This is a genomic window from Streptosporangium sp. NPDC000563 (genome assembly GCF_040299985.1).
In the GTDB taxonomy this organism is placed as follows: Bacteria; Actinomycetota; Actinomycetes; order Streptosporangiales; family Streptosporangiaceae; genus Streptosporangium.
Genome location: NZ_JBEPDA010000019.1, coordinates 1 through 84,456 on the forward strand (window position 1 = coordinate 1; position 84,456 = coordinate 84,456).

Sequence of the window (84,456 nt, forward strand, 5' to 3'; positions counted from 1 at the left end):
ACCTGGCCACTCTCGACGATCTCACCGACCTCGTCACACACCTCGGCATCCCCAAACCGGAGACCAAGAAGGCGAGTTATTGATCTGCAGGCCCTAATTGCGGCCGGTGGACGTTATTGATGTCAAGGTCGCCAGTTCTTCCGGAGGGGAAGTGTCATTGGAGAGCATCGTGGCCATCTGCAGTGTCGCCGTAGCCGTGGTGGCTGTCGGCTTCGCGGCCCAGCAGACGCGTGCCGCGACGAAGCAGGTGCAGATCGGTAACGCCATCGCCGGGGCGTCCACCACGGACAGTGTTTTCGTCAATCTCCACAATGCCCTGCGGGTCATCATCGACCACCCCGAGCTGTATCCCTACTTCTACGAGTCCAAGCCGGTGCCGCAGAACGGAGAGACACGGGTTCGCGTGCTCGTGACGGCAGAGATGCTGTGTGACGTGCTGAGCATCGGTCTGCGTGCGGCGGAACAGATCCCCGCCACCGGGCACGGTCTGAATCTCTGGAGGGATTACAGCCTTCAGATGTTCAAGAGCTGCCCGGCCATCAGGGAGGTGGTGGACCGGGACCCGGACCTATGGCACTACCTCGCACCTTTGCGTACGGCCTCGGTCGCCTGACCTTCGGGCAGGCCGCCCGCGAGAACGGCCAGTTGTATTGACCCGCAGGGTTGTTGACGCGGGTGATCGGTGGCCGAAGGGTGGGAAGAGGCTTCACGCCACATCGGTGCCCACACTTTCCGTAACAGCCTTCCGGGCGATATAAGAATCCGTTGACGATTACGGGCACGCCGAAGCGGCCCCCGCTGGAAGGCGAGGGCCGCGCCGGTTCGGGTGAGGGTCAGGGCACCCAGTGGTTGCCGGTTACGGTGATCATGACTTGGAGCTGGATGCTGGTCGAGTAGTAGTCGTTCGCGGTGAACGGGGTGTTGAGCATCTTGTTCCACAGGGCGTCCAGCCAGGCCTGGCTGCCGGAGTCGGTCATCGCCGCGACCGCGAACGGGGCGAAGTGGGCCGGCGCGCTGCCGCTGGAGATCTGGGTGCCGTTGAGGGAGTAGCCGATCGCGATGTTGTTCGGGTTGCCGCCGGTCTTGCTCTTGATCCAGGTGTTGAGCTTGCGTGCGGCGGCGAGGGACTTGGCGTCGCCGCTGGTCACCGCGTCGTTGCCGATCCGCCACGGGTCACGGCAGGCGTTCCACCAGTACTTGCCGTCGTTGGCGGACTCCAGGACCTCGCCCGGCGCGGGCTTGGGGGTGGTGTTGGTGTTGACGACGAAGTCGGCCAGCAGGCCGGTGTTCGGTGCGTAGGTCGACTGCTGGGAGGCGATCAGGTTCTGGTGGTTGGTGCGGACGGTGTCCCAGGTCGTGTCGCCGGTGGCCTTGCGGAACGCCCTGAAGTGATCGATCATCCAGTCCGAGGAGCGGCTGATCCAGTAGTACTGGTCGCCGGAGCTGCTCCAGTCGCCGAGCTTCATCAGCTTGGTGGTCGGGTTGACCTCACCGGCCTTGATCGCGTTGATGTGGTTGATCGCGAGCTGCCGGTAGTTGTAGGTGCCGGTGCTTCCCCACTGCCGGTCGGCCAGGAGCAGGCCGTAGGCCACGTCCAGGTCGCCGTCGGTGGCGGAGTCGCCGCCGTTGACGCTCTGGCAGGCGGTGTTCTGCTCGGCGGCGAGCAGGCCGGGGGTGATCGACGACGGGTGGGCCAGGACGTACTTCACCAGGCCGTCGAAGATCTTCTTCGCGTCCGGGTCGGCCCCGGCCATCGTGGCGGTGATGACCATGCCGTAGCCCTGCGCCTCGGCCACGTACGGGTGGTCGGCGTCGGGGGAGATGATCTGGTACCAGCCGTTGCCGCAGTTCTGCTTGACGAAGGCGGCCTTCCAGCGCCGGTAGTAGTCGACCACCTTCTGGTCGAGCGTCGCCTGGGTTCCGGTCGGGCGCAGCATCCCGGCCGCGTAGGGGATCTTGTGGGAGCCGAACGGCACACCGGGGGCGCCGGGGGACGGGGTGGCCGTGGGGGTGGGGCTAGGGGTCGTGCCGCCCGTGCTGCCGTAGACCTCCATCTCGTACAGCGAGTAGCCGTACACGGTGCCCCGCGCGGTCCCGTACATCCGCACGTAGCGGCCGGTGCCCGAGAGGGTCAGGTCGTCGACGCCGCCGTCGCCGGTGGTGGTCGAGTAGACCGACGTCCAGGTGGAGCCGTTGGGCGAGACCTCGATGCGGTACGACTTCCCGTACGCGGCCTCCCAGGTCAGCTTGACCCGGGAGACGGTGGCGGAGGCGCCGAGGTCGACGCGGATCCACTCCGGGTCGTGGCCCTCGGCGGAGGCCCAGCGGGTGGCGGCGTTGCCGTCGAAGGCGGCGCCGGGAAGCAGGGTGGAGTCCTCGGTGGAGGAGGCGGTGGCCGGGCGGCCACGGGAGAGCAGGGAGTCGGCGGCGAAGCCGGCCGGTGCCGCCAGTACGAACAGCGATGCGATCAGTGCCGACGCCAGTGCCAGGGCGAGGACGGGCGAGGGGCGTTTGAGGCGTTCGAGGCGCGGTCTCGCATGCACAGGGGTGCCCTCTCTGCGATCATCTAGTTAGGAAAGGTTCCTAACTAGGGAAAGATGGCACCATCCCTGACACGCTACGGTCAAGGGGATGGGGGGCCCAAATTCCTCCCATACCTAGAACCGGGGAAATCCGGGACAGCGGCAGGGAGAACGAAGACGAGCGCTGGATGCGGCGCAGACCTTTCGGGTGATTGAATCCCCGCATGTCGTTCGATGTGTTGATCAGGGATGGCTGGGTGCTCGACGGCACCGGGGCTCCGGCTCACCGGGCCGACGTCGGTGTCAACGGAGACCGGATCACCGCCGTGGGCCGTCTGGAGGGCGCGGACGCCGCGACCGTCGTCGAGGCCGCCGGGCGCCACGTCATGCCCGGCCTCGTCGACTGCCACGCCCACGGTGACGCTCTCGTCTTCGACAAGGACGTGCAGTTCGCCGCGCTCCGCCAGGGCGTGACCACGTTCGTCCTCGGCCAGGACGGGCTCTCCTTCGCCCCCTCCACCACCCCGGAGACCTTCGCCTACGCGACCCGCTACTTCGCCGCCGTCAACGGCGTCCATCCCTCGGCCGACGGGCCGATCGGTGTGGCGGAGCTGCTCGCGGGCTACGACCGGGCGACCGCGCTGAACACCGCGTACCTGCTCCCGCACGGCACGATCCGCCACGACGTGATGGGCGCCGCCGAGCGGGCCGCCACCGCCGACGAGCTGGCCGCGATGCTGGCCCGCGTCGAACGCGGCCTGGCGGAGGGCGCCGTCGGCCTCTCCACCGGCCTGGAGTACGCCCCCGGCCGCTACGCCGACGCCGCCGAGATCGCCGCGCTCTGCGCACCGCTGGGCACCCTGCCGTATGTGACGCACATGCGCGGGTACGGTGCGGCGGCTCCGGCAGGGATGGCCGAGGTGAGCGACATCGCCCGGCGCTCGGGCGCCGCCGTGCACGTCTCGCACTACCACGGCCCGGCCTCCACGCTCCTGCCGCTCGTCGACGAGGCCCGGCTCATGGGGGTCGACCTCACCTTCGACACCTACCCCTACCTGCGGGGCAGCACGATCCTCGCGATGGTCGCGCTGCCGCCGTGGGTTCCGGCCGCCGATGTCGAGCGCACGCTGGAGGTACTGGAGTCCGAGGCGATCCAGTGGGACGAGGCGCTCTGGCCGAGGATCACCTTCTCCCACGTGCCCGGTGCCGAGTGGGCCGAGGGGATGACATTGCCCGACGCCGCGGCCGAGGCCGGTCTTGAGCCGGGGGAGTTCTGCCGCAGGATCCTGATCGACACCCGGCTGGAGGCCGGATGCGTGGCGGCCCGTCCCGACGAGGGCCCCGAGGGTGAGGCGTCGGTCCGCGAGGTCCTGCGTCACCCGGCCCACACCGGCGGCTCCGACGGCATCTACGTGGGCGGCCACCCCCACCCGCGTGGCTACGGGGCGTTCGCCCGCATGCTCGGCCACCACGTCCGCGAGACCGGTGACTGGACCCTGGAGCAGGCCGTCGTCCACCTCGCCTCGCACCCGGCCCGCCGCTTCGGCCTCGAAGGGCGGGGCCTCGTCCGCCCCGGCCAGGTCGCCGACCTGGTCGTCCTGGACGCCACCGCGGTCGCCGACCTGGCCACGTACGCCGTCCCGCGCACCCCGGCCACCGGGATCGGCGACGTCCTCGTCTCGGGGGTCCCGGTGCTCACCGCGGGAGCACTCACCGGTGCCACCCCCGGCAGGGCACTACGCCCCTGAGAAACGGTGCCGCCCCTCGGCAGGTCGCCGGGCTTTCGAGGAACGGCGCCGCCCCCGGCGGCCCTTCGGGCACGCCCCTGAAAAGGTCGCCGTGAGGATAGGGTCCTCAGGGCGGCGAAGGGGGACGCGATCTCCCACGCCCGGATGCGGCGGCCGATAAGCCGTCGAATCCGTCAGGCGACGCGGAGGGGGACGGGACATGAAGGGCATCGTGGATATCGCGGATCCCGGGGCGGTGCTGGGAGCCTCACTGTTCGGCGGGGCGTTCACCTTCCCCGTGATGGTGGCCCACCGCAGCGCGCTGGAGCACAACATCGCGACCCTCGCGGCCTTCACCCGCGAGTACGGGCTCACCTTCGCCCCGCACGCCAAGACCACCATGTCGCCCGAGCTGGTGAAGGCGCAGCTCGACGCGGGCGCCTGGGGGATGACGGTCGCCACCCCCAGCCAGGCGCTCACCCTGCGCGGGTTCGGCGTCTCCCGCATCGTCCTCGCCAACCAGGTCTTCGACCCGGCGGGGCTGACCGCCCTCGCCGCTCAGCTGGACGAGGATCCCGCCTTCGAGTTCCTGTGCTTCGTCGACTCGACGGCCGGGGTCGAGGCGCTCTCCCGGCACGCGGGAGCCAGGCCGTTCCGCGTGCTGGCCGAACTCGGTCACGAGGGCGGGCGCGGTGGCAGCCGTACGCTCGCCCAGCTGCTGGAGGTCGCCTCGGCCGCGCAGGCGGCCGAGGGGGTGGAGTTGGCGGGTATCGCGGGATACGAGGGGTCGCTGGGGTCGGCGGAGGAGGTACGGGCCTACCTGCACCGGCTGCTGGAGGCGCTGGAGCATCTGCGGGTGCGTGACCCGATCCTGTCGGTGGGCGGCAGCCAGTGGTTCGACGTGATCGGCCGCGAGCTCGCCGCCTGCCAGGCGAGGGTGATGCTGCGCAGCGGCGCGTACGTCTCCCACGACGACGGCTACTACCGCGAGCGCACCCCGTACACCCGGATCGACGGGGAGCTGCGCGCGGCGCTGGAGATCTGGGCGCACGTGCTGAGCGTCCCCGAGCCCGACCTGGCCGTGGTCGGGTTCGGCAAGCGCGACGCCCCCTTCGACGAAGGGCTGCCGATCCCGCGTGGAGCCGTCGCGGACGCGACGGTGCTCAAGGTCCAGGACCAGCACACGCTCCTGAGGCCGGCACCGGGCTCGCCGGTGCGGCCGGGCGACCTGGTGTCGTTCGGCATCTCCCACCCGTGCACCGCCTTCGACAAGTGGCGGACCATCCCGGTGGTCGACGAGGAGTATGTCGTCGTCGATCTGATAAACACCTTTTTCTGATTTTCCATCGCTGAGGATTGCTGAGGATTGGCGAGATGAGCGACAAGCAGGAGCTGAGGACGAACGAGGGCGCGGCACCCGTCGGGGCGTACTCGCAGGGTCTCGTGGTCGGCGACTTCGTCTACACCTCGGGCATGGGGCCGCTCAGCCCCGAGACCGGCGAGGTCGTCGGGACCGACGTGGCCGAGCAGACCCACCAGGTGATGCGCAACCTCGGCGCGATCCTCGCGGCCCACGGGCTGGGCTTCGACGACGTGGTGAAGTCGACCGTGCACCTGGAGCACCTCAAGCGTGACTTCGCCGCCTACAACGAGGTGTACAAGTCGTATTTCACCCGCCCGTACCCGGTTCGCACGACCGTCGGCTCGGACCTGATGGACATCCTCGTCGAGATCGACTTCGTGGCCTACAAGCCGCGTTAGAGTCTGACCGACTTCGTGGGAGGGCGGCGGCTTGGACAGCTCGCTATACGTCTACGTCGAGGACGTGCGCGGGGAGGGCCTTGAGGCGGTCCTCGACCGGATCACCGGATACGGCGTGACGGGCGTGACCGTGGCCGCGGCCTACCACCGTGCCCGCGACGTCACCCCGCACGGCCGCCCCCGGGTGACGATCCGCAACGACGGCGCGCACTTCACGCCGCCCGCCGACCTGTTCGGCGGGCTGCGCCTGGTGCCGCCCGTCCAGGACGGCGCCGAGGACGAGCCACTGGCCGCCCTGCGCGAGGCCACCGCCGCACGGGGGCTCGCCCTGTACGGCTGGACCGTCTTCCTGCAGAACACCACGCTCGGCCTGGCCAACCCGGACGTGACCGTACGCGACTGCTTCGGCGACCGCGGCTCGCCCGCCGACCTGTGCCCCTCCCACCCCGACGTGCGCCTGTACGCGGTCGCGCTGGGTCGGGCGGTGGCGAGGCAGGGTGTCGACAGCGTGGTGGCCGAGGCGCTGCACTACGGAACCTTCGGCCACGGCTACCACCACGAGCGCAGCTTCGTCCCGCTCGGGCCGATGGACGCCTTCCTGCTCGGCCTGTGCTTCTGCGGTTTCTGCATGCGCCGCGCCGCCGACCTGGGCGTGAACGCGGAGGTGGCGCGCGAGGAGTGCTCCAGGATCGTGGGCGCCGTGTTCGACGGCGACCCTCCCGCCCAGGGTGAGGTGACCCGCGCGGCCCTGACCGCGTACGCGGGGCCCGAGGTGGTCGCCTACGCGCGGGCCCGTTCGGAGACGGTGACCTCGCTGGTCTCCGAGGTCTCCACCGCCGTCACCGACGAGGGCTCGCGTCTCGTCTTCCTCGACGGGACCGGTGCGGTGAAGGGCTACACCGACGGGCTGCCCTCGCCGGGGCTCGCCGCGCACGACTCCTGGCAGCTCGGCGTCGACCTGGTCGCCCTCGGCGACCTGGTGCCCTCGCTCGGCGTGCTCGCCTACGCCAGGGACGTGGCCAGGGTGGCCGACGACGTCGCCGCCTACCGCCGCTCCACGGGCAAGGACAAGGAGTTGCGGGTCGTGCTGCGTCCCGGCCTGCCCGACACCGACTCGGCCGACCGGCTCGCCGCCAAGGTCCGCGCCGTACGGGCCTCGGGCGCCGACGCGGTCGACTTCTACGCGTACGGGCTCATGCCCTACCCGATCCTGGACCGCATCCCGGGGGCGCTCTCCGTCTGAGACCGGCCTGGTCCGGTGAGACCGGCTTGGTTCGGCGAGACCGGCCTGGTCCGGCGAGACCGGCCGGAGGAGGCCGATGTCTGGTCGGCCGGGGGTCTTCGCGAGGCGAGGCTCGGGTTCTGCGGCGGGTCCACGAGCGGGTTCGTGGGCGGGTTCATGAGCGGGTTCACGAGCGGGTCGGTGGGAGGGTCAGGAGGCGCGGGCGCCGTCCAGGACGGTGCTCACGGCGCGGGCGGCGAAGTCGTCGTCGAGGGGCAGGCCGCGGAAGACCGCGCGCAGCCAGACCGCTCCGGCGAGCAGGTCGACGATGAGCATGGGGTCGGCCCCGGCCGGCAGCTCGCCGCGCCGCCGCGCGCGGTCGAAGACGGCCTGCTCCCGCGCGAACCGGTCGGCGAAGAAGCGCCGGGTCGCCTCGGCGAGCTCGGGGTGGTGAACGGCGGCGCCGAGGGCCGCGACCGCGACGTCGGAGGCGGGCGGACGGGTGAGCAGGGCGGCGACCCCGCCGACCAGGGCCTCCAGATCCCCCCTGAGGTCGCCGGTGTCGGGCGGCTCCATCGCGAGCAGGTCGGCCTCGACCAGGGCGGCGGCGAGTAGTGCCGCCTTCGACGTCCACCACCGGTAGATCGTGGTCTTGTTCACCCCCGACCGCTCGGCGACCCCTTCCACCGTCAGGCCCTCGTATCCCTTGGTGGCGAGGAGTTCGAGCGTCGCCTGGAAGATCTGCTGTTCCTTGCGCGGTGCCATGGGCCGACTATAACGACTCATAGCAACGCAACGGTGCGTTGTGTTTTAATCGACGCAATTCCCGGCCGGACCATCTCCCCGATCGGGCCGACCCCCTGGAGGCGTGCGTGCTCCCCGTCGTTCTCGTCCACGGCATCCGGCTCAGCGCGACCATGTGGGACCCCGTCCTCTCCCACCTCTCCCGCCTGGGGCGTCCCGCGGCGGCCGTGGACCTGCCGGGCCACGGCACCCGCCGGGGCGAGCCGTTCACGATGGACGCGGCGGCGTCGGCGGTCGCGGACGCCGTCGACGCCCTCGGCGGCCGGGCGCTCGTGGCCGGGCTCTCCCTCGGCGGATACGTCGGCATCGCCACCGCGGAACGCTTCCCCGCGCGGGTGGCCGGGCTGATGGCGATCGGATGCACCGGACTCGGCTCGGCGGCGGGCCCCCACCGGTTCGCCGCCTCGCTCGCCGCCCGGAATCCGTCGCTCGCGAACCGGATCAGCTCCTACACCCTTCGTCGTCTCCTGCCGGGTCCCGTGGGGGAGGCGATGGTGGCCGGGGGAGTCTTCTGCGAGGTGATGCCCCAGGCCGTCGACGCCGTCGCCGACCAGGACCAGCTCACGGCACTGGCCTCCTACCCGGGACGCGTGTGGCTGGTCAACGGCACCCGGGACCCGTTCCGGGTGCACGAACGCGCCTTCCTGCGCGCCTGCGGGAACGGACGGCTCATCCTCGTCCCCCGCAGGGGGCACCTGGGCGTGCTGGCGGCGCCGGGAGCGCTGGCCAGGCTGGTGGGCGACCTGTGCGACCAGGTGGACCACTGTCCGCACACCGGAGCGGAGCGGCGCGTCTAGACGGACCCGCGCGTCCAGATGATCGCGTACCCCCACGTATGCCTCGTATGTCGAGGTGGTCTCGTGTGTTCAGACGGAGCGACCGGAGAGGGCGGTCGCGACGCCGAGACCCAGGTAGACGATCCCGCTGAAGTGGCCGATCAGCGGCGCCCTGCTCCTCAGCCGCCCGCCCACGGCACCCGCCGCCACGGCGTAGATCAGGTCGGAGAGCAGGCCCAGGAAGAGCAGGGTTCCGCCCAGGACGGCGATCTGCAGCGGCACCGCGCCCGCCTCCGGCTCCACGAACTGGGGCAGGAAGGCGAGGAAGAAGAGGATCACCTTGGGATTGAGCACGTTGACGACCACGCCCTCCAGGAAGATCGCCCGAAGCGGCTGCGGCGGGGTCTCCCGGCTCGCGAACTCCTGCCTGCTCGTCAGCGCCCGGATGCCCAGGTAGACCAGGTAGGCCACCCCGGCCCACTTGATCACGTTGAACAGGGTCGCCGACCGGGCGATCACGTACGAGAGACCGGCCGCCGCCGCGGCGATGTGCACCAGCGTGCCCACCTCGACGCCGAGCGCACTCGCCACCCCGGCGGCGCGGCCCTGGGAGACGGCTCGGGTGATGATGTAGATGTGGTTCGGGCCCGGAATGAGGACCAGTGCCAGCGACGCGATCGAGAAGATCAGCAATGTGGACGGGGAGACCATGCCCCGACGATAGGGGCGGCCCGGCCCTCGCCGTCAGGGCCAATGCCTGGACCTTTTGGTGTACCAATCGGTCCAGGTTCGCCCCTTACTGATGTACCAATCGTTCCCCGTTCATCCCCTGCGGGTGGAATGTCGATTCCGTCAGTGCCCCGTGCGATACTCGCCGACGTGGGGTGGAACAGCACGCGGAGTGTTCTGATCGGGCGGTCGGCGGAGCTCGATCGCCTGACCGCGGTGCTCGACACCGCGGCCGCCGGGCAGGCCGGGGTCGCCCTCGTGGGAGGCGACGCGGGCATCGGCAAGACCCGCCTGATCACCGAGCTGGCCGGACGGGCCGAGGCGGCGGGGTTCGCCGTGCTCGTCGGCCAGTGCGCCGAACTCGGCGACGCCCTTCCCTACCTCCCGCTCGCCGACGCCCTGCGTTCGGCACGAGGGGAGTTGCGCGCGGCGCTCGACGAGCGGCCCGTCCTCGGCAGGCTGCTGCCCGGCGGCACCGACCAGGGCAGGGAGAGCACGTCGGGCCTGACGCAGCAGCAGCTCTTCGGCTCGATGCTCGGCTTCCTGGCCACACGGCCCGTGCTGCTCGTCCTGGAGGACCTGCACTGGGCCGACCAGTCCACCCGCGACCTGCTGGTCTTCCTCAGCCGGATGCTGCAGACCGAGCGCGTCTGCCTCGTCGGCACCTACCGCACCGACGACCTCCACCGCCGCCACCCCTTGCGCCGGGTCCTCGCGGAGCTCAAGCGCCTCCCCTCGGTGACGCCGGTGGAGCTGAAGCCTCTCGACCGCCACGAGATGACCGACTACCTCGCCGCGCTCGGCGGCACCGACGCCGGCGTGATGAGGAAGGTCGTCGACCGGGCCGAGGGCAACCCGTTCTACGCCCAGGAGCTGCTGGACGCCGCCTCCGAGGGCTCCTCGATCCCCGACGGCCTGGCCGGCCTGCTGCTCTCCCGGACGGAGCCGCTCTCCGACCCCGCGCAGCGGGTGCTCGGCGGCGCGGCCGTCGCGGGCCGCCGGGCCGACCACGACCTGCTCCAGCAGGCCTCGGGCCTCGACGACCTCGCCTTCGAGGAGAGCATGCGGGAGATCGTCTCGCGCGGCCTGCTCCGCCCCGACGGGGAGTACGGCTACGCCTTCCGGCACGCGCTTCTCCAGGAGGTCGTCTACCACGACCTGCTGCCCGGCGAGCGGACCAGGATGCACGCCGAGTTCGCCCGCCTGCTGACCGGCCGAGGAGGTTCGGCTGCCGAGCTCGCCCACCACTACCTGGCGGGCCACGACCTGCCGGGGGCGCTCGCCGCGTCCGTGGAGGCGGGACGCAGGGCCGAGCGGCTGGGGGCACCCGCCGAGGCACACCGCCACTTCGACCAGGCACTCGGGCTCTGGGACCGCGTTCCCGACGCCGAGCGGCTGGCCGGGATCGACCACATCGCCCTCGCGGCGCGCAGCGCCGCCGCGGCGGCCGACAGCGGCGACAACCACCGGGCGATCTCCCAGCTCCGGAGTCTCCCGCCCTCCGCCGAGATCAACGAGCGGCTCTCGTACTACCTCATCGACGCCGAGGACGCCGAGGGCTCGATCGCCGCCGCGTACGCCGCCGTCGAGGCGGCGCCGGAAGGGCCCGTGCTCGCCCGCGCCCTCGCCACCTACGCCCGTTCGCTCTACTGGACCGAACGCCACCACGAGGTCGAGGCCCTCGCGAGGCGTGCCCTGGAGGCGGCCCGCGCGAGCGGCGCCGCCGACGCCGAGACCAGCGCGCTGATCACCCTCGCCGCCATCGCCGCGCTCGCCGACGACATCTCCCGCGCCAAGGACCTGCTCGCCTGCGCGACCGCGGAGAGCTCGGGCAACCTCGCCATCGACCTGCGGGCCATGTTCACCTACGCCCGGGTCCAGTACGAGAACGGCGACCTCGCCGAGGCGGCGACCACCACCGACCGGGGGCTGCGGCTGGCGCGCGAGAGCGGTCTCAACTGGAGCACCTACGGCACCGACCTGCGCTTCCTGCGCCTCCTCATCCACTACGTCGCGGGGGAGTGGGACCTGGCGGAGAAGGTCGCCTCCGGGTTCGCCGTCCGCGTCGGCACCCCCTCCGAGGCACTCCTGTCGTCCTTCGCGCTCTTCGTCGAGGTGGCCAGGGGCCTGCCCGTCGTCGAGGACCGCCTGTCGTGGCTGGAGCCCTTCTGGCCGGACGACGTGACGATCGCCGCCATGAGCCGCGGCCTGGCCGCCGAGCACGCCCTGTGGCGCGGCGACCCGGAGACGGCGCTCGAACACGCCCGCGCGGGGCTCGACGCCATCCTCCCCAACGACCCCGCCGCGATCCGGCTCAGCGGCACCGCCCTGTGGGCGCTGACGGACCTGGGCCGCGCACAGGAGGCCGACGCCTTCCTGGAGCGGGCCAGGGTGCCCGCCGCCGTCGGCCCCGGCTCCGTCCGGCGGGGCCCGCTCGGTCCGGAAGGGCTGGCCTGGCTCGCCAAAGCCGAAGCCGAATGGCACCGCGCGCACGGCCGCTTCGACGTCGCGGCGTGGCGAGCGGTGGTCGAGGCCTTCGACTTCGGATTCGTCTACGAGGTCGCGCGCTCGCGGTGGCGGCTGGCCGAGGCGCTGCTCGTCGAGGGCGACCGCGCAGACGCGTTGAAAGAATGGAAGCTCGCCGTCGAGGCCGCCGAGTCACTGGGTGCCCGGCCGCTCGGCGCGGCCCTGGCGGAGCTGGGACGCAGGGCGCGCTTCACCTCCACACCGCCGACCCTGCTCACCGCCCGAGAGCAGGAGGTGCTCGCCCTGGTGGCCGAGGGCCTGCCCAACCGGGAGATCGGCGAGAGGCTGTTCATCGCGCAGAAGACGGTGAGCGTGCACGTCTCCAACATCCTGGGCAAACTGGGCGTCTCCTCCCGCACCCAGGCCGCCGCCGTGGCCCACCGGGACGGTCTCGTCTGACCCGGATGGATCCGCGTGGGCCGCATGGCTCAGGTGGCCTCGGCAGGGCCGGCCGATGGGGTGACTCACGCCGGTACGGCCCTTGACCGGCGTGACCCGTGGTCGGTGCGGCCCACGACGGGTGGACTGCGGCCGACGGGGTTCGCGACGGGGGTCTGCGGCCGACGCGGTCCGCGACGTCGTCGTCCCGTGAGGTCAGGCTCTGCCCTGGCCGCTGCGCGCGGTCAGGGCGAGGTCCCGTACGACCTGGATCAGCTCGGCCGGATCGAAGGGTTTCGTGAGGTAGGCGTCGACCCCGATCCCGAGGCCCCGCCGCTTGTCGTCCTCCTGTGCCCGCGCGGTGATCAGGACCACCTTGATATGGCTGGTCCCCTCGTCACCCCGCAGCCTGGTGGCCGTCATCCAGCCGTCCAGCCTGGGCATCATGACGTCCAGAGTGATGACGTCGGGCATCACGTCCAGCACCCGATCCAGGCAGTCCTGCCCGTCGGAGGCCGTGTCCACCTGGAACCCCTCCAGGGTCAGGTTGACCGCGATGAGCTGCCGGATGACGTCGTCATCATCCACTACCAAGACCTTGCCCAGAACCTCTCCCACGGCGTGAGGCTAACTCCTCTCTCCCGTCCACGCGCGGCTTTCCGAAGATGTGTACGCGTAACCGTCACCGCGTGACGGGTTTCCCAGGGCCGAGCCCTCCCCTCTGCGTCCCCGGCGGCATCGCGGCCACCCCGAGTCGTCAAACGCGTCCGACGAAGCGGCTCCAGGACCTGCCTGCCCATCGGAAGACCCCGACGCCCCCGCTGCCGGGTGACCGAGTCGAGCAGCGGTGTGCTCACTCTCCGACCGCAGGACGGTGGACGCACCGCGCGGGAGGATCACTCTAAGTTGGGCACATGGCACCGCAGAGATTGCAGTCGATCAGGATCGAGGGATATTCCTCGATTCGCTCCGCCACGGTGGAGTTGCGTGATCTCATGATCCGCCGCGGCCTGTCCGGCGCCCGAGGCCGTCACCGCGACGGCCAGGCCGTCATCGCGGTCCCGCACTACACCTGGGACCACGAGGCCCGCGCCCAGGCCGCGATGCTGCAGGCCACCCGCCCAGGCTGGTCGGTGCTGTACAGCACTGGCAGCCGCCTGTTCCACGCCATCGCCACCTGGCCCGTCCCGGAGCCGCTGATCATCTGTGGCCGGACCCTGGAGGGGTTGAAGACCCAGATGTACGAGGCCGAGACGACCGTCCTGCACCGCTGGGCGCTCACCTCCAGCTCGGTCAGCATCGGCCACTTCTGACGAACGGGCACGGCGGCCCCATCCCTTCCCCGGTCCCAGGGGGCGCCGTGCCGCCCACGACCTACCACGCGAGAACGAAAAACGGTACGTCACAAGGGTGGGCCGCCCACCCGGCTCACCCGCCTCAGAGGTCCCCGCGATGAACCTTCCTGCGACAGAACCGATTACTGGACGGAGCACGTATCGCACCCGCGAAGGGTGATTTCGGATTCAGTTCCATGCTTTGAGTTCGGCCTCCCAGGTGCGCCCGGCGGCTTTGCCCACCACGAGAGGGTCCGCGAATGTGATGACGAGTTCCGTCAGATCGGCGAAGTGCGGTGGGTGGTCGGCGTCGGTCTGGCCTTGTCGTCGTATCCAGGCCAAATATGAGGACTGTCGTCGCACCGGTAGGTCGCTTATCCGGGAACTCAGCGGCTCGAGGACTACGCCCCTGTGCTCGGCGGTGGCCCTGATTGCTGCGGTAAGTTCGTCGCCGTTCAAGTTGTTGAGCGAAATCAACCGGTAAATGTCGGCGTAATCCCGGTCCCGAGTATTGAGGGCACCCAGGGACACCGCCGTGACGACTTTCTCGGCGATGACCGTGGCGAGGGGGTATCCGTACAGCTGGAAGCTCCCGCCTGCCAGTTGCTGGGGATAGTTGATGAGCTGAGGCGCGGGTGTGACGGGGTCGCCGAAGCTGACATCCAGTTGGAGCTTTAACCGGGCGCGTGCGATGTTCGAGGCCATGGAGAGTCGGAGCCCGTGATATTCGTCGTCCTGGCGTATTGGTACCGTCTTGAGGGAAGCCGGGTCAAAGGTCACGCCATCATCGACGACTGTTTCGGCTATCCCCGCTATCCGTCGGATGATCTCGGCGTCATCTCCGGGAAAAGCACGGCCAAGGATGTCGATGTCCCTCGTCATGCGGCGGGCGCCGAACTGAGCCAGAAGCAGACCACCCTTGAGAACGAAGTGCCGTCCACCGAGCGGTGAGGCAGCCAGTCGAAAGAGGAATCGTTCGAGCACGTACTCGACCATGATCTCGTCAGTGGATCTGCCCTCTCGGCGGGCCAGGGCACGTAGGTCGTTGTATACCTGTCCAGCGGCATCAGTGCGGGGCGGGTTGGGCATCAGGCCAGCACCGCCTTAACCGCTGGGCGGATCGCTGATATCGCATTCAGTCTCTCGGCCATGTTCTGAAGGTCAATGACCGCCGAACCACCACGGGTGCGTAGGTATCGGCCGAGCGCGGAAAGAGCCAAGTCCTCTCCGATCCGATGGCGATATCGCATCGCGTCGACCACACTCCGAGGTGCGCTGTACACAGGGATCCTCTCTCCCGGGGCGGCTTGGAACTCCTCGCGGCCGAGGTCGAACGTGTCGGCTGCGTACTGGGACACCACGACAGGCGGATATGAAATCGAGGGACGATGACTGCCGCGTGCCACTGCGATGTGAACAGCCGAAGGTATGTCGTCGATGAGCTCGTGAAGTGCAAGAGCTGACTCTCCGCAGACGATCGCGCGGGGCACCCGGGTGCACACGGCCAGCAGATCAAGGTGTGCTGTCTCCGGAGCGTCCACCTGGCGGTAGACCCCCCGCGACAGCTCGTCGAGCTTTTCATTCGCTGTCAGTAACGCAAGATCACGAGAGGAGACTCCGGCATGACGCGCCTGAGCAGCGGTGAACGTGGGTCGCAAGGCTGCCAACCGCGCTTCGGACGCTCGCTCCTCCTTCGTCTTCATGTATCAAATCCTACCCATTGACCTAGGTGTAGGGGAGGATTTGATACATGGAAGGTGAGGGGTCGGCGTGGCATGTGCTCCAGAAGGCCCATACGGTTCGTTCGTGGCACCAGCTGCGCCTGAGGGGGAGATTTAATCGCAGCGACCAAACCGTCGCCGCGGTCCCGCGTTACACCTGGGATTACGAAGTCTGCGCCCTGGCCGTGATACTGCAGGCCCGCCGTGCCGCCCACGACGTACCGCGCGAGGACGAAACGCGGTGCGTCACGCGGGCGGGTCGTACACCTGGCCCGCCCATGCTCTTCAGGGGGCGGCGTTCCAGTCGGTGATCCAGGCGCGGATGTTCTTCTCCAGAGCCCGGACGCTCTTGTGGGCCCCGCAGCGGATCTTCTGTTCGGTCGGGTAGTCCGAAGCCTGCCGCCTGAAATCGATGTTCACGTTCATGGGGAATCCCCGCATGGCGGTAGGTAGAGCATGAGCCGACGCCGATAACATGTCGCCAAGGTCGGGGCCGGCCATCTAGGTTGCAGCCCATGGCGAATATCTCCATGACGGATCGGTGCGACTGCGGTGCGGCGGCCGGCCCACTGGGCATGTGCGTGGACTATTATCACGGGATCCTGGCCGAGGAGCAGTCGGATCCGCAGATGTACAAGTGGCACGGGCCCGTGGTCATGACATATCTTCTGCAGCATCCTTCCAGAGCTCATGAGAAATACCTCGACGGCCAGTTTCGCCAGTTGCAGCTCTACGTGGATCAGGGCCTTGACGCGTGGCTCCGCCTGTCGGCTCATCAGGTGGCACGGAACAACCATCGGGCACGCCTGGGCTATGACATGACGCTGTTGGCGGCATACGCACCGCTCCCGAAAGGTGAACCTTCCGGCTTCCGCGCCTCGTTCAGCGGGATGCCGTTCAGGGACGGCAGTTTTGTGTTCGACGGACATCTGGCGTACGGGGATCACATCAAAGCCATCGCCGAAGCGACGGTGGAGTCCTGGAGATCCGTTCAGAGTTGATGATCGAAGGCCGGCGTGAGGGGTGCGTAGACATCGGCCGAGCACATCAGAGCCCGGACCGGTAGACGGTCGACGCAGCACGACAAGTTTTGGACAAGCCGACGTGGCTAGCGTGCACCGTAGCTAAGTCGGGAGCGGCCATGCCTTCTTCAGCGCCAGTCGGTCCGCGAATTCGTCTGGGCAGCAGAGATGGCAGCTCTTTCCACATGGCATGCGGGGTGTTGATCGCGTTGTGTGGCGCGCTGGCAGCCTTCGCCTTCAATGCGATCTATGCGAGGGGCTGGATCGATCTGGAGGTTTATCGGGAAGGTGGAGCGGCGGTACTGCAGCATACCTCTGTCTACAGCTTGATCGTGGGTGACAATTCGCTGAGGTTCAGCTACTCGCCGTTCGCGGCGATGCTGTTCACGCCTCTTGCGTTGGCCGGAATGAAGACCGCCGTCGCCCTATGGGTGCTGATCTCCATACTCGCCCTTGAGGTTTTGATATGGATTCTCGTCGGTCGCGCTGCGGTGGAGCGCCATAGCCGCCGGACTGCTCGTACGTTGTTGGTCGTTGTCGCGATGCTTCCCTTGTATCCGGTGACGCTGACGTTGTGGAATGGGCAGATAGGTATCATCCTGCTACTGGTGACAGTTGTAGACCTGACGCACGGCAAAGAGAAGTGGCACGGCATAGGAACGGGCGTCGCCGCCGGCATCAAACTCACCTCGCTGATATTCATCCCCTACCTTCTCGTCACGCGTCGCTTCCGGGTCGCCCTGATGGCGGTCCTCGGTTTTCTCGGCACGGTGGCCCTCGGATTCCTGGTGCTGCCGGCCGATTCACGTGATTACTGGGGTGGTGAATTTCTCGACACGCAACGGGTGATCGCCGGGCAGGGTGTGAATTTCTTCAATCAGTCGCTTCGCGGCATGCTCATGCTCGTGTCCAGCTCCTGGCCCACCGTGCCCCTCTGGCTCGTCCTGTGCGCGGTGGTCGGCGCGGGTGGACTTTGGGTCGCCGCACGGACCGCGAAGGAGGTGGGAGAGCTCGCCGGAATCACCGCCTGCGCCATCGTGGGACTACTTGTCTCACCCGTCTCCTGGCCACACCACTGGGTCTGGTGCGTACCGCTCCTGGTGCTCTGGGCGCAGCGCGCTCAGCGCGTGGACTCCACGCTTGAGAAGGTGGGTGTGGGGCTCTTGTGGTTCGTCTTTCTGCTGCCCGGATATATCGTCCTGGCGACGCTTTTCATATATCCGTCCCACGTCGGAACGTGGCTGATGCCGCTGACGGGTAGTTACGTGCTCGGTGGACTGTCGATATTGCTGGCGCTTGCGGTTCGTTTCGGCCGAAGCGATTGGCGGCAAAGAAGGCACGGGTCGGTCGACGGCTAGGACCTTCGAGGGGCAGGAGAATACGGCCTGACCTGGGCGTGAGTCGGCAATCGGTCGTATGGCCACGACATACCGCGCTGTATCCGGGATCAGTTGTTCGCCGTCAAGGCCGCGCGTGCGGCGGTGAGGATCTCCTCGGAGAGAGGGGAGCCCTTGGTGGCCCGAGCCAGGACGAGTGCGCCGAGCATCGTGGACAGCCGGACGAGGCCGTCCTGGTCTTCGGTGGCGAGCTGCTCGGCGAAGTCGCTCACGCCTTCGGCGTAGACGCGGTGGGCTTCGCGATCACCGAGCTCCCGTGCCATGTCGGTGGCGAGCCCGGCGACGGGGCAACCGTCCGCAGGGTTGTCGCGGTGCTCGACGGAGAGGTAGGTGTCGATCAACGCCTGCTGGGCGGCGTGCGACTCCGGTCCTGTCGTGCGGTGCCGGGCGAACTCGTCGAAGGCGTGGGCGGTGGCCTCGTCGACGAGTGCCTCCTTGGAGGCGAACTGCTTGTAGAAGCCGCCGTGGGTCAGACCGCACTCCTTCATGAGGTCGGCGACGCTGACCTGCGTGCCTCGTTCGCGGAACAGCCGGGAGGCGGCTTCCACGACCCGCTTGCGGTTCTCCTGCGCCTGCGCCTGCGACACGCGGCCCATCGGCCACCTCCTAAGTTGGATGTCGGTTGACATCTATCTTACCCTTCGGTTTAGATTATAGATGTAATCTAATTTCGGGACTCGGTCATCAGGACCGTCCACGACGCTGGGAGCAAGCATGGAACTGAAGGACGCGGTCGCAGTGGTCACCGGCGCCAACCGGGGGTTGGGTCGCCAACTGGCCATCCAGCTCCTGGAGCGCGGAGCGAAGGTCTACGCGGCGGCCCGCCGCCCCGAGAGCGTGGACGTGGTCGGTGCCATCCCGCTCCGCCTGGACGTGACCGACGAGGAGTCGATCCGAGCCGCGGCCAGCGTCGCCTCCGACGCGACGCTGCTGGTGAACAATGCCGGGATCTTCACCGGCACCCCCCTGGTCGCCGGCGACCTGGACTCGGTGCGGTTGGAGATGGAGACGAACTTCTTCGGGCCGCTCGCCGTGACGCGGGCCTTCGCCCCGGTCATCGAGAGCAACGGCGGCGGCGCCGTGCTCAACGTCCTGTCCGTGCTGTCCTGGCTGCACCCGGCCGGTTCGGGGGCCTATTCGGCGGCCAAGGCCGCCGCGTGGGCACAGAGCAACGCGATTCGCGAGGAACTGGCACCCCGCGGCATCTCCGTCTCTGCACTGCACGTCGGGTACATGGACACCGACATGGCCGCCGACGTTCCCGCCGAGCGGAAGACCGACCCGGCCGAGGTCGCGGCCCAGGCCCTGGATGCCATCGAGAAGGGCCTTCCCGAAATCCTCGCCGACGAGATCACCCGGCAGGTCAAGCAGAACCTGGCCGCGACGCCGACCCCGGTCTGAGGCGCAGCCCGCGGCGCCCGTTACACGTCGTCCCTGGTGGCATCGACCCGAGCGAGGGCTCGGACTCGTCCTCTCACCAGACGCGGTCAGGGCCCATGTCGGGCTCGCGCACCCGGTCTGGTTCGACGATGGGGAGTCGGTGGGTCGTGGAATCGTACCGGGAGCTCTCCGGGCTTCGTCAGGGGAGGCCGTATCGCTGCTTGATCATTTTGGCCTCCTCCTCGCTCACCTGGAGGGGGGTGACGGCCAAGGTCCTTCGCAGGTCAGAGATGATCTTCTCGCCCGCGCCTCGTACCCGAGTGCGGTGCTGGACGAGTTGGGCGTCGAACTTCTTGGCGGCCGGTCCCGTCCACACCCTGCCTTCGTGAAAGTCCCGGTACGGGGGCTCGATGCCGCTCTCGATCTCCTGGACCAGCGGCTCGACCGTTCGGAGGGCCTCTCCCAACGCCGCGTGGAGCGGATTGGGCACCAGCTTGGCCATCGGATCAGTCCTTCTTCGAGGTGGAGGTCTTCGCTGTCGGGGACGGCGCGCTGGCGTCGGTGAGCAGCTTGGGGGCGATCAGCTTCATGAGCGCCAGCACATCGGCAGCGTTGTCCCGCCCTTTGGCGCCGATCTCCAACTGAATGTTGATCTCCGCTTTGCCCCGTACCAGCGTGGAGAACGCGGCGTTGTCTTCGCCGCTGGCCCGCTTGAAGTAGTAGCCGGTGACCCCGGGGAGGATCTCCGGCAGCGGTGTGGCCCCATCTCCGAGTGCCTCCTTAACATCTTCCGGGTCACTTGCTGGAGTGAGGTCAACCTGTAGCACTTTCAGTCGATCACCCTCACGTTGGTAAATTGCACAACCTCCAATACCGAGGCCTCCGGAGAGCGTGAAGTCGAATGAGCCGCGAACCAGAGGGTTGCGTACCTCGGTCATCAACTCAACTGCCCTCAAAGGAATGTGCTCACAGAGGTACGGAGGGGTGGCAACCGTCGGTAGCGGAGTACGGTCGACCGTCACTTCCTCCCCCCGGCAAGCCGTCAACATAGTCAGGACGCAGGCCAGCACGCTAGTTACAGCGAATGCTTTTCGCATCACGAGCCGTACTGGGCGAAGCCGATGGAGAAGCCCTGATCTAGGCGGTTCTCAGTCTCCAGCCATGGTCTTCCTGACAGCCCTTCATAGAGCCAGCGGTCATAAGCCTCGACCCGCCGATACTTGTCGGTGCTATTGGCGGCTGTTTTGTCGATCATCTCGTCCTTGGTCATGAGGGTCCGACCGTCGTCCTTGAGGAAGTTGTTGGGGTTGTCGCGGGGGTCGTCCCCCTTCTCCAGACCCTCAAGGGTGGCCCATGGATGGCTTCGATCGGCGGGTTCGGCGGAGCCGAAGAGGCCATTTCTGAGCATCGCCTGAGCTGCGAGATCATGCACAAGCCCTCGGGTCTTGTCAACGACGGCGTTGGCGTCAACGCGGGCGTTGTCCTCTGCCTTGCCCTTGGCTATCTCCTCCGCTACCCCGCTCCAGGCTCCGATGACACCGGCGGCGATTGGCCAGGCTCCCCGTTGAGGGATGGCGAGACCGGTATTGACCGCAGCCAGGAGCATCTTCATGTTGCGCTGCTGTGCCTCGTCCAGATCCTTGCCTTCCTCGATCTTCGCCAGTCCCGCCGCGTCGGTGATCATTCCGAATCCTGATCCGGCCCGTTTGGCGCCGGTCATAAACTTCTCGTTGCCCCGCCCGGCGGCCATCTCAGCAGCACCGTAATCAAGAAACAAGCCCGTGAATGCCGTCTGGGCAGCCAGAACAGGGGCAAATGCCTTCGGGTCTGCAAACGCTTCTTTCATCACCTGGCGGAGCGCCCCTTTATCGAACTCGGCTCCCCAAGGATCCAATCCAGCAGTGAAGGGATTATCGGCCCCCCGTACTCCGGGCCCGGCGGTAATGCTGTTGTCCCCCTTCTGGGCGGTGCGGTTGATGTCGCTGATGTAACCAGCCAGGATGTGCCCCATCGATGCAGGGCTCACAGAGGATTCAGAGAGCTTGCCGTCCTTGATGCGTACGGCCTCCAGATGGATGAGTTCCGAGGCGAGCTTGGCGGACAGGAAGCCGCGCGACGGGTTCTGCGGTGAGCCGTCGTGGTCGCGGAAGACGAGCGTCGCGGCTTTCAGGGCCGAGCCAAGGGCCACGCCGTCGTCGCTCAGGCCCCGTTCGGTCATGAAGCGTTTCAGCATGGTCGGGTCGCCCACGAAGAAGTCCTGGGCCGCCGCGGGATCACGGCTGAGCCCTTCCAGCAGGGTGGCCATGACCCGCGGATCCAGTGGCCTTTCGCGATCGATGGACTCGATCTTCCTGGCGGTGGCGAGGAGGAAGGCGGTGCTGAAAGTGCCGTGTTTGAGGGCCAGTGTGGCGGCGTAGCCCTTCTCCCACCCGACATAACCTCCCTTCGGAGCGGTGTCGAGGTCGGACAGCAACCCTTTCCACCAGGCGTCGCCCAGGCGTGGGGTCGCCGTACCCAAGGTTTTTCCGAGGGTGGCCTGCAGGCGCTCCGCTTTCTTGTCGTCCTTGCGCTTCGCGGTCTCAACCATCAACTGGCGGAATCTCGTCGTGCCCAGCGTGTTCATCAGCGCGGCGGCGAACGTCGCGTCCCCCGTCCGCTTCTCCAGCCCTTTCAGGAGTTTTTCGTCGATCTTGCCGTCTTTGGCGGTCTTGCCGAGGCCGAGGGTCGCGGCATAGATGTCCGGGTTGTGGTCGGCCTTGCCGTACAGCGCCTCGTCGAAGGCGGCCAGCCCGCTGGGCGTCTCGGCGGCGGCGCCCCACTCGGTGAGCTTGGTGCTGATCGTCTCGTTGCGACGTCGCAGGTCGGGGCGGCTGGTCTCGATCCAGCTCTGCATCTCGCGCAGCGCGCCCAGCCCCGAGGCGTCCAGGTCGAACCGTTGCAGGGTACGGCGGATCTGCGGTTCGTTGCGTCCGAGTGCGTCCTGCGCTCGGCCGAGCCCTCGCTCGAAGTCGTTCATCCGCTCGGGGTCGATCCCCGAGTACTCGCCGTTCACGCTCGGAGTCGGAGTCGCCGGGGATCTGTGCGGTGCGGGGGAGGGGGTGGCTGGAGCGGGTTGAGCGGTGCCGGTGGGCTGGGCGGTGCCGGTCGGTGGGGAGGGAGACCGCAGGTCAGGGGCGGACTGGGGAGAGGGTGAGGGCGTGGGATACGGATGGGTCATGAGGGCGCTGGACTCCGGCTTGGTCCGTGAAGGTGACAGCTCCAGCGGACATATTAATTTCAATCCGCCTATCCCGCCAAGATATTTCCTAAAATGGACATAATTGATAATTGTGTCGCTTTGAAATAGGTGCTTGCCGGGTGTAAGTGCTCACAGGTCCTCGGCCTGTGTCGCCGCTCGGACGGACTGTTTCGCCGTGCTCGGGGAGGTGGTGCTTCACGAGTTATCCACAGAATCGGGTTCGGCTCGTTGGTGATCGCTCCATCCAGCTGATCCTGGGGCCTCGATCCTTCATCGAGCCCAAGGAGGGCGTGCGTGATCACGGCACTCGTCACCGTCACCATCCTCTCGGCGGCCCTCGCGGGAAACTCGCCCTTCCCCGCGCCGCGCCTCTCCCCGGAAGCCTGCGAGACCTGGGGCCACCTCCTCTCCTTTCCTCCGGTCGCCCCGCCGGGCGGCACCCAGCACCTGCTGGCGGAAGAGGATTTCCTGCCGGAGAAGATTCGCACCGCTCTCGCCGTCATCTGCGCGCCCTGGGCGCCGCTCTCACCGGACGCGAGTGGCGGCCGATCGACATTCCCGCAGGGCTCCTTCCCCGGCGGGGGTCCGGCCTCGGCTTCGAATCCGGTGCCGGATTCGGTTCTGGACGCGGCCGGCGAATGGTCGCCCGAGTTCCCGGGAGTCGATGTCGGCTCCACTGAGCCTTCCGGTCCGGAGGTGGGAGGGGCGGTGGAGTCGGCAGGCGACTCAAGTGACAGGGAAGACGTCTCGGCCTCTTGGATGAATCCGGCGTCTTGGGCGGGACCGAGAGACCCCCGGGCTTCCTCGCGGTCGGAGCCCTCGCGGTCAGAGTCCTCGTGGGCGCGAGCCAAACGGCCGCAGCACCCTTCCGGGGGACGAAAAACGCCCTCCGATCCCGGGGCGGTGTCCTCCCGTGGGGCAACGCCCCCGCGTGGGGCGGCGTCCTCCCGAGAGAAGGCCGTTTCCCGGGGGAAGGCCCTCTCCGGTGGGCGGGCGGCACCTTCGCGAGGGAGAGCGGTGTCCTCGCGCGAAGGTGTCCAGGGCCTGCGGGGCCGGATCGCGGCCACCGCCGCGCTCCGGCAGGTCGGCAGGCCGTACGTCTGGGGCGGCGGTTCGAGCGCTGGCCCGACCGGCGGGGGCTTCGACTGCTCCGGGCTCGCCCTGCACGCCTGGGCCAGGGCCGGAGCCAGGCTCACCCACTACACCGGCAGCCAGTTCAGACAGGGCCGCAGGGTGCCCTTCTCCCGGCTCCGCCCGGGAGACCTGGTCTTCTTCGGTGGAGGTGGCGGAGACCCCACCCACGTGGGCGTCTACGTCAAAGGCGGCGTCATGGTCCACGCCCCCAAGACCGGCGATGTCGTCAGGACGATCGACTTCACCACCTCGCCCTACTACCTCTCCCGCTATCGAGGTGCCGTCCGCCCCACCCCGCGCTGACTCGCCTCGTCCGGCCTCCCCCGTCCGGTCTACCCCGTCCGCTCCCACCCGCGCTGACTCACCCCGTCTGTCCCCCTCCGCGCCGTCCCACCCCGTCTGTCCCCCTCCGCGCCGTCCCACCCCGTCTGTCCCCCTCCGCGCCGACTCACCCCGTTCGCCCTGACCCGCGCCGCTCCACCTGGGCCGTCCCGCCTCGTCCGGCCCAGGCCGCACTCGATTCGCCTCCGTCTCGGAGATCACTCGCTTGCCTAACCGAGTGTCGGTTCCCCCCAGGATGCTGGTAATGTAATCACGCGTTGGCCCCCTTAGCTCAGGGGATAGAGCACCGGCCTCCGGAGCCGGGAGCGCAAGTTCGAATCTTGCAGGGGGCACCAGCGATCCATCAAGGGGAAACCCGGAGACGACCCGCGGAGACGCGGGTCGTTTTTTGCTTTCCTGAGTCCTGCCGGCGGTGTCCGTCTCGCCCTTGCCCAGCGGTGCTCAACCCGTTTGGGGGGTGGTCGATTGTGGGTAGTTTGAGGCTGCCTCAGCGTGCGGCCGTGGGTGCTTCGTCAGGTGGCCGGTCCTGGATGGCGCTGAGCGGACAGGGGAGGCCCTTCGGATGAAGGTCATTGCGTTGTCCTGCACGCAGAAGCGTCTCCCGTCGCTGACCGACGCGCTGCTGGAGGCGGCGATCACCGGTGTCCTCCGGGAGGTCGGTGACGCGGAGATCCAGCGGATTCGGTTGATCGACCATCGCATCGCGATGTGCGAGGGCGAGGACACCTGCCTTGATCCAGAGGTGGGCCGGTGCACGCTCGACGACGACTTCGAGCACGTCGTCGGTCTGGCCGAGGGCGCGCAGGCGATGCTGCTCGCCATGCCGGTGTACGCGGGGAACGTGCCCGCGATACTGAAGATCTTCCAGGAACGGCTGAAGAGCTTCATGAACGCCGGGCAACGCCCGTTCGGCAACCTGCTGGTGGGGACGATCGTGCATTCGCGCACGATGCTGACCGAGCCCGCACTGGGATCGTTGTTCCCCTGGTACCTGCGTCTACGGAACAGGAACGTGGCGTCGGCGTGCTTCACCCAGAACGATCACCAGGACCTGACCCGCACCGCGGCGCCCGACCTGTGCGTGGCCGTGGGCCGGCAGCTCGGCATGACGCTCGACGGCGGCCGGTCGCCGGCCGACGAGCGCACGGCACTGCCGTTGGTTCAGTCACCGGCTCGTCCGCGGTGCGGCGACCCGACCGCGTCCTCTTCCGGAGAGTGAGGGGATTCCGCGCGCCAGGTGCACCCGTCGCCCACCTGTTCGCACGAGACCGTGACGCCCGGTTCCACGTAGCGGGCGGCGATGGCGGTGTTGAGTTCCTGGCAGTACGGGCACGGTGACGGGAACGTCAGGACGACGCCGTCGCGGGCGGCCCGTTTGCGGTACCGGAGGATCCCGCAGTCGGCGTTGCGCAGGACGGTGCCCGACGGCTGGGGCTCACTGGTCACCGCCGAGTCGTACAGCAGCAGCTGACGCCGCAGCCGGGTCATGAAGTGATCGGTGGCGGACACCCCGGCGGGCCGTTGGGCCCGCAGCAGCTCCGCGGTGATGCGGGAGTTCGCCTGGATCCACGCGGTCAGGCCCTCTTCGCCGTGCTCTCCCAGGATGAACTCCTCCGCGGCCGCCTGTGCCTCGAAGAACCGCTGGCGCCACAGGTCGACCTTCTCGGCCGGGTCGAGGGGAGACGTTTCAGCCGGGTCGAGAGGAGCCGGTTCATCGGTCATGGTCCGCGTCCTTCCCGGTGGCGTCCCCGGCGGCGTCGTCCAGTTCGGCGAAGACCTCCTGGGCGACGCGCAGCCCGTTGTTGGCGACCGGCCAGCCACCGTAGTAGGCGAGCTGGATGATGACTTCGATGATCTTCTCTCGTGACATCCCGAGGTGCAGGGCGGCGCCGATGTGGCCACGCAGCTCCCAGTCGGTCCGTGCCAGCGCGACCGCGGTCAACGCGACGAGTTCGCGCTCCTCGACGCTCAGGTGCGGGCGGGTCCAGATCTCGCCGAACAGGTGGTCGACGGTGATCCTCAGGAACTCCGGGTAGGAGCCCGGGCGTGGTTCGCGGCCGAAGACCTGCTGGAACATGGCCTCGCCCCGCTCGTGCCGGGCAGACGGCTGATTCATCGATCAACTCCCTCGTGTTGGCCGAACACCGGTCGAACAGTTGTCAACGTCCACGACGCCACGAAGGCGACGAGCAGCAGCGCGGCGCCGCTGCCGAAGGCGGCCGGAACGCTCACCCGCTCGGCGATGAGTCCCACGACGACCGGTCCGACGACGGCGCCGACGTCGGTGCACATGGAGAAGACGGCGACGCCACTGCCGGCCCGGCCGGCGACGACGTCTCCGATCAGCGCGGCCGGTGCGGCGTTGAGCAGCGCCGATCCCGCCGCGTACACGCTGAGCAGGACGACGAGCCAGGCGTAGTCGTCCACGAACATCAGGGCCGTGATCGCCGCCGCGGCCACACCGGTGCCGGCGATCATGGCGAACCGGCGGCCGGCCCGGTCGACGACCCGGCCGGCCGGCATGATCAGCAGTGCCTGGACGACGGCGGATGTCGTGAACGCCCACCCGACCCACGTCACGTCGTGTCGCCACGCCACGATCACCGTGGGGACCAGTGCGCCGCGTAGCCCGAACAGGACCCATCCCTGCGCCAGCGCCGCGAGGCAGGCCGCCACGTAGCGTCGATCGCGTAGCAGGACCGGTAGCCGGACCACGTCCCGGCCGGGCTCCGCGCCGGCGCCTCGGCCGGTGCGGAGGACCGTCGACGCCAGCAGCGCGGCGGCGAGCAACAGCACGGCGTACGCCACGAACGGCGCGGACAGGCTGATGAGAGCGAGGAGCCCGCCCAGTGCCGGTCCGCAGATCCCGCCGAACAGGAAGCCCGCTTCGAACACGGCGCCGGCCCGGCCCCGCTGGTCGGCCGGTGCGACCGCGAGGAGTGTCGCCAGTGCGGACACCGAGAACAGCACCGAGCCGACGCCGCCGAAACCGCGGAAGGCGAGCAGTTGCCCGTAGGACCCGGCGAACGCCGTCAGCGCCGAGGAGATCGCGCATATCAGCAGGCCGGCGACGAGGAGTCGCCGCTCGCCGAAACGAACCGCGAGCCGGCCGCAGAACGGGCTGGCGGCCAGCCGCGTCAACGCGAACAGGGCGACGAGCGCCCCGATCTGGGTGGGTCCGGCCCCGAACGTCGCCGCGTACACCGGGAGCAGCGGGAGCACCAGTCCCAGGCCCAGCATGACGCAGCCACCGACGACACTGAGGACGTAGACCTCGCGGGGGAGACTCGGCTGGGCGGTGGCAACGGGTGGGACGCTGCCGGGGCCGGCCGCCGTCACTGTCCGGTCACAGGATGATGCTGAGCTTTCCGTGCTCGTACAACGTCTCGTGGTCGAGCACCACGACCCGTTTCCTGATCCGGAAGGACTCGCTCTCGACCACGAGCTCGAACCGGTATTTTCCGACGTAGACGTCAGAGCGTCCGTGCCCGAACCGGTACACGACGACGTTCGCCGCCACGTCGAGGTGCGTGCCCCGATCGGTCAGGATCTCCACGTTGCCGATCATCCGATTCGTCCGCGACCGGGGGTTCTCGCACCACACCTCGCCGTTGAGGAGCTGTTCGATCCGCTGGCGCAGCCGGGCGGCGTCGTCGTCGATGAGCCCGAGCGCGTCGGCCGTCCCGCCGCGGACGTCGGTGGCAGGCACCGAGTAGCGGATGTCGTCGGTCAGCATCTCGTCGTACCACTCGCGCAGGCGCCACTCGTCGAGCAGCCGCGCCTCACGGAAAAGGAACCGGCTCACCCGGTGCCACAACCGCACCTGGGCCGCTTCGTCGACCGTCAGCTCGATGGTCATCGTGGTTGCGCCCCTTGCATCTCGGCCCGGTGGGCGATTTCGAGGTGACCGTCGTCGCCGTGCATCAACCGGTCCCACTGCCGCCAGAACTCGCGGGCGGGAAGCTCGTCGGTCGTCTCCGGGACCTCCTTGTTCATACCGCGTGACAGATCCGAGTAGCGGACCGTGCGGTTGAGGTAACCCCGCTGGCACGACTCGACGATCTCGATGTCGTCGGGGGTGGCGAAGCCGGCGGGGCCGAGGAACGTCAGGTAGTGACTCTTGCGGAGTTCCCGGATGTCGGGATCCTCGTCCTTGGGGGCGAGGGCGACCGAGGTGATGGCCATCTGGCCGGCGCCGACCGGGTCGATCTTGCGGATCGTGATCGCGATCGCGTCGATGATCATCAGGTTGGGGAAGATCAGCACCGCGCGATTGGTGCCGGTGATCCGTTCGGCGCGTTCGGCGCCGAACCGGTCGACGAACCGCGCGGCCGTCGCCTCGATCCGCGGCCGGACCTCGGGGCCGAACATCGGCGTCCAGTAGGCGAGCGGGCGGGCCGCCGCCGGTGGCAGCTCGTTGGCTCCGTGCCCCAGTCCGAGGGCGCGGCCGAAGCCGCCTCGTCGCCGTGGCGGCACCGACCCCAGCGACTCCATGTAGCCGACGTAGCGCTTGTGCAGGGCACGGAAGTGGTAGATGTCGACGCTGTTCTCCATCATGAGCTTCCAGTTGGCCCGAGCTCCGTGGAGCTGCGCCCCCTGGATCACCTCCATCCCGACCTCGGACTGGTCGTCGATCAGGTCGAGGTACTCCGTCGCGCCCGCCAGGTACTCGGTCAGGGTGCGCGGCTGCTCCGCATCGAAGGTGACGAACACGAAGCCTCGGTAGCCGTCACTGCGGTGCTGTGCCAGGCCGAAGTCCGCCTTGCGGAAGCCCGGCCCGTACCCGTCGGGGATCGGGACCCCGACCAGGTCGCCCTGGTTGGAGAACGTCCAGTCGTGGTACGGGCACCGGAACGATCTGGCCTGCCCGGCCGGTTGCGAGCAGATCAGGGCACCGCGGTGGGTGCAGCTGTTCGCGAAGACCCGGATCACCCCGTCGGACCCGCGCGCCATGACCACCGGGCGCCCGCCGACGTCGCGCGACACGTAGGAGCCCGGTCCCGGCACCTCCGATTCGTGCCCGACGTACAACCAGCAGCGATCGAAGATCCTGGTCATCTCCTGTGCGGCCAGGTCGTCGTCGGTGTAGGCGCGGCGATCCACCCGGAACGAGAGGCGCTCAAGATCGTCGAGCACGATCGGGTCGCCCACCGGCCGCCGCGGTTCGATCGTCACTGCTCCCTCTTTCGCTGTAGCGTCTCGACCGCGCCGATGACCAGCTCGGCCGTGCGCACGGCGGAATCGCCGCACTCCGGCTGCGCGGCGCGCAGCCGGGCCCGGTGGTCCCGGGCGGGATCGAGCAGGTCGGTGACGGCGTCGGCGACCGCCTGCTCGGTGACGCCGGCCGGCTCCAGCGCCGTCCCGAAGCCCGCCCTGTCCACGAAGTACGCCTGGATGGGCTGGTCCACGGCCAGCGGGATCACCAGCATCGGTGTCGCCGCCCGGATCGACTCCGCCACGGAGTTGTAGCCGCCGTGGGTGATGAACACGTCGGCGCGTTCGAGCACCTCACGTTGCGGTAGATAGGGGGCGGTGAGCACTTCGTCGGGCAGCGCGAGCTCCTCGGCGAGATCCCCCACCGCGGCGATCACCTGCGCACCGGTCGCCGCCGCCCCGGTGATCACCGTACGCAGCAGGTCCGGCCGCCGGTAGAAGATCGTGCCGAAGGAGACGTACACCAGCGGGCGGTCGGGGTCGATCCGATCCAGGCCGGAGAAGGCGACCTCGTCGCCGCGGGTCCCCGCCGCACCCGGCAACCCGACCAGCCGCACACCGTCGTCGGTGACCGCGTCGTCCCCGACGAGGGCGGGAATCGTCGGCATCAGGTTGAGAATCGGCGAACGCGCCGAATGGGTGCGGGTCGACCACAACACCCCGTGCCCGGTCAGATAGGCGCCGACCTGCTCGTCGTACGGCCAGCGACCTCGTCGGTGCTCGCGCGGGCATACTCCGCCCAGGTTGGCCCAGATCATCCCGTACGGCACGCCGGACGCCTCCGCGCCGACCATGGCCGACGCCGTGACCGGCAGCGAATCGACGAGTACGAAGTCCGGCGCCGTCTCGCGGAGCGCCTTGGCCGTCTGCTCCGCCACCGGCGACGACCGGAGCATCGGGCCGATCTTCGCCGGGTCGCCGCTCCACGGCGCCATCTCGACCTTCCCGATCGCGTGGACCGGCGTCTCACCCAGGGCTTGGCGACGCTGCTCGTCGAGCGTGCCACCGTCGGCGGACAACAACAGCAGCGCGACCTCACTGCCGGCGGTTCGGAGCGCATTGACCACCGGAATATACGGGTTCAGGTGACCATGCTGAGTCGTGGTGAGGAGGGCAACGCGCATCAAATCTCCGATTCATGGAAAGAAGACGACCAGGCCGACTCAGAATCCGGCTCCGGGTGCACCACAGCAGCTACGACCGCGACACCCTCCTGCCTTCGGAAACGAGTCGAGACGGCGACGGGCGAACGGCGGAACTCCGCCTCCGGACAGGCGAAAACGCCCGGCAGGCGAAAGGGGCCGTCGACGTCTGGGCACTGCTGTGAAGCTCTACGCATTCCCCACCATCGCCGAGGGGACACATCATGTCAACGACGTCTAAATCCTGGATTTGACGCTAATTTCATGATATCGACCTGTTTAAGCGGGCAAAGAGGATGCGCTTGCGCAGGAAAACAGAGTTGGCCAGGCCATACATCTGTCGCTTGAGCATCTTGACGCGGTTTGATGTCAAGCAGCTTCTTGGCATCGTGAAGACCATTGGCGAGGGAGGCAACCGGTGAACCGGTCCACCCAAGAGCCCTCACTGCTTGAGCTCACCACCACCCTGACTCCCGCCACCGTCTCGCGGTTCCTCGCCTCCAACGCTTGGAACCTTGAGTACAGGGGGCAGGTCAAGGAGGTCTGGCGGCTCGTCGAGGGCGGGAACCTCATCGCCCGGATCATGCTGCCCCTCGACCCGGACTTCGCTGACCACTCCGATCGCTTCTGCGACGCCCTCCACGCGATCGGCCGGGTCGACGACTGCGATGCCGACCAGCGCTACGAGCGCATAGTCGCCACGAAAGTCGACGCGAGTTCCCTTCGGCGCAGGCTGGGAGACTTGCCCGAAGCGTAGTTCGGCTGTGTCCGAAGGAGCCCTCACCTTGTTTCAGGTGAAGGGTTTCCGCTGTTCCGCGCCGTGAGGTTCCCGAGGTAGTCCCTGATCATCGATCTCGACCCCCACGAGGGGAGCCGGGCTAATACTCCCTTTTGCTGCATCTTTCCCTTTTGCTAAGTTGATCTTATGCGCCCCCTCCTCGCAGTGCTCTCCGGCGCACTGGTGAGCCTTTTCCTGGTCGGTACAGCCACAGCCGACGCCGACCGACTCCGGCCGGTCCCCACCGGCACAGCCGCCCTCACAGCCAACCCGATCTACGAGACCGGCGAACTGAAACCGGACACCTGCCCGGAGCGGCCAGTTGACAACGACGACTTCAAAGGCGCCACCAATTACCTCAACGGTCTCCTCCGTTGCCTCAACACCAGTTGGAAGCGCCAGTTCGCAACAGCGAGACTTCCCTTCAGCACACCGAAGCTGCGGGTCATACGCCACGCCGGTGTGAAAACCGGCTGCTCCGAATTTCCCGAGAGCGCCCAGGCGATCTACTGCTCGGCGAACAAGACGATCGTCTTTCATCTCGACAAGAAAGCCTTGGCCGACGTAAGCGACCTGTGGCTATTCTCAGTCCTTGGCCATGAGTACGGCCACCACGTCCAAGAGCTCTCCGGAATCATGACCACCTTCGACTCTCGCAGGTACCGCACCAAGAAGGACTACAACGCAGCCTCACGTCGCCTCGAATTGCAAGCCGACTGTCTGAGCGGCGCCTTCATCGGCAGCGTCTGGTCCTCCCTGGAGCGGCCGGCCTCGGATTTTTCCTACCTGCGGCGCTTTGAGAAGAGTTCTCCGACTCATGGCAAGGCCGCGAACTACTCTTACTGGTTGAACCGCGGCTTCCTGGCCAAGGGGCCCGACGCCTGCAATACCTTCGCCGCCAAGTCCAGAGTGTCTTGACCGCTGTCTCGGCGCCCGCGCCTCTTCCGGCGGCGAGGCGCTGAATCGGGACCGGGGGCAGCTTCGTCGCTCCGCTCCCGCCTGTCAGTGGTGCTATGACAGTCGTGCCGGGCGTGGGCGGAGCACCGCATGCGGCTCCTGTCCGGCGACCCCCATAATGATCGACGGCATTTGCCGATCAATAGGGGGTTTTGTGAAGAAGCTCATGGTCGCCACGGCTCTCGTCCTGGCCGGTGTCGGCACGGTGGCCGCGCCCGCGCCCGTGCTGGCCCGGTCGACGACCTCGGGGGCCGCGTCGTCGCTCGTCACGGCGGCCGGAGGCGAGGCGGCCGTCGTGAAGTGCCAGACCCGCAGCATCAAGTCGCCGGCGAACGGCAGGTACGTGTCCGCGGAGTTCGGCTGGTCGGGCGACAAGTACGGGATGCTGCGCGCCCGCGCCACGAAGGTCGGCCCCTGGGAGAGGTTCTCGATCTGCTACAACGGCCGCAACTACACGATCAAGTCCCTGGCGAACGGCAAGTACGTGTCCGCGGAGTTCGGCTGGTCGGGAGGCGACCACGGGATGCTGCGCGCCCGCGCGTCCTCGGCCGGCACCTGGGAGAGGTTCCACATCGCCTCCTGCGGGACGGGCTGTGTGTCGATCAGGAACCTCGCCGTCCCCTCCCGGAACTACGTGTCGGCGGAACTCGGCAACAAGGGCGACAAGTACGGGATGCTGCGCGCCCGCGGCTCGAAGGTCGGCCCCTGGGAGAAGTTCAGGGTGCAGTAGGCCGCATTTCGAGCATCGATTTCGGGCATCGCCGTGGGCCGCCGATCCGGGTCCGGCGGGCGGTTCGCGGCGGATGCCATAGGAACGGGGCCGGTTCGCGGCGAATGTCACGGGAACGGGACCGGGGACCGGTTCGTTGGCAGGGAAACCAGGCGATCGGCCGAGACGACGGGGTGTGACGACAGGCGGGCGGAGCCTCGGCCGGATGACGGTCGTCGCCCGGACAGAGGCGCTCCTTCGCCGCTTCACGGCGGCGAAGTGATCTCGCGGGGGTTCCGTTCCAGAAGGGGTGCTTGATGCGTACCACCACGGATGCCGACGTACGGCGGGTGTTCGACCGGATGGCGGATCGGTACGACGACCAGATGCGGGTCTGGGAGCGGCGCCTGTTTCCGGGGAGCAGACAGTGGGCCGTCGGGCAGGCGCGCGGCCGTACGGTGGAGATCGCGGTCGGCACCGGGCTCAACCTGCCGCTGTACGCCGCCGACGTCACGGTGGTCGGCATCGAGCTGTCCGAGCGGATGCTGGAGCTGGCGCGGCGGCGGGTGGCGCGGGAAGGGCTCGGCGAGCGGGTGGAGTTGCGGCAGGGCGACGTGCAGCGCCTGGAGTTGCCCGACGGCCACGCGGACACCGTGCTGTCCACGTTCACGATGTGCACCATCCCGGACCCGGCGGCCGCGGCGCGCGAGGCATACCGCGTGCTCAAACCGGGCGGCAGGTTCGTGCTGGCCGAGCACGGGCCGTCGAGCAACCCGATCGTCCGCACTGGGATGCGGGTGGTGGAACCGCTGTTCGTGCGGTTCGCGGCCGACCACCTCACCCGCGACCCCCGGCCGTTCCTGGAGCAGGCGGGATTCCGGATCGAGTCGGTGTCCCGGATGACACGCGGCGTCGACTTCCGGGTGCTCGCCGTCCGGCCGTGACCCGCCGCCTTCCACCCGCGTGATTCCGGTGCCGGTGAGGCGCTGCACCCTCATGAGCGGGGTACGAGAGGGAACGGGCATCGACGAGGAGGCACCCGTGGAGTACGTCCTGAAGGAGATCGCCGACCAGCCCGCGTGCTGGCGGCAGGCGCTGGATCTCGGCGCGGCGAGTCCGGCGGGGCTGCCGGAGACGGGTGAGCGCGTCGCCGTGATCGGCTGCGGCACCTCGCTGTACATGGCGCAGGCGTACGCGGTGCTGCGCGAGCGTTCCGGGCAGGGGGAGACCGACGCGTTCCCCGCCTCCGAGCTGCCCGCGCGCCGCTACGACCGGCTGGTCGCGATCACCAGGTCCGGGACCACGACCGAGGTGCTGCGCGTTCTCGACGCGGCGGGCGACGTCCCGACGGTCGCCGTCACCGCCGACCCGGCGACCCCGGTGACCGGCCTGGCCAAGACGGTGATCGCGCTGGAGTTCGCCGACGAGCGTTCCGTGGTGCAGACCCGGTTCGCCACCAGCGCTCTCGCCCTGCTCCGCGCGCACCTCGGGGAGGCCCCCGCCGACCTCGCGGCCCAGGCCGAGACCGCGCTCGTCACACCGCTCCCCGAGGGGGCGATCTCGCGGCGGCAGTTCACCTTCCTCGGCAGCGGCTGGACCAACGGCCTCGCCCAGGAAGCGGCGCTGAAGCTCAGGGAGGCCGCTCTCGCCTGGTCGGAGGCCTACCCCGCGATGGAGTACCGGCACGGGCCGATCAGCGTCGCCGACGAGAACAGCCTGGTGTGGTTCTTCGGCGGTCAGGAGAGACTGCTCGACGACGTCGCCCGCACCGGAGCCCTGACCACGGCCACCACCCTCGACCCGCTGGCCGACCTGATCCGGGCCCAGCGGCTCGCGGTGGAGCTGGCCCGGTCGCGCGGCCTCGACCCGGACAACCCGCGCAACCTGACCCGCTCGGTGATCCTCGGGTAGTCGCCCTCAGCGGCGCCGGGCGGCGTTCAGCAGCCAGCGGCGGACCACGGCCAGCGCCAGCGGCACCGGCACGGTGCCCGCGCCCAGGCCCACGTCGACCAGCAGGTCGAACACCTCCTTGCGGCGGGCGGCGGTGTCGATCGCGGCGTCGATGAAGCCGGGTGACTGGGAGGCGAGGGCGAGCACGTCGGTGGTACGCAGGTGCCGGCCGAGAGCCTTTCTCAGGCCGCGCCGGTAGGCGGGCAGCGGGTCGTCCGCCGCCTGGACGGCGGCCTCCCCGGCGAGCCGGCCGGAAAGCAGCGCGTAGAAGATGCCCTCGCCGGTGAGCGGGTTGATGAGACCCGCGGCGTCACCGGCGAGCAGCACCCGCCCCGAACCCGGCCCGGGACGGCCGGGGGAGAGGGGAAGATGGTGGGCGCGCAGGTCGCGGGCGTTCACGTGGGGCAGCAGCTCGGCGAGCCGTCCGTGCAGCACCTCCTTGCCCGGCAGGCCGGTGGCGTGCAACCGGGGCAGGAGCATGCCGTAGCCGACGTTGGCGGTCCCGTCGCCGATCGGGAACGACCACGCGTACGCGGGCCACCCGTCCTGCTGCATGAAGATCGACTGGACGTCGTCGTCGGCGGGCACGTCGGCGTAGCCGCGCACGGCGATCGCGGTGTGCTTCTCGGGGGAGGGGGGAACGCCGATGAGGCGCCGTACGGCCGAGTTGGCCCCGTCCGCGGCGACCACGGCGCGGGCGGTGACGGTGCCGTCGAGAACCACGTGATCGCCGAGAGCGGCGAGCGCGCGGACCTGGTGGCGGCGGACCTCGACACCGCGGGCGCGGGCGGCGTCGACGAGGCGGGCGTCGAAGACCTTGCGAGGCACGACGTGGTTGGACCTGGCGGAGGTGGCCGAGACGCGGGCGCCGCCGGGGGAGACCACCGCCAGGCGCCGTGTGGGCCGGTAGTCGGCGATGAGGTCGGGAACGCCCAGCAGGGCGAGCTCGTCGCGTCCGTGGGCGGCGATGCCGTCACCGCAGGCCTTGTCGCGGGGGAAGTCGGCCCTGTCGAGCAGCAGGACCCGCGCCTCGGGCCTGAGCTGTCTCGCGCGCAGGGCCGCGGCCGCCCCCGCGGGCCCGCCGCCGACGACCACCAGATCCCAGACGTCATCCACCCCGGGGAGCCTTCCCCGTACGCCCGGGGGGAACCGCCACGCGGTGGATCTTCCGGGCGGCACACGCCACCGTGACCCACCCGGGTATGGGGCCGGGGTGGGCGGGAGCGCGGAGGCCAGGCCGCTCAGGGCCGGGAAAGCCGGTGGCCGGAGGTGGCCCCATGGCCGGGGAAAGGCCAGGGACAGGGGGGAGAGGCGGTGCAGGCGGCGGCTAGAGATCGCTCAGGGCGGGGAGGAGCTCCTTCTCCGACCAGTCGAAGAACGCGTCCTGGTGCTCGTGACCGATCTGGACGAGGGCGACGTGGGTGAAACCGGCGTCGGTGTAGGCGCGTACCGCCTCCACCACGGCGTCCACGTCGGGGCCGCACGGCACCTTGGCCGCGACGTCCTCCGGGCGCACGGTCTCGGTGGCGGCGGCGAAGTTGACGGGCCCCGGAAGCTCGGCCATCACCTTCCACCCGGCCACCGACCAGCGCCACATCCGGTGCGCCCGCTCCCTGGCGGCCTCCACGTCGGGGTCGTAGCAGACGGCGAGCTGGCCGTAGACGGGCTTGCCCGTGCCACCCTCCCCGGCGAACAGGCGCACCAGGTCCGAGTCGGGATCGACCGCGACCAGCGCGTCGCCGTGCTCGGCGGCGATCTTCCCCGACCGGCCGCCGGAGGCGGCGATCGCGAGCGGGACGGGCCGGTCCGGCAGGTCGTACAGCTTGGCCGAGTCGACGTCGAAGAACTCGCCGCGGTAGGTGACGTACCCGCCCTCGAACAGCTCCCTGATGATCTGCACGGCCTCGCGGAACATCCCGTGCCGGGTGTCGGCGGACGGCCAGCCCTGACCTGTCACGTGCTCGTTGAGGTTCTCGCCCGCGCCCAGCCCGAGCGTGAAGCGGCCCTCGCTCAGCACGCCCATCGTCGCCGCCTTCTGCGCCACCACCGCGGGGTGGTAACGCATGATCGGGCAGGTCACGTACGTCATCAGGGGCAGGTGCCGGGTGGCCTGCGCCGCCGCGCCGAGCACCGACCAGGCGTACGGGGAGTGGCCCATCTCCTCCAGCCACGGGAAGTAGTGGTCGGAGATGACCGCGTAGTCGAAACCGACCCGCTCGGCCGTCGCGACGTCCTGGACCAGCTGTCTGGCGGGCGTCTGCTCACACATCATCGTGTAACCGATCTTTGCCATACCCCGCCCCTACCCGGCTTCCCGCGAGCATCGCCGGAAGAGCCGAAAATATCGCCGTCCTTTACGAATCGCCCACCTACCAGTGGCCTGCCTCCACATCGCCCGCCTTCGAGTCGTCTGTCGGTGGATCGCCCGGCCACGAGTGACCCGGTTACGAGTGACCCGGTTACGAGTCGCCCGCCTTCGCGGAGGCGCCCGCCTTTCGTGGGGTGCCCGCCTTCGACGCCGCCCCGTCCGGGGCGTGCGGGGCGTGCGGGGCCTGGGGGGTGGTGTGCTTGAGCGGGACCGCCGAGCCGCGGACCACGTCCAGCTGGACGGTCTGGCGGGGCGTCAGCAGGTCCAGCAGCCAGCTTCCCGCGATGCGCGCACGGTTGCGCGGGATGGACAGCAGGTGGTAGCCCCGGGTGACCACCTTGGCCGCCATGCCCGAAAGCGGCACGCCCAGCGGGTTCGCGGCGGCGCCGGTCCCTCCCAGGTCGACGACGAACCCCAGGTCGCTGTGCTTGTACGGCCGGAGCCGCCCGTGGCCGTAGGAGGCGGCGATGTTGCGGGCGGCCTGTCTGCCCTGGCGGCCGGCGTGCTGGGCGGTCATCGCCGTGTACTCGCCGGGCCGGGTGAGGTCGGGGACCGCGGCCGCGTCGCCGCAGGCGAAGATCTCCGGGTGGCCGGGCACCCTGAGGTACTCGTCGACGCGCAGACGCCCCTTCACGGTCGGCAGGCCCAGGGACTCCACCATCGGGTCGGGGCGCACGCCGACACACCAGATCAGGGATTTGGTCGGTACGAACTCCCCGTCGGAGAGCTTCACCCCCTCGGCCGTCGCCTCGGCCACGCTCGTCTCGGTGAGGATCTCCATGCCCCGCTCGGACAGCGTCCGGTGCGCGCTCCGCGACAGGCGTTCGTCCAGCTCGGGGAGGATGCGCGGGGCGATGTCGGCGAGGATCCAGCGCATCGGCTGGTCGCGCAGCCTCGGCCGGTGTCTGCGGAGGGCGTTCGTGAGCAGCTGGCCCTGCGCCGCGACCTCGGTCCCGGTGTACCCGGCGCCCACGACCACGAAGGTGCACCTGGCCGCGCGCTCCTCGGGGTCGTCGGACGCGTCGGCTAGCTCGACCTGGCGGATCAGGTGGTCGCGCAGGTAGAGGGCCTCGACGATGCTGCGGAAGCCGTGGGCGTACTCGGCGACCCCGGGTACGGGGAGGAGTTTGTTGACGCTGCCGACCGCGACCACCAGGCGGTCGTAGCCCAGTTCGCGGTGGTTGCCCTCGGCGTCGGTGCACTTCACGCGGCGCGCCTCGATGTCGACGCTGTCCGCCGTGGCGAGCAGATACCGCACGCCGGGATAGTCGCCCGCCAGCGGGACCGCCACCTTGCGGGCGTCGAGGATGCCCGCCGCGACCTCCGGCAGCAGGGGCAGGTAGAGGAAGTAGTCGGTCGGATTGATCAGGACGATCTCGACCGCGCCCTTCGCGATCCGGGAGAGGGTACGGACCGCGGTGAAACCCGCGAACCCTCCTCCGATCACGACGACTCGTTGTCGTTCACCCATGACGTCGCTCCTTTCGGCACTCCGTTTCCAGCGGCGTGCCCCCTCTGCCCCCGGGTCAAGCGTGATGGGCCGTCCCATATTGCCCACGCGGCTCGTACGGACATCGCGGCGAGCGGGTGGGACGCGGGGACGCGGAATGCCCGGGGAGCGGATAAGAAGGATTAATCGCCAGGTCATCGCGCGGGCAAGATGGCGGGGCGGGCGAGTGGGAGCCGCTTTCCCTGGGGATGGCCGGGAGAAGGCGGTGGAATCCAGATGCCGCGCCGATTCGAGGATGATCCGGTTTGTTGAGGGATCGGCTGATGTGAAACAGCCGGTTCGAGAGGGCGGGTCTGCTTCGGGGACGGGCCGGCCCGAGGATCGACCCGCCTTCGAGGGCCGATGTGGAACGGCGGGTTCGAGGGCGAGCCGGTTCGAAGGGGGTGGGTCGTGACGACCTCCGAACAGTCACGCGAGGAGCCGCTGACCTCACCGTTGGCGCCACGCGCGAAGGAGCCGGGCTCGATCGTCGTGCGCTGGCTCACCAGCACCGACCACAAGGTCATCGGCTACATGTACCTGATGACGTCGTTCGTCTTCTTCCTGTTCGCCGGGCTGATGGCCATGCTCATCAGGGGCGAGCTCGCCCAGCCGGGACTGCAGGTGCTGACCACGGCGCAGTACAACCAGCTGTTCACCATGCACGGCACCCTCATGCTGTTGCTGTTCGCCACACCGCTGTTCGCCGGGTTCGCGAACGTGGTCATGCCGCTGCAGATCGGGGCGCCCGACGTGGCCTTCCCCCGGCTCAACATGGTGAGCTTCTGGCTCTTCCTGTTCGGCGGGCTCATCGCGAGTTTCGGTTTCCTCACCGGCGGGGGCGCCCCCGACTTCGGCTGGACGGGATACACGCCGCTCTCCCACGCGACCTACTCCCCGCAGCTCGGCGGAGACCTGTGGATCGTGGGCCTGACGATGTCCGGGCTCGGCACGATCCTCGGCTCGGTGAACTTCATCACCACGATCATCTGCATGCGGGCCCCGGGGATGACGATGTTCCGCATGCCGATCTTCACCTGGAACACGCTGCTCACCGGTGTCCTGGTGCTGATGGCCTTCCCGGTGCTGGCCGCCGCGCTGCTCGCCCTGCTGGCCGACCGCAAGTTCGGCGCCCACATCTACGACCCGCAGACCGGGGGGCCGATCCTGTGGCAGCACCTGTTCTGGTTCTTCGGCCATCCGGAGGTCTACATCATCGCGCTGCCGTTCTTCGGCATCATCACCGAGGTGATCCCCGTCTTCAGCCGCAAGCCACTCTTCGGCTACATCGGCCTGATCGGCGCGACGATCGCCATCGCGGGGTTGTCGATGACGGTGTGGGCGCACCACATGTTCGCCACGGGCCGGGTGCTGCTGCCGTTCTTCTCGTTCATGTCGTTCCTGATCGCGGTCCCGACCGGGGTGAAGTTCTTCAACTGGATCGGGACCATGTGGCGGGGGCACATCTCATTCGACACGCCCATGCTGTTCGTCGTGGGGTTCTTGGTGACGTTCCTGTTCGGCGGGCTGACCGGGGTCATCATGGCCTCCCCGCCGCTGGACTTCCACGTGCACGACTCGTACTTCGTGGTCGCGCACTTCCACTACGTGGTCTTCGGCACCGTGGTGTTCGCGATGTTCTCCGGCTTCTACTTCTGGTGGCCGAAGATGACCGGCAGGATGCTGAACGAGAAGCTGGGCAAGCTGCACTTCTGGACGCTGTTCATCGGCTTCCACGTCACCTTCTTCGTCCAGCACCTGCTGGGCGCGGAGGGCATGCCGCGCCGCTACGCCGACTACAGCGCGCTCGACGGGTTCACCACCCTCAATTTGATCTCCTCCATCGGCGCCCTCCTGCTCGGCCTCTCCACGCTGCCGTTCCTGTACAACCTCTGGTACACCGCCCGCCACGCTCCACGCGTGACGGTGGACGACCCGTGGGGCTTCGGCAACTCGCTGGAGTGGGCCACCTCCTGCCCCCCGCCCCGGCACAACTTCACCTCGATCCCGGCCATCCGCTCCGAGCGGCCCGCCTTCGACCTGCACCATCCGAGGGTGGCGATGCAGCCGCGCCAGCTCGACCCGGCGGCGAGGCTCAAAGAGGAGATCTGACCGGCGGCACGGTGGTGACGCGACGGGCCGCCAGGGCGTCCGGGCCCGGCGAGGCGGTCCGCTCCCTTCCCTGTGCCCCTCTCAGGGGCCACCCGTGACGCGGCCGAGGGCGATCTCGGTGGTCTCCTCGGGGTACGGCGACAGGCGTACGGCGTCGGCGGGGGAGAGCAGACCTGCCGCCACCCGCCCGCACAACTCGGCGAGGGCGGCGATCTCCGCGTGCTGGGCGAGGACGAACGCGCGGTCGACCGGGTCGCCGTGCCCGGGAACGACCGTGCCACCGGAGCCGGAGCCGGAGCCGGAGCCGGAGCCGGAGCCGGAGGTGGGGGTGGTCGTGTCACCGGAGGCGGGGAAGAACTCGGTCGTTCCGTCGGGACCGGGACCGTCGTCGGGCCGGTCGAGCAGGCCGAGGAGCCCGGTGAGTGTGGCGGGCCATTCGAGGGGATAGGCGTCCTCGTAGGCGGGCGGCGCGCCGTTCTCCACCAGATCCCCGGCGAAGATCACCCCGGCGTCCGGCACGTGGACGACGAGGTCGTTGCCGGAGTGGCCGCGGCCGAGGTGGGCGAGGACGACCGGGCGGCCTCCGACGACGAGCCGCGTCCGGTCGGTCACCAGATGGTCCGGCGGCACGATCTCGGTCCTCGCGATGTCGTCGGCGATGTCCGGCCGCCCCAGATCCCGGTAGTACCGTTCCCACTCGCCCCTCGCCCGGCCGCCGTTCTCGACCAGGTCGGCGCGGCAGTCCTCGTGCGCCCAGACCGGGCAGCCGAGGAAGGACCGGGTGCCGAAGCTGTGGTCGAAGTGCGAATGGGTGATCGCCACCGTCCACGGGTCGCGGGTGATCCGTCTCACCTCCGCGAGCAGCTCCGCCCCCTGCCGCTCGTCTCCCCGCGTGTCGACCACCAGGCAGCCGCCGTCGCCCATGACCAGCCCCACGGACAGGTCCAGCTTGGCGTACCGCCGCACGAGCACCCGGTCCGCCACCTCGACCCATCGACCTTCCACGAATCGCATTCTCCCCCCAACCCGGGACCTCGGCGCAGGCCCCCGGCCTGGGACCTCAACCCGGGACCTCACACAGGCCCCCGGTCCGGGACCTCGGCGCAGCACCTCGGTCCAGGACCTCACCCCAGGACCCGGCCGACCATCCGCGCGTACATCCGCCCCGGGCTCGGCACCGACGACGGGTGCAGGAAGCCGGGAAGCATCGGCAGGTCCACCGCGAAGGGCTGCAGCCTCTCGTAGAGGACGTCGGCTCCCGAGGGGCGGTCGTCGGGGTCCTTCTCCAGCAGGTCGGCGAGGAGGCGGTTCAGCTCGTCGGGGATGCCGGGCACCCGTGGCGGGCGTTCCTTCACCTGGCGCTCGAACACCGCGTACTCGGTGGGGCCGGTGAACAGCTGGCGGCCCGTCAGCATCTCGTGGATCACGCACCCGAGGGCGTAGAGATCGCTGCGGGGGCCGGACAGGCCGCGCTGGATCTGCTCGGGAGCCATGTACGACGGGGTGCCGAGGATCTGGCCCACCCGGGTGAACTGGGTGGAGTCGGCCTCGCGCAGCACGGCCAGGCCGAAGTCGAGGACCTTCACGCTCCCGTCGGGGCAGAGCATCAGGTTGGTCGGCTTCAGGTCGCGATGGCAGACGGACAGCGCGTGGGCGGCCGTCAGCACCGCGCACGCCTGGGCGGCGATCGCCGCCGCCCACGGCACGGGGAGCGGGCCGTGCTCGCTGACCACGTCGGCCACGGTGACGCCCTCGATGAACTGCATCACCTGGAAGAGCCGCTGGTCGAAGGTGCCGAAGTCGTACAGGACCGGAGCGCCGGGGTGCTCCAGCCTGGCCAGGATGCGGGCCTCGCGCAGGAAACGCCGCTTCAGCTCCTCGTCGGGGCCGGTGAGGAACTTTAAGAACTTGACGGCCACCCTGCGGTCGAGATGCTTGTCGTGACCGCCGTAGACGGCCCCCATGCCTCCCTGGCCGAGAGGGAGGTCGTCGAGGACGTACCGGTCGCCGATGACCATCGACCCTCCCCTGGACCTGCGGGCATCAAGCCCCTTGGTCGCACGGCCGGAGATGACCGTCGACCAGTCCGTCAAAGCCTAGCCGGATCAGCGTTTCCCCCAGCGTCCGTGTTTCGCGCAGTTTGTCCTCAAGGTCGAACAGCTCGCGGAAGGCCGTGCCGTACATCCGCTGGTCGGACAGCGGCAGCACGGGCACCCGCGCCCGCCGCACGTCGAGGCGGCTGGAGCTGGGATGGACCCTGGCCGCGTCGGCCGAGCGCAGGAACCCGGCGAGGAACCCGGAGTCGAGCCGCTGCGGATCGACTCGGTAGAGCGTGAGCTGCGGGCCGAGCGCCGCGCCACCGTGGGTGATCACCCTGACCGCGCCCAGCACGGTGGTCACCACGTCACCCGGCCGGATCATGACCAGGGCCGGGTCGAGGGTGGTCCGGCCGGAGGGCGGCGTGCCCGCCGCGGTGTCCTCGGCGGTCAGCACCGGCAGGGGACCCTCGTCGGCGGACATCCTCGCCGGTGCCTGCAGGATCGTGATCAGTCCCGCCTTGGCCAGCTCGCCGACCGTGGTGGTCGGCAGGTCCTGCCGTTCGGCGAGCGGCTGGAGGGCGGGGGTGGCGTCCGGGAGCAGGGCCGAGGTCTCCTTGAAGCCGGCCAGGGCGTCGGTGAAGTCGCGCAGGAGGTCGGGGCCGCCGTGCTGCGGGCGGTGCCTGGACGGGGCGAGGTCGACCTCGTCGTCGAGCAGGTCGATGATCCGTACCGTCCTGCTCTCGCCGGACAGCTCGGCCTCGGGGTCCTTCTGGTACGCGCGCCAGGCGGGCTCCACGATCGACAGGTTGTCACCGGCGTCCACCAGCAGCAGCCGGGACGGCGGACGCCCGCCGTCGGGCCTGCGGAGGATCCACAGGTCGGGACCGCCCGGCGCGAGCGTCACCACGGCACGCAGCGCGCCCGCCCGGAGCAGGTTGCCGCGGATCCGCTTGCCGGGACGGCGGCTGGCGGCGGCGGTGGGCATCAGGATCGCCACCAGGCCGCCCGGTCTCACCCGGGCCAGGCAGTGCTGCACCCACGCCAGCTCCGACTCCCCGCGCGGCGGCAGCCCGTACTCCCAGCGCGGGTCACCGGCGAGGTCCTCGTGTCCCCAGACCCGCTCGTTGAACGGCGGGTCGCAGACCACGGCGTCGGCGAGCTCACCGGCGAGGCGATCCTCGCGCAGCGAGTCGCCGGCGACGATCCGCGCCTCCGCGCCGCGCAGCAGCACCCGTACGGCGGTGAGCAGCGCGTTCGACTCGTTGATCTCCTGCCCGATCAGGACGGTCTTCCGTTCCGACCGGGCACGCCCCTTGCGGCCCGTCCGTGAGCCCGTGCGCGGCCCGGCGAGGGAGTCCGCGCCCAGCAGCAGTGTCCCGACGCCGCACGCGGGGTCGAGGACGACGCCGCCCTCCCCGGCCGCGAGCCCGACCATGAGCGCGGCCACGTCGTCCCTGGTGACCGGGAGCTGGCGGGAGTGGGCCTCGGCGTAGCGCTGGAACAGGAACTCGAAGACCTCCAGCGGGTCGCGCTCGGCGGCGAGCTCGGCCACCAGCCGGACGAGGGCGAGGTCGTCCAGAAGAAGATCGGCGGAGCCGGGAAGATCCGTCGTCACCTCGGCCACGCGGGTGAGAGACTTCGTGCCATGATCACGCCAGAGGGTGGGTTCGCGGCGCAGGAAGAGCAGGAACGCGCCGACCCCGCCCACGAGTTCGCCCAGCCTGAGGTCGTCGACCGAGGTGCGCATCCGCTGCCAGACCAGGTCGCCGAGCGAGACTTCGAACGACTTGCCGTTCGCGCGCAACCACACGGCGATCTCGGGCAGGGAGAACAGCGGGCTGGAGGTGGTGCCGCCCACCGGCTGGGGAAAGTCCTCGTGGCGGCGGCGCCAGTTGCTCACCGCAGCCCTGCCGACCCCGGCGAGCCGGGCGATGTCGCCCGCGTTCACGGTGATCTCCTGACTCTCCTCCATGGTGGGTCACAGTAGTTGACCGTGCCGCAACGGTCTACAACGACTTTGCTTGTGAAGTGCTTCAACCAATGATTTACTGCCCTCATGGCACTGAACCAACCACTTGCACTGCGCTACGCGGCCCGCTCCGACGTGGGTGTCCGTCGTGAGGCGAACGAGGACTCGGGCTACGCGAGTGCACGCCTGCTCGCCATAGCCGACGGCATGGGTGGTCACGCGGGTGGAGAGGTCGCCAGTTCACTTGCCGTCACAGCCATGGCGAAGCTGGACGACACCCTGCCCGCCGACGGTGTCGACCTGCTCGCCGCGCTCAAGGGCGCGGCGAGGGACGTGAACCACACGCTGCACGACATGAGCGAGCAGGACCCCACGCTCCGCGGCATGGGCACCACGTTGACCGCGATGCTCTGGAACGGTGCCACCTTCGCCCTGGCCCACGTGGGAGACTCCCGGGCCTACATGCTGCGCGACGGCGCCCTGTACCAGATCACCCACGACCACACCCTGGTCCAGTCGCTGGTGGACGAGGGGCGGATCACCCCGGAGCAGGCCGCCGAGCACCCGCGCCGGTCGATGGTGCTGCGGGTCCTCGAAGGCACTGGCGACGGGGAGCTGGACCTTTCGCTGCGCGAGGCCTACCCGCAGGACCGCTACCTGCTCTGCTCCGACGGCCTGACCGCCGTGGTCGGCCCCGAGACCCTGTTCAACACGCTGACCGAGATCTCCGACCCCGACGAGGCCGTCCGCCGGCTCATCGACCTGGCCAACCGGGGCGGCGGCCCCGACAACATCACCTGCATCGTGGCCGACTTCGGGGCGCCCACCGGCGCGGCCCAGCCGGGCCCGGCCATCGTGGGCGCCGCGGTCGAGCGGAAACTTCCCCTCTGACCCGCGATCCCGCGGACGGCCGAGGGCGACCTCCCGCAGGAGAACCCCCGGCCCCCGACTCGCGGGCCCTGGCCTCAGACGCTCACCGAGGACACCGGCTCCCGGCGTTCGGCAGGTCACGCGGCTTGGTGGCGCCGGGCTCCTGGATTTACCAGGTTTTGCCGGTGATGCGTTCGTAGGCTTCGATGTAGCGCTGCCGGGTGACCTCCACGACCTCGGCGGGCACCTCGGGGGCGGGTTCCTTCTTGTCCCAGCCCGTGCCGGTCGCCCAGTCGCGCACGTACTGCTTGTCGAAGGAGAACTGCGCGTGGCCGGGCTCCCACCGGTCGGCGGGCCAGAATCGGGAGGAGTCGGAGGTGAGCACCTCGTCGCCGAGCACGAGGGTGCCCTCGGAGTCCCAGCCCAGCTCGATCTTGGTGTCCGCGATGATGACGCCCCGCTCCGCGGCGAGTTCGGAGCCTCGCCGGTAGATCTCCAGCGTGATCCGCCGGAACTCCTCGGCGACCTCCGCGCCCTCCAGGGCGACGACGTCCTCGAAGGAGATGGGCTCGTCGTGCTGCCCGAGCGGCGCCTTGGTGGACGGAGTGAAGATCGGCTCGGGCAGTTTGGAGCCGTCGAGCAGTCCGGGCGGGAGCGGCACGCCGGAGACCGATCCGTGCTCCCGGTACTCCTTCAGCCCGCCCCCGGTCAGGTAGCCGCGCGCGACGCACTCGACCTTCGCCATCTCCAGCTTCCTGCACCGCACCGCGCGCCCCTCGAACTCGGCGGGCACGTCGGTCGCCGAGATCACGTGGTTGGGCACGATGTCGGCGAGTTGCTCGAACCACCACAGTGACAGCCGTGTGAGGATCTTCCCCTTGTCGGGGATCGGGGTGGGCAGGATCACGTCGTACACCGACACCCGGTCGGACGCCACCAGGATGATGTCCCCGCGGTCCTCGTAGACGTCGCGGACCTTCCCTGAATGAAGAAGCTTCACTGCGTTCCTTGCTCTCGCTCGACCCGGCGGCCGCCTCGCGGGCCACCGGTCGCTGACCGACACCTGCCCACCGTATTCGAGATCCGGCGGCGACCCGGCAACCGGGCACCCCCTCACCTGCTCGGGGAGAGTTTCGCGACCCCCTCGGCCCTCGCTACTCGCAGGGCCGTGCTCCCTTCGGTGCCAGGCTCACGTGGGACGCCGCGGTCGACCCCGCAGCAGGTCGGCCAGGACCACGGCCTCGCTGATGTCGGCCTGCCTGGTCGCGGTCAGGAGCGTCACCGTTCGCTGCTCCGCCAGCTCCCGCAGGTGCTCAAGTGCGGTGGCCCGCTCGGGGTCCTCCAGTTCGGCCCGGTAGCGGTGGCGGAACTCCTCGAACCGAGCCGGATCGTGGCCGTACCACTTGCGCAACTCGGTCGAGGGTGCCACCGCCTTGCACCACTCCTGAAGATGCGCCTTCTCCTTGGAGAGCCCGCGCGGCCAGACCCGATCGACCAGCACCCTGGCACCGTCCTCGGCCTCCGGCTCCTCGTAGATCCGGCGCACCCGCACTTCTGGTTCGTCAGCCATGACGTGGTCGTTCCCGGGTGACGGTAATGGCAGCCACCCGGTGGAGTCGATCAGTCGGGTGAGAGGCGGTCGGCGGCGTGTTCGATGGCGGTGCTCACCCGGTCGGCGAGCAGGCCGACCGCGCCGACCGCACGGGTCATCGGGTCGTCCTCCGCGCCGCCGAGAGCCTGGGAACGCAGGTAGGCGGTCTTCACCTCGGCCCACCGCGCGGCCTGTGCGGGGGTGATGGTGCCGCGCAGCTCGGCCAGTTTGAGCAGGTTGGCCTCCGCGCCCGAGGTGAGGGTCTGGGCCTCGCCGAGGTAGTGGTCGTCGATCACGGCCTCCAGCTCGGCGTCGTTCATCACCGGGACGACCCTGGCCGCGAGCTTGTTCATGTTCCGGTACGAGCCCTGGAGCTGGAACGGGGGCTCGGTCCGCGACGCGTCCGCCTGGGCGGCGGAGGCGATGTACGCCTGGTTGTTGGCGAGCACCACCCGCTGGATCCGCAGCAGCTTGCGCAGCACCGCGAGGACCTGCTCCAGCTCCACTGAGGAGTACGGGTGGGAGAGCTGGTCGGCCCGGACCCCCGAGTCGCCCCGCGCCAGCCGTACCAGAAGGCGGATGTCGCCCCGGTCGCGGGTGGAGAGCGGCGCCAGGACCGGGTTGGAGGTGAGCGCGTTGTCGATGTAGCTCAGCGCGAACAGCTCGTCCCGCCCCGACAGCACGTCGCCGAGGTTCCACACGTCGGCGCGGTTGGCGAGCATGTCGGGGATGCGGAAGCGCTTGCCCGCCTCGGTGTACGGGTTGCCCGCCATGCAGACCGCGAAGCGCTTGCCGCGCAGGTCGTAGGTGCGGGTCTTCCCCTCCCAGACGCCCTCCATCCGGCGCTGGCCGTCGCACAAAGAGATGAACTTCTGCAGCAGCTCGGGGGAGGTGTGCTGGATGTCGTCCAGGTACAGCAGGACGTTGTTGCCCATCTCCAGCGCGAAGGAGATCTTCTCGATCTCCTGCCGCGCCGTCGCGTCGGGCGCCTGCGCCGGGTCCACCGAGGTCACCAAGTGCCCCAGGGCCGGGCCGTTGACCTTGACGAAGATCAGCCCGAGCCGGTTGGCCACGTACTCCATGAGGGTGGTCTTGCCGTAGCCCGGCGGGGAGATGAGCAGCAGCATGCCCATCTGGTCGGTCCGCTTGGCGTCCCCGGCCGCGCCGAGCTGCTTGGCCAGGTTGTCGCCGATCAGCGGCAGGTAGACCTCGTCGAGCAGCTGGTTGCGGACGAAGGCGGTCATCACCTTCGGCTGGAACTCCTCCAGCCTCAGCCGCTCGCGTTCGGCCGCGACCAGCTCGTTGCGCCGCCTCTGGTAGGCGCGGTACGCGGGGACGCGGTGGTCGCGGAAGTGCCGGGTCCTGGTCAGGAACTCGTCCAGGCGAAGCTCCATCGCGTGCCCGGAGATCCGCGGGTGCGTGCCGAGCAGCCCTTCGACCGTGACGGTCAGCGCCGCGGAGGAGTCGTGCCGGGGCACCTCGCACAGCAGTACGGCCACCGCCTCCACCAGCTCCGCGGAACCGGCTCCCGGAGCCCCTCCCGCGCCCGCTTCCCGGCCTCCCGCCGACGTCGAGCCGAGCGCCGAGCCCGAACCCAGTGCCGAGCCCGAACCCGACCCTGAGCCGGGAGCCGAGCCCTCGAAGGCCGAGAGCCACGCCTCGGCCAGGCGGTGGCGTGCGGCGAGGTCGTCGCCGAGCGCCCGCAGGTCGTCCTCGAACTCCCCGCGCGCCGGTCCCAGCGCCCGGTCGAACCGGTCGAGCAGCGATCGCGCCCCCGCACCGGTCACGAAACCGAACGGCTTGCCGGGCAGCTCCTCGAAGAGATACTCCCCGGCCAGCTCGCAGACGCCCTCGTCCCCCCGCGTGCGCGTCCCGCCCGTCCGGGACTCCCCGGCCGTGCTCGTGGCGGCGACGGCGAGCGCGCCCGCCGCGCTGCCCGGCCGGTCGTGGAGACCTCGGACGAAGGACGCGATCGCGGAGCCGAGGGCGGCGCGGGTCTCCTGGACCGCCTCCACCCCGCCGAACAGGGCCCGTGCCCGCACGAGCGACGTCGCCCGGGTGGTCCACGCCGCGCGGGCCGTCTCGTCGGTGCCGAAGGCCCAGAAGAGCTGGGCGGCGGCCCTCGCGGCGGGCGGGTAGCGCAGCAGTCCGGCGCCCGCGTGCAGGCGGAGCGCGGCCCGCAGGATCGCGGTGGCGTCGTGGTCGTGGACACCCCGTTCGTAGCCCTCGTCGTACCGGGTCTCCGCCACCTTGCGGACGATCTCCAGCAGTTCCCCGCCGTCCACCGCGGCCTCGTGCAGCGCGTCCAGGGAGACCTGCCACCCGCCCGGGGAGCCCGGGGACCCCAGGGACAGGGTGCCGGCCTCGGCGGCGGCGAGGATCGAGGCGGCGAGGTGCTCGCCCCGGTAGACCTCGGGCGACTCCGAGACCGTCAGCTGGTTCCAGAACGGCCGGGTCTCCTCGAAGGCCGCGTCGCGCACCGGGGAGCGGTAGTCGGTCCCGGTGACGGCGAAGGCCATCTGGTCCTGGTGCGGGACGAGGGTGAGGTCGGGCGCCTGGGTGTTGACCGCGAACAGGTGGCGGCCGAGCCGGATGGTCTCCCCGCCGTCGCTGTAGAGGTCGAGCCGGTCGCGCAGGGCGCGGCCAGCCTCCTGGCGGGCCGACTTGATCCGGCCTTCGAGCTCTTCGGCGCGCACCTGGTCGCCCAGCGCGCGCAGCTCCCCGGCCACGCCCTTCAGCTTGAGCACCATCGGGTCGGACCCGAAGTAGGTGTTGACCTCGTCCAGCGACGTCAGCCCGGCCACCCGGCGCCGCACGCTCGACAGGATGCGCGTCGCCGAGTCGGCGAGCCGGTCGGCGCGGCGGGCCCGCTCGTCCAGCAGCGCCTGGCGGCGCGAGGAGAACGCCTCGTAGACGTCCTCCCGCTTGGAGGCGAGCTGCCCCAGGAAGTCGTCGAACTCGGTGAAGCGCGACTCCAGGTTCTCCAGCTGGAGCATCAGGCGGCCCAGCTGCTCGTCGCAGCGCTCGGGGGTGTCGGACATCGCGAGCGCCCCGGTGATCGCCTGCCCGAGCAGGGCGTACTCGGCCGCGAAGGCCGCCCGCCCCTCACCGGCGAGCAGTTCCGCGCGCCGGGCCTCCAGGGTGGCGCGGGCGCGGTTCACCCCGCCGAGCACCTCGCCGACCCGCTCCAGGATGGCGGTCCTCACCGTGGCGTCGGCGATGTCGAGCGTGCCGACCACCTCGACCACGATCTCCAGGCCGCGGGCCTGCCCCTCCAGCCGCTCGCCGACCGGCCCCGCCTCGGCCACGGTCGTGATGGCGCCCGCGTCGGCGACCAGCCGCTCGACCTCCGCGTGGTACCCGGCGAAGGCGTCGTCCCCCCGCAGGAACTCCGCCGCGCGCCGCGCGGTGCCGCCCAGCTCGGTCGTGAGTTCCGCGTCGAGCGCGTCGATCCTCGCGGTGTCGACGTGGCGCAGCTCGCGCAGGGTCACCAGGTGTCCCTGCGAGCGCCGCAGCTCCGACAGCCGGTCGATCCAGCCCCGCGCGGACCTGGGTGCGTCGGCCCGCGTGTGCCGTACGAGCGCGGTGACCTCGGCCTCGGCGGTCTCCAGTGCCTCGGCGGCCTGCCGGGTGAGCGACTGGACCTTCTCGAACTCGTCGAGCACCTGCTCGGCGGTGGCCCGCAGGTCGGCGAGCGGGCCGCGCAGCCGGTGCTCGCCCAGCCAGTGGTAGTGGTCGAAGACCCGGGCGCAGGAGGCGATCAGCGCCTCGAAGACCGGGATCGACGGCGCCATCTCCTCGACCATCCGCGCCACCGAGAGGCAGTCGGAGATGCCGCGCACCAGCTCCGCGTTGCCGATCCGCTCCAGCGGCCCGGTGCCGACCGGGCGCCCGGCCGCGTAGACGTCCGACTGGTAGGCCGTCTGCCAGACCTGCATGGGGTGGACGCGGGTGGGCTCGTCGGAGGTGGCCCTGAAGACGACCAGCGTGCCGTCGTCGAACAGCGAGTACCCATGACACGACAGCGGGGTCTCCACCCGCTTGCGGATCACGTTGTACGGCAGCAGCAGCGACCGGCCCTCGGCGCGGGCGTGGAAGACGTACAGCACGTCCTCGCCGTTGGGGGAGCGGATCACCCGCTCGAACTCCAGCTCGGACACGTCGGTGTCGAACGTCTTGTTCACCCCGGTGGACAGGTAGTAGCCGCCGGGGAAGATGATCCCCTGGTCCTCGGGCAGGCGCTGGCAGGCCTGCCCGATGCCGTCGAGGCGGACCACCTCCTTGGTCCGGGTGTTGAACACCAGGTGGCGCCACTCGGGTTCCTTGTACGGCCGCACCCGCAGCAGGATCAGCGGGCCGATCCTGGCGTGGTGGACCTCCGCGTCGGCGAGGCTCTGCAGCGGCTCCGTGACGGGCTCACGGTAGACGCCCTCCCCGCTCTCGGTGTTGTTCTCGATCTTGATGGTGAGGTCGCCGCCGACGGTTTCGACGAACACCTCGCCCTCGATCGAGATGTGCGGGTGGCGGCCCAGCACGTGGTCGTCGCGGGTGGTGGGAATCCACTCGAAGTCGTGCGAGGGCGGGAAGGTGTGGTCGCGCTCGCCACGGTCGTCGATGTACGAGAGCGTGCCGTCGGCATCGACCTGCCAGCGCAGCACGCGGGTGTCCTGCGGGCCGGTCTGGAAGACGGCGAGCAACTTGCCCTCGACCCGGCGGAGCTGGAGCAGCCGGGTCTCCCGGTAGTACCGGTAGAGGTCGGCGAAGTCCCGCTCGAAGCGCGGGTCGCGGAACATCGGCACGGGGTCGAACCGGAACGCGCTCCCGCCGTTCTCCGTGCTTTCACCGCTCCCACCGCTCCCGCCGCCCCCGTCCTCCCGGACGAACGTGTGCGCGGAGAAGACGTCCTCGATGGTCGTCTCCGGCTTCATCCCGATGAACACGTTGTAGCCGAAGAGCATGAGCCCGCCGACCGAGACGATGTCGCGAGGCACGCAATTGTTCTCGGTGCGTATCCGCTCGGTGCCGATGAGACGCAGTTCGGCCCCGCCGAACACCGCGAGGCGTTCGGCGTTGAGCGCGTCGGACTGCCGGGCCAGCTCGGCGGCCTGCTCGGCCAGCCGGGCGCGGAGCACCTCGTAGGTGCCCGCGTCCAGCCCCGCCCCCTCGCCGGGGGCGCCGGTGACGGCCTCCGCCGTGGAGGACGTCACCGCTTGACGGATCCGGTGGAGTTGCCGGTGGAGTTGCCGACGGTGTCGAGCGCCGCGACGGGGACCTCGGTCGTGGCCGGCGCCTGGGTCTCACTCAGCAGGCCGCGCAGTTTGTCCGCGTCGGGACCGCCCTCGTTCATCATTTTCATCAGCAGCGCGGACAGCGAGAGGTTGCGCACGTCGGCGGTGTCGATCGAGCCGATCACCCTGCCCAGGTCGGCGGGGAGGCTCGCCGAGCCGTCCAGGTAGGGCCCGGCCAGGGTGCGGGTGACGTCGGAGTTCTCCACGAAGCCGTCCACGGCCTTGCCCATGCTGATCGAGTTCATCAGCCGGTCGAAGAACACGGTGTCGCCGCCGACGATGTCGATGTTGGCCTTGGACAATCCGGCCGACACCACGGAGGCCTGCGCCTCGGCGATCTTGAACTGGGCGTTCACCCCGGCGAGGCGGATCTCCTTCTCGGCGTCCAGGCGCAGGCGGTACTCCTCGTGGGAGCGGGTCGCGTCGGTGAGCGCGGCCATCGCCGCGGCCTTCTCGGTGAGACCCTCGGCCTCGGCCTTGAGCTTCTCGCCGACCGTCGCGGCGGCGGCGAGCGCCATGGCCTGCTCGCCCTCGGCCTCGGCCTTGAGCTTCTCGCGGACCGCGGTGGCGGCGGCGTGGGCCCTGGCCTGCTCGCCCTCGGCGATCGCGAGCGCCTTCTCCCGCTCGACGGCGGCCTCGGCGCGGCCGACCTTCTCGATCGCCGCGGCGTCCCGCTCGCGTACCTGCACCTCGGCCAGGCCGACGGCGGCGGCCTCGGCCTGCACGCCCTCGGCGAGACGGATCTTGGCGCGGGCGTCGAGCTCGGCCGCCTGCTGCCGCGACTCGGCCAGCACCAGCGCCTCGCGCGCCCGGTGCTTGGACGACGCCTCGGAGGCCTCGGCCGCCTTGATGTCCTTGACCAGGCTCTCCTGCGCCTCGGCCTCGGCCTGGATGATCACAGCCTGGCGGGTCCGCTCGGCCTCCTCGACCACGCGCAGGCGCTTGATGCTCTCCTCCTGCTCGGCGACCGTCTTCTCCACCACGATCCGCTCGCGGATCACCTCGGCGATGGAGCGCTTCTCGCCCTCCAGCTCCTTGTCCTTGGAGATGCGCGACAGCTCGGTCTCGCGCTCGCGGGCGATCACCTCGAGCAGGCGGTCCTTCTCGATGCGCTCGGTCTCGATGGCGATGACCCGCTCGCGGTTCTTCGCCGCCACCGCGATCTCACGGGCCTGGTTCTCGTGCTGGACGCCGAGCTGCTCGTCGGTGCGCAGGTGCGCGGCCTGCGCCTTGAGCCGCTCCTCGGCCTGGACCTTGGCGGTCTCCGCCTCCTCGCGGGCCCGCATGGTCTCGACCTCGCGCTTCTGCTTGGTCTCCGCGTCGGCCTGCCGGCGCTCCAGCTCCAGGATCGCCTCCCGCGCGTCCACGTTCTGGCGGGTGATCTCCTTCTCCTCGCGCCGCTGGAACTCGTTGGTCCGGACGTGCTCGATGGCGGTGAGCTCGGTGATCTTCCTGATGCCCTGCGCGTCGAGGATGTTGTTCCTGTCCAGGGCGGCCAGGGAGGTCTGCTCCAGGTAGTCGATGGCCGCGTCCTCAAGGCTGTAGCCGTTGAGGTCGGTGCCGATGACCTGGATGATCTGGTCGCGGAACTGGTCACGCTGGGTGTAGAGGTCCACGAAGTCGAGCTGCTTGCCGACCGTCTTGAGCGCCTCGGAGAACTTGGCGTTGAACAGCTCCTGCAGCGTTTCCTGGTCGCTCGCGCGTGCGGTGCCGATGGCCTGGGCGACCTTCACCACGTCCTCGACGGTCTTGTTGACGCGGACGAAGAAGGTGATGCGGATGTCGGCGCGGATGTTGTCGCGGCAGATCAGGCCCTCACGGCCGGTGCGCGCGATCTCGATGGTCTTCACCGAGATGTCCATCAGCTCGGACTTGTGGAAGACGGGCAGCACGACGGCGCCGGTGAAGGTGACGTCAACCTTGTTGATCTTCGAGATGATCAGGGCCTTGCCCTGTTCCACCTTGTAGAACAACCGGCTGATCATGAAGAGCATGCCGATGACGACGAGGAGGACGACGGCGAGAAGGATGCCGAGCCCGGTGGATATGACGTCCAATGTGGCCCCTCGGTTAAATGGAACGATCAGGGTCGAGTTCCGCGTCGTACGGCATCACCCAGAAGAACTCGCCGGGGGAGTCATAGGCGAAGATCAGGGCGACGCTGCCGGCGGCGAAATCCTCGTCACCGGTCTGTCGTACTTGAACGAGAGCGGAAGAGCCGTCGGCGGAGGTGACCTCGGCCTGGCCGAAGTCACGGCCGACGCGGCGCGTGCGGATGACGCACACGCGGCCCACGAAGTCGGCGCGGGAGGGGACGCGCTCCTTCGGGACGAGCCGTCGCAGTGAGAGGACGACGAGGCGCGTGCATGCCCAGGCGCAGACCAGTGCCGCGACCAGTACGGCGACCAGGGCGGGGGTGCTCGTGAACAGCGTGCCGCCCACGAGGCTCGCGAACCACGCGACGACGACCAGCAGCGAGACGACCACCGCGGCCGGGACTCCGCCGAGTCCCAGACCGCTGAGGAAACCGGTGGCCCCCGTCGCCTCGGCACCGTCACCGCCGTCGCCGCCGTCACCGTCGAACCCGAACACGCCGGCCGCGACGAGCATCCAGTACGCGATGATCACCACAAGCATGAACGTGAACAGGACGGTCGGAAAAGACAGTGCGGCATCGACGAACTGGCCCATTGGCGTGCGAAATCCCCCCGCTGATCTGTCGGAACGTGGTCCCCTGAACACGTGTAGGTGACTATATACAGATAAAGAACAGTTAAAGGAGATAGTTCCCGAAGCGGACAGAATCCGCATGATCTTTAAGTGCGGCGGCTACCGGCGCGTACGAGGGCCGGTGGCAGGGGGCATGCGGAAGCGGAGGAGCGGGAGCGGGCTCCGCGTCCTCGGCTCTGTCGCGAGAAGATGCTCCGGAAAACCGTCGCGGAGGTCAGGCGGGGCGAGTGATCATGTAGGCGAGACCGACGAGGATCACGATCGGAATGAGCCACACGACGGCCTCGATGGCGAACTCCTTGTACATGAGGACATCCCTCCGGGGCGGTGATCGGCGAGGATCTCCGACGATAGCCGTTGTCTCCGTCGACGACCAGGACCCTTCACCTACCGGAACGGCTCCCTGCACGAGAGGGCACCCATGAGCCGGTTCCCTCCGCGAGAGTCAGGTCTCTCCGAGGGGTTGATTCCCGCCAGGATCGGGGCTTCGCGGGAGACCGGTCTCTACGAGGGGTTGGCCGAGCCGACCACCACCGAGGTGTCCGACATCTCCCCCTCGACCACGTCGGCGACCACGCAGGTGATGTTGTCGGGCCCGCCCGCCTCGCAGGCGAGCGCGATCAGCTGCCGCGTCACCTCGTCGAGATCGTCGACCTCGGCCAGCACCTGGCGGAGCCGCTCGGCGTCGACCACCCCCGACAACCCGTCGGAACAGAGCAGATAGCGGTCACCGAGCTCGGCGTCCCGCAGGGAGAGGTCGAGCTCAAGGTTGTCGCCGCCGTCGAGGACCTGCAGCAGGATCGACCGGTGCGGATGGCGGGCCGCCTCCTCGGCGGTGATCCGGCCGTCGTCCATCAGCGTCTGGACCAGGGTGTGGTCGTAGGTGATCTGGTACAGGTCACCGTTGCGCAGGAGGTAGGCGCGGGAGTCGCCGATGTGGGCGAGGGCGACGCGAGAGCCGTTCCAGAGCATCAGGGTCAGGGTGGTCCCCATGCCGGTGAGCGACGGGTCCTCCTCGACCAGCTCGCGCAGGCGCTGGTTGGCCTTGCGGACCCCCGCCTCGGCGGCGGCGGCGAGGTCGCCGGGGCACTCGTGGTCCAGGGAGGCGACGCTGGCGATCGCCGCGGAGCTGGCGACCTCCCCGCCCACGTGGCCGCCCATCCCGTCGGCCACGGCGAGAAGCCGGGCGCCCGCGTAGGCGGCGTCCTCGTTGCCTTGCCGGATCCGGCCGACGTCGGAACCTGCCGTATAGCGCAGCGTGATCATCTGCACATCACTGGATCGTCGAGTTGCACGAGCTGAGCCGCTTTCGGACAGTTGGGATGGGCATAGGGCGAACCGAGATGTTCCACAATCCACTTAACACCATGGTGACGCAAGCGGCCTGGGGAAGTGTTGCCACATCTGTTGACACCCACGGTGGCGCGTAAGCTGGTTTCAGCGCCACGCGGGGTCCCTCCAGCACCCCCGCACTGTGCCCGGATTGCCCCACCTCACGCATCGCTAGGAGATCAGTAATGGCCGCGATCATTCAGGAGGCGGCTCGTCGTCGCACGTTCGCGGTGATCAGCCACCCCGACGCGGGTAAGTCGACCATGACCGAGGCACTGGCGCTGCACGCCTCCGCGATCAGCCAGGCGGGTGCGGTGCACGGCAAGTCCGGGCGGCGCGGGGTCACCTCCGACTGGATGGAGATGGAGAAGGCGAGAGGCATCTCGATCACCTCCGCCGCCCTCCGGTTCGAGTACCGCGGGCACATGTTCAACCTCGTCGACACCCCCGGCCACGCCGACTTCTCCGAGGACACCTACCGGGTGCTCGCCGCCGTCGACTGCGCGGTCATGCTGCTGGACGCGGCCAAGGGCATGGAGCCGCAGACCTTGAAGCTGTTCGAGGTCTGCCGGCACCGCCGCATCCCCGTGATCACGTTCGTCAACAAGTGGGACCGGCCGGGCCGCGAGGCCCTGGAGCTGCTGGACGAGATCGAGGAGCGCACCGGCCTGAAGCCGACGCCGATCACCTGGCCGATCGGCACCGGCGGCTTCTTCCACGGCGTGGCCGACCGCACCGACGACCGGATCGTCCGCTACACCCGCACCCCCGGCGGCGCCACCAAGGCCATCGAGACCGACCTGAGCGCCGAGCAGGCCCTCGCGGAGCTGGGCGGCGACTGGGAGCGGGCCAAGGACGAGATCGACCTGCTCTCGGCGATCGGCGCCGACCACGACCAGAAGACCTTCGAGGCGCACGAGTCGACCCCGGTGCTGTTCGGGGCCGCGCTGTCCAACTTCGGCGTCGGCCGCCTGCTGGACGCCATGGTCGACATCGCCCCCGCCCCCACACCTCGCCCCGATGTCGCCGACGACCCGCGCCCGCTGGAGGAGCCGTTCTCCGGCCTGGTCTTCAAGGTGCAGGCCAACATGGACCCCTCGCACCGCGACCGCATCGCCTTCGTCCGGGTCTGCTCGGGCAGGTTCGAGCGCGGCATGGTCCTCGTCCACGCGGCCACCGCCCGCCCGTTCGCCACCAAGTACGCCCAGTCGGTCTTCGGCCAGGAGCGCGCCACGATCGACGAGGCGTACCCCGGCGACGTGGTCGGCCTGGTCAACGCCAGCGCGCTGCGGCCCGGTGACACGCTGTACGACGGCCCGCCCGTCGAGTTCCCCAGGATCCCGAGCTTCGCCCCCGAGCACTTCTCCACCGCCAGGGTCCGCGACTCCAGCCGATCCAAGCAGTTCCGCAAGGGCATCGAGCAGCTCGACGCCGAGGGCGTGGTCCAGGTGCTGCGCTCCGACGTCCGCGGCGACCAGTCGCCGGTGCTCGCGGCGGTGGGGCCGATGCAGTTCGACGTGGTCAAGCACCGCATGGCCGCCGAGTTCAACACCGAGATCCTGATGGACCGGCTCGACTTCAGCATCGCCAGGCTCACCGACGCCGAGTCGGCGGCGATCCTGGCCCGCCAGCGCGGGGTGGAGGTCTTCACCCGCTCGCTGGACGGGGTGCTGCTCGCGCTGTTCACCGACGAGTGGCGCATGCGCGGCGTGCTGCGCGAGCACCCCGACCTGGTGCTGAACGCGCTGCTCGCGGACACGCGCGGGTGATGTCGAGGTGAGACGGGTCGCGTGAGGCTCGTATGAGGTGAGACGGGGAGGTCAGGAGACCTTCCCGTTGCACATTCATGGTGAGATATGTCGTTATGAGCGTGATTAAGTGGGGCATTCTGGCGACCGGCGGCATCGCCGCGACCTTCACCGAGGACCTGAAGCTCCTGCCTGACGCCGAGGTGGTCGCGGTCGGATCGCGGTCGGAGGAGTCCGCACGGGCCTTCGCCGACCGGCACGGCATCCCGCGGGCCCACGGAAGCTGGGCCGAGCTCGCCGCCGACCCCGACGTGGACATCGTCTACGTGGCCAACACCCAGAACGCCCACCACGACGCCGTACGGGCCTGCCTCGAAGGAGGCAAGGCCGTCCTGTGCGAGAAGGCGTTCACCCTCAACCGAGGTGAGGCCGCCGCGCTGGTCGACCTCGCGCGGGAGCGCGGCCTGTTCCTGATGGAGGCGATGTGGACGCGCTGCCTCCCGGCCGTCCGCAAGGTCATGGAACTGGTCGAGGGAGGCGCCATCGGCCCGGTCAACAGCGTCCACGCCGACTTCGGCTTCTCCGTCTCCGTCCCGCCCGAGCACCGGCTCCGCAACCCGAAACTCGGCGGTGGCGCCCTGCTCGACGTGGGCGTCTACCCGATCTCCTTCGCCCACATGGTGCTCGGCGTCCCGGCCGGTGTGCGCTCCTGGGCGCGGCTGACCCCGGAAGGGGTGGACGAGAACACCGGCGTGCTGCTCGGCTACGACAACGGCGCTGTCGCCTTGTTGTCCTGCGGCCTCACCACGCACAGCCCGGTCGCCGCGTCCATCTCCGGCCCGCTCGGCCGGATCGAGGTGCCCGGCCCGTTCTTCCGCCCCGACACCTTCGTCCTGCATCCCACGGAGGGCGAGTCGGAGACCTTCCACGTCCCCTTCGACGGCAAGGGCATGCTGCACGAGGCGGTCGAGGCGATGCGCTGCCTGCGGGAGGGGCTGCTGGAGAGCCCGCTGATGTCCTGGCAGGCGACGTTGGACGTGATGGGCATCATGGACGAGGTTCGCTCGCAGGTGGGTGTCCGTTTTCCGGGTGAATAGTTGAGCGGGCGTTTTTTCTTATAGCTGGGGCTGTTCTCTTTCGGTGCACCCGGATTTTTCCGGGTGCACCGTGCGGGTGCTCATTGCGCCGGTGTGGTTGGTGTTCGTGCGCGCATGCGGCGGGTGGGTGGCTCTTTGTGCTCGCTGCGGTGGGCGGGTGCTCCGGCCGGCCGTCTCAGTTGCGCTCTGGTGGTTCAGGCCTCCGGCCTGCTCGGGCGTGGTGGTTGCGGGCTCTTTTTAAGCCGGCCGGAGCACCCGCCCACCTCCGCTGCACGTGTTCGGGCCGTGCGGGGTGCGGGCCGTAGTTGCTTTCTTTCCGGCCGCCCTGACGACCCGCCGCCGCTGAAGCGTCCTTTACCGGCCTCCAGGGCGGGTCGCCGTAGCTGAAGCGTCCTGTGCACGACCCAGTCCAGGGCTGAGGCGCCACAGGCCGCACTACCCGGGCGCGCTAGCGGGCCCCTCGTCGTGGACACCGGTGTCATCGTGATCGCCTTGGGCTGTCCGACGCAGCAGTTCTTCCACGATGTCACGGGTTTCACCACTCATGTCGTGAGCATTCCGGCCTCGGATGTCACCCGTTGATTACCGCCGAGGTAGGGGATACCTGCAGAGGTCAGGGCAAGGTGGATCGTCTTCTTGTCCAGCCACGCCATCCGGTTGAGGGGTTATTTCAGGGTGTAGTCGGCTGAGAGTTCGCGGCTGGGGCCGAGAAAGTCCACGGCGTACTCGGTCACCTCGTCGTGCTGGTCCCAGTAGAGGTTGGTCATGGTGAGTGCCGGTTGACCGCTTTCCATGCCGAGTGCCGAGGCGATGTCCTCGGGGACCGGCCTGATGGCGACGATGTCGCGCCGTCTGACGGCCCGTCGGCCCGCTCTGTCCTCGACCAGCCCGAAGGTCATTCTCGGGAGCGGTTCCGCGACCAGTAGTTCGGGCACCACCTGGCCCAGCTCACCCGGAAGCCATGAGGTGGACAGCGCCACGAGCCCTCTGTCGTCGTAGTAGGCACGACGACGTTGGACGACGGCGACTCCCTCTTCGATCTCCAGCGCGTCCGCGACAGCCTCGGGTGCCGGAACGAGACCGGCGCTCAAGATCTCAACTCGCTCGCCCTCGCGGTAGCCGCTCCCGTTCGCCCGCAGCATCTGAAGGCGATCGGAACCTGCTGTGATCTTCTTCGGCAGGTTGGCCAGGGTGCCGATCCCAGGAACCGACTCCGCGTAGCCTTCCGCTCTCAGCACGGCGGCGACTCGGGTGGCTGTCGCGGTGGACACTCCCTCGTCGCGCATAATCTCCCGCACCGACGGAATCCGGTCGCCCGGCCGGATCTCCCCGCTCTCGATCCTGGCCTTGATCTGTGCGGCGATCCGCCTGTATGGAGCCATCGCCTGTGGGCTGCCGGCCATCATGAGACTCCTGTTCTAGTGCACTCTGAATCAGCGATTGACTTTGCCAGTGCTCTAGAACACTATAGAGCTGTCGCTGGCCAAAGAACAGACAGGTTGCTTCGCGAACGAATTCGGATCGCACCGCCTTCGCGAGGCGCCAGGCAGGAAGAGAGCACTCGCCGTGGAACGTTCCCTTCAGTCCGACCAACCGCCCGCCCGCCATGATTCGGGCTTCGGCGGAGACCTCACTCGCGATACGGGGTCGGGACACGTCCGTGTAGAGACATCCGCTCTGACAGGTGAGCCACGCCTGTTCGCCCTGATTCAGGAGTGTGCGAGGGATGACGAAGGAGTCATGACAGAGGTGGTGGCATACGGGCTGACACTGCCAGGCGGAGCGGCGGCAACCGTCGGAGTGAACGGCAACGGTTTCGGCCGGTGGACGAGCGCGCACAGTGCCGCACGACGACTGCACTCCGACCTCCTCTGGCTCGGGGACGGCGACACACGGAATCCCCCGCCATAGTGTCCATGCGGCCGTGATCCCCCTCTCCTCGCGTCCGGAGAACCCCGAGACACCCTGGAAACACCGGAAGGTCCCGAAAACACGTAAGGCGCCCCGGCCCTCATGGGCCGGGGCGCCTGGTGAGCTGAAAGCTCACCAGGCAGGACCGTGGCCTCCCCGGTTGGGGGGAGCGGCGTCGGGGTCGCTCAGAGGCGCAGAGTGGTCGACGCGGTGCCGATTCGCTGGCCTCCCGAGAACAGGTGGGTCTTCAGCGTCTTGTTCAGCGCGCCCGCCGCGACGGCGGTCAGCTTGACCCGGATGTTGCGGGCGTGCACGACCGAGCCGTCCACCTTGAGCTTGGCGACCGACAGGTCGAGGTCGAAGACCGGAACGCGGGACTTGGGGTTGTCGTTGACGTTGCCACTGATCTTGCCCTTGGCCAGGTCGATGACGAAGTCGCCGACCTTGAGCCGCTTGCCGTTCTTCATGTTGACGAACGCCAGGTCGCCGCGGTGCCCGACCTTCCCGGCCAACGGGTCGACCGAGGCCCGGCCACCGGTGACCGGGTAGCTGAAGGAGAGCGCCAGGTTGTCGCCGGAGAGGTGAACCCCGGTCTTGCCGGGAGAGGTGGCGTAGACGGCGATTCCGTTCTCAAGAAGGACCTTGCCCAGGCCCCGGACCGTGGTGACCTTGGTCTCGCCGCCCTTGACGGGCGCGGTCGTGGCAGCCGAGGCCGGAGCCTGGAGAGGGAGAACGAGGAGGGCGGCGCAGGCCGCGACCGAGCTCAGCGTACGAAGAAGGCGCATGGTAGGTTTTCCCTTCCTTGACGACATCACCCCCTCTTCTTGGGCCGGGCGCCGCATGGATGCACCTTCACCCCCCATTCGCCGCCGAAGAAATGGATGATGATTGTTCCCGACCACCCCCACCGGACATGTCGCACAGCACTGACGACGACAGAGCCGAACTGGACGAGGACGCCCTGGCCGACGGCCTGCGCGGCGGAGACGAGCGCTGCCTGGCCGAGGCGTACCGCCGATGGGCCCCGATGGTCTACACGCTCGCGCTGCGCTCGCTGCGGCACGCCGCCGATGCCGAGGACGTCACCCAACAGGTGTTCATCGCCGCGTGGAAGGGCAGAGCCGGCTACAACGCCGAGGCCGGATCCCTGGCCGCCTGGCTCACCGGCATCACCCGTCACAAGGTGGCCGACCGCTGGAGGCTGATTCAGCGGGATCAGAAGATCTCCCACACCGTGGGCTCCGCCGTCGAGGAGCCTCCCGCCCTGGACACGGTGACCGACGGTGTCCTGCTGACCGATGAGCTGAACAAGCTGGGCGAGCCGCGACGTACCATCCTTGAACTGGCCTTTTACCAGCAGCTCACGCACATCGAGATCGCTGCCAAGCTGGATCTGCCACTGGGCACGGTCAAAAGTCACATCAGCCGAGGGCTCGACCGGCTGCGCCGACGTCTGGGGGTGAACGGTGCACCATCTGAATGATGACACGCTCGCGCTGATCGCCCTGGGGGAGGAGAGCGATTCCGCGCACCTGGCCACCTGCCCGGACTGCCGTGAACGTCTCGAGGGGCTCGCTCAGGTCGTTTCCGCCGTCAGGCAGGGACCGCTGGAGCATCCCAGCCCTGATGTATGGGAGGGGATACGCGCGGAGCTTGGCCTTTCTCCCGACCTTTTGCCCGGACCTGCTCAGGCTGCTCCGCTCGTCCAGGCCAAGCCGAAGGCCTCGCCCGGCCTGGGCGGGTCCGCAGGCCCGAGTGCTCCGCCGGACCCGGCCGCTCCTGCCGTAGCGCCCGCGCGGCCCCGCCCGCTCCGTCCTTCCCGCGAAGCGGGCAGCGGGGCGGCGAGGTCGCGTGTCGGCCGCCGCGTCCAACTGCTCGCCGCCGTGGCCGCCGGTCTGGTCATCGGGATCGGCGGTACGTTCCTCTTCCAGGGGCTGGCTCCGAATCGTGACACCGTCGTGGCTCAGACGGTGCTCAGCGCACTGCCGGGCAAGCAGGGAGACGGCGTGGCGGAGCTCAGGACCGGATCGGACGGCGAACGCCTGCAGGTCCGTCTCAGCGGGCTGCCCGCACCCGACGGCTTCTACGAGGTCTGGCTGCTCGACCAGGCCGCGAAGCGGATGATCTCGCTCGGAACGCTGGGCCCTTCGGGAGAGGCCTCATACCCCTTGCCCGCGAACGTCAGGACCACCGACTATCCGGTTGTGGACGTTTCGCGCGAACCGCTCGACGGAGATCCCGGACATTCCTCTGACAGCTTCCTGCGCGGAACCCTGCACGGATAGGGGACGAGCCCGTCGCATCGGCGGCGGGCTCGGCTCGCGTGTCCACGCAGAATCCGGTTAACAGGAGGCCAACGGTCATTCGGGTTGCGCGGGGGCGGCCTGTGGCGCCTCAGCCCTGGACTGGGTCGTGCACGGGACGCTTCAGCTACGGCGACTCACCCTGAACGTGCCTTGAAAGACGCTTCAGCGGCGGCGGGTCGTCAGGGCGGCCGGAAAGAAAGCAACTACGGCCCGCACCCCGCACGGCCCGAACACGTGCAGCGGAGGTGGGCGGGTGCTCCGGCCGGCTTAAAAAGAGCCCGCAACCACCACGCCCGAGCAGGCCGGAGGCCTGAAACACCGGAGCGCAACTGAGACGGCCGGCCGGAGCACCCGCCCACCGCAGCGGGCACAAAGAGCACCCGCCCGCTCGTATGAGAATACGAACAACCACAATGAGATGATCTCAGCGACTCCTACGTCATGTAGCCGTGCTCGAAATGGGTGAGGACGAGTGCGGCTTTGACGATGGCGCTGATCCGGCTGAGGTCGGCGGTGATGCGCTGGAGTGTGCGCCGTCGGCCTTTGAGCGAGGATCTCGATTCCTTCGTCGATGGAGCGGTAGGTGGTGACACGGGAGATCTTGTGGTCGCGGCCGAGACTTCTCCCGATAAGCCTGGAATTCCACCATTCATGTCTCAGAAATCCCAGCTGTCGGAACTATTCCACTGAGATCATTTCATTGAATAGCTGAAACTTTCAGTGCCGTTGACGATATTCGATGCCGATCGTATCGTTCGATCATCGCCTATGCGTGTGTCTTTCATCGCGCGCACTTCCTGACAGGAGAGGCCCATGACAGAACGGCGCGTCCGTCGGCGACGGCGCCTGATCATGTGGCTGGTGGCCGCCTTGTTCGGCGCGTTCACCGTCGTCACACCCGCCAACGCCGCCACCACCTGCACGTTGACGTTCCAAGCCAATTACCGGGGGACCGTCGGCGGGCAGTACAGGTGGCAGGTCGATGCGCGGCTGACCAACACCGGCACGACACCGTCGACCACCTGGGAGGCGGTCATCAACTTTCCCTTCTCGGCGGGCGCGGTCGTTCACCTGTTCTGGAACGTGAATAGGTTCTCGACGACCGTGTGGAGACCGGCGTCGTGGAACGGCGCCATCCTGCCGAACCAGTACGCGAACTTCGGGTTCGAGATCGACATGCCTATGACGACCACCTCGCCGCCTCTTCCCACTTCCAGTCAGTGCACCATCACCTATTGATGAAACGGGCGAGTCCATAGGGCTCGTCCGTTCGTCGGCTTTCAGTTTGTCGCGAGATCAGGAATTTCTCGTATTCTGCGACGACGTCCGCCCGGGCCATGAGGCTCGAAGGCCGCCGGCGCATCACCGCCGGCCCCGGCAAAATCGGCGACATCACCCGCGCCGCCCTCGTCCTCACCCAATTCGAGCACGATCATCCAACCGAAATTCGCTGAGATCAGCTCAATGAGCACCGAGAAAAACCACACGGCACCCCCGGAAGGCGCCTCGGGCCCCGGAAAATGGAACCGCCCCGTCAAAACGAAGTCAGACGAGCTTCCAGTCGTGGCGTTCCAAGAAGGCGCGCTCGCCGGTGGCGTACTCGGTGAAGGCCTCCTGGACCGCCTTCAGGTCCGGGACGTGCGTGCGGAACATCCGGTTTCTGACGCTGTCCTTGTACTCAAGCTCGTAGCCCGAGATCTCCGGCGAGCTCTGGACGAAGTGCTCGCCGAAGACGACCAGGGCGGTGAACGGGTTCTGCGGGGACATGGTCGCGAGCGCGTCGGAGATGAGCTGGAGGTCCGGTGAGACCACGATCATCCCGTCGCCCGTGCGCATCTCCATGGTCGGGTAGACGCCCCGCGGAGACAGGTTGTGCACCAGGCCGCGCTGCGGGTCGTAGCAGACGAGCCCGCACTCGGTGGCCAGGGCGAAGATCTCGGAGGACACCTCGTCGGCCCGCTCGGGGTCCATGCTGACCAGGACGTGGTCGGGGGAGAGCCACTCGGCCCCGGGCAGCCGGTCGGCGAAGGCCGCCAGCCCCGGGTGCGCCTCGGCGGCGTCTTCCCCCTCTTCGGGACGGGGACCCGCGTCCTGAGGCTCCCCGGCGGGAGCCGTCTCGGCGTCATGGGCTTCCCCGGTGGGAGTTGCCCCGGCATTGTAAGGAGCCGCCCCGGCGGCGGGCCGAGGCTCGGTGTTACGGAGGCCCAGGAAGACGTTCTCCGCGCGTTCTCTGGTGATCGGTTTGGGCTCGTACCAGACGGCCAGTTCGAAACTCACGGTTCCATTGTCCTCCGGGTGCCTCTCCCGGAGGGAAAGGGCCGGACCGATCGGGTGATCGGCCCGGAGGACACGCTGATGGCCGAGGGCTCACGATACGCGGGAAGGGTCAGCCCCTGTGTGACCCCGGTGAGAACGAGTCTGCTCATTCTCGTACGGATCGTGAAGCTTCAGACGACCACTAAATCTCCTGCCACTCGGACCCTACGGAGCGACTGCATATTTTCCGCATACAAAAAAAGCTGATCAGGGGCAGCCGGTGATCGAGGAGTGGCGTCCGAGCAGTCCGGCCAGATCGTCCGCTTTCGCTCTGTCCCCGATGAGGGTGAAGAGTTCGTGGGACTCGCGCCAGCATTTCAGGGCCTTCTCACCGTCGCCGGCCGCCACGTGGGCGAGGCCGAGGCTGCGGAGCGCGCCCGCCAGGTATGTGGTCCAGCTGCGGGTGCGCCACAGCGCCACGGATTCGGTGAGGCGTTCGACGGCTCGCGGGTAGTCGCCGTCGGCGCGGTCGAGGTCGCCCAGGATCCAGAGGGCGTCGGCGAGGTGGTGGGTGAGGTTGTAGCGGCGGCTGAGCTCCTCCACGGTCTCGGCCGTGGGGCGCGCCCGCTCGTCGCCGTCGCCGCTGTAGAGCTTCGCCAGCGTGACCAGGGTCATCGCCTCGGAGGCCGGGTCCTTCGCCATCCGGGACATGACGAGCGAGCGGTTGAGACACCGTTCCGCGGGTTCGAACTGGCCGGTCTCGACGTACGCGAGGCCGAGGAACTGCAGGCATGTCGCCTCGAAGCGCGGGTTTCCCAGCATTTCGGCCACCTGCAGCGCGCTCACCAGGTGCGGGATCGCCGAGGGGACGTCCCGCTGGCCGTTCGTGATGCCGAGGGCGAGGTGCGCGCGTGCCCGGCCGCCGAGGTGGTCGGTCTCCTCGGCGAGGCGCAGCGCCGTCTCCGCCGCCTCCACGGCCGGTTCGACGAATCCCTGCGCGGCCAGGCCCCAGGCGCACATCACGTGGGCGTCCGACAGCCCACGCAGCTCGCCGACCTCGGCGAACATCTCGGCGAGCCGGACGGCGTTGGTGTGCAGCGCGACCATCGCGCCGCCCTCGTGCTCGACGCCGGTCCAGGTGGTCACGTCGAGCAGCCCGCGCAGCATGACGGCCTCGCCGAGCAGGTTTCCCGCCGTACGGCAGGCGAGCATGGCCCGTTCGTTGAGGCGCCGGCACTCGGAGAAGAAGCCGTGGGAGTCGAAGTAGCGTTCGAGGCATCCGGCGAGGTCCCAGGCGAAGTCGTCGAGTGCCAAAGCGCAGGCCTGCTCGACGAGACCGGCGAGCGCGGTCCGTTCGGCGTTGAACCAGGCGAGGGGGTCGCGCAGGAGGGACGCGGCGATCTCCCCCGGTAGCGCCCGGCGCGGTGCGGGGCCGTGGAGTACGGCGTAGCAGGCGCCGTGGACGTGCTCCATCGCCTGTTCGGCCAGCCAGAGCCACGCGCCGAACGCCCGGGTCGTCGCGCGCAGCAGCTCGGCGGGCTCCTCCTCGGCCTCCGCGCGCTCGCGGGCGTACAGCCGGACGAGGTCGTGGAAGCGGTAGCGGGCCTGTCCGGTGGCGTCGATCCCGGAGATGGTGGCGAGCTGCGCGTCCACCAGGAGCTCCAGGTATGTCTGCCCTTCCTGGTCGGGGCGGTCGAGCAGGGTGGCGGGGACCCAGCTCGCGAAGCCGGGCACGTCGAGAAGGCCGAGCAGCCGGAAGGCGCGTCGCGCGTTCTCCGGGAGGCCGACGTAGCTTTGGGCGAGGCTCGCCCTGACCGCGTGGTCGCCGACGGTCAGCTGGTCGAGGCGTCCGCGCTCGTCGGCGAGCCGCCCCACGAGCCAGGCGATGCTCTGCCGGGGGCGGGCGGCGAGCCGCGCGCCCGCGACGCGTACGGCGAGCGGGATGCGGTCACACAGCCAGACGAGCTCGGTGGCGGCGGGGAGCTGTGCGGCGACGCGGTCGTGCCCGACCATCCGCGAGAGCAGGTCCACGGCCTCCTGGGTGCTCAGGACGTCCAGCTCGACCGGCCGTACGCCTTCCAGGCCGGAGAGCCTCGCGCGGCTCGTGACGATCACGGCGCAGCCGGACACGCCGGGGAGCAGGGGTCTGACCTGCTCCTCGGAGGCCGCGTTGTCGAGGACGATGAGGACCTTCTCGCGGGCGAGGCGGCTGCGGTACAGCGCGGCGCGTGCCTCGACCGACTCGGGGATGCTCGACCCGGGCACCCCCAGCGCGACGAGGAACCGTCCGAGCACGTGGCCGGGGTGCGCCTGCTCCTCCTCGTGCGCGCCCTGCAGGTCGACGTAGAGCTGCCCTCCGGGAAACCTGTCCGCGATCCGGTGCGCCACGTGCAGCGCCAGCGTCGTCTTGCCGATGCCGCCCATTCCGGTGATGACCGAGACGGTCGTCGTGGAGCACTCCTCCAGCCGGGCGACGAGCTCCCTGACCTGCTCGTCGCGCCCCGCGAAGTCGGCGATGTTCATCGGCAGCTCCGCGGGAGGATCGCGCGACTCGGGCGGGCCCTGTCCGGTTTCCGGCTGGTCGTCCTGCGGGTGCTCGGGGGTCGCCCACTCCCCGGCCAGGATCAGCCGGTGGAGGTCGCGGAGCCGTTCCCCGGGCTCGACGCCGAGCTCCTCGTTCAGCAGGCGCCGGGCGTCGGCGTACACCGTGAGCGCCTCGGCGCTCCGGCCGGAGCGGGCGAGCGCCAGGATGAGGTGCGCCCGCAGGCGTTCACGGAGCGGGTGGGCGTTCACGTGGCCGGTGAGTTCGGCGACGAGCTCCGGCTGGAACCTCACCGTGAGGTCGGCCTCGACACGGTTCTCCAGGGTGGTGAGCCGTAGCTCCTCCAGGCGCGCCGCCTCGCCGGACAGGTCGTCGACGAACCGCAGGTCGGCGTACGCGGGGCCGCGCCACAGCCGCAGGGCCCGGTGGAGGAGGTCGGCGGCCTCGTGGTGGTCGCCGTGCAGGAACGCGTCGCGGCCCTCCGCCGCCAGTGACTGGAATCGATGGACGTCCAGCTCGCCGGGGTGCACGACCAGCAGGTAGCCGCCGTTCCTGCGCAGGATCCGGTCGCCGCCCAGGGACTGGCGGACGCGGGAGGCGTACAGGCGCAGGTTGCTGGCGGACGTCTTCGGCGGCTGCTCGCTCCAGAGCGCGTCCACGAGCAGGTCGTCGGGCACGGACCTGTTGGCGTGGTGAAGCAGAACCGCGAGCAGGGCCCTCTGTTTGCGTCCGCCCAGGGGAAGCGCCTGGTGGTCGGCGCGCACTTCGACCGGCCCCAGGACGGAGAAGTCCATACCACTCCCCTGGAAGACTTCGCAGGGGCCAAGTTTGCCCGACCTTCCACTGCCCGTCAATGATCATTGAGGACCCCGGGCCCCGGGGGGCTCGGGGGCGGGGCCGGGTTACGCCGGCGGCTTGTCGGCGACGGCGACCCGCGACAGCTCCACGGTGCAGAACGCGCAGCGCCTGGCCTCGACCGGAATGCTGCTCAGGCACTCCGGACAGTCCTTCTCGGTGGCCTGCTTGTTCCTGTCGAAGAAGGCGACCAGCCGGGTCATGGGCATCACGACGAACCAGTAGATGACCGCGGCGATGATGAGGAAGCTCAGCAGGTGGTTGATGAAGTCGCCGTACATGAACTTGGAACCGTTGATCGTGAACACGTACTGCGAGAAGTCCGGCTCCCTGCCACCCGTGATCGCCCCGATCAGCGGCGTGATGAGGTCCTTGACCAGGGCCTGCACCAGCCCGCTGAAGGTCGCTCCGATCACGACCGCCACGGCGAGCTCGACGAGGTTGCCCCTCATCAGGAACTTCTTGAATCCGCCCATCACTCATGTCCTTCACTCGTGAGGACGGTCGCTTTGCTCACCTGTCGGCGGCCAAACTTCCGTCTTTTCCGGGATTTTCTCCGGTGAGGAGAATATCGGCAAGACCGCGCGCGGCCGTACCGGCCGAATAGGGCAGCGAGGATGAAAGGTTACTATCAGCGCATTCACGAGCGAGGTGGCCGGATGGACTTTCGTGTGCTGGGCCCTGTCGAGGCGTTCACCGACGAAGGGGGCGCGCTGGACATCGGCCCCTACCAGCAGCGGCTGGTGCTGGCCATGTGCGTCCTCGCCGCCCCGCGGCCGGTCGCCCCGCACCGGCTGATCGACGCGCTCTGGGAGGGCGACCCCCCTCCGGGGGCGCTCAACACCGTGCAGGCGTACGTCTCCAAGCTCCGCCGCGTCTTCGAGCCGGGCAGGACGAGGAACGTTCCCCCGACGGTTCTGGTCAGCAAACCGGGAGGCTACGTACTGGACGTCCCCGGCGGCGCGATCGACCTGGGCAGGGTACGGGAGCGGCTGGCCGAGGGCAGGAGCCTGGGGGCCGGGGGCGACCACGAGGGGGCGGTCGGGCGGTTGCGGCTGGCGTTGGGGGAGTGGAGGGGGGAGCCGCTCGCGGACCTCTCCGACACCTCCTGGGCGGTGGAGGAGAGCTCACACCTGGCCGAGCTGCGGCTCACGATCGAGGAGGATCTGGCCGAGGCGGAACTCGCGCTCGGCCGGGGGGCGGCGCTGACGAGCGGGCTCGCCCACCTGATCGGCGCACACCCCTTCAGGGAACGGCTGCGCGTGCTCGCCGCCCACGCGCTCTACCAGGCGGGACGGCAGGCCGACGCGCTCGGCGTGCTCGCCGAGGGACGCCGGTTGCTGATGGAGGAGATGGGGCTGGACCCCGATCCCCGGTCGCGGGAGATGGAACGGCGCATCCTCGACCAGGATCCCGGGCTGAGGCCCCGCCTCGTGGCGAGCACGGGCCAGGCGACGGTGAAGGAGTCGGCGAAGGAGTCGGCGAAGGGGGAGGGCGCCGGCCTGGTGGGCCGGGACGCCGAGGCCGAGGTGCTGGAGCGGGCGGTCGCCGGTGAGGGGCATCGGGTGGTGCTGCTCGCCGGGGAGCCCGGTATCGGCAAGACCAGCCTGGCCGAGCACGCCGCGGAGGCCGCGCGGGCGCGGGACCACCGGGTGGTGTGGGGGCGCTGCTGGAGCGATGCCGGCGCGCCGCCCTTCTGGCCCTGGACGCAGGCCGTGCGGGACCTGGTCGGCAGGGACGGCGAGCTGGCGCGGCTGGCCGGAGCCGGGCAGGCCGGTGCGGGGCAGGCCGGGCAGTTCGCGTTGTACGAGGCGTTCGCCCGGCTGCTGAACGAGCACGGCCGGGTCCTGGTGGTCCTCGACGACCTCCAGTGGGCGGACACCTCGTCGCTGCGGCTGCTGGAGTTCCTCGCCTCCACCAGGCTCTGCCCCGAGTTGACCGTCGTGGCCACGTACCGCGACACCGACGTACGCCCCGGCGAACCGCTGGATCACGCCCTCGGCGCGCTGCTGCGGCTGCCGCACGTGCGGCGGCTGCTGCTGCGCGGCCTGGCCGAGGAGGAGATCCGCGAGTATCTGGGACGGGCGGGCGCCGACCCGGACCTGGCCGCGGAGATGGACAGGCTGACCGCGGGCAACCCGTTCTTCCTGGGGGAGGTGCTGCAACTCGGGAAGACCCCCGAGGCGCTGTCGGACGTCGTGCGCGGCCGGATGGCCGGTCTGCCGCCCGGCACCGAGGAGGTGCTGACCGTCGCGGCACTGCTCGGCAGGGAGGCGGCGACCGACATCCTGACGCGCGTGGCGGAGCTGCCGGAGGAGCGGATCCTCGACATCGTCGACGCCGCCGTGGGCGCCCGGTTGCTGGTGGAGGGGGACGGGCCGAGCTGCCGGTTCGTTCACGACATCGTCCGTGACGTGCTGCGCGAGGCGTTGCCGCCGCTGCGCCGCAGGAAGCTGCACGCGCGGATCGCGGAGGTGCTGGAGGAGCGCAGCGGGACGCGCCTCACCGAGATCGCCCACCACTACCGCGAGGGCCTGCTGAACTCCCGGATGGCGGGCAGGGCGATCGGCTACACCCGGCGCGCGGCGGCCCAGGCGACCGCGCAGTTCGCGCACGAGGACGCGGTGGAGAACCTGGAGCGGGCGATCGCGATGATCGACCGGCTGCCGGGCCCCGACGACGCGCTCCGCTGCGACCTGCTGCTCGACCTGGCCGAGGCGCAGGCCGCGGCGGGGATGAGCGCCGCGGCCCACGCCTCCCTGGAGGCCGCCGCGGAGATCGCCGAACGGTTCGGCGACGACAACCGGCTGGCCAGGGCGGTCCTGGGGTTCTCCGACCCGATCTCTTCCGCCATGTACGAGGAGATGACCGGCATCGCCCGGCTCGCCGAGCGCATCGACCGGGTCCTCGCCTCCGGCCTGGCCGGGGACTCGCCGTGGCGGGCGCGGCTGCTCGCCGCCGCCGCGCTGACCGGCTCCACCGTACGGCCCGTCGAGCGGAGCACGGAGATGGCGGAGGAGGCGGTGCGGATGGCCCGCCTCACCGGTGACGAACGGACCCTGTCCAGGACGCTGATCGCCCTGCAGATCCTGCTGCGCCCCGGCCACGACCACGGGCGCCGTGAGGCGGTCGCCCGCGAGATCGCGGAGATCGGCCGCCGCGGCGGGGACCTGGTCGTCGAGTGGATCGGCAGGGAGAACGAGTACGTCGAGCTGAACGCGAGCGGGGACAGCGGGGACGCGGAGCGGGCCGTGGAGCTGCTCGCCTGGCTGCGGGAGACCGCGGAGCGGCTCAGGCTTCCCTCGATGATCAGCCTGGCCGCCTGGCAGACCGCGGTGCACGCCTACCTGTCCGGACGCTTCGACGACGCGCTCGCCGCGGCCGACGCCTCCGGTGCGGCCCACCCGGAGGGGGCGCTGGGGCGGGACGACGCGTCGTTGCGCCGGGAGATGTTCCGCTTCCTGGCCCTGCGGGCGGCGGACAAGGGCGACGGGCCGGATCGGCCGCACGAGGTGGGTGCGGGTCACGGGCCGGGCGGGGCTCACGAGGTGGGGAAGGGACGCGACCGGGGCAGGGCGGACGAGGCGCTCGCGCTGGCCGACGCGATGCTCGCCCGGCGCCCCGGCCAGAAGCCCTGGCGCGTCCTGCGCTGCCTGGCCCTGATCGACCTGGGCCGCACGGCCGAGGCGCGCGACGCCTTCGCCGAGCTCTCCCGCGACGGGTTCGCGGAGATAGGTCCCGAGCTGTCCTACCGGTTCGTCCCCGACGCGGTGAGCGAGGTCTGCGCGGCGCTGGGCGACGAGGCGGCGGGGAAGATCCTGTACGGCAGGCTCGCCCCGCACGCGGGCCGTCTGCTGGGCTGGTCCCTGACCGACCTGTGCCTGGCCAGGCTCGCCCTGCTCGGCGGTGACGAGGGTCGGGCGAAGGCCCACCTGCGGGCGGCCGAGGCGTTCGCCGCCGGGGCGGGGACACGCGTCTACGAGCCCGCGATCCGCGCGCTGGGCGAGAGGCTCCGCTCGCCATGACGCCTCGCGGTCCGCTCGCCGGGCCGGTACGTTTCGCCCGTGACGAGCGGGTTAGGTGATGAAGGTGCGAGGAGGTTCACGGCCGGGCAGAGATCACCGTCACAGGAATGGGAATGTGCGCATGGCCACGCGAACATGGGGCATATCTCTCCACCGCCGAAAGGCGGTGCGTTGACGTCCTCCCCACCGGCCGAGTCCGCTCATACTTTCGAGAGAAACCGCAGTACGGCGATGCGCCGTGTTCCCTCCCCCGCCTGAAGGCGGGGGTCACCACGCTCAAGAGGGACTGATGATCGAGATCTGGCCGGGTGACCCTTATCCTCTCGGGGCCACTTACGACGGCGCGGGAACCAACTTCGCGCTCTACACCGAGGCCGCCGAACGCGTCGAGCTGTGCCTGTTCGACGAGGAGAACAAGGAGACCAGGGTCACCCTCACCGAGTGTGAGGGCTTCGTCTGGCACGGATATCTGCCGGGCGTCGGCCCGGGACAGCGGTACGGCTACCGGGTGCACGGCCCGTACGACCCGCCGAGAGGGCAGCGGTGCAATCCCGCCAAGCTCCTCCTCGACCCGTACGCCAAGGCGGTCGAGGGGGATGTGAAATGGGACGAGGCGGTGTACGGCTACCGCTTCGGCGAGCCCGACAGCCGCAACGACGCCGACTCGGCCGACTTCGTGCCGCGCTCCATCGTGATCAACCCGTTCTTCGGGTGGGGGCACGACCGGCCGCCGAGCACGCCGTACCACGACACGGTGATCTACGAGGCGCACGTCAAGGGCCTGACGATCAACCACCCGAAGATCCCCGAGCGGATCCGCGGCACGTACGCCGCGATCGGCCACCCGGAGATCATCGATCATCTGACCGCGCTCGGGGTGACGGCGATCGAGCTCATGCCGGTGCACCAGTTCGTCACCGACCACGTCCTCGCCGAGCGGGGCCTGACGAACTACTGGGGCTACAACAGCATCGGGTTCTTCGCGCCGCACAACGCCTATTCGAGCACCGGGCAGCGCGGCGGGCAGGTGCTGGAGTTCAAGGCCATGGTCAAGGCCCTGCACGAGGCGAACATCGAGGTCATCCTCGACGTGGTCTACAACCACACGGCCGAGGGCAACCACCTGGGGCCGACGCTGAGCATGCGCGGCATCGACAACGCCGACTACTACCGCCTGGTCGACAACGACAAGCGGTACTACATGGACACCACGGGCACCGGCAACAGCCTGTTCATGCGCTCCCCGCACGTGCTTCAGATGATCATGGACTCGCTCCGCTACTGGGTGATCGAGATGCACGTGGACGGCTTCAGGTTCGACCTGGCCTCCACGCTCGCGCGTGAGCTGCACGAGGTCGACCGGCTGAGCGCCTTCTTCGACCTGGTCCAGCAGGACCCGGTGCTGTCGCAGGTCAAGCTGATCGCCGAGCCGTGGGACGTCGGGCCGGGCGGCTACCAGGTGGGCAACTTCCCCGCCAGGTGGACCGAATGGAACGGCATGTACCGCGACACGATCCGCGACCTGTGGCGGGGCGAGCCCGCCGCGCTGCCCGAGTTCGCCTCCCGGCTGACCGGCTCCAGCGACCTCTACCAGGACGACAGCCGCCGCCCCGCCGCTTCCATCAACTTCGTCACCTGCCACGACGGGTTCAGCCTGCAGGACCTCGTCTCCTACAACCACAAGCACAACGAGGCCAACGGCGAGGACAACCGGGACGGCGCCGACGACAACCGCTCCTGGAACTGCGGCGAGGAGGGGCCCGCCTCGCTCGCGATCGAGTCCCTGCGCGAGCAGCAGAAACGCAACTTCCTGACCACGCTGTTCCTGTCCCAGGGCGTTCCGATGATCTCCCACGGCGACGAGTTGGGCCGCACCCAGCGGGGCAACAACAACGTGTACTGCCAGGACAACGAGCTGAGCTGGGTCGACTGGTCCGACATCAGGGAGAACTGGCTGCTGCTGGAGTTCACCCGGCGGCTCGCCAAGCTCCGCGCCGACCACCCGGTGTTCCGCCGGCGCCGGTTCTTCTACGGGCGGCCCGTACGCGGTTCGGAGGAGAACCTCAGCGACATCGCCTGGCTCACTCCGAGAGGGGAGAAGATGACCGACGCGGACTGGAACGTGGGGTACGCCAAGTCGCTCGCCGTCTTCCTGAACGGCGACGCCATCACCGAGCCGGACCGCCGGGGCCGGCAGATCGTCGACGACTCGTTCCTGCTGCTGTTCAACGCCCACCACGACGTCATCAAGTTCACGCTTCCGAAGGACTACGGCGAGATGTGGCTGACGGAGATCGACACGGCGATGCCGATCACGGTCGACACCCGGGTCTGCCGGGCCGGAGAGAGCGTGCCGGTGGTCGGCCGTTCGGTGAGGGTGCTGCGCCGTGTCTGAGCCGACGACCCAGCCGGTCCCCGAGCCCGTCCCTGAGCCCGCTCTGCCGCCGGATCCGCTGCCCGAGCCGGTGCCTGAGCCCGCTCTGCCGCCCGATCCGCTCCCCACTCCGCTGCCCGAGCCGGTTCCCGGGCCCGGCCTGCCGCCGGACCCCCTGCCCGATGTCCGGCCCGGTTCGGTGCCGCCGCAGGTCGCCCATGACGAGCTCCTCGCGGACGCCGCCCTCGGGACCGGCGGGGACGTGACCGACCCCTTCGAGCTCCCCGAGGAGGCGCCCGCGCCTCCGCCGTCGCCCGGCTCGTACGAGGTCCCGGTCTCGACCTACCGCTTCCAGCTCACCCCCGACTTCGGGTTCGACAAGGTGGCCGAGCTCGCGCCGTACCTGCGCGATCTGGGAGTGAGCCACGTCTACCTGTCGCCGATCCTGCAGGCCGTGCCGGAGTCGCGGCACGGCTACGACGTGACCGACCACTCGCGCGTGCGCGAGGAGTTCGGCGGCGTCGAGGGTCTGCGGGAGCTGTCGGCGACCATGGCCCAGCACGGGATCGGCATCGTCGTCGACATCGTGCCCAACCACATGACGATCCCGGTGCCCGAGTCGGGCAACGCGCAGCTGTGGTCGGTGCTCAAGGACGGGCCGGGCTCGCCGTACGCGTCGTGGTTCGACATCGACTGGTCCGTGGAGGACGGCGACGGCACCGACGGCGACGGCGGCAAGGTGAACATGCCGGTGCTCGGTGACGAGGGCGAGACGGTGGCCGACGGCGACGTGCTGCGCTACCACGACCACGAGTTCCCGCTGCCCGACACGTACTACCGGCTGGTCGACTGGCGGCGCGGCCCCGGCTACCGCCGGTTCTTCGACGTGTCCTCGCTGATCGGGGTGCGGGTCGAGGACCCCGAGGTGTTCGACGCCACGCACGCCGTCATCCTCTCGCTGGTGGAGGAGGGGGTGATCCAGGGGCTGCGGGTGGACCACCCCGACGGGCTCGCCGAGCCGCGCGGCTACCTGTCGCGGCTGCGCGAGAGGTCGGGTGTGTGGACCGTGGCGGAGAAGATCCTGGTCGGCTCCGAGCGGCTGCCCGCCGACTGGGAGTGCGACGGCACCACCGGCTACGAAACGCTCAACCGGATCACCGGCCTGTTCGTCGACCCGGCGGGCAGGGAGCCGCTGGTCGAGCTGTTCACCCGGCTGACCGGGGTCGGCGGCGACTACGCGGCGGTGGTCCGCGAGTCCAAGGCGGAGGTCCTGAACCTGTTCTTCGGCGCCGAGATCGACCGGCTGCACGCCGTCGTCGGCTCCGACCGTCAAACGCTGGTGGAGTTGCTCGCCGCGATGCCGGTCTACCGGGCCTACGCGGTGCCGGGGGAGCCGGTGCCCGAGGTCTCGGCGAGGATCGTCGAGGAGGCGGGGCGGGTCGCCGCCGGACGGCTGCCGGAGGGCGCCCCGGTGGCGGAGGTCGTCGAGCGGGTCCTGACCGGGCCCGCCGACGCGGTCACCCGCTTCCAGCAGACCTGCGGCCCCGTGATGGCCAAGGGGGTCGAGGACACCGCCCTGTACCGCTGGTACCCCCTGTCCTGCCTGAACGAGGTCGGCGGCGAGCCCGACCGCTTCGGCGGGTCCGTCGAGGAGTTCCACGCGTTCTGCCGGGAGATGTCACCGGGCACGATGACGACGCTCTCCACGCACGACACCAAGCGTTCCGAGGACGTACGGGCCAGGCTCGCCGTGTTGTCGGAGATGCCGGAGGAGTGGGCGGCCGCGGTCGGCGAGTGGTCGTCGAAGGTCTCCTTCGACCCGGCCCTCGACTACCTGGCCTGGCAGAACCTGATGGCCTCCTGGCCGATCGGGCCCGACAGGTTCTTCGACTACCTGTTCAAGGCGGCCCGTGAGGCCAAGACCTCGATCTCCTGGGCCACCCCCGACCCGGCCTACGAGCGCGGCATCCGCGACTTCGTCGGCCGGGCCGTCGAGGAGTGCGGCGCCTCGGTCGCGGAGTTCGCCGCGAGGATCGAGCCGTACGCCAGGTCCAATTCGCTCGGCCAGAAGATCGTCCAGCTCATGCTGCCCGGCGTGCCCGACGTGTACTGGGGCAACGAGATCACCGACTTCTCCCTGGTCGACCCGGACAACCGGCGCCCGGTCGACTTCCAGCTGCGCCGCCGGATGCTCTCGGCGGCCCAGGCCCACGCGAGCCAGGAACACCCGGACGAGCCGCACCCGAGCCCCGCCGCCACGGCCGCCCTCAGCTGGGACGAGGCCAAGCTGGCGATCACCGCCCGTGCCCTGGACCTACGCCGGAGGCTGGACCCCGAGGCGCCGTACGTCCCGATCGAGGCCGGGGAGCACGCGATCGCCTTCGCGAGGGGGGAGCGGGCCGTGACGGTGGCCACCCGGCTGCCCGTCGGCCTGGAGCGGCGCGGCGGGTGGGGGAGCACCACGCTCACCCTGCCGCATGGCACCTGGCGGGACCTGCTGTCGGGTACCGAGTACACCGGCCGGATCCCGCTCGCCCACCTGCTCTCCGTTCACCCTGTCGCGCTTCTGGAAAGGGTCTGACCGATGTTCGAGGTATGGGCGCCGTCGGCGACGGCGGTTGACGTGGAGATCGGCGAGGTCCGCTACCCGATGTCGTCGGCGGGCGGCGGCTGGTGGGCGGTGGAGGTCCCCGGCGCGGGGCACGGCACCGACTACCGGTTCCGGCTGGACGGGGGCGAGGCGCTGCCGGACCCCAGGACGAGGTGGCAGCCCGAGGGGATCTTCGGGCCGAGCCGGGTCTACGACCACGGCCGCTTCGAGTGGGGCGACGCGCTGTGGCGGGGGCGTGACCTGCCGGGCGCGGTCATCTACGAGCTGCACATCGGCACCTTCACCCCCGAGGGCACCTTCGACGCGGCGATCGGCAGGCTGGAGCACCTGGCGGAGCTCGGCGTCGACTTCGTGGAGATCATGCCGGTGCCGCCGGTGCCCGGCGGACGCAACTGGGGTTACGACGGCGTGGACCTGTGGGCCGTCACCGAGACCTACGGCGGCCCCGACGGGCTCAAGCGTTTCGTGGACGCCTGCCACCGGCGCGGGCTCGGCGTGATCCTCGACGTCGTCTACAACCACCTCGGCCCCTCGGGCAACTTCCTCGCCCCCTTCGGCCCGTACTTCCACTCCAGTGCCTCCTCCTTCTGGGGGCAGGCCGTGAACCTCGACGGCCCGGGCTCCGACGAGGTGCGCGCCTACTTCGTCGGCAACGCGCTGCAGTGGCTGCGCGACTACCACATCGACGGCCTGCGACTGGACGCCGTGCACGCCCTGCACGACAACCGGGCCGTGCACCTGCTGGAGGAGATCGCCGTCGAGGCGGAGGCGCTGTCGGCGGCGGTGGGCAGGCCGCTCACCCTCATCGCCGAGTCCGACCTCAACGACCCCAGGCTGATGACCCCTCGCGAGGCCGGGGGGTTCGGCCTCGCGGCGGCCTGGAACGACGACGTTCACCACGCCCTGCACGTGGCGGTGACCGGTGAGCGGCACGGCTACTACGACGACTTCCACGGCGCGCTGCCCAAGGTGCTGGCTCGCGCCTACTACCACGACGGGACCTACTCCTCCTTCAGGGGGCGCTCGCACGGCCGCCCGGCGTCCCACGTGCCCGGTTACCGCTTCGTCTGCTGCGCGCAGAACCACGACCAGATCGGCAACCGGGCCGAGGGCGACCGGATGGCGCCCGAGGCGCTGCGGCTCGCCGCGGGACTCCTGCTGACCTCGCCGTTCACGCCCATGCTGTTCATGGGGGAGGAGTGGGGGACGCGATCGCCGTTCCTGTTCTTCACCGACCACGTCGAGCCGCAGCTGCGCGAGGGCGAGGGGGATCGGCGGCGGCGGGAGTTCGTCGGCTTCGGTTACGACGACTGGGCGGACAAGGCCCCCGACCCCGGTGAGGAGATGACGTTCCTGCGCTCCAAGCTCGACTGGAGCGAGCTGGACGACGACGCCCACCGGGCGCACCTCGACTGGTACCGGGCGCTGATCGCGCTGCGCCGCGCTCACCCGGAGCTGACGGACCCGAGGCTGGACCGGGTACGCGTCGACCACGGCGAGTCCTGGCTGGTCGTGCACCGGGGAGGGCTCAGGGTGGCGGCGAACCTCGGCCCGGTCGCGCTCACGGTGAGGCTCGGGACGGGCAGGGCGGCACGATCAGGGCCCGATCACATCCTGCTCGCCTCCGACCCGTCGGCGACCGTGGAGGGGGAGGAGCTCTTCCTGCCTCCCCGATCCCTCGCGATCGTGCGGCTGGATCCGGCGCTCTGACCGGCCGGTGATCCCCTGATCCGCCTGACCGTCGTGGCGGCCGTCGCGTCGGCGGTGACGGTCAGGCGGCCACGTGGTTGCGCAGCCGGAGGTCCTCCGGGTACGGGGAGAAGTAGGTCTGGTCCCGTACGTAGTCGGCGGCGAGGCTCTGGGCGTGGTGGCGGATCAGGGTCGCCGGGACGCTCAGCGCCACCTGCCCGGCCCGGTAGGAGGCGATGACCTCCGCCAGATCGGCGCGGCGTGCCGGGTCGAGCGCGTCGCCCACCATTCCCACGCAGTGCTGCAGGACGTTGACGTGCCGGCCGATGCTCGCCTTGGTGGCGAACGCCGTGTCGAAGACGCGGGTGTAGTCGGCGGCCAGCTCCTCACGGGGCCGCGTGCCCGCGCCGGCCACCAGCCGGCCCGCCTCCCTGAAGGCGACGGGGTCGTGGGCGAGCAGCTGCATCTTGTGCCGGGCGTGGAAGGACACCAGGTCGCGAGGGCGCCAGTCGCTCTCCAGCAGGGCGCGGAGCCGGGCACGGGCGAAGATCCGTTCCACGAAGTTCTCGCGGAGCAGCGCGTCGTTGAGCCGTCCCTCGTCCTCGACGGGCAGCAGTGGATAGGCGTCGAGGACCACGCCCGCGAACACCCCCCTGCCCTTGCGGCCCACGGTCGTGCCACCCGCGTGGACGGGGATGCCGTGCACCCCGCAGCTGGGGCTCTTGGACTTGAGGATGTAGCCGTCCACCTCCAGCAGGGCGGGAACCCGCTCGGCGGCGAGGGCGGTCATCCTGTCGGTGAGGTCCACCCGGCTCTTCCTGGTGACCAGCCGCGTGCCCTCCGGTGAGCGCTCCAGGCGCAGCGTCTCGCGTGGGCTGCCGAGGCCGATCTCCATCTCCGGGCAGATGTGCACCCACTCGACGTGCTTGTCCAGTTCGTTGTTGAGGAACCGGTTGCGGCTGTGTCCGCCGTCGAACCGGACCGGCTCGCCCATCAGGCAGCTGGACACCGCGACCTTCGGCCTGACGGCCCGCCGGCCCGCCTCGTCGGTTCCGTTCATCTCGCCCATCTCGCCCACCTTGTCCATCTCGTCCATCGCGCTCGAACCGCTCGCGCCACGCACGGCGGACACTTTCTCCCGGTGTGGTGCGGCGTCCCGGTCGCGCGTCGTGGCGGTGCCGAGGATGCCGGACAGGCGGCGCAGGCCGCGTGCCGTACGGGCCTTGATCGTGCCGAGCGGGATGCTCAGCCTCTCGGAGATCTCCCGCTGGGTCAGGTCGTCGTAGTAGGCCAGCTCGATCGCCTGGCGCTGCGGCTCGGGCAGCCTGGCGAGTGCCCGCCGCACCTGGTCGCGCTCCGCCAGCTCCTCGCCGTCGGCCCGGCCGTCGTCGCCGACGGGGTCCGCGATCACATCCAGCGGCACCGTTTGGAAGGTGCGTACCCGCAGCTGGTCGACCGCGCGCTTGTGGGCGATCCCGAGCATCCAGGCGGGGAGGCTGCGTTCCGGGTCGAAGCGGTGCCGGGAACGCCAGACCTCCGCGAACACGACCTGCTGAAGATCCTCCACATCCTGTGGTCGAACGAATCGCCGCAGGTAGGAGCGGATGAGGGGCCCGTGGGTGCGGAGGCACTCGGTCAGGGCCGCCTCGTCGCCCTCGGCGAACCGGGTGTTCAGGTGGTCTGTCATGATGCCCCCTTGTCTCAATAACCTACTCAAAACTTATTCATAGTCGCTCGACGGCGGTGATCGCAAGTGGGGGCAGGGAGATACCCGCAGGTCCGGCGGGTCCGGCGGGGAGTTCGGTGAGGAGAGGACGACACCACGCGACCGGGAGCGAAGAAGGCGGGACGTTTCCGAAAGGTGGCCCAGCGTGACAGGAGGAGGCGACGCGGGAGGGTCAGGCGAGGGCGGGCCGAGGGAGCCGAGGGCGGAGGACGGCGTGCCGGGAAGGGGTCAGGCGAGGGCCGCGGTGGTGACGCGGGTGAGGGCGTCCTGGAACGACGTGACCCGGGGGACGGACGCGGGCAGGCTGTCCCACCAGCCGGGGCCGCCGGCGACGATCAGGCTCGACGGGCGGAGCGTGGGCAGAGAGGCGAGGGGGGCGGGGTCGCCGGTCTCGAGCTGCTGGGACCAGACGAAGACCACCGAGGGGCACAGCCGCCGCATCGCGTCCGCCAGCGCCGGGTACGGGGTCCTGGCGCCCAGCACCCTGGTCTCCACGCGGTGGTCGGTGGTGAGCGCCGCGGCGAGCGCGTAGAGCGGCAGGCTGTGCAGGTCGTTCTCGGCGCAGGCGAGCAGGACGGGGCGGTCACCGGCCGGCCGGGCGGGGCGCTCGGTGAGGGCGATCAGCGCGGCGAGCAGCCGGTCGGAGAACAGGTGCTCGATCTCGATGCTCGCCCCGTTCTCCAGCTGGCGCCTGCAGATCGTCTCGAAGACCGGCAGGGCCAGGCACTCCCAGGTCCACCGCACGCCGTGTCTGGCCAGCGCCGCGCCGATCCACTCCTGGACGGTCCCGCTGTCCAGCGTCATCGCCGCCCGCGTCAGCATCGCCACCGTCGGCACGCTCGGCGGCCGCGCCGCAGGGAGGGACGGGATCTTTTCGCGGGCGGGCCGCCCGGCCTCCCGCTCCGCCGGAGGCGGTGGGACGGTCTCGATCTTCAGGACCTCCCGTGCCGCGTCGGAGGCGGGCACCCCGCTCCTGATGAGCCGGTTCATCTCCTCCAGGCGCCACAGGTCGCGGGCGTCGTAACGACGGTGCCCCCCCGGGCTCCGGCGGCTCGGACCCACGCCGTAGCGTAGGTTCCAGGTCCGCAGTGTGGGGGCGGGCACTCCAAGGCGTCGAGCTACGGCCCCGATGCCGTAGCTCGGTTCCTCTACGGTCGCCACCTGACGCTGCTCATCCATCCCGTCCCATTTTAGGCCTGCCACCTGTCGTACCAGCTTGACAGGCGGCGCGAGCGGTCGCTCCATGAACACCTATTCGATTTTCGGGCCCCCGGTGGATGCAACCAGCGGAGTGTGACCGGGCGAAAGGAAATCGTGACCGATATTGTGATCGTTTTGTTCAGCCGCGATCTCCGGGTGCACGACCATCCGGCGCTCGCCGCGGCGTGCGAGCACGCACGTCATGTGGTCCCCCTCTTCGTCGCGGATCCCTCCGTGCCCGGCGGCGACCGCCGGGGATTTCTCGCCGAGTGCCTCGCCGACCTGCGCGAGTCGCTCCGTGAGCGGGGTGGTGAGCTGATCGTGCGCCGTGGTGATCCGATCGCCGAGACGATGCGCCTGGCGCGGGAGACGGGGGCACGGGCCGTCCACGTCAGCACGGACGTCAGCACCCTCGCGCGACGCAGGCAGCGGCGCCTGGCCGAGGAGTGCGAGCGTGCCAGGACGGCGTTCCACATGTTCCCCGGTCTGACGATCGTGCCCCCCGACGCGCTCAGGCCGTCGGGCGGAGGCGACCACTACCGGGTCTTCACGCCCTACTGGCGGGCCTGGGCCCGGCAGCCGCGCAGGGAGGTGCTCAAGGCTCCCGGTGTGGTGCGCGTTCCCGACGGCGTGTGGGCCGGGAGGCCGCCCGAACCGGGGCGCGCGTCGCACGAGCTGTTCAGAGGTGGTGAGACGGTCGGGCGCCGGAGGATGAGGCAGTGGCTGAAGCACTGCGTGGACGACTACGCCGACGGCCACGACGACATGGCGGGTAACCGCACCTCCAGGCTCAGCCCCTACCTGCGCTTCGGCTGCGTCTCGCCGCTGGAGCTGGAGGCGCTCGCGAGGGAGGTGGGAGGCGTGGGGGAGGGCGAAGGCGGGGGTGCCGAGGAGTTCGTCAGGCAGCTGTGCTGGCGTGACTTCTTCTACCAGGTGACGCGGGCCTTCCCGCGCATCAACCGCGACGACTACCGGCCGCGCGGGCACGAGTGGCGCGACGACGACCACGCGGCACAGGCGTGGAAGGAGGGCATGACCGGGGTCCCGATCGTGGACGCGGGGATGCGGCAGTTGCTCAGCGAGGGATGGATGCACAACCGGGCCCGCATGATCGTGGGCTCGTTCCTCGTCCGGCGGCTCGGCGTCGACTGGCGCGTCGGCGCCGACCACTTCTTCGATCTGCTGCTCGACGGCGATGTCGCCAACAACTACGGCAACTGGCAGTGGGTCGCCGGGACGGGCAACGACACCCGGCCCAACCGGCCCGTCAACCACATCCGGCAGGCCAAAAGGTACGACCCGGAGGGCGAGTACGTCCGCCGTCACGTCCCCGAGCTCGGCACCGTGCCCACGAGGATGATCCACGAGCCCTGGAGGCTCCCCTCGGGTGTCCCGGGCTATCCGGCGCCCCTGGTGTCCATGGACTGAGCCGGCCGGGTCGTCGCCCGCCGAGGCGCGAACCCTCGCGACGGGCCTCACGATGAGAAGCCCCGGCGGTGGTGGGGGGGGGATGATCGTCACCGCCGTCGGAATCGGCGGCGACAGCGAGGGCGGCGGGGGCTGGG

General features: G+C 69.6%; 67 protein-coding genes, 1 tRNA gene and 1 pseudogene. 31 read left to right on the forward strand and 38 right to left on the reverse strand.

Going from position 1 to position 84,456, the window contains the following annotated elements:
• The first annotated feature begins 157 nt into the window (after positions 1-157).
• The gene (locus ABT352_RS30700; RefSeq protein WP_350948461.1) at positions 158-613 is read left to right on the forward strand and encodes a hypothetical protein; all 456 of its coding nucleotides are present in this window, start codon (positions 158-160) and stop codon (positions 611-613) included.
• Between the two features lie 220 nt (positions 614-833).
• Here ABT352_RS30700 and ABT352_RS30705 read toward each other — a convergent pair whose 3' ends face one another.
• Positions 834-2,543, reverse strand: coding sequence for a glycosyl hydrolase family 8 (locus ABT352_RS30705; RefSeq protein ID WP_350948462.1), 1,710 nt, complete (start codon positions 2,541-2,543; stop codon positions 834-836).
• A gap of 203 nt (positions 2,544-2,746) precedes the next feature.
• Here ABT352_RS30705 and ABT352_RS30710 point away from each other — a divergent pair, with 203 nt between their 5' ends.
• From ABT352_RS30710 to ABT352_RS30725, 4 genes are all read left to right on the forward strand, one after another.
• Positions 2,747-4,270 carry an N-acyl-D-amino-acid deacylase family protein gene (locus tag ABT352_RS30710; protein ID WP_350948463.1) on the forward strand — a complete coding sequence of 508 codons (1,524 nt, stop codon included), beginning with the start codon at positions 2,747-2,749 and terminating at the stop codon, positions 4,268-4,270.
• Positions 4,271-4,469: 199 nt separating this feature from the next.
• Positions 4,470-5,588, forward strand: coding sequence for an alanine racemase (locus tag ABT352_RS30715; RefSeq protein WP_350948465.1), 1,119 nt, complete (start codon positions 4,470-4,472; stop codon positions 5,586-5,588).
• A 35-nt stretch (positions 5,589-5,623) separates the two neighbouring features.
• Complete coding sequence (locus ABT352_RS30720; protein WP_350948466.1) at positions 5,624-6,010, forward strand: Rid family detoxifying hydrolase; 387 nt, start codon at positions 5,624-5,626, stop codon at positions 6,008-6,010.
• 31 nt (positions 6,011-6,041) lie between these two features.
• The gene (locus tag ABT352_RS30725) at positions 6,042-7,253 is read left to right on the forward strand and encodes a hypothetical protein (protein ID WP_350948467.1); all 1,212 of its coding nucleotides are present in this window, start codon (positions 6,042-6,044) and stop codon (positions 7,251-7,253) included.
• A gap of 189 nt (positions 7,254-7,442) precedes the next feature.
• On the opposite strand, the gene ABT352_RS30730 is transcribed toward ABT352_RS30725, so the two are convergent.
• Positions 7,443-7,997 carry a TetR/AcrR family transcriptional regulator gene (locus tag ABT352_RS30730; protein ID WP_350948468.1) on the reverse strand — a complete coding sequence of 185 codons (555 nt, stop codon included), beginning with the start codon at positions 7,995-7,997 and terminating at the stop codon, positions 7,443-7,445.
• Between the two features lie 107 nt (positions 7,998-8,104).
• On the opposite strand from ABT352_RS30730, the gene ABT352_RS30735 reads away from it, so the two are divergent.
• Entirely contained in the window at positions 8,105-8,833 is a 729-nt protein-coding gene (locus tag ABT352_RS30735; RefSeq protein ID WP_350948469.1) for an alpha/beta fold hydrolase, read from the forward strand.
• 69 nt (positions 8,834-8,902) lie between these two features.
• Here the strand turns inward: ABT352_RS30735 and ABT352_RS30740 are convergent, their stop codons facing one another.
• Positions 8,903-9,523 carry a LysE family translocator gene (locus ABT352_RS30740; RefSeq protein WP_350948470.1) on the reverse strand — a complete coding sequence of 207 codons (621 nt, stop codon included), beginning with the start codon at positions 9,521-9,523 and terminating at the stop codon, positions 8,903-8,905.
• A 144-nt stretch (positions 9,524-9,667) separates the two neighbouring features.
• Here ABT352_RS30740 and ABT352_RS30745 point away from each other — a divergent pair, with 144 nt between their 5' ends.
• On the forward strand, positions 9,668-12,466 hold the full coding sequence (locus ABT352_RS30745) for a helix-turn-helix transcriptional regulator (RefSeq protein ID WP_350948471.1): 2,799 nt from the start codon (positions 9,668-9,670) through the stop codon (positions 12,464-12,466).
• A gap of 195 nt (positions 12,467-12,661) precedes the next feature.
• Here ABT352_RS30745 and ABT352_RS30750 read toward each other — a convergent pair whose 3' ends face one another.
• Entirely contained in the window at positions 12,662-13,051 is a 390-nt protein-coding gene (locus ABT352_RS30750) for a response regulator transcription factor (protein ID WP_350948600.1), read from the reverse strand.
• Positions 13,052-13,359: 308 nt separating this feature from the next.
• On the opposite strand from ABT352_RS30750, the gene ABT352_RS30755 reads away from it, so the two are divergent.
• Complete coding sequence (locus ABT352_RS30755) at positions 13,360-13,758, forward strand: hypothetical protein (RefSeq protein ID WP_350948472.1); 399 nt, start codon at positions 13,360-13,362, stop codon at positions 13,756-13,758.
• A 210-nt stretch (positions 13,759-13,968) separates the two neighbouring features.
• On the opposite strand, the gene ABT352_RS30760 is transcribed toward ABT352_RS30755, so the two are convergent.
• The 3 genes from ABT352_RS30760 to ABT352_RS30770 all read right to left on the reverse strand — a co-directional run bounded on the left by ABT352_RS30760 (position 13,969) and on the right by ABT352_RS30770 (position 15,926).
• Positions 13,969-14,775, reverse strand: a complete 807-nt coding sequence (locus tag ABT352_RS30760; protein ID WP_350948473.1) for a nucleotidyl transferase AbiEii/AbiGii toxin family protein — start codon at positions 14,773-14,775, stop codon at positions 13,969-13,971.
• A 92-nt stretch (positions 14,776-14,867) separates the two neighbouring features.
• Positions 14,868-15,482, reverse strand: a complete 615-nt coding sequence (locus ABT352_RS30765) for a type IV toxin-antitoxin system AbiEi family antitoxin domain-containing protein (protein ID WP_350948474.1) — start codon at positions 15,480-15,482, stop codon at positions 14,868-14,870.
• Between the two features lie 303 nt (positions 15,483-15,785).
• Positions 15,786-15,926 (reverse strand): hypothetical protein, encoded by a 141-nt coding sequence (locus ABT352_RS30770; RefSeq protein ID WP_350948475.1) that lies wholly within the window; start codon positions 15,924-15,926, stop codon positions 15,786-15,788.
• Between the two features lie 89 nt (positions 15,927-16,015).
• On the opposite strand from ABT352_RS30770, the gene ABT352_RS30775 reads away from it, so the two are divergent.
• A complete protein-coding gene (locus ABT352_RS30775; RefSeq protein ID WP_350948477.1) occupies positions 16,016-16,501 on the forward strand; it encodes a DUF5946 family protein in 486 nt (161 codons plus the stop codon).
• A gap of 218 nt (positions 16,502-16,719) precedes the next feature.
• Positions 16,720-17,880 carry a glycosyltransferase 87 family protein gene (locus ABT352_RS30780; protein WP_350948478.1) on the forward strand — a complete coding sequence of 387 codons (1,161 nt, stop codon included), beginning with the start codon at positions 16,720-16,722 and terminating at the stop codon, positions 17,878-17,880.
• 89 nt (positions 17,881-17,969) lie between these two features.
• On the opposite strand, the gene ABT352_RS30785 is transcribed toward ABT352_RS30780, so the two are convergent.
• Positions 17,970-18,515: a TetR/AcrR family transcriptional regulator gene (locus ABT352_RS30785; protein ID WP_350948479.1), complete on the reverse strand. Its 546-nt coding sequence runs from the start codon at positions 18,513-18,515 to the stop codon at positions 17,970-17,972.
• Between the two features lie 118 nt (positions 18,516-18,633).
• Here ABT352_RS30785 and ABT352_RS30790 point away from each other — a divergent pair, with 118 nt between their 5' ends.
• Complete coding sequence (locus tag ABT352_RS30790; RefSeq protein WP_350948480.1) at positions 18,634-19,320, forward strand: SDR family oxidoreductase; 687 nt, start codon at positions 18,634-18,636, stop codon at positions 19,318-19,320.
• 178 nt (positions 19,321-19,498) lie between these two features.
• Here the strand turns inward: ABT352_RS30790 and ABT352_RS30795 are convergent, their stop codons facing one another.
• The 3 genes from ABT352_RS30795 to ABT352_RS30805 all read right to left on the reverse strand — a co-directional run bounded on the left by ABT352_RS30795 (position 19,499) and on the right by ABT352_RS30805 (position 22,351).
• A complete protein-coding gene (locus tag ABT352_RS30795; protein ID WP_350948481.1) occupies positions 19,499-19,801 on the reverse strand; it encodes a hypothetical protein in 303 nt (100 codons plus the stop codon).
• 4 nt (positions 19,802-19,805) lie between these two features.
• A complete protein-coding gene (locus tag ABT352_RS30800) occupies positions 19,806-20,237 on the reverse strand; it encodes a hypothetical protein (protein WP_350948482.1) in 432 nt (143 codons plus the stop codon).
• Positions 20,238-20,395: 158 nt separating this feature from the next.
• Positions 20,396-22,351: a hypothetical protein gene (locus tag ABT352_RS30805; protein WP_350948483.1), complete on the reverse strand. Its 1,956-nt coding sequence runs from the start codon at positions 22,349-22,351 to the stop codon at positions 20,396-20,398.
• A gap of 1,203 nt (positions 22,352-23,554) precedes the next feature.
• On the opposite strand from ABT352_RS30805, the gene ABT352_RS30810 reads away from it, so the two are divergent.
• The 3 genes from ABT352_RS30810 to ABT352_RS30820 all read left to right on the forward strand — a co-directional run bounded on the left by ABT352_RS30810 (position 23,555) and on the right by ABT352_RS30820 (position 25,232).
• Positions 23,555-23,974 carry a C40 family peptidase gene (locus ABT352_RS30810; RefSeq protein WP_350948484.1) on the forward strand — a complete coding sequence of 140 codons (420 nt, stop codon included), beginning with the start codon at positions 23,555-23,557 and terminating at the stop codon, positions 23,972-23,974.
• A gap of 299 nt (positions 23,975-24,273) precedes the next feature.
• Positions 24,274-24,348 (forward strand) — tRNA-Arg (locus ABT352_RS30815).
• 227 nt (positions 24,349-24,575) lie between these two features.
• Complete coding sequence (locus ABT352_RS30820) at positions 24,576-25,232, forward strand: flavodoxin family protein (RefSeq protein ID WP_350948485.1); 657 nt, start codon at positions 24,576-24,578, stop codon at positions 25,230-25,232.
• On the opposite strand, the gene ABT352_RS30825 is transcribed toward ABT352_RS30820, so the two are convergent.
• From ABT352_RS30825 to ABT352_RS30850, 6 genes are read right to left on the reverse strand one after another with little or no spacing between them, the layout of a single operon-like run.
• Positions 25,175-25,735, reverse strand: a complete 561-nt coding sequence (locus ABT352_RS30825; protein ID WP_350948486.1) for a hypothetical protein — start codon at positions 25,733-25,735, stop codon at positions 25,175-25,177. The genes ABT352_RS30820 and ABT352_RS30825 overlap by 58 nt on opposite strands.
• A complete protein-coding gene (locus tag ABT352_RS30830) occupies positions 25,725-26,129 on the reverse strand; it encodes a carboxymuconolactone decarboxylase family protein (protein ID WP_350948487.1) in 405 nt (134 codons plus the stop codon). Before ABT352_RS30830 ends, ABT352_RS30825 begins: the two co-directional genes overlap by 11 nt.
• Complete coding sequence (locus tag ABT352_RS30835) at positions 26,126-27,352, reverse strand: MFS transporter (protein WP_350948488.1); 1,227 nt, start codon at positions 27,350-27,352, stop codon at positions 26,126-26,128. Before ABT352_RS30835 ends, ABT352_RS30830 begins: the two co-directional genes overlap by 4 nt.
• A 7-nt stretch (positions 27,353-27,359) precedes the next feature.
• Positions 27,360-27,872: an aromatic-ring-hydroxylating dioxygenase subunit beta gene (locus tag ABT352_RS30840; protein ID WP_350948489.1), complete on the reverse strand. Its 513-nt coding sequence runs from the start codon at positions 27,870-27,872 to the stop codon at positions 27,360-27,362.
• Positions 27,869-29,188 carry an aromatic ring-hydroxylating oxygenase subunit alpha gene (locus tag ABT352_RS30845; protein WP_350948490.1) on the reverse strand — a complete coding sequence of 440 codons (1,320 nt, stop codon included), beginning with the start codon at positions 29,186-29,188 and terminating at the stop codon, positions 27,869-27,871. The genes ABT352_RS30840 and ABT352_RS30845 overlap by 4 nt, the downstream gene beginning before the upstream one ends.
• The gene (locus tag ABT352_RS30850; protein WP_350948491.1) at positions 29,185-30,351 is read right to left on the reverse strand and encodes a glycosyltransferase; all 1,167 of its coding nucleotides are present in this window, start codon (positions 30,349-30,351) and stop codon (positions 29,185-29,187) included. The genes ABT352_RS30845 and ABT352_RS30850 overlap by 4 nt, the downstream gene beginning before the upstream one ends.
• Positions 30,352-30,787: 436 nt before the next feature.
• Here ABT352_RS30850 and ABT352_RS30855 point away from each other — a divergent pair, with 436 nt between their 5' ends.
• The 5 genes from ABT352_RS30855 (at position 30,788) to ABT352_RS30875 (ending at position 34,724) form a co-directional block, all read left to right on the forward strand.
• On the forward strand, positions 30,788-31,126 hold the full coding sequence (locus ABT352_RS30855) for a hypothetical protein (protein WP_350948492.1): 339 nt from the start codon (positions 30,788-30,790) through the stop codon (positions 31,124-31,126).
• Between the two features lie 168 nt (positions 31,127-31,294).
• On the forward strand, positions 31,295-32,065 hold the full coding sequence (locus ABT352_RS30860) for a neutral zinc metallopeptidase (RefSeq protein ID WP_350948493.1): 771 nt from the start codon (positions 31,295-31,297) through the stop codon (positions 32,063-32,065).
• Between the two features lie 193 nt (positions 32,066-32,258).
• The gene (locus ABT352_RS30865; protein WP_350948494.1) at positions 32,259-32,834 is read left to right on the forward strand and encodes a fascin domain-containing protein; all 576 of its coding nucleotides are present in this window, start codon (positions 32,259-32,261) and stop codon (positions 32,832-32,834) included.
• A 296-nt stretch (positions 32,835-33,130) separates the two neighbouring features.
• Positions 33,131-33,757 carry a class I SAM-dependent methyltransferase gene (locus ABT352_RS30870; protein ID WP_350948495.1) on the forward strand — a complete coding sequence of 209 codons (627 nt, stop codon included), beginning with the start codon at positions 33,131-33,133 and terminating at the stop codon, positions 33,755-33,757.
• A 52-nt stretch (positions 33,758-33,809) separates the two neighbouring features.
• On the forward strand, positions 33,810-34,724 hold the full coding sequence (locus tag ABT352_RS30875) for an SIS domain-containing protein (RefSeq protein ID WP_350948496.1): 915 nt from the start codon (positions 33,810-33,812) through the stop codon (positions 34,722-34,724).
• A 6-nt stretch (positions 34,725-34,730) separates the two neighbouring features.
• Here ABT352_RS30875 and ABT352_RS30880 read toward each other — a convergent pair whose 3' ends face one another.
• The 3 genes from ABT352_RS30880 to ABT352_RS30890 all read right to left on the reverse strand — a co-directional run bounded on the left by ABT352_RS30880 (position 34,731) and on the right by ABT352_RS30890 (position 38,602).
• Complete coding sequence (locus tag ABT352_RS30880) at positions 34,731-35,879, reverse strand: NAD(P)/FAD-dependent oxidoreductase (protein ID WP_350948497.1); 1,149 nt, start codon at positions 35,877-35,879, stop codon at positions 34,731-34,733.
• A gap of 211 nt (positions 35,880-36,090) precedes the next feature.
• Entirely contained in the window at positions 36,091-37,056 is a 966-nt protein-coding gene (locus ABT352_RS30885; protein WP_350948498.1) for an LLM class F420-dependent oxidoreductase, read from the reverse strand.
• A 166-nt stretch (positions 37,057-37,222) separates the two neighbouring features.
• Positions 37,223-38,602 (reverse strand): NAD(P)/FAD-dependent oxidoreductase, encoded by a 1,380-nt coding sequence (locus tag ABT352_RS30890; protein ID WP_350948499.1) that lies wholly within the window; start codon positions 38,600-38,602, stop codon positions 37,223-37,225.
• A gap of 462 nt (positions 38,603-39,064) precedes the next feature.
• On the opposite strand from ABT352_RS30890, the gene ctaD reads away from it, so the two are divergent.
• Positions 39,065-40,732 carry an aa3-type cytochrome oxidase subunit I gene (ctaD, locus tag ABT352_RS30895; RefSeq protein WP_350948601.1) on the forward strand — a complete coding sequence of 556 codons (1,668 nt, stop codon included), beginning with the start codon at positions 39,065-39,067 and terminating at the stop codon, positions 40,730-40,732.
• Positions 40,733-40,813: 81 nt separating this feature from the next.
• On the opposite strand, the gene ABT352_RS30900 is transcribed toward ctaD, so the two are convergent.
• The 3 genes from ABT352_RS30900 to ABT352_RS30910 all read right to left on the reverse strand — a co-directional run bounded on the left by ABT352_RS30900 (position 40,814) and on the right by ABT352_RS30910 (position 44,743).
• Complete coding sequence (locus ABT352_RS30900) at positions 40,814-41,746, reverse strand: MBL fold metallo-hydrolase (protein WP_350948500.1); 933 nt, start codon at positions 41,744-41,746, stop codon at positions 40,814-40,816.
• A gap of 110 nt (positions 41,747-41,856) precedes the next feature.
• A complete protein-coding gene (locus tag ABT352_RS30905; RefSeq protein ID WP_350948501.1) occupies positions 41,857-42,750 on the reverse strand; it encodes a serine/threonine-protein kinase in 894 nt (297 codons plus the stop codon).
• Between the two features lie 25 nt (positions 42,751-42,775).
• Positions 42,776-44,743 (reverse strand): N-6 DNA methylase, encoded by a 1,968-nt coding sequence (locus tag ABT352_RS30910; RefSeq protein ID WP_350948502.1) that lies wholly within the window; start codon positions 44,741-44,743, stop codon positions 42,776-42,778.
• 84 nt (positions 44,744-44,827) lie between these two features.
• Between ABT352_RS30910 and ABT352_RS30915 the strand changes: the two genes are divergently transcribed.
• Positions 44,828-45,631 carry a PP2C family protein-serine/threonine phosphatase gene (locus ABT352_RS30915; RefSeq protein WP_350948503.1) on the forward strand — a complete coding sequence of 268 codons (804 nt, stop codon included), beginning with the start codon at positions 44,828-44,830 and terminating at the stop codon, positions 45,629-45,631.
• A 148-nt stretch (positions 45,632-45,779) separates the two neighbouring features.
• On the opposite strand, the gene ABT352_RS30920 is transcribed toward ABT352_RS30915, so the two are convergent.
• The 6 genes from ABT352_RS30920 to ABT352_RS30945 form a co-directional block, all read right to left on the reverse strand.
• Complete coding sequence (locus tag ABT352_RS30920) at positions 45,780-46,610, reverse strand: phosphoribosylaminoimidazolesuccinocarboxamide synthase (RefSeq protein ID WP_350948504.1); 831 nt, start codon at positions 46,608-46,610, stop codon at positions 45,780-45,782.
• 189 nt (positions 46,611-46,799) lie between these two features.
• Positions 46,800-47,180, reverse strand: coding sequence for a DUF488 domain-containing protein (locus ABT352_RS30925; protein ID WP_350948505.1), 381 nt, complete (start codon positions 47,178-47,180; stop codon positions 46,800-46,802).
• Positions 47,181-47,230: 50 nt separating this feature from the next.
• Positions 47,231-52,408 (reverse strand): DNA repair ATPase, encoded by a 5,178-nt coding sequence (locus ABT352_RS30930; RefSeq protein ID WP_350948506.1) that lies wholly within the window; start codon positions 52,406-52,408, stop codon positions 47,231-47,233.
• Entirely contained in the window at positions 52,405-54,546 is a 2,142-nt protein-coding gene (locus ABT352_RS30935; RefSeq protein ID WP_350948507.1) for a flotillin family protein, read from the reverse strand. Before ABT352_RS30935 ends, ABT352_RS30930 begins: the two co-directional genes overlap by 4 nt.
• A 13-nt stretch (positions 54,547-54,559) precedes the next feature.
• Positions 54,560-55,126 (reverse strand): hypothetical protein, encoded by a 567-nt coding sequence (locus ABT352_RS30940; protein ID WP_350948508.1) that lies wholly within the window; start codon positions 55,124-55,126, stop codon positions 54,560-54,562.
• Positions 55,127-55,723: 597 nt separating this feature from the next.
• Positions 55,724-56,485 carry a PP2C family protein-serine/threonine phosphatase gene (locus ABT352_RS30945; protein WP_350948602.1) on the reverse strand — a complete coding sequence of 254 codons (762 nt, stop codon included), beginning with the start codon at positions 56,483-56,485 and terminating at the stop codon, positions 55,724-55,726.
• 251 nt (positions 56,486-56,736) lie between these two features.
• Between ABT352_RS30945 and ABT352_RS30950 the strand changes: the two genes are divergently transcribed.
• On the forward strand, positions 56,737-58,320 hold the full coding sequence (locus ABT352_RS30950; protein WP_350948509.1) for a peptide chain release factor 3: 1,584 nt from the start codon (positions 56,737-56,739) through the stop codon (positions 58,318-58,320).
• A gap of 95 nt (positions 58,321-58,415) precedes the next feature.
• Positions 58,416-59,396, forward strand: coding sequence for a Gfo/Idh/MocA family protein (locus ABT352_RS30955; RefSeq protein ID WP_350948510.1), 981 nt, complete (start codon positions 58,416-58,418; stop codon positions 59,394-59,396).
• Positions 59,397-60,061: 665 nt separating this feature from the next.
• On the opposite strand, the gene ABT352_RS30960 is transcribed toward ABT352_RS30955, so the two are convergent.
• Together ABT352_RS30960 and ABT352_RS30965 are read right to left on the reverse strand one after the other, a co-directional pair.
• On the reverse strand, positions 60,062-60,778 hold the full coding sequence (locus tag ABT352_RS30960) for a GntR family transcriptional regulator (protein WP_350948511.1): 717 nt from the start codon (positions 60,776-60,778) through the stop codon (positions 60,062-60,064).
• Between the two features lie 714 nt (positions 60,779-61,492).
• Positions 61,493-62,092, reverse strand: a complete 600-nt coding sequence (locus tag ABT352_RS30965) for a hypothetical protein (protein WP_350948512.1) — start codon at positions 62,090-62,092, stop codon at positions 61,493-61,495.
• Positions 62,093-62,220: 128 nt separating this feature from the next.
• Here ABT352_RS30965 and ABT352_RS30970 point away from each other — a divergent pair, with 128 nt between their 5' ends.
• From ABT352_RS30970 to ABT352_RS30980, 3 genes are all read left to right on the forward strand, one after another.
• Positions 62,221-62,790, forward strand: coding sequence for an RNA polymerase sigma factor (locus ABT352_RS30970; RefSeq protein ID WP_350948513.1), 570 nt, complete (start codon positions 62,221-62,223; stop codon positions 62,788-62,790).
• The gene (locus ABT352_RS30975) at positions 62,774-63,592 is read left to right on the forward strand and encodes an anti-sigma factor domain-containing protein (protein ID WP_350948514.1); all 819 of its coding nucleotides are present in this window, start codon (positions 62,774-62,776) and stop codon (positions 63,590-63,592) included. Before ABT352_RS30970 ends, ABT352_RS30975 begins: the two co-directional genes overlap by 17 nt.
• Before the next feature lie 834 nt (positions 63,593-64,426).
• Positions 64,427-64,852: a cellulose binding domain-containing protein gene (locus ABT352_RS30980; RefSeq protein WP_350948515.1), complete on the forward strand. Its 426-nt coding sequence runs from the start codon at positions 64,427-64,429 to the stop codon at positions 64,850-64,852.
• A gap of 41 nt (positions 64,853-64,893) precedes the next feature.
• Here the strand turns inward: ABT352_RS30980 and ABT352_RS30985 are convergent, their stop codons facing one another.
• The 4 genes from ABT352_RS30985 to mscL all read right to left on the reverse strand — a co-directional run bounded on the left by ABT352_RS30985 (position 64,894) and on the right by mscL (position 69,742).
• On the reverse strand, positions 64,894-65,085 hold the full coding sequence (locus ABT352_RS30985; RefSeq protein WP_350948516.1) for a hypothetical protein: 192 nt from the start codon (positions 65,083-65,085) through the stop codon (positions 64,894-64,896).
• A gap of 73 nt (positions 65,086-65,158) precedes the next feature.
• Positions 65,159-65,890 (reverse strand): hypothetical protein, encoded by a 732-nt coding sequence (locus ABT352_RS30990; RefSeq protein ID WP_350948517.1) that lies wholly within the window; start codon positions 65,888-65,890, stop codon positions 65,159-65,161.
• A gap of 246 nt (positions 65,891-66,136) precedes the next feature.
• The gene (locus ABT352_RS30995) at positions 66,137-69,205 is read right to left on the reverse strand and encodes an AfsR/SARP family transcriptional regulator (protein ID WP_350948518.1); all 3,069 of its coding nucleotides are present in this window, start codon (positions 69,203-69,205) and stop codon (positions 66,137-66,139) included.
• 108 nt (positions 69,206-69,313) lie between these two features.
• Positions 69,314-69,742 (reverse strand): large conductance mechanosensitive channel protein MscL, encoded by a 429-nt coding sequence (gene mscL / locus ABT352_RS31000; RefSeq protein WP_350948519.1) that lies wholly within the window; start codon positions 69,740-69,742, stop codon positions 69,314-69,316.
• 183 nt (positions 69,743-69,925) lie between these two features.
• Between mscL and ABT352_RS31005 the strand changes: the two genes are divergently transcribed.
• The 4 genes from ABT352_RS31005 (at position 69,926) to treZ (ending at position 79,986) form a co-directional block, all read left to right on the forward strand.
• The gene (locus ABT352_RS31005; RefSeq protein ID WP_350948520.1) at positions 69,926-73,291 is read left to right on the forward strand and encodes an ATP-binding protein; all 3,366 of its coding nucleotides are present in this window, start codon (positions 69,926-69,928) and stop codon (positions 73,289-73,291) included.
• A 289-nt stretch (positions 73,292-73,580) separates the two neighbouring features.
• Positions 73,581-75,686, forward strand: coding sequence for a glycogen debranching protein GlgX (glgX, locus tag ABT352_RS31010; protein WP_350948521.1), 2,106 nt, complete (start codon positions 73,581-73,583; stop codon positions 75,684-75,686).
• Positions 75,679-78,246 (forward strand): malto-oligosyltrehalose synthase, encoded by a 2,568-nt coding sequence (gene treY / locus ABT352_RS31015; protein ID WP_350948522.1) that lies wholly within the window; start codon positions 75,679-75,681, stop codon positions 78,244-78,246. Before glgX ends, treY begins: the two co-directional genes overlap by 8 nt.
• Positions 78,247-78,249: 3 nt before the next feature.
• A complete protein-coding gene (gene treZ / locus ABT352_RS31020; RefSeq protein WP_350948523.1) occupies positions 78,250-79,986 on the forward strand; it encodes a malto-oligosyltrehalose trehalohydrolase in 1,737 nt (578 codons plus the stop codon).
• Positions 79,987-80,047: 61 nt separating this feature from the next.
• Here treZ and ABT352_RS40795 read toward each other — a convergent pair whose 3' ends face one another.
• The 3 genes and pseudogenes from ABT352_RS40795 to ABT352_RS31030 all read right to left on the reverse strand — a co-directional run bounded on the left by ABT352_RS40795 (position 80,048) and on the right by ABT352_RS31030 (position 82,870).
• Positions 80,048-81,025, reverse strand: coding sequence for a YbgA family protein (locus ABT352_RS40795; RefSeq protein WP_502992910.1), 978 nt, complete (start codon positions 81,023-81,025; stop codon positions 80,048-80,050).
• Positions 81,026-81,166: 141 nt separating this feature from the next.
• Positions 81,167-81,652: pseudogene (locus ABT352_RS40800) on the reverse strand (RNA polymerase sigma factor); the annotation flags it as partial.
• A 267-nt stretch (positions 81,653-81,919) separates the two neighbouring features.
• Positions 81,920-82,870: a MerR family transcriptional regulator gene (locus ABT352_RS31030; RefSeq protein ID WP_350948525.1), complete on the reverse strand. Its 951-nt coding sequence runs from the start codon at positions 82,868-82,870 to the stop codon at positions 81,920-81,922.
• 135 nt (positions 82,871-83,005) lie between these two features.
• Between ABT352_RS31030 and ABT352_RS31035 the strand changes: the two genes are divergently transcribed.
• Positions 83,006-84,319 (forward strand): cryptochrome/photolyase family protein, encoded by a 1,314-nt coding sequence (locus ABT352_RS31035; RefSeq protein WP_350948526.1) that lies wholly within the window; start codon positions 83,006-83,008, stop codon positions 84,317-84,319.
• Positions 84,320-84,456: the final 137 nt, after the last annotated feature.

What these genes read in the sequence shown, in the direction of transcription:
- ABT352_RS30710 (WP_350948463.1), top strand. Translation starts at nt 2,747, where the DNA reads ATGTCGTTCGATGTGTTGATCAGGGATGGCTGGGTGCTCGACGGCACC.
- ABT352_RS30715 (WP_350948465.1), top strand. Translation starts at nt 4,470, where the DNA reads ATGAAGGGCATCGTGGATATCGCGGATCCCGGGGCGGTGCTGGGAGCC.
- ABT352_RS30720 (WP_350948466.1), top strand. Translation starts at nt 5,624, where the DNA reads ATGAGCGACAAGCAGGAGCTGAGGACGAACGAGGGCGCGGCACCCGTC.
- ABT352_RS30730 (WP_350948468.1), bottom strand. Translation starts at nt 7,997, where the DNA reads ATGGCACCGCGCAAGGAACAGCAGATCTTCCAGGCGACGCTCGAACTC.
- ABT352_RS30740 (WP_350948470.1), bottom strand. Translation starts at nt 9,523, where the DNA reads ATGGTCTCCCCGTCCACATTGCTGATCTTCTCGATCGCGTCGCTGGCA.
- ABT352_RS30755 (WP_350948472.1), top strand. Translation starts at nt 13,360, where the DNA reads ATGGCACCGCAGAGATTGCAGTCGATCAGGATCGAGGGATATTCCTCG.
- ABT352_RS30760 (WP_350948473.1), bottom strand. Translation starts at nt 14,775, where the DNA reads ATGGTCGAGTACGTGCTCGAACGATTCCTCTTTCGACTGGCTGCCTCA.
- ABT352_RS30765 (WP_350948474.1), bottom strand. Translation starts at nt 15,482, where the DNA reads ATGAAGACGAAGGAGGAGCGAGCGTCCGAAGCGCGGTTGGCAGCCTTG.
- ABT352_RS30770 (WP_350948475.1), bottom strand. Translation starts at nt 15,926, where the DNA reads ATGAACGTGAACATCGATTTCAGGCGGCAGGCTTCGGACTACCCGACC.
- ABT352_RS30775 (WP_350948477.1), top strand. Translation starts at nt 16,016, where the DNA reads ATGGCGAATATCTCCATGACGGATCGGTGCGACTGCGGTGCGGCGGCC.
- ABT352_RS30785 (WP_350948479.1), bottom strand. Translation starts at nt 18,515, where the DNA reads ATGGGCCGCGTGTCGCAGGCGCAGGCGCAGGAGAACCGCAAGCGGGTC.
- ABT352_RS30790 (WP_350948480.1), top strand. Translation starts at nt 18,634, where the DNA reads ATGGAACTGAAGGACGCGGTCGCAGTGGTCACCGGCGCCAACCGGGGG.
- ABT352_RS30795 (WP_350948481.1), bottom strand. Translation starts at nt 19,801, where the DNA reads ATGGCCAAGCTGGTGCCCAATCCGCTCCACGCGGCGTTGGGAGAGGCC.
- ABT352_RS30800 (WP_350948482.1), bottom strand. Translation starts at nt 20,237, where the DNA reads ATGACCGAGGTACGCAACCCTCTGGTTCGCGGCTCATTCGACTTCACG.
- ABT352_RS30820 (WP_350948485.1), top strand. Translation starts at nt 24,576, where the DNA reads ATGAAGGTCATTGCGTTGTCCTGCACGCAGAAGCGTCTCCCGTCGCTG.
- ABT352_RS30825 (WP_350948486.1), bottom strand. Translation starts at nt 25,735, where the DNA reads ATGACCGATGAACCGGCTCCTCTCGACCCGGCTGAAACGTCTCCCCTC.
- ABT352_RS30830 (WP_350948487.1), bottom strand. Translation starts at nt 26,129, where the DNA reads ATGAATCAGCCGTCTGCCCGGCACGAGCGGGGCGAGGCCATGTTCCAG.
- ABT352_RS30840 (WP_350948489.1), bottom strand. Translation starts at nt 27,872, where the DNA reads ATGACCATCGAGCTGACGGTCGACGAAGCGGCCCAGGTGCGGTTGTGG.
- ABT352_RS30850 (WP_350948491.1), bottom strand. Translation starts at nt 30,351, where the DNA reads ATGCGCGTTGCCCTCCTCACCACGACTCAGCATGGTCACCTGAACCCG.
- ABT352_RS30860 (WP_350948493.1), top strand. Translation starts at nt 31,295, where the DNA reads ATGCGCCCCCTCCTCGCAGTGCTCTCCGGCGCACTGGTGAGCCTTTTC.
- ABT352_RS30870 (WP_350948495.1), top strand. Translation starts at nt 33,131, where the DNA reads ATGCGTACCACCACGGATGCCGACGTACGGCGGGTGTTCGACCGGATG.
- ABT352_RS30875 (WP_350948496.1), top strand. Translation starts at nt 33,810, where the DNA reads ATGAGCGGGGTACGAGAGGGAACGGGCATCGACGAGGAGGCACCCGTG.
- ABT352_RS30885 (WP_350948498.1), bottom strand. Translation starts at nt 37,056, where the DNA reads ATGGCAAAGATCGGTTACACGATGATGTGTGAGCAGACGCCCGCCAGA.
- ABT352_RS30890 (WP_350948499.1), bottom strand. Translation starts at nt 38,602, where the DNA reads ATGGGTGAACGACAACGAGTCGTCGTGATCGGAGGAGGGTTCGCGGGT.
- ABT352_RS30900 (WP_350948500.1), bottom strand. Translation starts at nt 41,746, where the DNA reads ATGCGATTCGTGGAAGGTCGATGGGTCGAGGTGGCGGACCGGGTGCTC.
- ABT352_RS30905 (WP_350948501.1), bottom strand. Translation starts at nt 42,750, where the DNA reads ATGGTCATCGGCGACCGGTACGTCCTCGACGACCTCCCTCTCGGCCAG.
- ABT352_RS30910 (WP_350948502.1), bottom strand. Translation starts at nt 44,743, where the DNA reads ATGGAGGAGAGTCAGGAGATCACCGTGAACGCGGGCGACATCGCCCGG.
- ABT352_RS30915 (WP_350948503.1), top strand. Translation starts at nt 44,828, where the DNA reads ATGGCACTGAACCAACCACTTGCACTGCGCTACGCGGCCCGCTCCGAC.
- ABT352_RS30925 (WP_350948505.1), bottom strand. Translation starts at nt 47,180, where the DNA reads ATGGCTGACGAACCAGAAGTGCGGGTGCGCCGGATCTACGAGGAGCCG.
- ABT352_RS30940 (WP_350948508.1), bottom strand. Translation starts at nt 55,126, where the DNA reads ATGCTTGTGGTGATCATCGCGTACTGGATGCTCGTCGCGGCCGGCGTG.
- ABT352_RS30945 (WP_350948602.1), bottom strand. Translation starts at nt 56,485, where the DNA reads ATGATCACGCTGCGCTATACGGCAGGTTCCGACGTCGGCCGGATCCGG.
- ABT352_RS30950 (WP_350948509.1), top strand. Translation starts at nt 56,737, where the DNA reads ATGGCCGCGATCATTCAGGAGGCGGCTCGTCGTCGCACGTTCGCGGTG.
- ABT352_RS30955 (WP_350948510.1), top strand. Translation starts at nt 58,416, where the DNA reads ATGAGCGTGATTAAGTGGGGCATTCTGGCGACCGGCGGCATCGCCGCG.
- ABT352_RS30960 (WP_350948511.1), bottom strand. Translation starts at nt 60,778, where the DNA reads ATGGCTCCATACAGGCGGATCGCCGCACAGATCAAGGCCAGGATCGAG.
- ABT352_RS30965 (WP_350948512.1), bottom strand. Translation starts at nt 62,092, where the DNA reads ATGCGCCTTCTTCGTACGCTGAGCTCGGTCGCGGCCTGCGCCGCCCTC.
- ABT352_RS30970 (WP_350948513.1), top strand. Translation starts at nt 62,221, where the DNA reads ATGTCGCACAGCACTGACGACGACAGAGCCGAACTGGACGAGGACGCC.
- ABT352_RS30980 (WP_350948515.1), top strand. Translation starts at nt 64,427, where the DNA reads ATGACAGAACGGCGCGTCCGTCGGCGACGGCGCCTGATCATGTGGCTG.
- ABT352_RS30995 (WP_350948518.1), bottom strand. Translation starts at nt 69,205, where the DNA reads ATGGACTTCTCCGTCCTGGGGCCGGTCGAAGTGCGCGCCGACCACCAG.
- mscL (WP_350948519.1), bottom strand. Translation starts at nt 69,742, where the DNA reads ATGGGCGGATTCAAGAAGTTCCTGATGAGGGGCAACCTCGTCGAGCTC.
- ABT352_RS31005 (WP_350948520.1), top strand. Translation starts at nt 69,926, where the DNA reads ATGGACTTTCGTGTGCTGGGCCCTGTCGAGGCGTTCACCGACGAAGGG.
- glgX (WP_350948521.1), top strand. Translation starts at nt 73,581, where the DNA reads ATGATCGAGATCTGGCCGGGTGACCCTTATCCTCTCGGGGCCACTTAC.
- treZ (WP_350948523.1), top strand. Translation starts at nt 78,250, where the DNA reads ATGTTCGAGGTATGGGCGCCGTCGGCGACGGCGGTTGACGTGGAGATC.
- ABT352_RS40795 (WP_502992910.1), bottom strand. Translation starts at nt 81,025, where the DNA reads ATGAACGGAACCGACGAGGCGGGCCGGCGGGCCGTCAGGCCGAAGGTC.
- ABT352_RS31030 (WP_350948525.1), bottom strand. Translation starts at nt 82,870, where the DNA reads ATGGATGAGCAGCGTCAGGTGGCGACCGTAGAGGAACCGAGCTACGGC.